70 protein-coding genes, 4 tRNA genes, 4 pseudogenes and 1 riboswitch are annotated in these 115343 nt (G+C 42.5%); of the genes and pseudogenes, 32 read left to right on the top strand and 46 right to left on the bottom strand.

The annotated features are described in order from the left end of the window. Positions 1–697 precede the first annotated feature (697 nt). Positions 698–868, top strand: coding sequence for a hypothetical protein (locus K0T93_RS04575; RefSeq protein WP_445082789.1), 171 nt, complete (start codon positions 698–700; stop codon positions 866–868). A gap of 2115 nt (positions 869–2983) precedes the next feature. Here the strand turns inward: K0T93_RS04575 and glmS are convergent. The 3 genes from glmS to K0T93_RS04075 form a co-directional block, all read right to left on the bottom strand. After that, positions 2984–4801 (bottom strand): glutamine--fructose-6-phosphate transaminase (isomerizing), encoded by a 1818-nt coding sequence (gene glmS, locus K0T93_RS04085; RefSeq protein ID WP_225721397.1) that lies wholly within the window; start codon positions 4799–4801, stop codon positions 2984–2986. 59 nt (positions 4802–4860) lie between these two features. Next, positions 4861–6222, bottom strand: a complete 1362-nt coding sequence (gene glmU / locus K0T93_RS04080; RefSeq protein ID WP_225721396.1) for a bifunctional UDP-N-acetylglucosamine diphosphorylase/glucosamine-1-phosphate N-acetyltransferase GlmU — start codon at positions 6220–6222, stop codon at positions 4861–4863. Positions 6223–7014: 792 nt separating this feature from the next. Beyond that, positions 7015–7410 carry a dihydroneopterin aldolase gene (locus K0T93_RS04075; RefSeq protein ID WP_225721395.1) on the bottom strand — a complete coding sequence of 132 codons (396 nt, stop codon included), beginning with the start codon at positions 7408–7410 and terminating at the stop codon, positions 7015–7017. A 561-nt stretch (positions 7411–7971) separates the two neighbouring features. On the opposite strand from K0T93_RS04075, the gene K0T93_RS04070 reads away from it, so the two are divergent. Both K0T93_RS04070 and K0T93_RS04065 read left to right on the top strand, forming a co-directional pair. Continuing rightward, positions 7972–9174, top strand: coding sequence for a class I SAM-dependent methyltransferase (locus K0T93_RS04070; protein ID WP_225721394.1), 1203 nt, complete (start codon positions 7972–7974; stop codon positions 9172–9174). A gap of 1282 nt (positions 9175–10456) precedes the next feature. Then, on the top strand, positions 10457–11227 hold the full coding sequence (locus K0T93_RS04065; protein WP_225721393.1) for a ferredoxin--NADP reductase: 771 nt from the start codon (positions 10457–10459) through the stop codon (positions 11225–11227). 1180 nt (positions 11228–12407) lie between these two features. Here K0T93_RS04065 and K0T93_RS04060 read toward each other — a convergent pair. Beyond that, positions 12408–12483, bottom strand: a tRNA-Arg gene (locus K0T93_RS04060). A gap of 1470 nt (positions 12484–13953) precedes the next feature. Between K0T93_RS04060 and K0T93_RS04570 the strand changes: the two genes are divergently transcribed. Further along, positions 13954–14043 (top strand): UvrD-helicase domain-containing protein, encoded by a 90-nt coding sequence (locus K0T93_RS04570; protein WP_225721814.1) that lies wholly within the window; start codon positions 13954–13956, stop codon positions 14041–14043. 1600 nt (positions 14044–15643) lie between these two features. On the opposite strand, the gene K0T93_RS04050 is transcribed toward K0T93_RS04570, so the two are convergent. The 12 genes from K0T93_RS04050 to mnmG form a co-directional block, all read right to left on the bottom strand. Continuing rightward, positions 15644–17938, bottom strand: coding sequence for a primosomal protein N' (locus K0T93_RS04050; RefSeq protein ID WP_225721392.1), 2295 nt, complete (start codon positions 17936–17938; stop codon positions 15644–15646). 1871 nt (positions 17939–19809) lie between these two features. Next, positions 19810–20235, bottom strand: a complete 426-nt coding sequence (locus K0T93_RS04045) for a F0F1 ATP synthase subunit epsilon (RefSeq protein WP_225721391.1) — start codon at positions 20233–20235, stop codon at positions 19810–19812. 76 nt (positions 20236–20311) lie between these two features. Beyond that, a complete protein-coding gene (gene atpD / locus K0T93_RS04040) occupies positions 20312–21703 on the bottom strand; it encodes a F0F1 ATP synthase subunit beta (RefSeq protein WP_225721390.1) in 1392 nt (463 codons plus the stop codon). A 66-nt stretch (positions 21704–21769) separates the two neighbouring features. Further along, a complete protein-coding gene (gene atpG / locus K0T93_RS04035) occupies positions 21770–22651 on the bottom strand; it encodes a F0F1 ATP synthase subunit gamma (RefSeq protein ID WP_225721389.1) in 882 nt (293 codons plus the stop codon). Positions 22652–22730: 79 nt separating this feature from the next. Further along, complete coding sequence (gene atpA, locus K0T93_RS04030; protein ID WP_225721388.1) at positions 22731–24272, bottom strand: F0F1 ATP synthase subunit alpha; 1542 nt, start codon at positions 24270–24272, stop codon at positions 22731–22733. A 67-nt stretch (positions 24273–24339) separates the two neighbouring features. Further along, positions 24340–24876, bottom strand: coding sequence for a F0F1 ATP synthase subunit delta (locus K0T93_RS04025; RefSeq protein WP_225721387.1), 537 nt, complete (start codon positions 24874–24876; stop codon positions 24340–24342). Between the two features lie 2 nt (positions 24877–24878). Beyond that, positions 24879–25349, bottom strand: a complete 471-nt coding sequence (locus K0T93_RS04020) for a F0F1 ATP synthase subunit B (protein WP_225721386.1) — start codon at positions 25347–25349, stop codon at positions 24879–24881. Between the two features lie 125 nt (positions 25350–25474). Further along, positions 25475–25744 carry a F0F1 ATP synthase subunit C gene (gene atpE / locus K0T93_RS04015; RefSeq protein ID WP_225721385.1) on the bottom strand — a complete coding sequence of 90 codons (270 nt, stop codon included), beginning with the start codon at positions 25742–25744 and terminating at the stop codon, positions 25475–25477. A 61-nt stretch (positions 25745–25805) separates the two neighbouring features. After that, complete coding sequence (gene atpB, locus K0T93_RS04010) at positions 25806–26654, bottom strand: F0F1 ATP synthase subunit A (protein ID WP_225721384.1); 849 nt, start codon at positions 26652–26654, stop codon at positions 25806–25808. Positions 26655–26705: 51 nt separating this feature from the next. Then, positions 26706–27161, bottom strand: a complete 456-nt coding sequence (locus K0T93_RS04005; RefSeq protein ID WP_225721383.1) for an ATP synthase subunit I — start codon at positions 27159–27161, stop codon at positions 26706–26708. Positions 27162–27685: 524 nt separating this feature from the next. Next, positions 27686–28318, bottom strand: coding sequence for a 16S rRNA (guanine(527)-N(7))-methyltransferase RsmG (gene rsmG / locus K0T93_RS04000; protein WP_225721813.1), 633 nt, complete (start codon positions 28316–28318; stop codon positions 27686–27688). Between the two features lie 180 nt (positions 28319–28498). Next, positions 28499–30421 carry a tRNA uridine-5-carboxymethylaminomethyl(34) synthesis enzyme MnmG gene (mnmG, locus tag K0T93_RS03995; RefSeq protein WP_225721382.1) on the bottom strand — a complete coding sequence of 641 codons (1923 nt, stop codon included), beginning with the start codon at positions 30419–30421 and terminating at the stop codon, positions 28499–28501. A 2050-nt stretch (positions 30422–32471) separates the two neighbouring features. Here mnmG and K0T93_RS03990 point away from each other — a divergent pair. The 3 genes and pseudogenes from K0T93_RS03990 (at position 32472) to K0T93_RS03980 (ending at position 36046) form a co-directional block, all read left to right on the top strand. Continuing rightward, positions 32472–32750, top strand: a complete 279-nt coding sequence (locus tag K0T93_RS03990) for an HU family DNA-binding protein (RefSeq protein WP_225721381.1) — start codon at positions 32472–32474, stop codon at positions 32748–32750. A 769-nt stretch (positions 32751–33519) separates the two neighbouring features. Beyond that, positions 33520–33658: pseudogene (locus tag K0T93_RS03985) on the top strand (prepilin-type N-terminal cleavage/methylation domain-containing protein); the annotation flags it as partial. 1623 nt (positions 33659–35281) lie between these two features. Next, a complete protein-coding gene (locus tag K0T93_RS03980; RefSeq protein ID WP_225721380.1) occupies positions 35282–36046 on the top strand; it encodes a phytanoyl-CoA dioxygenase family protein in 765 nt (254 codons plus the stop codon). A gap of 869 nt (positions 36047–36915) precedes the next feature. Here the strand turns inward: K0T93_RS03980 and K0T93_RS03975 are convergent. Further along, positions 36916–37815 carry a LysR family transcriptional regulator gene (locus K0T93_RS03975; RefSeq protein ID WP_225721379.1) on the bottom strand — a complete coding sequence of 300 codons (900 nt, stop codon included), beginning with the start codon at positions 37813–37815 and terminating at the stop codon, positions 36916–36918. Between the two features lie 104 nt (positions 37816–37919). On the opposite strand from K0T93_RS03975, the gene metE reads away from it, so the two are divergent. Continuing rightward, positions 37920–40199: a 5-methyltetrahydropteroyltriglutamate--homocysteine S-methyltransferase gene (gene metE, locus K0T93_RS03970; protein WP_225721378.1), complete on the top strand. Its 2280-nt coding sequence runs from the start codon at positions 37920–37922 to the stop codon at positions 40197–40199. 123 nt (positions 40200–40322) lie between these two features. On the opposite strand, the gene K0T93_RS03965 is transcribed toward metE, so the two are convergent. Continuing rightward, on the bottom strand, positions 40323–41327 hold the full coding sequence (locus tag K0T93_RS03965; RefSeq protein ID WP_225721377.1) for a sodium:calcium antiporter: 1005 nt from the start codon (positions 41325–41327) through the stop codon (positions 40323–40325). Positions 41328–42481: 1154 nt separating this feature from the next. On the opposite strand from K0T93_RS03965, the gene gshA reads away from it, so the two are divergent. After that, positions 42482–44089, top strand: a complete 1608-nt coding sequence (gshA, locus tag K0T93_RS03960; protein WP_225721376.1) for a glutamate--cysteine ligase — start codon at positions 42482–42484, stop codon at positions 44087–44089. 343 nt (positions 44090–44432) lie between these two features. Here the strand turns inward: gshA and gyrB are convergent, their stop codons facing one another. The 4 genes from gyrB to K0T93_RS03940 all read right to left on the bottom strand — a co-directional run bounded on the left by gyrB (position 44433) and on the right by K0T93_RS03940 (position 49953). Continuing rightward, positions 44433–46913, bottom strand: coding sequence for a DNA topoisomerase (ATP-hydrolyzing) subunit B (gene gyrB, locus K0T93_RS03955; RefSeq protein WP_225721375.1), 2481 nt, complete (start codon positions 46911–46913; stop codon positions 44433–44435). Positions 46914–46967: 54 nt separating this feature from the next. Continuing rightward, positions 46968–48074, bottom strand: coding sequence for a DNA polymerase III subunit beta (gene dnaN, locus K0T93_RS03950; protein ID WP_225721374.1), 1107 nt, complete (start codon positions 48072–48074; stop codon positions 46968–46970). Between the two features lie 206 nt (positions 48075–48280). Then, positions 48281–49819 carry a chromosomal replication initiator protein DnaA gene (dnaA, locus tag K0T93_RS03945; RefSeq protein WP_225721373.1) on the bottom strand — a complete coding sequence of 513 codons (1539 nt, stop codon included), beginning with the start codon at positions 49817–49819 and terminating at the stop codon, positions 48281–48283. Next, positions 49816–49953 (bottom strand): hypothetical protein, encoded by a 138-nt coding sequence (locus tag K0T93_RS03940; RefSeq protein WP_225721372.1) that lies wholly within the window; start codon positions 49951–49953, stop codon positions 49816–49818. The genes dnaA and K0T93_RS03940 overlap by 4 nt, the downstream gene beginning before the upstream one ends. Before the next feature lie 298 nt (positions 49954–50251). Here K0T93_RS03940 and rpmH point away from each other — a divergent pair, with 298 nt between their 5' ends. After that, the gene (gene rpmH, locus K0T93_RS03935) at positions 50252–50386 is read left to right on the top strand and encodes a 50S ribosomal protein L34 (RefSeq protein WP_216796281.1); all 135 of its coding nucleotides are present in this window, start codon (positions 50252–50254) and stop codon (positions 50384–50386) included. Positions 50387–50400: 14 nt separating this feature from the next. Here rpmH and K0T93_RS03930 read toward each other — a convergent pair whose 3' ends face one another. Next, positions 50401–50562, bottom strand: coding sequence for a hypothetical protein (locus K0T93_RS03930; protein WP_225721823.1), 162 nt, complete (start codon positions 50560–50562; stop codon positions 50401–50403). Here K0T93_RS03930 and rnpA point away from each other — a divergent pair. The 4 genes from rnpA (at position 50504) to mnmE (ending at position 54317) form a co-directional block, all read left to right on the top strand. Further along, a complete protein-coding gene (gene rnpA, locus K0T93_RS04565) occupies positions 50504–50908 on the top strand; it encodes a ribonuclease P protein component (RefSeq protein WP_445082808.1) in 405 nt (134 codons plus the stop codon). The genes K0T93_RS03930 and rnpA overlap by 59 nt on opposite strands. 33 nt (positions 50909–50941) lie before the next feature. Then, entirely contained in the window at positions 50942–51172 is a 231-nt protein-coding gene (yidD, locus tag K0T93_RS03920) for a membrane protein insertion efficiency factor YidD (protein WP_225721371.1), read from the top strand. 30 nt (positions 51173–51202) lie between these two features. After that, positions 51203–52864 carry a membrane protein insertase YidC gene (gene yidC, locus K0T93_RS03915; RefSeq protein ID WP_225721370.1) on the top strand — a complete coding sequence of 554 codons (1662 nt, stop codon included), beginning with the start codon at positions 51203–51205 and terminating at the stop codon, positions 52862–52864. A gap of 61 nt (positions 52865–52925) precedes the next feature. Next, on the top strand, positions 52926–54317 hold the full coding sequence (mnmE, locus tag K0T93_RS03910) for a tRNA uridine-5-carboxymethylaminomethyl(34) synthesis GTPase MnmE (protein WP_225721369.1): 1392 nt from the start codon (positions 52926–52928) through the stop codon (positions 54315–54317). A 149-nt stretch (positions 54318–54466) separates the two neighbouring features. Here the strand turns inward: mnmE and K0T93_RS03905 are convergent. From K0T93_RS03905 to K0T93_RS03890, 4 genes are all read right to left on the bottom strand, one after another. Further along, positions 54467–54542, bottom strand: a tRNA-Lys gene (locus K0T93_RS03905). Between the two features lie 215 nt (positions 54543–54757). Further along, positions 54758–55771, bottom strand: a complete 1014-nt coding sequence (locus tag K0T93_RS03900; protein ID WP_225721368.1) for a D-2-hydroxyacid dehydrogenase family protein — start codon at positions 55769–55771, stop codon at positions 54758–54760. Between the two features lie 2012 nt (positions 55772–57783). Beyond that, positions 57784–60270, bottom strand: a complete 2487-nt coding sequence (locus K0T93_RS03895) for a DNA topoisomerase III (protein ID WP_225721367.1) — start codon at positions 60268–60270, stop codon at positions 57784–57786. 229 nt (positions 60271–60499) lie between these two features. Further along, positions 60500–60877 (bottom strand): thioredoxin family protein, encoded by a 378-nt coding sequence (locus K0T93_RS03890; RefSeq protein WP_225721366.1) that lies wholly within the window; start codon positions 60875–60877, stop codon positions 60500–60502. Positions 60878–62136: 1259 nt separating this feature from the next. Between K0T93_RS03890 and def the strand changes: the two genes are divergently transcribed. The 5 genes and pseudogenes from def (at position 62137) to K0T93_RS03870 (ending at position 66838) form a co-directional block, all read left to right on the top strand. Beyond that, complete coding sequence (def, locus tag K0T93_RS03885) at positions 62137–62640, top strand: peptide deformylase (protein ID WP_225721365.1); 504 nt, start codon at positions 62137–62139, stop codon at positions 62638–62640. Between the two features lie 8 nt (positions 62641–62648). Further along, positions 62649–63623, top strand: a complete 975-nt coding sequence (fmt, locus tag K0T93_RS03880) for a methionyl-tRNA formyltransferase (protein ID WP_225721812.1) — start codon at positions 62649–62651, stop codon at positions 63621–63623. A 2408-nt stretch (positions 63624–66031) separates the two neighbouring features. Then, a pseudogene (esaR, locus tag K0T93_RS04560) lies at positions 66032–66385 on the top strand (response regulator transcription factor EsaR); the annotation flags it as partial. A gap of 123 nt (positions 66386–66508) precedes the next feature. Beyond that, positions 66509–66697, top strand: a pseudogene (locus K0T93_RS04555) (helix-turn-helix domain-containing protein); the annotation flags it as partial. 65 nt (positions 66698–66762) lie between these two features. After that, a tRNA-Phe gene (locus K0T93_RS03870) sits at positions 66763–66838 on the top strand. Positions 66839–68726: 1888 nt separating this feature from the next. On the opposite strand, the gene rodA is transcribed toward K0T93_RS03870, so the two are convergent. The 5 genes from rodA to K0T93_RS03845 all read right to left on the bottom strand — a co-directional run bounded on the left by rodA (position 68727) and on the right by K0T93_RS03845 (position 74783). Beyond that, positions 68727–69875 carry a rod shape-determining protein RodA gene (gene rodA / locus K0T93_RS03865; protein ID WP_225721363.1) on the bottom strand — a complete coding sequence of 383 codons (1149 nt, stop codon included), beginning with the start codon at positions 69873–69875 and terminating at the stop codon, positions 68727–68729. 184 nt (positions 69876–70059) lie between these two features. Next, positions 70060–72180 (bottom strand): penicillin-binding protein 2, encoded by a 2121-nt coding sequence (gene mrdA / locus K0T93_RS03860; RefSeq protein WP_225721362.1) that lies wholly within the window; start codon positions 72178–72180, stop codon positions 70060–70062. A gap of 16 nt (positions 72181–72196) precedes the next feature. Next, entirely contained in the window at positions 72197–72709 is a 513-nt protein-coding gene (gene mreD / locus K0T93_RS03855; RefSeq protein WP_225721361.1) for a rod shape-determining protein MreD, read from the bottom strand. Positions 72710–72711: 2 nt separating this feature from the next. Next, positions 72712–73704 (bottom strand): rod shape-determining protein MreC, encoded by a 993-nt coding sequence (mreC, locus tag K0T93_RS03850; RefSeq protein ID WP_225721360.1) that lies wholly within the window; start codon positions 73702–73704, stop codon positions 72712–72714. Positions 73705–73739: 35 nt separating this feature from the next. Further along, entirely contained in the window at positions 73740–74783 is a 1044-nt protein-coding gene (locus K0T93_RS03845; protein WP_225721359.1) for a rod shape-determining protein, read from the bottom strand. Positions 74784–75108: 325 nt separating this feature from the next. Here K0T93_RS03845 and gatC point away from each other — a divergent pair, with 325 nt between their 5' ends. From gatC to K0T93_RS03825, 4 genes are all read left to right on the top strand, one after another. Next, positions 75109–75405: an Asp-tRNA(Asn)/Glu-tRNA(Gln) amidotransferase subunit GatC gene (gene gatC, locus K0T93_RS03840; protein ID WP_225721358.1), complete on the top strand. Its 297-nt coding sequence runs from the start codon at positions 75109–75111 to the stop codon at positions 75403–75405. A 27-nt stretch (positions 75406–75432) separates the two neighbouring features. Continuing rightward, positions 75433–76926, top strand: coding sequence for an Asp-tRNA(Asn)/Glu-tRNA(Gln) amidotransferase subunit GatA (gene gatA, locus K0T93_RS03835; protein WP_225721357.1), 1494 nt, complete (start codon positions 75433–75435; stop codon positions 76924–76926). Between the two features lie 2 nt (positions 76927–76928). After that, a complete protein-coding gene (gene gatB, locus K0T93_RS03830) occupies positions 76929–78398 on the top strand; it encodes an Asp-tRNA(Asn)/Glu-tRNA(Gln) amidotransferase subunit GatB (RefSeq protein ID WP_225721356.1) in 1470 nt (489 codons plus the stop codon). A gap of 223 nt (positions 78399–78621) precedes the next feature. After that, positions 78622–79410 (top strand): exodeoxyribonuclease III, encoded by a 789-nt coding sequence (locus K0T93_RS03825; RefSeq protein ID WP_225721355.1) that lies wholly within the window; start codon positions 78622–78624, stop codon positions 79408–79410. Positions 79411–79502: 92 nt separating this feature from the next. Here K0T93_RS03825 and K0T93_RS03820 read toward each other — a convergent pair whose 3' ends face one another. The 7 genes and pseudogenes from K0T93_RS03820 to dapF all read right to left on the bottom strand — a co-directional run bounded on the left by K0T93_RS03820 (position 79503) and on the right by dapF (position 89868). After that, complete coding sequence (locus K0T93_RS03820) at positions 79503–80786, bottom strand: AmpG family muropeptide MFS transporter (protein WP_225721354.1); 1284 nt, start codon at positions 80784–80786, stop codon at positions 79503–79505. 756 nt (positions 80787–81542) lie between these two features. Beyond that, positions 81543–82374: pseudogene (gene argB / locus K0T93_RS03815) on the bottom strand (acetylglutamate kinase); the annotation flags it as partial. A gap of 1029 nt (positions 82375–83403) precedes the next feature. Further along, positions 83404–84735 carry an ATP-dependent protease ATPase subunit HslU gene (gene hslU / locus K0T93_RS03810; RefSeq protein ID WP_225721353.1) on the bottom strand — a complete coding sequence of 444 codons (1332 nt, stop codon included), beginning with the start codon at positions 84733–84735 and terminating at the stop codon, positions 83404–83406. Positions 84736–84835: 100 nt separating this feature from the next. Continuing rightward, complete coding sequence (gene hslV, locus K0T93_RS03805) at positions 84836–85372, bottom strand: ATP-dependent protease subunit HslV (protein WP_225721352.1); 537 nt, start codon at positions 85370–85372, stop codon at positions 84836–84838. A 240-nt stretch (positions 85373–85612) separates the two neighbouring features. Further along, positions 85613–86032: an RNA polymerase-binding protein DksA gene (gene dksA, locus K0T93_RS03800; RefSeq protein ID WP_225721351.1), complete on the bottom strand. Its 420-nt coding sequence runs from the start codon at positions 86030–86032 to the stop codon at positions 85613–85615. A 1571-nt stretch (positions 86033–87603) separates the two neighbouring features. Beyond that, positions 87604–88569 (bottom strand): tyrosine recombinase XerC, encoded by a 966-nt coding sequence (locus K0T93_RS03795; RefSeq protein WP_225721350.1) that lies wholly within the window; start codon positions 88567–88569, stop codon positions 87604–87606. A 420-nt stretch (positions 88570–88989) separates the two neighbouring features. Further along, on the bottom strand, positions 88990–89868 hold the full coding sequence (dapF, locus tag K0T93_RS03790) for a diaminopimelate epimerase (RefSeq protein ID WP_225721349.1): 879 nt from the start codon (positions 89866–89868) through the stop codon (positions 88990–88992). A 1044-nt stretch (positions 89869–90912) separates the two neighbouring features. Here dapF and metK point away from each other — a divergent pair. Further along, positions 90913–92100, top strand: a complete 1188-nt coding sequence (metK, locus tag K0T93_RS03785; protein WP_225721811.1) for a methionine adenosyltransferase — start codon at positions 90913–90915, stop codon at positions 92098–92100. Between the two features lie 625 nt (positions 92101–92725). Here metK and K0T93_RS03780 read toward each other — a convergent pair. Further along, positions 92726–94132, bottom strand: a complete 1407-nt coding sequence (locus K0T93_RS03780; RefSeq protein WP_225721348.1) for an amino acid permease — start codon at positions 94130–94132, stop codon at positions 92726–92728. A gap of 363 nt (positions 94133–94495) precedes the next feature. Beyond that, a riboswitch (S-adenosyl-L-homocysteine riboswitch) is annotated at positions 94496–94594 on the top strand. A gap of 28 nt (positions 94595–94622) precedes the next feature. On the opposite strand from K0T93_RS03780, the gene ahcY reads away from it, so the two are divergent. The 3 genes from ahcY (at position 94623) to metF (ending at position 97364) form a co-directional block, all read left to right on the top strand. Next, a complete protein-coding gene (gene ahcY / locus K0T93_RS03775; protein ID WP_225721347.1) occupies positions 94623–96044 on the top strand; it encodes an adenosylhomocysteinase in 1422 nt (473 codons plus the stop codon). A 75-nt stretch (positions 96045–96119) separates the two neighbouring features. Beyond that, positions 96120–96485, top strand: coding sequence for a phage holin family protein (locus K0T93_RS03770; RefSeq protein ID WP_225721346.1), 366 nt, complete (start codon positions 96120–96122; stop codon positions 96483–96485). Positions 96486–96533: 48 nt separating this feature from the next. Next, positions 96534–97364, top strand: a complete 831-nt coding sequence (metF, locus tag K0T93_RS03765; RefSeq protein WP_225721345.1) for a methylenetetrahydrofolate reductase [NAD(P)H] — start codon at positions 96534–96536, stop codon at positions 97362–97364. Between the two features lie 68 nt (positions 97365–97432). Here metF and K0T93_RS03760 read toward each other — a convergent pair whose 3' ends face one another. After that, the gene (locus tag K0T93_RS03760) at positions 97433–98047 is read right to left on the bottom strand and encodes a 5-formyltetrahydrofolate cyclo-ligase (RefSeq protein WP_225721344.1); all 615 of its coding nucleotides are present in this window, start codon (positions 98045–98047) and stop codon (positions 97433–97435) included. 1295 nt (positions 98048–99342) lie between these two features. Here K0T93_RS03760 and K0T93_RS03755 point away from each other — a divergent pair. The 3 genes from K0T93_RS03755 (at position 99343) to K0T93_RS03745 (ending at position 104664) form a co-directional block, all read left to right on the top strand. After that, complete coding sequence (locus K0T93_RS03755; protein ID WP_225721343.1) at positions 99343–100593, top strand: multifunctional CCA addition/repair protein; 1251 nt, start codon at positions 99343–99345, stop codon at positions 100591–100593. A gap of 2293 nt (positions 100594–102886) precedes the next feature. Further along, the gene (locus tag K0T93_RS03750) at positions 102887–103186 is read left to right on the top strand and encodes an H-NS histone family protein (RefSeq protein ID WP_225721342.1); all 300 of its coding nucleotides are present in this window, start codon (positions 102887–102889) and stop codon (positions 103184–103186) included. 311 nt (positions 103187–103497) lie between these two features. Then, the gene (locus K0T93_RS03745) at positions 103498–104664 is read left to right on the top strand and encodes a cation diffusion facilitator family transporter (RefSeq protein WP_225721341.1); all 1167 of its coding nucleotides are present in this window, start codon (positions 103498–103500) and stop codon (positions 104662–104664) included. A gap of 1215 nt (positions 104665–105879) precedes the next feature. Here K0T93_RS03745 and K0T93_RS03740 read toward each other — a convergent pair. The 3 genes from K0T93_RS03740 to rsmI form a co-directional block, all read right to left on the bottom strand. Further along, positions 105880–106554 (bottom strand): exonuclease, encoded by a 675-nt coding sequence (locus K0T93_RS03740; protein ID WP_225721340.1) that lies wholly within the window; start codon positions 106552–106554, stop codon positions 105880–105882. 11 nt (positions 106555–106565) lie between these two features. Next, on the bottom strand, positions 106566–107213 hold the full coding sequence (locus K0T93_RS03735) for an MBL fold metallo-hydrolase (RefSeq protein ID WP_225721339.1): 648 nt from the start codon (positions 107211–107213) through the stop codon (positions 106566–106568). A gap of 513 nt (positions 107214–107726) precedes the next feature. After that, positions 107727–108629: a 16S rRNA (cytidine(1402)-2'-O)-methyltransferase gene (rsmI, locus tag K0T93_RS03730; protein ID WP_225721338.1), complete on the bottom strand. Its 903-nt coding sequence runs from the start codon at positions 108627–108629 to the stop codon at positions 107727–107729. A 539-nt stretch (positions 108630–109168) separates the two neighbouring features. Between rsmI and K0T93_RS03725 the strand changes: the two genes are divergently transcribed. Both K0T93_RS03725 and K0T93_RS03720 read left to right on the top strand, forming a co-directional pair. Then, positions 109169–109831: a BON domain-containing protein gene (locus K0T93_RS03725; protein ID WP_225721337.1), complete on the top strand. Its 663-nt coding sequence runs from the start codon at positions 109169–109171 to the stop codon at positions 109829–109831. Positions 109832–110387: 556 nt separating this feature from the next. Beyond that, positions 110388–110463: transfer RNA gene (locus K0T93_RS03720), tRNA-Ala, on the top strand. Between the two features lie 935 nt (positions 110464–111398). Here K0T93_RS03720 and bioD read toward each other — a convergent pair. Both bioD and bioA read right to left on the bottom strand, forming a co-directional pair. Continuing rightward, positions 111399–112124 (bottom strand): dethiobiotin synthase, encoded by a 726-nt coding sequence (gene bioD / locus K0T93_RS03715; RefSeq protein ID WP_225721336.1) that lies wholly within the window; start codon positions 112122–112124, stop codon positions 111399–111401. A gap of 79 nt (positions 112125–112203) precedes the next feature. Next, positions 112204–113601: an adenosylmethionine--8-amino-7-oxononanoate transaminase gene (gene bioA / locus K0T93_RS03710; protein ID WP_225721335.1), complete on the bottom strand. Its 1398-nt coding sequence runs from the start codon at positions 113599–113601 to the stop codon at positions 112204–112206. Positions 113602–115343: the final 1742 nt, after the last annotated feature.

Raw genomic sequence — 115343 nt, 5'->3', positions numbered from 1 at the left:
CCCTAATCTAGATAGAGATTTGTAATAATTATATTAAGTTTAAACTAGGAAGTTTTCTTCTTAAACACTCACTTTACGATTTGGATTGAGTATCCAATCATTTGCATGTGACAGACCTATTTACTGACGTTGCGCAGTAGTACATGAACTACTCATCTCCTATAGGGCAGGCATCCCCGAAATATACTACAATTTACAATAAAGATATTCTCAGCGAAGAGAACTATTTCCTTTATCTCATTCTAGAATTAGATGCTATTAGCTCTATAGTCTTTTTGGTAAAGCCCCCCACGCTCTAGAGATCTTATTATCTCATCTGGAGCTTATGAGCGATAAGTAAAAAATACAAGCTTATATATGTAAGTTAGCAGAGCGCATTACTATATCGTTACTAGCTTAATAGCCATTACCTAATCTGCTGTTAATCTTTAGCTTTCCAGCTACGATGTTTCAGATAATGCTCGGTGCTAATCTAACCGCCATTATAAGTCGGCATAACATATACTTAATAATAGATTTTCTTCACAATCGCCACACATCTTTTGTACTTGTATTAAATATTTATTTAGAGTATCGGGGTATAAGGTGCATTTAGGAATGATAACAAAAGTTTTTATTGATGGGCAGGATGGTACAGTTGGTCTAAAAATTAATGAATACCTTGCAGAGCGGCACGACACTAAAGTATTACGTCTCGATGAGACGAGGTGAAAAAAATCCCAATAGGCGACGGAAACTGATCAAGGCCTCTGATGTGATACTCCCATGTCTACCAGATGCCGCATCTCTCGAATCTATGTCTCTGGTTGAGAGTGACCGCGTTATTATCATCGACGCTAGCACAGCGTTCCGCATAAAACAGGGCTAGGCGTACAAATTGCCCAAGCTTCTGCGGATATAATCCGATCGACTTCGTCGCGACAATCTACTCGATTACTGGGTATAGTAGTGGCGGTAAACAAACAATTAATTTCGACCTATAAAAAACATCTAATCCTGCGTTATCAAGTCCACGACCCTACGCACTCGATCTAACGCATAAATACCTACCCGGGAATGAAAATCTATTCCGGACTAATAATACCGCCAGCGGTCTATATGGCTCTTGCAGTTATAGGCTCTTACAGTTACAACCTATCTTCCCTAGATGCGATTATCGCAGCGGATAACACCAGCTGACGTGCATGCTGTGCTAACTGACTATTATTCTAGCGAAGCGTTTATTCGGGGGCATACCACTAGGTACGCCAGAAAATCCGGGTGATGTGGCTTTTTAGATGTGCAAACTAATAACGACACTAATCACGTTGATCTATTCTTCTTTGGGAATGAGGGGCGAATCATAACGATCGCACAGCTTGATAAGCTTATAAAAGGTGCATCGGGTGTGTTATACAGTGTATAAACCTTGCTATCGGCGTAGATGTCTAGACTAATATAGTCAACTATACCAACTTTTTATTTAAGATGAGTTAACAGTTTACACAATTTAGTTGAATTTCAAATCCTTGATATCTACAAAGCTTAATACTTCCTCTTAAAAGAGGACGAGTTTTTAGGTTCAGCATCCCTGCATGTAGAATTATATGAGAAATTATTAGTTACTAATATCGTCTATAGTGATGGTTCGGTGCTATTCCCGCTCAATTTGTTATCTGTTTAAGTGGTAAGCAACGATTGGAATCGGTACCAGAGAAAACACAAGGCAGTCTAATTGCATAAATATCTTTATGATCATAAAGATCTAGTATTTTAGAAAGTATTATTTTGTTTATTTGCATGTACGAGTGGCAAATGTGTCTAAAGCTAATGATGGTAATAGGCCCGAATAAATAAAAAAATAACCTAAAGCTACCCTAAATAGCCATATACATTCTGACATGTCGTAATTTTGTCGTCATTGCGCTTATTGCTCAAAAAGCCCGCTACTTAGCGGGCTGAATCTATATCAAAAGATATGGAGAAGAGAGTTTGTGTATAAACACTACCCCAAAAAACGCAAACCTCTATTCGACCCTAAACAAGATAAATGAAGAGCGATCCGCTGAATTACTAAGATTGTGTGCTAATATGCAGGTATATTTTAATGCCTACCGGATACACTTTAGTTCTATTATTAAAGCATAGTACTGGGATATAAAATGGGTTATAAATTTTTAATTCACTGTGACTCTACAGAATAAGGATTGTTGCAAATTATAAAATGGTTGATGAAAATCGCTTTCAGACGATTCTAATTCAAAAATATTTTTAAATTTAGATTTACGGTGTACTGTAGACTCTATAGTTATGTTTAATTAAAAGGCTACAGTTCTATGTGAATACTAACGCAACATTTCATTAAGTAGTACAAGACAGACTCAGACAGCGAATACCAATATATCGTATCTTCTCCATTGAAATAATGGCACTACACTGTTATGCCCGCTTAAAAAGATTATCTTGGCTTACAGATTGATAGAATAATTCAAGGAAGATCCTAAAAAATCTGCTCAAGACCTTCTATATGTCATCATAGCCATGAAAAATATATAGATCTCTAAATAGATATAAGAACTAACCTGCTTCCCAGAGTTTTCAAAAACTAGCATACTTACACAGATATATGCCAATCCCCTATAGGAAACCAATGAAATTCTTGTAAGAGAATATCGATCCCGGTAGTTGTGGAAAGTCATCAGGAATTGCAGGAGTCAGATCAGATACGAGATGAATCTCGTACATATAAACGCGGCAGCACGCGCACCGGGTGCACTCATCACGAAATGCTGAGAAAGTGCTCGCCATCTCTTAAGGATAGATCCATCAGAAGCATGGTAACCCGACGTGTCTGTTCTCAGACACTTATCGCAGATAAACCACTACTGTGTCTGTACAAGCTATGGAGCGTAAGATATTGCACGCGAGCCGTCTAAAACTAGAGCATTACAACAATCTTAGAGGTTAATAGATCACATTAGATAACACTCACTGAATATCTTCATTACTCTACCGTCACTGACTTAGCTAGATTTCGTGGCTTATCTACATCAGTTCCACGTGCACAGGCGGTGTGATACGCGAGCAATTGTAACGGCACTACATGTAGTATTGGCGACAGCAGCCCATAATGCTCAGGCATTCGAATTACATGAATACCTTCGTCATTAACGATTCGTGTATCCGCATCAGCAAATACATATAGCTGCCCCCCCCGTGTACGGACTTCATGGATATTAGACTTTAGTTTTTCAAGTAGCATATCGTTAGGTGCAACAGTAACTACTGGCATTGCTTCAGTCACTAGTGCGAGCGGACCATGCTTGAGTTCGCCGGCTGGATATGCTTCAGCGTGAATATATGACGTTTCTTTTAGCTTTAATGCGCCTTCCAGTGCAATTGGATAATGCATTCCTCTTCCCAGGAAGAGGACGTTTTCTTTGCGTGAAAATTCTTCTGCCCATGCGATAATTTGTGGCTCAAGCGCAAGCACACTATTAAGTGCTGCCGGAAGGTGTCGCAACTGTTTCAGGTACTGCATTTGAAGATTCGAATCTGCGTGACCACGCAACCATTTAAGCGTCACTGTAAGTACAAATAGAGCAACAAGCTGCGTTGTGAATGCTTTTGTCGAAGCCACACCTATTTCAGTACCTGCATGTGTCAGAAAGCGCAGGGTGGTAAACCGCACTATCGCGCTGCTTGCTACATTACAAATAGCCATCGTATGCGAGTGTCCGAGCGCATGCGCATGCTTAAGCCCGGCGAGCGTATCTGCTGTTTCACCTGACTGCGAGATCACTACAACTAGTGATCGAGGGTTCGGGACAGAGTCACGATAGCGATACTCGCTTGCAATCTCAACATGTGTAGGAATTTTTGCGATCGATTCAAGCCAGTACTTCGCTGTTAAACCAGAGTAATAGCTGGTACCGCATGCAAGAATTAGAAGGCTGTCGATTTCATTAAGTATATCGCTGGCGTTAGTCCCAAACAGCTCAGGCTCAAATGCGTCAATGTGTGCAATCGTATCCGAAATAGCCTGAGGCTGCTCAAAAATTTCTTTTTGCATGAAATGCTGGTACGGCCCGAGTTTCACTGCGCTATCATAGGAGTTAACCGTATGTATTCGCCTCTGTACAAGGACGCCGTTATGGTCAGCAATCTGAACACCGTCGAGCGTCAATTCGACTACATCACCTTCCTTAATAAAAATTAAACGATTAGTGATGCCTGCTAAGGCGAGCGCATCTGAAGCTATGAAATTTTCATGTTGACCTAACCCAACTACTAGTGGTGAGCCACCGCGCGCGCAGCACACTCTATGTGGCTGGTTTTTCGAAAAAACTGCAATCGCATAGGCTCCATGTAACTTCTTTACTGCTTCGCGTACGGCAGAAAACAAATTATCGTGATACACACTATAGATTAGATGCGCAATAACCTCGCTATCGGTTTGCGTTACAAACTTATACCCGCTCGCTTGCAGGCCTTCACGAAGAGTTTCATGATTTTCGATAATCCCGTTGTGAACCAGCGCAATCGTGTCGTGTGAAAAGATCGGATGCGCGTTATGTGCGACTGGTGCTCCATGAGTTGCCCAACGCGTGTGTGCGATGCCTGTTTCTCCTAGAAGTTGCATGTCATGAATCTGCTGTTCAAGGTTCGCTACGCGCGATATGCTACGAGCGCACCGAGCGACACCATTGACGATAGCAGCTACACCACACGAATCGTAGCCTCGGTATTCCAGACGCCGCAACCCCTCAATAAGAACCGGGACAATGTTACGTTTCGCTACCGCGCCAACAATGCCACACATGATATTTATCCGAGAAAAATAGAGGTTTCTAGTTTTACTAGCCTATTGCACAATGTCTTTCAAGCTTTTTTCTTAACCGGTCGCGCATACTCCGTCTTTGCGATCTGTGTCTTCTCATTTAATGCCAGTGCTCCAGCGGGCACATCATGCCATACAGTTGTACCGGCGGCGAGCGTCGCGCCTGAGCCTACGATAACCGGTGCAACAAGCTGCGTGTCAGAGCCTATGAATACATCATCACAGACAACGGTACGATGTTTATTCACCCCATCATAGTTACAAGTAATCGTTCCTGCGCCAATGTTCACGCGCGCTCCGATGTCAGCATCGCCTATGTAGCTCAAATGATTGGCCTTTGCGTAATGCCCGAGCACTGCATTTTTAATCTCGACGAAGTTACCTACATGTGCATTACTAGATAGGATAGTCCCGGAACGTAGCCGAGCATACGGGCCTAGCACAACATTCTCACCCAGACAAGCACCATCGATATAAGTAAATGCGTTCACGCGTGTTCCTGCGGCGATCGTTGTCTCACGGATAACGCAGTTTGGCTCAATGTTTACATAATCACCTAGCACAACGTGTCCCTCAAACACACAATTGACATCGATCAATACCTCAGCCCCGCACTCTAACGTACCACGCACGTCGATACGCGACGGATCAACTAATGTGACGCCAGAGTCTAGCAATCGCAGTGCCTCGTTACGCTGATAGACACGCTCCAGATCAGCTAATTGACGCTTGTTATTCACGCCGAGCGCCTCCCAAATGTCATCTGGCTGCACACCAACAACCTCAACACCGTCATTGATTGCCCGCTCGACGACATCAGTCAAGTAGAACTCGTGTTGCATATTATCGTTTTTTAACGAGCTGAGCCAAGCCTCAAGCCGTCCGCTCGGCGAGATGACAATACCAGTATTGATCTCGCAAATTTGGCGCTGCCACGGGTTAGCATCTTTTTGCTCTATGATCCGTATAATCCGTCCATCGCAATCTCGTACAATGCGACCATAACCGCATGGGTCATCCAGTGTGACTGTAAGCACCCCATAGTGACCGTTAGCTGCTGCTTTAACTAACCGCCGCAGCGTCGAGGCCCTCGTAAGCGGCACATCGCCGTACAACACCAGGGTGGGCAGTGATGGATCTATAAATGGTAACGCTTGTTGAACTGCATGACCTGTACCCTGTTGCTCGGCCTGTAAAACAAACTTAATATCGGGCGCCGCGATAGCTTCACGCACTGCCTCAGCACCGTGCCCAACTACCACGATGAGCCGATTCGTCGCTAGCGCCCGCGCCGTAGAGATAACATGAGACAGTACTGGCCGGCCAGCCAGTAGGTGTAGCACTTTCGGTCGCTCCGAGTGCATGCGCTTGCCTATACCAGCCGCAAGAATGACAATATTCACCACATCAACATCTAGGGATGTCTCAAAAAGATAATTTTTACATTGGGCTTACTGTATTCCGTAGCATAACTAACATACAAGCATGCTGGAAACATAGCCTAACGGCGTGTTGAATTACTTAATTCGGAGTGCACCACTATCAGTGGTGCACATAATTTGTTCCCCACCGCTTGCAGATAAACATCAAGTAATGATTTATCAGATGCGATAATACGCATCGGCTAAGGTAACAAACATGTGCCCCAGCTGTTCGGGGCAATACTTTCTTTATTCTTAGAATGACATCTCCATATTATCGCGCTTTAAGTTCACGCTAACTACTGCGCAGATTTAATGGAATAACCTGAATTCACAGAATTATGCACACTACCGTAGAGGAATCTGCTGATTTAGGTGGCACACCTCTAAGCATGCTACCTAAATTCAGAAGGACAATTTATAGGCAGCTGTTGGGAGTGAACTATAATCTCGGTACGCAACATCATTTACGGCATGCTTATTACATAATGTATACCACGCCAAAATGCTACAGCACTATCTTACTCTTGGATACAAGATGTCTGATGATACTGTACGTAGCCTAATTTCTGATATAAAACTTTTGCTTAAAATTTAAGTATATAGCTTAAGCACTATACTAGTGTAATAAATTATAATAATACACGTCTCTTTTTCTAAAAATACGTAAACCGTTATCGGGTTTGCCTACCTTAATTCGGTACGACTTTCTGGGCGGGGCAGTTAAACAGCTCATTGTCCTCGAGAGCTTAAGGTTCTCGAAACATACTCATATTAAGCTTCTTTAATACGAATAATTTCGATGCCTACTGACTTGCAGTCGGGATAAACATCAAGCTTCTCAGTCGACACACGTACCGCCTTCACGCTCTCGTGCAATAACATTGCAGCAGCAACGTCATCGCACAATGTTTCTTGCAGATTGACATGTCCGCGTGAGATTCGTTGTTCAATTGTTGAGCGCATGAAATCATAGTCAACGACTTCGACTAACTTATCGGCGCACGGCGTCGACTCAGATAGCGGTATAAACAGATCGATATTGACGATGACACGCTGTTCAGCGTGTTTCTCGAAATCATGCGCGCCAATATTGATATAAATCTCATAGTTACGTAAAAATAAGCGTCGACAGTTTATTAGTCTTGGGTGAAAAAGGGCGGAGAGCATAGGGAGATCTAGTTAAGTAGAAGCTAAGTTGCGTAAGATGCCATGTAACAGGCATGTAAGCATTACCCTCATACCGCTTATACAAATATTACAGGGCACATCGTTAGTATGAGATACGCTTGCATTTATTAGTAACATCGTACCGTCAAAGCTGCTATTAGGCGGCACGTTACAATGTCGCATTGGTCATATTAATGACTATCTAAGTAGTTTGGGCTTTTCTATTGCTAGAAATCTGAAATCGAACTGACCACCAGAGTGCAGGGTGAGTCCGATTGCAATAGGCATGACTTTTAGCTTTGAGGTCAGCCGCTTCGATAGCCTCATAGCTAAGAGGCTATCGAGAACGTATGCGGTATTAATGTTGTATATTTTTCGATAAAGTAAGTTGATCAGAAGCTATATTAAGTTTTTGTCTCCGTGCGCAGAATCCTATAAAATGTGCTCGGGTATAATGATTTTATCTTGCACCAAAGAATGCACTCGCTCTTATAACGTAATAAGACGTTATAACAGAACGATAGAGCACAGAAAATCAGGAAGTTAGATTCTAATCAGCGCATGAATAATGCCGAGATAAAGTTAAATATAATGCAGCAGGATAGTTTACCTGTTCCTAACGACACTGCGCTCACGAACTTATACGCTTTGGTACAGCATATCACCCAGAAAATAACCGAATCTGGAGGTTGGCTGCCATTCGATAGGCACATGGAACTTACTCTCTACACACCAGGCCTAGGCTACTATAGCAGTGGTACAGTTAAGTTTGGCCGTAGCCCCGACGACGGCAGTGACTTTATTACTGCCCCGGAACTCACGCCACTGTTTACTCAAACTCTCGCTAGACCAATATCCGAGATACTTAGTGCTACCAGAACTCGTCATATAGTTGAATTTGGAGCTGGAACGGGTAAACTTGCTGCCGTATTACTGCGTACTTTGGATGTGCTTGGTGTCAAGTGTACACGCTACACGATTGTAGAATTATCTAGTGAGTTAAGAGAGAAACAACGCGAATACATTGCAAAAACCGCACGGAAGTTTATCCGCTGCGTCCAATGGGTCGATACGCTCCCAGGGCAAGTGGATGGTGTAATTATTGGTAACGAAGTTCTTGATGCAATGCCAGTGCGTCTTTTTGCGCGTCGGGATGGCCTCTGGTATGAACGCGGCGTCGCCATGACAGATTCCCGATTCGTATTCGCTGATCGGCCTCTATCCGGTACGACTCAGCCAGCTGCACTTGCATATGTCCCTGGCCAGCACGATTACGTGACTGAGACACATGAGGCGGCAGCTGCATTCGTACATACGGTATGCTCAGTACTCAGCCGCGGCGTGGTGTTGTTCATCGACTATGGTTTCCCGGCTGCTGAGTATTACCATCCACAGCGCACGGAAGGCACACTAATGTGCCACTATCGACACCGTGCTCATAGCAACCCATTTTTATACCCAGGTTTACAGGATATCACCGCACACGTGCAGTTTAGCGCTATCAAACAGGCAGCTCTCGAAGCGGGCGCACTCTTGCTTGGATACACGTCGCAGGCGCACTTTTTAATAAACGCCGGCATTACAGACTTGCTTGCACAACTAGACCCATCTGACTCAGTTCGCTTCCTACCTCAGGCTAATGCGGTACAAAAATTGCTGTCCGAGGCTGAAATGGGCGAGTTATTTAAAGTGATTGCATTTTATCGCGGTTTCGATGCTAGACTAAGCGCCTTCGAGGGCGGTGATCGTTCACATACACTATAACTTATTCGACTAGCCTGTTTATGTTCTATTGAATCTAACTATTCTATTTATTAGAAACCGCGGGCTTCGAAACCATCCAACTTTCGCTCTTAAGCTATAGATTAACCTGAATCTCTTGCTACGTTTTCCCACCTAAAATTATAGTAGTCTATATCTCGCCCCAATAATTTTGTTTAAGTCTTACTCAAGGATTAAACCTGAGTACTTACACACCCTCGTGGACTCTAAGAACAAACTAATTACAGTGCTATTATATGCACACTCCATAAATATGGTTGGCATATTTTCACATGTGTTTTCTAGCTGAAGAAGTCAACGCAGCCTTATCATGTAGTTCAGCGTAAAAGCACATGAAAATATCTACATTACGCCAGCAGATGCTTGAGCAATTATTTGTACAACGAAGACGATTAGTCTAGTAAAATTATGCATATATAAAGTATCTTTGCATATTAAGTCTACCGTTAGAACCAACTAGTAGTTAGCATCGAGTAGTCGCATATGCTAATTTCAGCGGTATCTATATTAGCTGTTGTAAAGTCGTAGCATAGCTAAAGCTAAAAAACTACGAAGTAGCACTGAAAAGTGCTATACACTATATTTAAATACAGCATATTACTTTAAAAGTGCCACTATATATCGCATAAGATAATAGCTGCAGCAGCTATCTAGCACTCTCCTCGGTAACAATTGCTTCAGATATACGATACATATTATCTTATCCTAAGATAGGGTAAAGTGGTTTATAGTGGCGATCCTAATAATATTAACGACTTAAAAAGTGTGATTTACTGAAAACTAGCAAGTCTACTAGAACATTTTCCGCATTTTTGAACGAGTGCAGTATTGCCATATTTATCGAATTACGCACTACATTCATAGCGTATCTAAAGCTAAATGGGAGAAGTATAGAGAGCAACTACCCACACTGTATTAACAGGCCCGGGCTAACATATGATTGGCTAAGACCATCTAGTCAGGAATAGTTTTGTACTGACAATTTATTGTAGATGGCCTCTGAGAGAGATTGCATAAAGTAAAGATGAACTTATCGGTACTCAGTATAATAGTTTTTAACTATCGACTTTATTAACTAGATGTGAGCCCCCTCATTTTATTACTAATAATCTGACCTTCTGCTCTTTATATCTAGAGCATCGTTATTACTTCAGAATCAGATAGACGTAATGATATGCAGTAAAATAATGCGTTACCTCTAATTAATTTTAGCTAATCGGCTATACGTCTCGAGCTAGACAACCACTAATCCGATTGAAATAGTATGAGTAATCTGACCCAACAAACTATTCTAAGCGTACACCACTGGACTAACACGCTTTTCAGCTTTACTTGCACACGCGATCTAGGTTTTCGTTTCGAAAGCGGTCAATTTACCATGATTGGTTTAGAAGTAAACAATAAGCTGCTTCTACGCGCGTACAGTCTAGCAAGTGCGAACTACGAGGAAAACCTCGAATTCCTGAGCGTTAAGGTACAGGACGGCCCATTCACTTCTAGGCTGCAACACCTGAAGATAGGCGATAAAGTGTACATCGGAAAAAAACCGACTGGCACATTAGTGGTTGATAACCTACTTCCAGGTAAAACACTATGGCTGCTATCCACTGGAACTGGCTTAGCTCCATTTTTATCAATTATAAAAGACTGGGAAATCTATGATCGCTATGATAAAATCGTTCTTACACACACCTGCCGTTTCGTTAACGAGCTCGCATATAAAGAATATATTACTTTACACCTGCCAATGCATGAGCATATAGGAGAAATAATCAGAGAAAAATTAATATATTTCCCAACCGTGACGCGTGAGCCGTTCCAAAATCGTGGTCGCATCACAGAGCTGATGGAAACGGGTAGATTATTTACGCTACTTGGCATAGCGCCATTCTCGAGCGAGAATAACCGCATTATGTTGTGTGGAAGTCCAAATATGCTGCGTGATGCACGGAAACTTCTTAATGGCCTTGGTTTTTTAGAAGGTAGTAATTCAGTCCCAGGCCACTATGTAGTCGAGAAAGCTTTTGTTGGTTGATGTGCTGGTTTACACCATGTACTTATCGACAGTATTCTGTTCATAGAAATTACAATCAATATATCGAGACATCCTGTATCAGGATAGTAAATAGTTGCATCTGGATAAAGCTTTACTTAGCAAACTTTCAGTACCACACGCAATATCACAATTCGCAACATCTCAGGGATCTCAGTGCACACCAAATTTAGTACCTCTCGACTGTTATTCACAACATATGATATTCTTCCATTTTAAAAAGTGAGTATTTCCTTGCCACGAGCGAATGTTTTTACTAGAAGTACTCACCAATAAAATAGACCAGCCTATATCTAGGTTAGCGATAAAAACTACGCTGTAACAATATTAATTGATTTATTAAATAATATAGTAATCAACTGATAGCTAAAATTAAAAGATGGGCGCATACCATCATATTTAGCAGTGCTCACATTAGAAATGCATTCTATTCTTAATATAAACCTAGGCCAGACAGGCTTGCATAACTACCGCTACTGACGGTCGTACCCTAGACAAGGTACATATCTGTTTTTACTACACCTCTATAATACCCCCGTGAGTTTACACTCGACAATACTAAAATAGGCATGCTCTATGTGCAATTATTTCCTCTTCTATATCTCTTAAGAACTGCGATTTTAGAACACCCTCGACCTAATAAATACTAGAAGCTGAAGGGAATCACGGCCAGAAAATACGATCAGCCTACTTGTATTTTCTACGGCTTGCACACCAAATAATGTCGATAACTTTATATATAGATAGTTACCAAGTATAAATCCATAACACTTATTTCTGCACCGGATGCAAGTTAAGAAATAGCTGAAAATGCTTGATAGCGGCAGCTTTCTTACGTATCTCTACATCTCGTTGGACCTGCATCTAACTAGCTCCTGTAAACTTCCTCGATACCTTTCTAATTTATTAGAAAGGTATCGCTTACTTGTGTTTAAATCTCTGTAAATATGGGTACTTAATAAACTTGTCAGATAAAAGTCTTATGGTTTGTAGCGCTATTAGTAGCATTTAACTAATAGAAGATTCAAGAGCTTTATTATATCTATAATAGAAAAATTTATCGGCAATAAGTGAAATGCTGCTGACTGCCAGTAATAACAGCTACATACTCTTTGGATATATAGTTTAATAAGGTATAAATGGCTATAAACAGCCATCTGCCTGGTGCGCCCGGCCGGGATCGAACCAGCAACCCCTGCCTTCGGAGGGCAGTACTCTATCCGTTGAGCTACGGGCGCTTTTATTTAATAGCTGTGAAGCGTAATTAGAAATAAGCTTCAAACTATAAGCTATCTGAACTGTATTGTCTATTTAATATGTGAGAAATACTACTCTCCGGCTCCCACTTTTCCCATACATTCCCTATATATACCCACCCACTCCCTCAGATTCTTAATACGTGAAACGATATTAGATAAAGCATTTAGATTGGTGTACTTGTGCTGCTAATTGTAGGAGGGCAATCTACTTTAATAAGGGTTGCTACTCTATCCTAGAGGCGGCAATAAATATAAAGTTTTAACAGTTTAAATAATATATCCTTCATTTATATGATACTTAATTGGGATTTCTCTCTTAAAGAGAAGACACGATATAGTAATGATTAAAACTCAAATTAAGAATGCAAGAAAGCTTACCACTTAAGTCGTTTCTAGCTGAATACTCATAGAGCGTGTTATACGTTTTTTAGTTATGACAACGTAATACCTATACATTAGTTTTGGAAATGATGATTTTAATAAAGAGTTTTTTATCGTCGTATACTACTGCATACTTACAATAGTAACGACTAATGCTTACGCATCTCCGACGCATTGCCTACTCAGCAGAGCTGCAAGACGCGAGACTTAATCACATTATATGATGGATATCAAGGTGCTGATGCTCACTTATAAAGCAGCTCGTATACTATCGAATACATCACATGGATGTTTTATACCTATATAGAGTAGCATCTAAATATCTAAATTGTTACAGATGACGCACGCAACGCGCCTCTTCTAGATTTCAGGCTGGATGGGTGCTGCGCCGGGGTTATCTAAGGAGCGGTGTTCATATTAGTATCCCCGCTCTCGGCAGGGTGTGTTGTCGCTCTCCGATCATTCTATGTATCGCCCAAACCCTCCGCAAAGCGGCAGTTATTTACTGTGACAGTCCATGCATTGTGCTTGCTGGTGTTAGGGCAGCGACCAGACCGTGTTATTACGCATAAGATCGCGCATCTGATCAGACAAAAAGTTTTAAGCTACATTATATTACTGCGCTCACTTTTACAAATAAATCGGTAGTCGAAATGCGTGAACAGGCCGAAAAGTTTGTTGTGGGTAAAAACATTGAGACGTCTTGAAAAGGGCGAAAAGGCTCAGCCATCAGCTGATGGGTATACGTATTTCTGCACTTAGCATACAGATGCTTTTCAAGAATAGATACGTATGACAAACAAAGGACTAATGCGAAAAACCTAGTCAATTATCTCAATATGGAAAACTAGCATTGTCACGCCGGAACAGGCCTGCGTACTCACACAGAATGAATACGAGATGTAAGTAGCGGTCGTATTTTACGATTACATGACAACTCTGTATGCATATCAGGCAGTAAACTTCGATGACTTCATTTTATTACCTATAAAATAGGTCTGGCATCATGCACTAGTGCATGAAAATAGTCTACGCTACTTTCTAGTAAATGAGTATTAGGACACTAATATCTGCCAGTACGAGCTGCTAAAGTTACTTACTGGCTCGCGATTAGCGTTTACGGTAGTCGGTGATGATGATCGGGTGATTTATAGCTAGCGTAGCGCAAAATTGGAAAATTTCACTTAATTGAAAGCAGATTTTCCTCGTCTGAGAGACATTAAACTTGAGCAAAACTACCGATCAACAGTACATATCCTTAACGCAAAAACACTGTAATTACACAAAACTCGAAACTATTCTAGAGGAAATTATGATCCGAATATAGCATAAGCGATACTATTGCTATAATGCTATGAAATGATGAAGAACATGAAGCAAAATCAGTAGTGTTCCGACTATCAGTATACAAGTCCGAATGGCGCGTGCAGTTTCAAGACTATTCGCTGCTATATAGTAGCAATCTCAAGGCCCGGGTATTCGGGCAGGTATTACGCCAAGAGCGTATTTCATACCCGCTCTTTGGCTAGATAGTCTTTCTTCGATCGTTCTGAAGTTTATCTGCACGATCACCACACCGCGACAGGGGTAAGTAACACGACGTTATAAACACTCTATTTGTTTTCTAGATAAGCAAAAGTGTCGCTCTCGAGTCAGCCCATATAGACTGCCTCGAGATATGACTATCACCGCGTCAAGTAGGCTGCTTCGTATGTTCTGCGATTTCATTCGGTGTATTGTAGAGCAAGCTAGTACCGATCCGGCAACGACATTGCTGGATGATTTAATAGAAGCTATCTGCTATAAACACACTTGTATAATACGATCGATGATCGACGGGCCTAAGCTAAATGGGCAAATGTTCTTAAGCTTATAAAGTGGCTAAAAGAAAAATACAAGACCAAATCTAGAGACTTTACTTGGTGAAGATGACAAGTTAGGTGGGCAAAATGATAATAATGACACACAACACGTATACATCTCTAGGGATTCAACAGAAGTTTGCATACGCGATGCCTGAGCGGGTAAAATCGAGATGATTTAAATGCATTAAAGATGTACTGTCTAACACGCTATTGTATTGAAATGTACATTTTATTACGTCTATTTCTCTTTTCTAAGACGGCATTACTGCCTGCACTGACTCAGTGATACTGAGCCTTAGTATTGGATTACATAATAATCCTGCCTAGTTCGTATACAATAAAATTAAATGCTACGTAGAAATTTTTCCGAAATTCAAATTTGAATTTGTTAAAAGCAAGCCGTTTGTACCTAACCTGAAAACTATTTTACTGTTGCTAAGTATCTTGAGAAGATCCCGGTAGCTTGTTAATGCAATAATGACAGAGCGGCCGAGTTTACAAACCTCGTTAGATGGCGTACGCGCTAGAAGCTTGTCCGATTATTCTTATGTGCACTGCATCACAGACCCGCTTTGCCGTTGATCACGACGAGCTTTTTAGTAATCACGGGGTTCGCATTATGTATATCCTAATATTAACTGATTAATAGAAATATGACTACTGCTCTTGTATATTACTAAGTCACTTGTTATCCGAAATAATCTCTTTAGCTAAAGGGGTATTGCGCTACGAAGATGGCCACCTTATTGATAGCGCCTATCATATTTATCTTTTGTACAACGTTTGATGCAAGCGTAATTATTATATTTCTTCAGATTTTTAACTTAGTTAAGCTTTAATGCAAATAAATTTCTCCTACCGGAAGAGAGATCTAAGAGATATGTTGTGCTAAATTAAATATTTAGAGGATCAACTTCTATGTTCCAGCGATACACGCCTTTAAGCGTGTTCAGCTGCGGTACCCAATCACGCAGTGTACGCTGTAGTGCTGTGCGCGAAGTACTTTCGAGTAGTAGCTGCGCGCGATGCATGTGCATCACCTTAACGATACTTAAAGGCACTGGATCATAGCACGTTACGCACTTAGCACTCGGTACTGCAGCGAGCATCATAGATGCTCTATTTAGAAAATGTAGCGTTTTATCTAAACTATGCGAGTCAGCTCGCAACAAAGCCTGGAAAACGAAGGGTGGTAGATGCGCATCACGTCGCTCAGCTAGTGCCGCTGCGGCAAAATCTACGTAATCGTGTCGCACTAGCGACGTATATAATGGGTGTCGCGTGTGCTCAGTTTGAATCAATACCTCGCCCTGAGCACCCCTCCGTCCGGCCCGCCCTGAGACCTGCATCAATTGGGAAAATAACCGTTCCCCAGCACGAAAATCATGCGAGAACAGCGCGGTATCCGCATTCAACACGCCAACTAATGTGACCCGCTGAAAATCATGCCCCTTCGCAATCATCTGCGTGCCCACTAGAATATCGATATCGCCAGAGTGAACCTCTGATAATAAGGTATGTACACTGCCTTTACACCGTGTACTATCGGCATCGATACGCAGTATTCTTGCGCTAGGCACTACGGTACTGAGCACTTCTTCGATACGCTGCGTACCAGAGCCAAACGATGCTAAATCGATATTGCCACACTTTGGGCACACCCGTGGAATATAGCTCTCTCCTCCACAGTGATGACATCGCATACGCCGCTCTATTTTATGTAGTACTAAATATACGCTGCAGCGCGGACAGCCCATAACCCAACTACACGCATTACAGGTCAGAACCGGCGCATAGCCGCGGCGATTCAAGAATATCAAGCTTTGCTCACCACGTGCTAAGCAATCTTTTAAAGCCTTAACAAGTGACATTGATAATCTATCCGCTCGATAACGACCTACCCCTTCTCCCGTTTTCATATTAATGAGGCGAACCTTAGGTAATACCGCATCCCCTGCAGCTCGCCGCGATAAAACTAGCGTTGTGTGGAAGCGCTCGCATGCATGCCACCATGTTTCAAGTGACGGTGTAGCTGATCCGAGTATGACGGGGATATCCAACTGCTTAGCCCGCCACACCGCTAGATCTCGCGCCGAGTAATGCGGTCCTTCTTGCTGCTTATAAGCGGGCTCGTGTTCTTCGTCAACAATAATCAGCGCTAGCCGCGGCAGTGAAGCAAGCACCGCCATACGTGTGCCCAATATAATCCGAGCTTTTCCATTATGGGCTGCTAACCAATTTTGTACACGCTGGCCATCTGATAGAGCACTATGCAAGGTTACAAAAGCAGTAGACGGCCAGCTAGAGAAACGCTCCCGTAACACCGATTCGAATTGTGGCGTCAGGTTGATCTCCGGTACCATTACTAAGGCCTGTGAAGCAGGCAAGCGAATAAACAAATCAGCTAATCCATGTAAGTATACTTCGGTTTTTCCACTGCCTGTCACGCCATATAACACAAATGATACAAAGCTACGTGCGGCGTCAATTGCCTCGACAGCCGCATGCTGTTCAGAATTTAGATTAAACCCCACACACTGATTTAATGGTGATACAATATTGGTATATTCCTCTTTTCCCATTAAATGGGTTATGCCACTTATTCCTGATGCTTCGGCAGAGTCACGTTGCTGAACACGCACCCATCCGAGCTCCCTCCACTGTTCAATCGTTACGACGGCTCTAGAATAAAGAGCTCGGACATCAGCTGCGTCTAGCATGTCCGCCTGCAAAAATGCTTGGGCAAGCCGTCTTGCCCCTGTTGCTCGAGATGGTAATATATTCGGCAAATTATTGCGTCCAGCTTCTGTTAATTGGTAAATTAACTGTCGGGCAAATAACCCAGGCCAACGAGCGGCATCACGCAATGCTAGAGGCAACGCTGACAGCGCTACTTCCCCGCAACTGCGCTGATAATACTTCGCAGCCAAAGTAATAAAGTGAAGCCAGTCTTTATTGAGCGGAGAACAACCGGTACACGTATTTTGAACATTTTTCAATCGATTCTGTGGCACGTCAGTCGTAGCGACAACCTCAATAACAAGCCCTACTGTTTTCCGGCGACCAAATTGCACTTGGACAAGCATACCAGGCAGCGGCTGTAATGGCAGGACCCAGCGATAATCGTACAGTGTCGAACATGGACAGTCCAGAGCAACTCTGACGTATTGCTCAGTTGCATAGATCATGTGTCGGTGGCGGTCACCATAAAAAAGTGAGATCGCAAAGTACAGTATTTTTAATAAAAAGACAAAAAAGATTAAAAAGCGATAGAATTATCGCTAAACTTTAAATTAATTATAAAATTTATCTCAACTTAGTATCCTGTTGATAACTTTGTGTAAAAATATGATTCTCGCCTATAGAATAGGTCTAGCTGCGCCCGTTGAGATGAAATTTAGAGTTGAGTTGAAGAAATTATTCTAATTTAAAGATCAAAGACTTACAAAATAATCAGTGTGTTATACTAGCTTTATACTCTAAAATATACAGTGTACCAAAGAGATGTGTATAAGTAGACCAACTATAAGTCACAGTAGCTTCGCTATGTAGTAAATCCGAATGTTCACTATCAACTTTGTACTGTACAGTACAAAGTAGTTTTCCACCCAGCATCACTCGGCTGTACTAATCTAATGTGCTTTATAACTCATGCTCTTACCGCCTGTACTAGACGTGAATTTCGATACCCTATTTTGAAGTAAATACTTGGTCTCAAGTTATTATTATAGATGTAAGACACTAGTTAGTTTTGTGCACAACATAGTTTCAGGTCGCTGACTACTGCATTTTATAAAAAAATCACGAATATGTTTGTTATTATCTCTCTTGAGAGCCAAGACAATTATAGATATACTATTTTAGTAAAAAACTAACAAATTTACCTTAGCCTAAGTATCGATATTATTTCCCTTTTGCGTTTAGGCGAAAATTCATGTATACCAATAATCAGAAAAAACTTATGCGTTAGCTTATGGCGAGCTAACTATAACATAAAGTTACGGCATATAGCATAAATTCGTGATATAAAGCCATTGCTTTTATCTTTGATAAAATAATATACACTTATAAGTGATCAAGTAAACAAGCTGGTAGCTATTAGAATTCGTACCGGATTAGCATCACTGAATAATGTTCTAGCTTCGAATCTCATCGACTACAATACTACCAGCTAAGGTATGCTAGCTTGAGTTCGAATATAATCGCGAAGAGTAGATTCCTTGCTAGGGGTATATTTGACTCAAAGTTCTATTACAGAATAAAGTCTTTATAAACTAATACAGAACCTGTACATCAAATGCGTAGCGATTAGCGGATATGATGTTATATTGGTTAATCGAGATACTTAATCATATGGAGAAACTTTTCCGGATGATAAATAACAGCTTGTTTTCTCTATTTTAGAGAAAGCTATTGCTTTAAACATAGAGCGCGCACATTATCTAGTAATTATTCTACTAGAAACACAAAAAATATCAAGAAATCTACTTACACATAACAATTAACATAACATAACCTCAGAAAATCGTACCTGTTACATGTGAAATAAAGCCCGCACTTTCCAATAAGTAGTAGCACTAGCTAATCGCATTCCTAATCTAATTGTACTATAAAATAGCTATGCTTTTTGCACTGGAGTGTCATCGCATAAGCTATACTACGCATCTGTCTAAAATAGAGCTAATTATAACAATATAGCCCAAAAAGGTTATTATGTTCAGTGTATAATATCTTTTAGATATGTAACAATTAGAAAAATTTTCCATAAAAAACTAGTGCAATGAATAATATTAATTCTTAACGTAACAAAATATGAGACGATTAGTTATCCCAAACGTTTTCACCAGAGGTCCGAGAGCATAGGTGTTATTATTTATTTCTGTTCTGTTGCATCTTTGGAACATTTTAAATAATCTTAATACATTAAGAATACTTTTAATTAAATTTGAGATTTAATTATAGTATTTAATATAATTAAAATGAAGACGCAACTTATACACTCAAAAATCTCTCTAATATTCACTATTTTTGATAGGAATTTGCCACGTTGATATTCAAATCAATACTTTCGGTTTCGACATCGCAGTTGCGCGATAGCTGCCAGCTGAGCGGTAGCGTAGGCTAGCTCAGCTTGAGCTGAAGCATATTCAGTATTTGAGTCGGTATTCTTTAGGACCTCTTTGGCGCTTTTATATGCATGTTCGGCTTTTATCTCATCTAATTCTGTACTGCGAATCGCAGTATCTGCGAGCACTGTCACTGCTCTAGGTTGCACTTCAAGGATGCCGCCGGCAACAAACACGAACTGCGAATCGCCATTCTCGTCCTCGATACGTACAGAGCCCGGTCGAATACGTGTGATGAGTGGAGTATGGCCAGCTAGAATGCCTAACTCACCTACTTCGCCCGGAAGAGAAACGAATCTGGCATGTCCCGAAAAAACACTTTCCTCAGTGTTAACAACGTCTACTTTGATAGTTTTCATATCTATTTCTAAACTGAAAAGAATTGGCTTTAATTATCTTAATGCTATCTAAAAATATTTTTATACAGGCATTAAATTAAATACCTTTTATCTTCTCGAAAGATTCGTTGATCGAGCCTACCATGTAGAACGCCTGTTCTGGTATATGATCACATTCGCCGTTAACAATCATTTTAAATCCACGGATCGTTTCCTTCAGCGGCACATACTTTCCAGGCAATCCCGTGAATACTTCTGCTACATGGAACGGCTGTGACAGAAAGCGCTGAATTTTACGAGCACGAGTTACTGTTAGCTTATCTTCTGGCGATAGCTCATCGATACCGAGAATCGCAATAATATCACGTAGCTCCCTGAAACGTTGCAGCGTTTGCTGAACACTTCGCGTTATTTTGTAGTGCTCTTCGCCAATCACGTTTGGATCGACCTGCCGTGATGTTGAATCTAGTGGGTCAACCGCCGGATAAATACCTAGTGAAGCAATGTCACGGGACAGTACAACTGTAGCATCTAAGTGACCGAACGTAGTCGCTGGAGATGGATCAGTTAAGTCATCTGCTGGAACGTATACAGCTTGAACCGAAGTAATCGAACCAGTTTTTGTTGACGTAATGCGTTCTTGAAGCTTGCCCATTTCCTCGGCGAGCGTAGGCTGGTAACCTACTGCGGATGGCATCCGCCCTAACAAGGCAGATACTTCTGTACCGGCTAAAGTAAATCGGTATATGTTATCGATAAAGAATAGAATATCGCGACCTTCATTACGAAAGTGCTCAGCCATCGTCAGGCCTGTCAACGCTACGCGTAGACGGTTACCTGGTGGCTCGTTCATCTGCCCGTACACTAGCGCGACTTTATCCAGAACGTTTGAGTCCTTCATTTCATGGTAAAAGTCGTTCCCTTCACGAGTACGCTCACCTACGCCTGCGAATACAGAGTAACCCCCATGCTTCTTTGCAATGTTGTTGATTAACTCCATCATATTTACCGTCTTGCCTACACCAGCACCACCAAACAACCCTACTTTCCCTCCTTTTGCAAAGGGGCAAATTAAGTCGATTACTTTAATGCCCGTTTCAAGCAACTCTGTTGATAGAGATAATTCATCGAATGCCGGTGCTCTCTGATGAATTGATCGTGTATTTTCACGAGAAATCTCGCCTGCCTCATCAATTGGCCGGCCCAGTACATCCATAATCCGACCGAGAGTCGGCATACCAACTGGCACGGTGATCGGATTACCTGTATTCTTGACTATTAACCTACGACGTAAACCTTCAGATGATCCTAGGCAGATTGTGCGTACAATGCCATCACCAAGTTGCTGCTGAACTTCGAGCGTTAGATCACTGCCCTCTAGAATTAGAGCGTCGTAAATCTTCGGTATCTGCTCACGCGGGAACTCGACATCAATAACGGCACCGATGCACTGTACGATCTTGCCCTCTACTAAAGCATTAGTACTCATTGTATTTCCTTTAGATACTTAATTCTTTCTAAGTAAGTGGTTCAGGGCTTTAACTGTGTAAAATGCCTAGATTGCTGCCGCACCGCCGATGATCTCGGATAGTTCTTTGGTAATAGCCGCCTGACGGCTCTTGTTGTAGACAAGCTGGAGATCGTTAATAACCGTTTTCGCATTGTCAGATGCCGCCTTCATCGCTACCATGCGTGCTGACTGCTCAGACGCTATATTTTCAATGACAGCTTGGTACACGAGAGTCTCTATATAACGGACCATTAGATCATCAATCACTAACTGTGCATCGGGCTCGTAGATATAGCCCCATAACGTATTTGGTGTAGTATCCTCTATCCGCTTATCGAAGCGTTCATTAGTTAGTGGCAATAGTTGTTCGATTATCGGCTCTTGCTTCATCGTATGAATAAAACGTGTATAAGCTAGATACACTGCCGATAACTCACCTTGAGAATATCGATCAAGTTGAATCTTTATCGCACCTATCAACTGCTCTAAGTGCGGAGTGTCGCCTAGATGTGTGACCTGGGACAAGATCTTACTGCCAAAGCTGTTTAATAAAGCAATACCTTTACTACCGATTGCGGTTGATTCTATTTGAATACCGTGTGCGGCGAGGTCTTTAAACTTCTGTACTATCGCACGTAACATGTTTGTATTCATGCCGCCACATAGGCCTTTATCAGTCGTTACCGCAATAAGGCCCGCTGTTTGTGCCCGCTCGTTTTTCACCATGAAAGGGTGACGATATTCTGGATTTGCCTCGCTCATATGTGCGATGATATCTCGAACTTTATTAGCGTACGGGCGTGCTGCTCGCATACGTTCTTGCGCACGTCGCATCTTCGATGCAGCAACCATCTCCATGGCTTTTGTTATCTTACACGTGTTCTGCACGCTGTTAATCTTACCTCGGATTTCTTTCATTCCAGCCATTGCCTATTCCTTATCCGAAACAGCGCAGCTAATCGTGACAAAGCACTATGTAAACTGCATTCTATCCGCACCTCCTAGATTAGGAGGTGTTAGATTTCTTAAAGCTCTTGATTGCCACATGTAGCGCAGCTTCATCATCTTGCGTTAAATTTTTGTTGTCTTCGATACGCTTAATTACGGCAGCATAGTTAATCTGAAGGAACTCATTAAGGCTCTTTTCAAAGGATAAAATACTATTTACCTCTAAATCATCTAAGTAACCATTATTCGCAGAGAACAGTGCGATCGCCAGTTCATAAACCCGCAGCGGCTGATACTGCGGTTGCTTAAGTAGTTCCGTAACACGACGGCCACGCTCAAGCTGCTTTCGGGTCGCCGCGTCTAGATCCGACGAAAATTGCGCAAACGCCGCAAGCTCACGATATTGCGCTAAATTAGTACGAATTCCACTAGATAGTTTCTTAATCACTTTCGTTTGTGCTGCTCCACCAACTCGAGACACGGAAATACCGACGTTGATCGCTGGACGAATACCAGCGTTGAACAAATCAGTCTCCAGGAAGATCTGGCCATCAGTAATTGAGATAACATTAGTTGGCACAAACGCAGTTACATCACCAGCTTGCGTTTCAATAACTGGTAGCGCAGTCAGTGATCCACTCTTGTTTTTTACTTCGCCGCGGGTAAATTTTTCTACATATTTTTCGGACACACGAGCCGCTCTCTCAAGCAAACGCGAATGAAGATAGAACACATCACCTGGATATGCTTCTCGGCCTGGTGGACGGCGTAGCAATAATGAGATTTGCCGATATGCCCATGCTTGCTTTGTCAAGTCGTCATAGATAATTAGCGCATCTTCACCACGATCACGAAAGTATTCGCCTATCGTACAACCGGCATACGGCGCGATAAATTGCATCGCAGCAGAATCAGATGCTGATGCAGCCACTACAATAGTGTAGTCCATTGCCCCATGCTCCTCGAGCTTTCGAACAACGTTCATAATCGATGACGCTTTCTGGCCGATCGCGACATAAATACACGTTAGGTTTTTATCCTTCTGGTTAATGATCGTATCAAGGACTAGGGCGGTTTTGCCAGTTTGCCGATCGCCGATAATAAGCTGGCGCTGACCGCGACCAATTGGAACCATTGAATCAATCGATTTCAGACCCGTCTGAACTGGCTCAGATACCGACTGGCGCCAGATTACTCCAGGGGCGATCTTTTCAATCGCATCGGTGCTCTTCGCGTTGATCAAACCTTTTCCATCAATTGGGTAGCCCAGTGCATTAACGACTCGCCCAATTAGCTCCGGACCGATCGGCACCTCGAGGATTCGACCTGTTGTCTTAACTGTATCGCCTTCGGAGATATGTTCAAATTCACCGAGAATTACTGCCCCGACCAAGTCGCGCTCCAGACTTAGTGCTAGGCCAAAGGTATTACTAGAAAACTCTAGCATTTCGCCCTGCATCACATCAGAAAGACCATGGATGCGGACAATACCATCTGCCACAGATATTACAGTTCCCTGATTTCGGATATCAGTATTAGCTGTTAGTCCCTGGATCCGGCTCTTAATTAGCTCACTGATTTCAGAGGGGTTAATTTGCATAATCACTCCCGATATTTAATGCCGTTGCACGGCAACGTTAGCTTGATATAGCCGGATCATAGTTTAGTTATGCAATCAATGCAGCTTGCATCTCTGCAAGCTGCGCATGGATGGAGGCATCAAGCACTTCATCACCTACTGTTACCCGCACTCCGCCGATCAGCGTGGGATTGAGTTGCATTACCGGTTTTAGCTTACGCTTAAACTTGTGTTCAAGCGCTGCGACTAGCTCAAAAAGCCCCTCCTCATCGATCGAAAACGCACTTTCAATAGTTACATCAGTAAAACCTGCCTGAGTATTATTCAATGCAATGAATTGGGCGGAAATTTCGGGTAACAACTGAACCCGATGGTTTTCTACTAGAATCTGAACGAAGTTTTTTGCAGAAGACGCGCTTTTTAACGGTGACTGTAATTCGGAAAGAAGAAGATCTGCAATCTGTTGACATTTAATCCTTGGGCTCGACACAATCAAGAGAACCTCGGGGAGACTCGCAACCTGAGATAACTCCTGTACTAATGCAAGCCATGCAGTGCGATCAGTTGATGCAATATCTAATAGAGCTTCAGCGTACAGACGAGCGATGGTTACTAGTTCAGGCATAGTTAGAGTTCGGCTTTCAGCTTATTCAGTATTGCAGCATGCGTGTTCTGGTCAATTTCGCGTTTCAAGATCTGTTCAGCACCCTTGACTGCTAATACAGCAACATCTTTACGCAACGTGTCTCGGATCTTAATCACTTGTTGCTCTGCTTCTATTTTTGCTTGTCTAATAATATCTACTGCTTCAGATTGCGCGTTGCGCTTAATCTCATCAGCCATGATTAGAGCGCATTCTTTTGCCTTCGCGATGCGCTGCTGCCCTTCATTACGAACATTCATTAATTCTTGTTCAATCTGTTTGTGTATCGCCTCAAACTCCATCTTACCTTTATCGGCGGCAGCAAGCCCATCGGCGATTTTTTTCGTACGTTCATCAAGCGCACTGATCAACGGTGGCCAAACGAACTTCATCGTGAACCATGCAAGGATTAGGAACACAAACATTTGTGCAATCAAAGTTGCGTTTAGATTCACGGTGTTTCCTTAACAACTATAGCTTTCCGGAATTAAAGGCGGGCATATTTTCGAGAATTTATCGAAGCTTTCACCCGTTGCTTAACACGCAGTGTATTTAAGCAGCGCGTATTTAATCAAATACCTTATCCAGTAAGCTTCGATAGTAATGGATTTGCAAACGCAAACAGCATAGCTACACCGACACCGATTAGAAATGCCGCGTCGATTAAACCTGCAAGTAGAAACATTTTAGTCTGTAACGGATTTATTAATTCCGGCTGGCGCGCGCATGCTTCAATGTACTTACCACCCATTAACGCGATACCTAGACAGGCACCGATTGCACCTAAGCCGATAATGATGCCGATACCAATAGCGGTCAGACCTTGGATGTTAGCGATGAAAGCTTGCATAATCACTCCTTTTTAAAAGACTTATGAATTTGAAATTCAAATTTTTTAGGCTTATAGGGCCTTAGTGAGATTCATGTGCCTGGCCAAGGTAAACAAGCGTTAGCATCATAAAAATAAAAGCTTGTAATAATACAATTAGGATGTGAAAAATTGCCCATATGCTGCCAGCAAGCACGTGACCAATAAAGCCGAGCACCGTTGTGTCCGCACCAAAGCCCCATATGCTGCCTAGCAGCGCTATTAGCAAGAACAACAGTTCGCCTGCATACATATTCCCGAACAATCGCATACCGAGCGAAACGGTTTTCGCGAGCAACTCTATTATATTAAGCAAAAGATTTGGCAACCAAAGCAACGGATTTGGCCCAAATGGAGCCGATATAAGTTCACGTACAAAGCCCTTAAACCCTTTTATCTTGACGTTGTAATACAACATTAGAACAAGCACGCCAAGGGCAATACCTAAGGTGCCGTTTAAGTCAGCAGTTGGGACAAGTCTATGATGTGGAATAATATTTGATAGGCCAATCCAATGGATAAGGCTTCCGGGTAGATCGACCGGAATAAAGTCTAGAGAATTCATTAACGCAACCCAGAGGAATAGGGTCAGCGCTAGTGGCGCAATAAAGCGGCGATTGCCATATACAATAGCTTTAGATTGATTTTCAACCATCTCGACTAACATTTCAATTGCGCATTGAAAGCGGCTCGGAACATCTGGCGTCACCGTACAAGCAGCAAGAGCCAATATCACGATCGTAATCAGGCCCATAAAAATAGACCAAAACAGTGTGTCAATATTAATAATTGAGAAATCGAGAATCGAAGTTTGCTGCTTTGATGCAAAATTTTGCAAGTGATGTTGAATATACTCGGACGGATCCGGATTCATTCGTACGCTAGCAACCATGACGTGTCAACCTAGTAAATCAAAAATCTGCTTCGTCGGATACTACACTAATCAGCACCTCGCTATCGCGAGCCAGTATGTTGTTTTCAGCGTAACAAGGTAGGTGACAAGTAGCGCAGGCCAGTAGATATTTGGATACAGTAGTGCGATCGAAATAAACAAAGCGATTGTTGATATGAGTTTAACTACTTCACCCAGCATCCAAGCAAATGCGCTTCCAGCATCTTTTTTCTTTTTCAGAAGTGCTATGAATAACGCATTTGGTACCCAACATACTACTATACCAAACACCGACGACAGTGTAGCGTTACCTAGCGATTTTTCTTCAAACAGCCACCACGCAAGCGCCGCTACCAACGATACAACTATTTGTACTATTATAACCTTTGTCAGCCTAATACATGATGTAATGCCCAGCCTAGAATCGAAGATATGGTTAGATGCAATTTTTGTTAGCGAAATACTCTTGTTATTCGTTTGTAATGACTTGCAGGGAAGTTTTGGCACAACTCTAGGATTATATTTTACAATTTTTAGCTAGTTCTTAGTTGTCATTACATTTTAATGTAAGCATATTTGCGCCTTTTTGCAGTAAGCAAACACATAAAGTTAAGCAATTGTAGGCTATTACTGCAGTGTATTCAATTACTACTGCCGTCTGGCGCTGGTTTTCTTTAAAACATATTGCGACAGGTTACTTTATAAAGCGCGCCTGTGCTGCGCTATGCTCTATGTCAGACGTAACACACTTGTAGATTAAAGTTGCGCGAGAATACTACTGGCGGGTCAGTCATGTAAATCAGTAGTCTGGGTTGTAATAAAGTTTTTATTATCAAATCAATCAAGATAATAGGGTCGCTAACCCGTACCTTAAATATAAAACAGTGTTAATTTAAAAAAACTCGGCGAGCATGATCAAGAGATGCGCTGACTATTAGGCAATTACCCTGTAAAAGTAAAGACTGATCAGTAACAGATACCTATACATTACCCGATCACAGCATGGTGAAGCGATATCGTAATTTTTAAAATCACGCCTGTCCGGTTGTGATATATCCAGGCTCTATAGCCATCTCAACAATATGTCGTTCAGCATTAAGCAATGGAACAGTAAGCTGAATGACTTGACGTACCGTCACGCCAGGCGGTAACCGAGCAATTTCTTTATCTGGATAAACACCTTTCATAGCCCACAGCACACCATCTGGTGTAATCAAATGCCGAGAGAGCATAACAAAATTAGCCAACTCCGAGAAAGCGCGCGTTACGATTGCATCGAACCGGGGCAGTGCGTTAATCTCAGCATGCAACCTCTCTACGTGGCCAGTCACGATAGACAAATTTAGTAAGTGCAGTAATCCCTTAGCCTGCTGCTGAAATGCAGTTTTTTTCTGCACGATATCATTATTTACTACAGCGCAGAACGGCATAGCAAACGCGATCACAATCCCTGGCAGCCCACCTCCTGAACCCACATCAAGTAACGACGCTGGCGATCGTGCCGCAATATGCGGCACGATCGCCAGAGAATCAAGCAGGTGCTGTATCACTATTTGACGTGGATCGCAGATCGCAGTTAGGTTATAAACTGCATTCCATTTCACTAGCAAGGCGACATAGTCTAATAATCCGACAATCTGCCCCTCCGATAACGAAATCCCCATACTAATAGCACCATCACGCAATAATTGCTTTAGCTCTGGTCGTTGTACTTCAAAATCTTTGTATGCGCTTCGAACTGTCCTACTCCTTTTATAGATCATTGCGGGGTAGAACGAGCATAGAGAGCGCCTGTTACTGTGTCAATAGCTTCCGATTCAAAAATACGAGTGTTCACATATGCCCTATTTTTTTAGTGTCAGGCGACCAAAATATTTCTTAAGGTAAACTACTAATAGTGAAATAGCAGCAGGTGTCACGCCTAAAATACGTGACGCTTGACCCAAAGTTTCAGGACGAAAATGATTTAACTTTTGTTGGGCCTCAAACGATAACCCACTGACCTGTGCATAATCTATATTCACTGGAAGTGGAGTGTTTTCATACGCTGCGTTCCGCTCAATCTCGCGTGCTTGTCGCTCAATATAGCCCTGGTACTTGACCCCGATCTCAATCTGATGCTTAACCTGCTCCAGCATCCTCGGCTCATCGACTAATATGTCGGGTGGTGCATAGCGGCCATCTTGAAGTGTTATTAACTCCTCATAACTAACCCCAGGACGCCGCAACAAATCTGCTAACCTGTATTCATGTTCAATAGGTTTACCTAGCAATGCAATTGCATCTTCTTTTAGAAAAGTCTTGGGATTTACCAGTGTCGAGTTCAAACGGACTATTTCACGTAAAACGGCATCACGTTTACGCAGGAAAAATACAAACCGATTCTCATCGACAATACCTAATTTCTGACCAATTTCTGTTAGCCGCATATCTGCATTATCTTCTCGCAAACTCAACCGGTATTCAGCTCGGCTAGTGAACATCCGGTACGGCTCGGAAATACTCTGCGTTACAAGATCATCAACGAGCACACCCAAGTATGCTTGGTCTCTACGTGGCACCCATGCATCGCGTTGCTGCACAAAACATCCTGCATTAATGCCGGCTAGTAACCCCTGAGCAGCGGCTTCTTCATACCCAGTTGTTCCATTGATTTGTCCGGCAAAAAACAGTCCTGTGATCGCCTTCGTTTCTAGTGATGCCTTCAGTCCACTCGGATCAAAATAATCATATTCGATTGCATAGCCTGGCCGCAAAATATGGGCATGCTCAAGACCTTTGATCGAATGAATTAGATTCAATTGTGCGTCGAATGGCAAGCTAGTCGAGATGCCATTCGGATAGAATGCATTTGTTGTTAATCCTTCCGGTTCTAGGAAAATTTGATGGGAATCTTTACTAGAAAATCGATAAATTTTGTCTTCGATTGATGGGCAATAACGGGGTGCTATACCCTGAATCACTCCGGTATGTATTGGTGAGCGATCTAAGTAATTACGAATAATCTCGTGTGTCCGAGAGTTTGTATGTGTCACCCAACACGAAACTTGCTGCGGATGCAGCTCGGCTCGACCTAAGAAAGAGAATACTGGGATTGGGTCTAGATCACCCGACTGTTTTTCAAGATTCGAAAAATCGATAGATCGGCCGTCGATTCGAGGTGGCGTACCTGTCTTTAATCGTCCCCGGAGTAGCTTTAATTCCTTCAGGCGTACCGAAAGTGACACTGAGGCTGGATCACCGTCACGCCCACCTGTATAATTATTTAGACCCACGTGAATTTTTCCGTCTAGGAACGTACCTGTGGTTAAAATAACTGCGCGGGATCGAAATCGAACTCCGACTTGTGTAATAGCGCCTGCAACACGATCTCCCTCTATGATTAGGTCATCAACAGATTGTTGGAATAGCCATAGATTTGGTTGATTTTCTAAACGACGGCGAATTGCTGCTTTATACAAGAGGCGGTCAACCTGCGCACGAGTTGCCCTAACGGAGGGACCTTTAGACGAATTAAGAATACGGAACTGAATCCCAGCCTCATCTGTAGCGGCTGCGATGGCCCCCCCCAAAGCATCGATTTCTTTAACTAGGTGTCCTTTACCAATGCCACCGATCGATGGGTTACAGCTCATCTGGCCAATCGTTTCGATGTTATGTGTTAACAACAGCGCTCTCGCACCCATCCGGGCAGCAGAAAGCGCAGCTTCGGTGCCAGCATGTCCGCCACCAACCACGATAACATCAAATTCACTAGGATAAAGCATAATAATGACGCAAAAACCGAACGCGCCCCTAAAAAAGAAAATAAGCTAATTATGTTGGCTTAGCTACCCAGCTTAACTCAAATGAGTTTTCCTGTACGGCTATTTATTATTCAGACAGTTTATCTAGTTATAGCTAACATACGTATTCCGCTAGAATTTCAAACAATTTCGTGCTTCATATCTGACGGTATGGTATCTGCTACTATATTAATTTCTGATTATAACGATTACTAATCAAAGGTATTTGTAGATTATCTCGCATCATTCTTACTCGTTTCCTAGAAATTAGTTGTCATGTATACGGCTTTAATATAGAAAAGGGCATCAAATATGTATTAATAATGATTCTCTAGAAAAACACCGAAAATCCTAGAGTAATTTTTCTAGAAATAGCCGGGGATATAGATATAATCATCGTTTTTCAGAAAGCATCTGTCTCTGATTAGGTGATAAGCAACATACGAGCTCTTGAGATATAAAGATAATTACTGTATCTACGCAGTACTATGCGATTATAAGAGTTTTCAAAAATTATCTCCAACACCTCGCCTATGATGTTTTATTTATATTTTTAGGTAATTCACAACATATAAAAATAAAGAACCACGATAGTTAGGTGTTGCAATACAGCTCTCCAGGAGAAAATGGTTAAAATAAAAAATCAATACTTTTTAGAAACACATAGATCGCTTCAGGAAGCGAAAACTGCACACAACATTTCAGTGTGAAATACTGAATTTTACTTTTATTTCATTAGGCTAATTATTTTAATTATAATATTATACATATATATTTCTATTATGCACGTAGTTTCATCTTTAAATATCTAACATCTTCGATAAAATTATAATTTTAATAACGCTTGCACGGTTACCTTGATAATCACGCATCTTCAAGAGCAGCTCGCGCTAAGCAGTACAATGAACGCTAATATATCACCTACGAGCTCACTATAATGACCTTAGTCGCCTATACAGCTACCGCTAGCACGCACGCCTTTAAGTTTAAAAGGTAAAACTAAGTGAAAATATGCATGAATAAACACGCTCCCAATACAATCCCCAGCTTAATCGTATATACGCAATATATGCACGCTAGCACCAAAATTTTTTATAAAAATAACTAATACTAGTACAGTAGACGAATCCAATAAGAAACTATGTCTAGATTTAATATTGGTGGAAACAAGAGACACTAATACATCCTGCTACCCTCTTTTTATAAGAGAACTGCACATGTAGTTATTTAATAGTTAAAAATATCGCGTCAACGCGAGTGTGTTCTGTAGATGAACGACTGCGTGAGCTAAGAAGCACACCCGCTATATTATTACTACGTAAAGATAACTTCTAGACAAGCTGAAATGAGCTTTTTTAAAACTTAAGATACTAAGATGAAATTGTGTATCTGAACCAGGTATAAACATGTATCTTCTAGAAAAGTTCTTCGATGTATTGAAGTTTCTTTTTCACTAAGCTGTTTCTAAGTTAACCTAACGTTACCGCATGAAAGTAAATTCTACGAACGAATATTCGTTCACAATTTATTAAAAGACTTGTAATTTTATTGTTCTTGTAAAGATATATAAAATATAACACTATACTTAAACATAGTAGTAGCTAATAAAAAGATGCCTAGCCTGTTAATAACATTAATTATCTTCATTTAAACAGACACTTACTAAAATGAAAAGTGTACATAAAAAATGTGCGATTCGTATTTTATTTTCTGAATAATTTCACAGCTATATTTATAGTCAGAAGTTATCCAATACCATACTATTATAGTAATCCATGCTCTTATCCACAGTACAAAGTGTGGGAACTGCGAGGGGTAACGCGCCCGATATAATGCGCTATTTAGACCTAGTTCTAGTGGCTAAAGTTTTCTATTGCCCTTACTGATGAGAAATACATCATCTATTGCTGCCGACGAAATATTTGGATCGCTTTAAGCAAAATCATAAGACCCAACGCAAGGGTGAGCCGCACGCACGTATAATCGGCGCGTTTATGGCGTTCATAATCAACTAACTTCAAAAAGGATATATATGAACAAACAGGAACTGATCGATACAGTCGCCCTGCAAACTGGTACCAGCAAGCTTCAAATCAGCGAAACACTCGATACGCTGCTCGAAGTTATTAAGAAAGCTATATCCAAAGGCGACAGCGTCCAGTTAATTGGATTCGGAAGCTTTGGCTCAGGAAATCGCGAAGCGCGTGCTGGCCGTAACCCAAAGACGGGTGAGACGATCAAGATTCCCGCTGCAAAGACGATTAAATTCATAGCTGGAAAGGCATTCAAAGACGCCGTCAACAAGCGTTAAGTATTGACAGCATCAGCCTTTCTACCTAGAACGGGTGCACTTTCCCTGCTCACATCTATAGAATGTTCTGGGTGTGGCGCAGGTGAGTGTGTTTGCGTATAAATCAAGAATATTGCTGACATGAGCAAGCGTTTCGTTCTATTGCTAAATAGGATAATAAAAGACCTAAAAAAATATTGGGAATATAGACTAATTGGCATCTTTATTCCAATGCGATCTATTACTCTCTGGATTTGAAAAGGTGAGTATCTCAGTTGATTATCGAGACATAGTGTCCGGCTCAGGAAACCTCTTTATCTCAACAACTATTAAAATTTTCGAGATTATGCATGACATCTACAATGCATTCAGTTCTGAATATATCAGAGTATCTTTTGATTATTACTAACACAGTAGTTCTACAAATAATAAATACAAGAAAAATAGTTCATATTATTGCTGCTAGGGTAACTACAGAGCATAATGACGAGTAAAAATCCTACGCCGAGAGAATACTGAATAGCAATATATATTATCAATAATAATCACATTAAAAGTGATAGATAATAAGTCCCGATATGTTTTACAGTGCAACAAGCTGATTGTATATTTATATGATATTTAATACTGACTTAAAAGAATATGACTTAAAGATATAGTAAAGCGAGTAATATAAATCTCATGCGTTAGTACGTTTTCATATAAGTACATTGTATGTAAACGTATAATGCGCGGAATTTTTCTATATGCGCTAATTCGGATAGCGGTTTAATTTAGTAATAAGGCAAGAATGCAGTATACAATACCAAAGACTCAGAACTCGGCCGATACACTAACGACGATACGCCAGGGTGGTTTTACGCTAATTGAAGTCATGGTTATGATCGCGATACTGGGGATCTTAGCCGCGCTATTAATCTCTAAAATAAAGGGTCATTACCATCAAGAAAGTCATGTTACATCTGTCCAGGGTACTCATACACATCATAGATGTTCTAAATCTGGCCAGATTAATAGTGGCCACCATCTAACGCAGTAGCAAGGTTGCATGCATTAACCTAGAGACTATCGCTAGATACCGGGGCGATAAATAAATAATATCGGGCGCGTATTTTTAGAGGTTCATCTAATTGAACCTGGAAGACTCATTCATATTAATACTTAAAAAACGTAGAGAATAGCGACGCGGATATTAGCTTATGTTTGTAGTCTGTGCTGTGAGTCTGGTATTGATTCATCAATATAGCTAGTCATGAAGCACAGCTGTTTTTATCTAATCGCTGGACTTTAATAGGGAAGCCACTATTTATTTGTAATGCGTACTGAGAATCTCTAACATAGACTATGTCATGATCCGCGTAGTCCATTTCTAAGAACAGAATAGGATGATACCTAATTTACTTTTACAAGATGGCTAATTACGTTGTGCTTAGGCTATAAGACATCGATATGCTAGTGTGAATTATGTTTTATTCAGCATGCATTTAAATTAGTGTTATTAGAAATAGCTGTTTTAAGATTCACAGCATATAAGATGCAAAGACAAAATTCTGCGATGATTCTCTCGTTAAAAGTAAGTTTTGATCGTACCGATTATAATAAAAATTATGCTTTTTGCTTTGTTGAGCATGATTATACTATCCGTTGACAGTAGCAGGTTAGATAGGCTAGAGTAAATCTGCGTATAAAAATTACACCTGCTAACCTTAATATCCTTTCCGAAGGCTTACACTCTTCTCAGAATTCTAGTGATAGCTATTATTAAGGTCGGATAGTCAACTATTCAGCTATCTGACCTGGCAGCATAGAAAGCTCAGAAACTTATTTTATACTAGCTATCTCTTTATGCAGGTAACCGGAAGTTCACTCCTTAAATTAAGAAGTGAAGCTACTAAGTCCTAATTAAATTAGGGGTAGCACTAACGTAAAGTATGTTTAACAAACATTTTGTTCCATAGCTTTCTGTATGCAGCCTACATCTTTTCTTTAATTAAAGATTTTTATCATTCTTTATCAGTTTTACCCAGGTAATCTAGTCTCATAATGTATATGAGGCATTGCGCTAATATTATAGGCACTAGAGCATAGTATTATCGTTTATCGATTACGCTTTATGTTTATTGACGCTACGGTGAGTGGAGTGCATCTATAATTGCTCATGTTATCTGTACCAACAGCACGAGCACTGCTGACACATTCCTCACTCAATACCTGACTGGATACTGAATTTGATATTAAGGTAGGTTGTCAGCGGTATCTTAGATAATTTATCCATAGATACTAGCTTCAGTAACTGAAGTGCTGTTAACACACAGCGGCAGTGTGCTCATCAAATGAAAACGAGCTATTTAATATAATGAACACAGCACCAAAGCATACTAGACTAAAAAATAGCTAAGCACTGAGTTAGCATCACACATCCAAAATAGATTATAAGCAGAAACACTATCTGCGTCATGCTTTCAAGATCGAGAGTAGCAATAATATTGGAGCGCACCGTGCGTTACTGAACATAAAATTGTTTGAATCTAATTCATTAAACTGGATATGCGATGGCTGGGTATTTATCAAATAGAGGACAGATCGAATTTCTAAGGCGGTACGGTTTTGTCGTCATACCCGGATTATTTCCGCCTAATCTTTGTGAGATAACTAAATATACGGCGCGCGCCGAGCTAGCGCAGCTAAAAGGAGCTATTGAATTTGAGTCGGATTTACGCTATTTGGGCGCACCTCAATCTCGTGACGCTCCGGGCGGCAATACTGTGCGCCGTTTGTTGGACGCTTATGCGCGAAGTGAAATGTATCGAACGCTAGCTAAATCAACAGAAATTCGAAACTGGGTAGAATTATACTTTGATGAGCACATCGCGCTCTCACTCGTGCATCATAATTGCTTAATGACTAAGCATCCAACATACGGAAGTTTGACGGGTTGGCACCGAGATGTCCGGTATTGGGCATTTGAGCGATCGGATCTCGTATCGGTATGGCTTGCACTTGGTACAGAAACTGAAGAAAACGGCGCGCTACGGTTTGTACCTGGATCGCATGTATTAGATTTATCGGATAAACGTTTTGACGAATCGAAGTTTTTTCGGGATGATATATCTGAAAATATAGTGTTGATGAGTACAGCTATTTCTCCAATACTGAATTTAGGTGATGCGGTGTTTTTTCATTGCAATACATTGCATTCAGCAGGTAAAAACCTGTCTAATGATATTAAATTTTCGCTAGTTTTCACTTATCATAGTGTGAATAATGCACCAGTCCCTGGTACGCGATCAGCCTCTAAGTTAGGGGTTCCGCTATGAGTACTAGATATTATTTACGAGTGAATTATCTATACCCAGCGTGTCATCCTATGACTATATTTTTATAGTCAACGCTCTGTTTAATAAGCATGAAGCGCTTTTATCAATATATAAATACAATTAATATATCCGGTAACTCAGATATTTATTTCGCACGAGGCTATATAGTTTTGGACTGTGTTGTCATATCATGTACATGTATTTCAGAACAAACTTAGAGGTGTTATGGCATCTAACTTAATCCTATAGAAGGATATTAAAACACCCTAACATGGGCTCTAGCACTTGTATCAAGTCCAGTGAGCACACTCTCATATAAAGAGCTTTAGATAGAAATACTAACAGTATAGCAGTCTATGCCCCTATGATAGATCACATGCTAGTTAGTTAATATTTCTAATCTGTTTGACAGCAAAACAAACGTTCATACTGGGTCAATTAAGTATTTACCCGACACATCTGAGACTCGAGGTATCTCTGAAACAGATGGGCTTAGTTTGTTTCCCTAATTATTTGGTATCTAATCTTAGATTATTAACATTGAAAAACAATTCAATTTTCTATGTATTAATAAATGCTATGCTTAAACTCCTGAATTTATAGAAACTCTCTAAGCACATCTACGAAATTAAACTGATCCTGAGAAAGTAAAATCGACTGCTACAACTCACTTATGTTGTTCAACACGAGGTAAATCTATCCCCTACTAAAGGGAGGGGTTAAAGTAACTAACGCATATCTGCATTCTATGCCTTGTCAAGGCGATAAAAGAAAGTAGAAAATCTGAAGAGCACTTAATATTTCATGTTAAGTAAGCAAAGGCTCTAGCCCACTTCCGCCCGCATACCTTTTATATTCATTAGATAATGTTATATCGCAACGTAGCAGGCCGAATCGCGCGCAAGCGCGACGAAAGCGTCGAGATAATCAGTATCGACATCTGCCTCGCGCATGCCCACAAAAATCTGCTTAGTAATACCATTGCGACCTAAGCGAACTGGTTCGATCGGCATTTTGTCCGCGTATTCCCGAACCAGCCAGCAAGGTAATGCAGCAACGCCACGGCCGCTAGCAACCATTTGCACTATAATATCAGTCGTTTCAATCGTTTTGTGGAACTTTGGTCGAACGCCGGCCGGCACTAAAAATTTCATATACACGTCGAGCCGATCAATATCAACCGGATAGGTAATAAGAATTTCACCGGTTAATTGGGCCGGCTCGACATATGTACTACGTGTTAGTACGTGTCCACGCTGGACTACTAAAACCTGCTCGTAGTCGAACACAGGCTCGAAACAAATACCCGAGCGTCGTAATGGATCGGGTGTAACTAAGATATCAATGTCATAGACGAATAATGCGCCAACGCCGCCAAACTGAAATTTTTGCTTCACATCTACATGAACATCTGGCCATTGTGCGAGGTATGGCGATACTACTTTAAGCAACCATTGATAACAGGGGTGGCACTCCATTCCGATACGCAGCGTACCTCGTGCTCCCTGAGCGTACTGAGACAAGCGCGATTGCGCGTGCTCTAGCTGGGGTAGTACACGATTAGCAACTGATAATAGATATTCCCCTGCTTGAGTAAGCCTAAGATTTCGGCCTTCACGATGCCAGACCGTCGTATCTAGCATCTGCTCCATCTTCTTAACCGTATGGCTTAGCGCTGATTGGGTTAGGCACAATACCTTAGCCGCAGCGGTCAGTGAACCCCGCCGGTTAACCTCGCGAACAATCGCCAGATGGATACGTTCGAGCATATCGAACCATGATAGTAGTTAATGCATGCATGAAATATTATCACTTTTTTCCGTGTATCTGCACCCATATAGTGAATTTACTTTTAAAATTCCAACTTCGAACTATGTCTATAACACACAATTTAGGCTTTCCGCGCATCGGCGCGAACCGCGAACTCAAATTCGCGCTTGAGTCCTATTGGAAGAAAGAATCTTCGCTGGATGCATTGAAGACAGCGGGGGCTGAATTACGCCAGAGGCACTGGGCTCATCAGTCGAAGCTAGACTGGTCTCCGGTAGGTGATTTCACTTTCTATGATCAAGTGCTCGATATGAGTTTTACTCTCGGTAACCTACCAGGACGGGTACGTGATTTATCGGGCGATTCACTAGATAATTATTTTCGTATCGCTCGCGGGCGTTCGGCTGTAGATGGAGTATGTGGTGGTGGTATACAGGCCAGCGAGATGACTAAGTGGTTTGATACTAACTATCATTACATCGTGCCGGAGTTAAGTGTATCTACCATCTTTACACTCAACGCATCTCGACTAATCGATGAGTTGGAACAGTCTCGTCGGCTTGGTGTGAAAGCTAAAGTGGTAATCATCGGGCCGCTGACATATCTGTGGCTCGGAAAAACAAAGGATGATTCCGATAAACTCGCACTACTATCAAGACTGCTGCCGGTCTATGTACAATTATTGTCTAAGCTTGCCGCGTGCGGCGCCGAATGGGTCCAGATCGACGAACCAATCCTTGTTACTGAACTTGATTCAAGATGGCAGCAAGCGTTTGTACTTGCTTATAATACGCTACATACTAATCATGTTAAGCTACTGTTATCTACTTACTTTGGGCAATTAAGAGAAAATCTATCACTTGCATGCCGCTTACCAGTGCAGGGTCTACATGTGGATGCGCTTAATGCGCGCGATGAAGTTTCTAATGTAATCTCGAAACTTCCAGACGACTGTGTATTGTCACTCGGCATTATAAATGGCCGCAATATCTGGAAAACAGATCTTACCGCAACACTTGACTGGCTTGAGCCAATTCATAGACAACTTGGCCACCGGCTCTGGCTTGCACCGTCGTGCTCACTACTGCACGTTCCAGTAGATTTAGAGAGTGAGCGTAAGCTCGATATTGAGCTCCGCTCATGGCTTTCATTCGCGATTCAAAAATTACATGAACTAAGCATTCTATCTGCTGCTCTGAATAACGGCAGACAGTTTATGGAGACTGAACTTCGAGATAATCAAAGCGCCATCGCGGCACGAAAAATATCAGCACGCGTACACAATCCATCCGTCAAGGCAGCGCTTGCGCGTATCGATGCTAATATGGAATGCCGTACTAGTCCTTACTCAGAGCGCGCACGCAAGCAACATGAGCAGTTAAAACTTCCTCTGTATCCAACTACGACAATTGGATCATTCCCACAAACCGAAGAAATCCGACGGGCACGTAGCCTATTTCACCGAGGCGAATTGAGCGAATCGAGCTATAACTCTGCTATGCGAGAGCAGATTGCACATAGCGTTCACAAACAGGAAGCCCTAGGACTAGATGTGCTAGTGCATGGTGAGCCCGAGAGAAATGATATGGTCGAGTATTTCGGCGAGCAGCTCGAAGGCTATGCGTTTAGCCAGTTTGGCTGGGTGCAGTCATATGGCTCACGTTGCGTGAAACCCCCGATCATGTTTGGCGATATTCTTCGTCTTAAGCCAATGACGGTTGAATGGATTCAATATGCACAATCTCTAACTCATAAACCGATGAAAGGTATGTTGACTGGGCCTGTAACAATCCTGAACTGGTCGTTTGTGCGCGATGACCAGCCACGTACTGTTTCATGCCAGCAACTTGCATTAGCAATTCGGGAAGAAGTGCTCGACCTAGAGCGTGCAGGTGTACGCGTGATTCAGATTGACGAAGCAGCTTTGCGCGAAGGCCTGCCATTGCGACAAGCCCAATGGCATGAGTATTTACAATGGGCGATTAGCGCATTCCGAATTGCGGCTAATGGTGTACGAGATAACACGCAAATCCATACACATATGTGCTATTCCGAGTTCAACGATATCATTGCATCTATTGCAGATATGGATGCAGACGTTATTACTATAGAAACATCGCGCTCTAACATGGAACTGCTCGATGCATTCGATCACTTTAACTATCCAAATGAAATCGGGCCGGGCGTATACGATATCCATTCACCAAACATTCCAACCCAAGACCACATTATTCAATTGATGCGCAATGCGGCCAAGCGCATACCGGCCCAGCGCTTGTGGGTTAATCCGGACTGCGGCTTAAAGACGCGCGCGTGGGCAGAAGTTGTTCCAGCACTACGCAATATGGTAGCCGCTGCTCACACATTGCGTAGCACTAAATAGTAGCTCGCTATATATTCGACCGTGAGTTAAGTGTTACTTCGTAGCGCCCCATAGACTGATGCAGTATGCACCGAATCCGAGGAACTTTCCATTTTCGGTGCAGTCAGCAGCAAGACCACTAGATTATGTCAACATCATGCCTAGATAAACTGCATAAAGCATACCATTAAACAATAGCGCCCAAACTGGTAAACCACAATCGCGCGACAATGCACGGCACCATGCCGCTGCAATCAGTGTGATTATAATACTAGTTAGAACCTCGCGACGTGGCTCCCATGGGGTAAGCATAATACCAAGCGCCGGGAGCACCGTCCCCTGAAATACCATTGCGCCTGTAAGATTTGAAAATGCAAGGGTATCTTTACCCCGCCGCACCCACAAAATAGTGTTAATTTTTTCGGGTAACTCTGTAGCGATTGGGATAATCAGAAGCGCTAATAGCAGCGGCGATACCCCAAGTAGCCTAGAACCTCTATCCACATAATGCATGAATCCCTTTGCACCAACCATTAGAAAAACTAGCGCAATAACTAGCTGAAATATAATCGTTATGAGCCGGGTTGGAATACCAACATATGATAGATATATAGGACCCAGCGACGTCGTACTGTGCCCGTTAGTTACTAGCGTTTGCGATGCTTGTAATGTCGAATATACGTAGTGTAGATATATGCATATGAGGGCAATACTCAACCCTATTCGCACTATAACATTCGTATGTGGCACGTACATCGCGGAGGCTGAAGATGCAAACCCACAGAGGAAATAGTTGAGATCGCGCTTGATACCACTAGCCTCTGGCTGTATCCGCCCAAAGAATCCGCGCCGGCCTAGTATAGAGGCAGTCATTAGACATGTAGATAGCGTCACAAGCATTAACGGTGCACCTAGAATCGCGCCCACGCCAATCTCTTCATTTAGGTGTTTTCCATGTCCAGATAGGAGAGCGAGTAGCGGAATTGACGTTTCTGGTAATGCAGTGCCGACCGCTGCGAATAATGAGCCAGTTACGCCCTCAGATAGCTTCATCTGCTTGCCTAGGTGTTCTAGCGCATTTGTGAATAATGCGGCAGCAATCACGATTGCCGAAAGCATCAGTATCAGTTCGAGCATGATCTCAGTCATGCGTGCGACCTTAATGTAATAGGTGGTATAGTAAAAAAACCTGAAAATAGAGAGCACGCGGATATTGCGCGATATATCTCTTTTATCAAGTATAAGAAGTATAGCGTAATAGCCTGACCAGGCACAAAGCTTAGAGCTGAACTAGTTAAAACTGGATAGTTCGAGAACGGCAGCATATTATGCGAGGAGTGTTATGATGGTTTCATGCCATACCAATTAGAGAACTACTCTTCTAGAGTGCATATGTATCCTAACCAACAGCTAACAGCCTAGCTATATATGCTTAGTATAATGTGCATTAAATGTATATGTACTAGTAGTGTTTATCTGTATTCGTTAAAGTAAATTTAACACAATGAGTCTAGTGAGGATACCTAATAATAAAGTGAGCTATTCTCACAAACCTGTTGAAATCTACTTACTAAAGAAGTTGTAGTGTAGTTAGTTTAATAAATTAGATGCTTGCACGATGTTTTGTCGGGCTATTCTATAAATAGCATTTATTATATCGAGGACATGGTCCATTACTCGAAATTTTATGTATCCAACATAAAATTTTGATGATGTTGGATACATAAAGTAGATTATTAATCTACCTCATAATAAAAACTTTCTAAGTTTATTGGATATATTATCTAACTAGATTGTATCTGATAGTTATCAGAATCTCGATTCCCAAATATTAGATAACTATATATATTCGGATATCTCGATGTCGCTTTGCTTAGGCTTACTCCAGTGTAGGCTGTAATGTGTTAATCATTGAGAAAAATAAAATTTTTGTGTGTACTAAGTTGACGCGATGAGAAAGTTATTTATGCATAAATTACTACTATTGCGCTATCACTTGTCGAGGATTGTCGAGAGGTTTTAAACAGTATATCGCTGAATAAATCTATCAATTTAGATGAGAAAGTTGCACTACATGAACACATGTATATTTCAATACATATGATGAGCAAAATACTTTACTACTTCTTTCGAAATGTAATGAATTCGGATTGTATTCGATCGCTCCCCCGGAGAGCGAAAATAGACGATTAGCTTCACTTAGCATAGCATCAGTAATATTTTGCAGCGCATGTTAAAGTGCCTAACGCTCGTAAATCTATCTGCTACGGCAGACGACTGACTACCAGTTATTAATACGAATAATGTTTAAGAATACGCTTGCCTTTCAGACGACGGATACATACGCACGCCGCATAGCTTTGTTGCTTCAGCCTGCCCATCGCCCGTTGCTATCGCAAGGTTTGCGAGGTATTGAGAGAGAGGGATTACGGGTACAGCTCGATGGTATGCTAGGGCTCACGCCGCATCCAGCTACATTGGGCTCAGCATTGATGCATAATCAGCTAACAACCGATTATTCGGAAGCGTTGCTTGAAATTATTACGCCAGCTGAACATGCTATCGATGTAGTGCTTAATCAGCTTGATATACTGCATCGCTACGTTTATGAGTCAATCGGCGATGAGTTACTCTGGAATGCATCAATGCCTTGCGTTCTTCCACCCGAGGAACAGATCCCGATTGCGCAATACGGCACATCAAACATTGGCCAGCTTAAGCATGTTTACCGGCGTGGATTAGCGTTGCGCTACGGAAAATCAATGCAGTGTATCGCCGGTATTCACTACAACTTTTCATTGCATGAAGATATTTTTCGCTTATTGAAAAAGCATGAGCAGGTCGATGGCTCCCTACTTCAATACCAGTCAAATGCATACTTCTCCCTAATTCGAAATTTTCATCGTAGCAGTTGGCTACTTATGTTTCTATTCGGCGCTTCACCCGCGATATCACGCAGTTTCGTGCGAGGACGCCCGAATGGACTGGATATGTTTGATGCTGACACGCTATTCCTGCCCTATGCAACCAGTCTTCGAATGAGCGACCTAGTGGGCTATCAGAATACGTCTAGGCAGTCAGTAGTACGCGCAGACTATAATAACTTGGACGGTTATTTATATACTTTGGCAAACGCGGTTAGCCAGCCCTATCCTCCGTATGAAAAACTGGGAACACGGTGCGCTGGTGAGTGGCTGCAAATTAACACCAACGTGTTGCAGATAGAAAACGAGTTCTATTCAACGATCCGCCCGAAGCGGATCACGCAGGCAGGCGAACGACCTCTACACGCACTTGCGTCGAGAGGCGTTCAATACATTGAGGTACGCTTGCTGGACATTGATCCATTTGAAGCTATGGGGATTTCGTCTAACACTACGTATTTTCTTGAGGCGTATTTATTGTTTTGCGCGCTAGAGGAAAGCCCGTTTCTCTATGAGTCGGAGCATGCTGAAATAGGTAATAACTTCGCTCGCGTAGTAACACAGGCGCGACGTCCTGGACTTGAGTTATCTCTAGGTGGCCACCTAGTGCCTTTACAGGATTGGGCTGTTGAGTTGTTTAAGAAAATCGAGCCGGCAGCGGCATTGCTTGATGCACAAGCAGGTGACGGTCGATATAGTGTTGCACTTGCTGCGCAACGCGCAAAAGTTGAAAACTTTTCATTGACACCATCAGCACGTGTATTAGATGTTATGAACACAACCAGGCGCTCGTTTTTTCGCTTCGCGCTTGAGCAGAGTATACAACACGCCTCAGCTATGCGTTCCCGCCCGCTGTCACGCGAGCTTCATGCCTATTACGCAGCGCTGGCAGTGCGTTCGTTGCAGAAACAAACCGAGATAGAACGTACCGAAATAAGATCTTTTGATCAGTTTATTGCGTCTTATCGCACGTATATGCCGAACTAAATTAGTGTCTGATACTTGAACTGTGAAATCTCTACACGGTTTGTATTGTTATATTCTCTATGGTTAAAAGCTCATCGCGTCACCCCTGGAAGGGGCGTGATATCTATCTGGTAGAAGTAAAACTTCCAGAAAGATTAAAGTCTAAACTTTGCGTTTTAGGAGCTAAATAAAAGCTGTATCGAATAATATGCATTATAAATAATATGTCTAGTTATGTACTGGCCCTAAGTGTCTTATCAAGACAGTTGAAAATTGGGGGCTTTCTTACAGAGAGAGCGTGCCCCACAAGAGTAAGTAAAGCTCGCCTGGTTCTTATCATTTTTCCACATATTTTTGTGGTACGCTAGACATCAATATTCCCAGCTCGTAGCGCATTGTTCTCGATAAACGCTCGGCGAGGCTCAACTTCATCACCCATTAATGTTGTAAAAATTCTATCGGCGGCTATCGCATCTTCTATTTGAACTCGCAGTAAACGACGCATAGTTGGGTCCATTGTGGTTTCCCATAGCTGCTCTGGATTCATTTCTCCAAGCCCTTTGTAGCGTTGCTTCGATATGTTGCGTTCTGCATTTGAGATTAGCCACTTTATTGCGCTTTTAAAGTCCCTAATAGCTCTCATCTGCTCTCCCCGCTTGATTACTGCACCAGCTCCGATCAGCCCTTTGAATATATTCGCAGTATTCGCTAGCTGTTGGAAGTCTGCAGTTAGCAAGAACTTTTCATCGATGATTGAGGTTTTCGTATTACCGTAATGCTGTCGATCAATACGTAGCGAATGCAACTCATGTGTAGCATTATATTGTGGCGAGATTGATACGTCTATTTCTCCGCTATTATGTAGTTTATCCTGCAAGGCTTTTGCGGTTTGGCGTGTCGTGTCTAAAGATGTCAGATCGATGTTTACTCCGTCAATCACAGCTTCAAGAGAGGCTGTGTCATAGAGACAGCTCAGCCTGTCTACTACTGCTTGCGCAAGCAGGTGTGAGCGTGCGAGCTCACTCAGCGCAGCACCAACGATCGGTTCTGCACCTTCCGACGGCACTAGCTCTGCACTATGTAATGCTAGCTTTAGCATATAGTAATTTAATTCATTTTGGTCTTTCAGGTAATACTCGTCTTTTCCGGACTTTAGTTTGAACAGCGGCGGTTGTGCGATGTAGATATACCCGCGCTCGATTATCTCTGGCATTTGTCGGTAGAAGAATGTCAGCAGTAGCGTTCGGATATGTGCGCCGTCCACATCCGCATCAGTCATAATAATAATGCGATGATAGCGTAGTTTCCCAAGGTTATAGTCATCTTTACCGATTCCGCAACCTAAGGCAGTAATAAGTATGACAATCTGCTCGGATGAGAGCAGCTTGTCATATCGTGCTTTCTCAACATTTAGAACTTTTCCGCGCAATGGCAGAATTGCCTGAAATTTACGATCACGCCCCTGCTTTGCGGACCCTCCTGCTGAATCACCCTCTACAATATAGATTTCAGATTTTGTCGGATCTTTTTCCTGGCAATCAGCTAGCTTTCCAGGTAAACCAACGCCATCTAGTACACTTTTGCGACGCGTCATCTCGCGAGCCTTGCGAGCCGCGTCTCTCGCGCGTGCAGCATCGATGATTTTACCGCAGATGATTTTCGCATCGTTTGGTGTTTCCAGTAAGTATTCTTCCAAAGCTTTCGCCACGACTTCCTCGATTGGCGCGCGTACTTCCGAAGATACTAGTTTGTCTTTTGTCTGCGAACTAAATTTCGGCTCCGGAGCTTTAACACTGAGCACACATGACAATCCCTCTCGAATGTCGTCGCCAGTTGTCTCTATTTTTGCCTTCTTTGCAATATCAGTTTCAGAAATATACTTGTTAATTACACGCGTTAACGCCGCTCGCAATCCAGTCAGATGGGTTCCACCATCTCGTTGTGGAATATTATTCGTGAAACATAATATATTTTCATTGAAGCTATCATTCCACTGCATTGCGATCTCGATGCCAACGCTATCTTTTTCGCCAATGACGTGGAATATGTTTTGGTGTAGTGTCTGCTTAGACTTATTGATGTATTCTACGAAACCTTTTACACCGCCAGAGAATGCGAAATTGTCTTCTTTTCCGCTACGCTGATCCGCTAACCGGATTCGTACGCCATTATTTAGGAATGACAACTCTCGCATGCGCTTAGCAAGGATATCGTAGCGGTACTCAATAATGCTAAAGATTTCTTCGTCGGCTAGAAAATGTACTTTAGTTCCGCGGTTCTTAGTATCTCCAATCAGCATCATAGGTGAGACTTGTTCATCATCGCGTTTCTCAAGTACACGGTTCTGTACAATGCCTTGATGAAATTCAAGAAAATGTTTTTTACCGTTACGACGCACAGTGAGCCGTAGCCATTTAGATAGCGCATTGACACACGATACGCCAACGCCGTGTAGCCCACCCGATACTTTGTAGCTGTTCTGGTCAAATTTGCCTCCAGCATGCAGCTCAATCATTACAATTTCGGCTGCACTACGTTTCGGTGTGTGCTTGTCATCGCGCTTGATATCGGTCGGAATCCCCCGACCATTGTCAGTTATAGAAATCGAGTTGTCCGTATGGATAATTACGTGGATATCATTACAGTATCCAGCGAGTGCCTCGTCAATCGAGTTGTCGAGCACCTCAAATACGAGATGGTGAAGACCGGTTCCATCAGAGGTATCCCCGATATACATACCTGGGCGCTTGCGTACAGCCTCCAGGCCTTCTAGGATCTGGATTGAGGACTCGTCATAGCCATTATCCGCATTTGACTTCGCTTGCGGATTTTGCTGTTCAGTCATAAATTTTCCGATTCTTCGTACTGTGCTTAAATTCTACTGCTCGTATCTACCTAATCATATACGCATTGGCATTACTACATATTTGAATTGTTTATTCTCCGGGATCGTGATTAACGCACTTGATGTTGCATCGCTGCCCAGTGCAACTTGGATCATATGGGCTTTTAGGTTAGCAAGAACGTCTAACAAGTATATGACATTGAAACCTACGTCTAGCGTGTCACCGTGATATACAATTTCTAATTCCTCTCGCGCTTCTTCCTGATCGGCATTAGTAGACATAATTTTTAGCTGGCCAGGTGCAACGATACATCGCACACCTTTAAATTTTTCTGACATCAGAATCGCCGCCCGCTGTAAGGAATGCTGCAGTTCATCACGGTCTATCACAAACGTGTTTTTATAGCCTCTTGGAATCACGCGCTGGAATTCCGGAAACTTTCCCTCGATAAGCTTGGATACAAGTTCTACTTGGCCGAATATAAATTTTACCTGCGTAGGTGCAATGTCAATTTTTAATGAGTCATCTCTATCTTCCAGAAGCCGCTGCAGCTCAAGGATCGTTTTACGAGGAATGATGATTTCCTGGCGAGAGAATACGCTGTCTGTTTTCATTGACGCGAACGCAAGGCGATGTCCGTCAGTCGCCACGGCCATTAACTGATCACCATCGACCACTAGAAGCATCCCATTCAGGTAATAGCGGATATCCTGCTGTGCCATCGCAAAGTAGACCATCCCTAGTAATTGCTTAAACGTTCTCTGCGACACCGACAAGCTAGCGCTGCAGTCCTTTATCTGTGCTAGCATCGGAAATTCGTCAGCAGATAGTGTTTGCAGCACAAACCGGCTTTTTCCGAATTGAACAATCAGCCGTTTTGAAGACAATGCTAATGTGACATCGCCGATTGGCATCGCCCGCAGAATATCGACAAGTTTACGTGCAGCTACTGTCGTAGCCACTTTCTCGCTGCCAATTCCAAAGACAGCATGCGTGGTGATCTGCAATTCAAGATCAGTAGATAAGAATGATACATCTAGGCCATTCTTAGATATAAGCAAATTTGAGAGAATCGGCAGTGTGTGACGGCGTTCGACAATGCCGCTAACCATCTGTAACGGACGCAGCAAGGTGTCTCGTTCTGTTTTTACCAATTCCATAGAATTCCTTCTTGATATGGCGGTTTACTTACTCCGCATTGCCATGCGTAGCGAACAAATCGGCTTATTATCTACAAACCTACATTGTGCCTGAAAAACCCTCAAGTTTGACCGGTATGCGTACAGGCGTGATTATACCTAGTGCTCTAGGCGACGCCTGACAAGGAATAATGATAGCTGGGCAGCATAATATAGTTCCGTGTCGCCTATCCTTTAAGGGTTTGCTCGAGTACGTGCAGCTCATGATTTAACTGCACATCTTTGCTGCGCTCGTTAGATATTTTGCGCACCGCGTGCAGCACAGTGGTGTGGTCACGACCACCAAACAGTTCACCAATCTCAGGCAGACTCTTCTGTGTTAGCTCTTTAGCTAAGTACATTGCGATCTGCCGAGGCCTCGCAATATTAGCTGGCCGTTTCTTAGAGTACATATCGGCGACTCTAATGTTATAGAAGTCAGAGACAGTCTTCTGAATGTTCTCAACTGAGATTTGGCGGTTTTGAACTGTTAAAAGATCTTTTAACGCCGCTTTGGTTAACTCGATCGTGATTTCACGTACGTGAAATTTTGAGTATGCGAGAATCTTCCGCAATGCCCCTTCGAGCTCTCGCACATTTGATCGTAGGTGCTTCGCTACGAAAAATGCGACATCCTCGCTTACTAGAACGCCCTCAGACTGTGCCTTACGCATTAGAATCGCAACTCGCATTTCTAGCTCAGGCGGCTCGATTGCTACTGTTAGGCCAGAGTCAAAGCGCGAGATCAATCGGTCATCGATCCCGGAAATCTCTTTTGGATACGTATCACTGGTAATAATCACTTGCGCTTTATGTGCGACCAGTGCCTCAAACGCGTAAAAGAATTCCTCTTGCGTACGTGACTTACCGGAGAAGAACTGGATATCGTCGATTAGGAGTAAGTCAAGCGAATGGTAGTATTGTTTAAACTCGTCGAATGCCTTGCGCTGGTATGCCTTTACGACATCGGATACATATTGCTCTGCATGGATATATCGGATCCGTGCATGAGCTTGATCCTGAAGGAGTTCATTGCCGATTGCATGGATTAAGTGTGTCTTGCCAAGCCCAACGCCACCGTACAGGAACAACGGGTTATACGATACACCCGGATTATTAGCAACCTGGATCGCTGCAGCGCGAGCGAGTTGGTTCGCTTTGCCTGTAACAAAATTTTCTAATGTGAGTACTGGATTGAGCTTAGAACGCTCGTATGTGGAATAAGCATCAGGCGACGTACGGGAGTTACGCCATGCCGCCGTAACTTCGTTTGCGTCTAGATTTGAAATATCGAGATCCACGTTGTTATTCACGGTCACAGCGTCGGACATACTCGGTGCCTGAGATATCGCTGGAGAAGGTGCTGAGCCATTAGCTAGTTCAGTAGCCGACGTGTTCGAATCTGATGAAATAACTGTGTCTATAGCATTAGCGAGTATGCTACTGCTCTCACGTTTCACAGAGGATGCTTTCATGCCGTTTTTAGGATTAAGGATAAACTGTACTTGTACTGGATGTTTCCAAAAATCCCACGCTAAGTCGGTTATACGCCCCGAGAATTGACTTTTTACCCAGTCGAGCTTGAAGCGATTCGGAGCAGCGATACGCAGTGTGTTCGCCTCAACATCGAAGTCAACCAGTGCGAGTGGTTTGATCCACGTTATATACTGTTGGGGCGTTAGCTCACGCGCTAGCAGGGTTGAGCAATATTGCCAGAAATCGTTCATGTAGTCTGTTGTGGTGTCGCGACGTCGTACTCTCTACCCCGCTCGACGCGAATAGCCCGGTTTTCGTCAAAAGTTTCTTTATAAAGCTGCACAGCAAAGCTATGGAACGCACCTAGCTGTAGATGCAAACGCATTTCGGCAGTTGAAATAGGCGTACCAGATTGCCAGGATAGCCCAGGATTCTACTGCTAAAAATTTTAAAGCATGGCACGTTTGTTATCCGAAGAGTCAGTTGCGCGATGTTGTTTAGGATGTTTAGGGCAATGCCCGGTAAAAGCAAGCGTAAGATATTGACTCCGCAAAGAAAAGCAGTTCAAATGGATGGTTGTGCGAAAACTGAATTGTATGCTTAGTATGCGGAATCTCTCTTGTGCTAGCCTATTAGTTTTTTTAAAATACGCTATAGCCTAACCCCTAACGAATAAGAGTAGTATGAAACGTACTTATCAACCGTCTGTAACGTCTCGAAAACGCACCCATGGTTTCCGCATTCGCATGAAGACTGCTGGCGGGCGTAGAGTCATCAACGCACGCCGAGCGAAAGGTCGTAAGAGGCTGACTGTCTAAGTGGTGGCTGCCAATCAGAAATCTATCTCGATTTGTTCATCAATACCGATCAATATAGAGCATAGATGGGGTAATTCTCCGGTAGCGCACACTACGAACTTTCCAAAAACAGCAAGGCTGCGTAAAACAGATGAGTTCTCATCCGTTTTAAGTTTACGCCCATGTGTGCGCTCCACATACTTTATGCTATACCACCGCCCCACCGAGCAAGGTGCACGGCTCGGGGTAGTTGTTAGTAAGAGGCAAGCACATCGGGCGGTTACACGCAACCTGGTTAAACGATTAGTTCGCGAAGCGTTTAGATTGCGATGCTTAGAATTAACTGGCTGGGATGTGCTAATTCGGCTATCGCGTAAGATCGATCCAGCATACTTTCTAAGTTCTGGGTCTGTGGCACTTACGCAGGTGCTGCGAGCACAGATTGAAGGTTTATTCGTACACGCAGTTGCCTGCTTTACCAGTGCAGTGGCACACAGATTTTCAGAAAATAAGGCATTAAGAGTCGCGGACACTATAAGCTAGCAAACCGCCTTTTTCTTAAGGAAAAGCTATGATATGCAAACGGTATTAATCACGCTCCTGTACTGTTACAAGCTTGTCATGAGTCCTTATTTTGGTGGACGATGCCGCTTCTACCCCTCATGTTCCGACTATGCTAGCAGAGCAATCCAGTATCATGGCGTCGTACATGGAATCTATCTTACAATAAAACGATTATGTCGCTGCCATCTCTTTTCGGTAGGTGGCGTCGATTTGGTTCCACGAGTTCGTTCTAAAAAGCGCTAGTTGTTTATCTAATTCACCACAAGACAACGTATGGATATAAAACGTACTGTTCTATGGGCTATCCTCTTCATGTCGGTCATTATGCTCTACAATAACTTTCAGAGAGACCATGGACGTCCGTCACCGTTTTTCTCGAATACGCCACCGACTCAGACAACTGACCAAATAGCACCGAACACGACTATAACGGGCACGGGCCTAGTGGATCTGCCACGGACTGAATCGCCGACTAGTAGCAGTGGTAAGCCGAATAATGAGCAACTTACGCTTAATCACCGAAGAGTCCACTTTGAAACAGACGTATACGATGGAGATATTAGTACAGTGGGCGGCACGTTGTCACGATTATCGCTAATTAAGGGAAGTAAGAAGCAACCTGACTTGTATATCACGCTGTTCAATCAGACGGCTAATCATACATACTTAGCGCGCACTGGCCTGATTGGTAGTAATTTTCCAAATCATAATGATACGTTTGATGTCGTACCTGGTACGACATCACTATCAGATAACGCTAATACGCTATCAATTAGCTTCCAATCACCGATCAAAGGCGGCGTGAGGGTTATGAAAACTTATACATTCACGCGTGGAAGCTATGTAATCGGCGTTGATACGAAGATAGAGAATATTAGTGCTACCCCAGTGAAACCGACTGCGTATATGGAGTTGGTACGCGATGATACTTTAGTTGAGACACCACATTTTTCTCATACATTTATTGGCCCAGCCATCTATTCTGAGCAGAGAAAATTCCAGAAGATGAGCTTTTCGGATTTAAATAAAAACAAGCAGGACTATACACCCTTAGCTTATAACGGCTGGGTTGCTATGGTGCAGCACTATTTCGCTTCTGCATGGATTCCGCAGGAAGGCGTGCTACACCAGTTCTATGCAGATAAATGTGGCTATGATCTGTACCGCGTCGGTATCAAAGAGCCAGTACAAAACATCCCCCCTGGCGAGAGTATACATGTAGTTGCTCGCCTCTTCGCTGGTCCGCAGGAAGAGCGAAAGCTGCAGAAGATTGCGCCAGGCCTTGAATTACTTAAGGATTACGGTTGGGTGACTATTATTGCAAAGCCGCTATTTTATCTGCTCGAGGAGATTCATGGTTTTATTAGTAACTGGGGTTGGGCAATTGTATTACTTACGCTACTAATCAAGGCGGTGTTTTTCCCGCTTTCGGCGGCTAGCTATAAATCAATGGCGCGGATGAAGGAAATTACACCACGCATGCAGCAAATCCGTGAGCGCTTTAAGAGCGATCCACGGAAAATGAACATAGCGCTAATGGAACTATATAAATCTAAAAAAGTGAACCCATTTGGTGGTTGTTTTCCGATTCTGATCCAGATCCCTGTATTTATCTCACTGTACTGGGTCCTACTCTCGTCAGTCGAGATGCGCGGCGCGCCATGGATATTATGGATCCGTGACTTATCTCAGCAAGATCCATACTACATCCTACCTGTGTTAATGGCAGTCTCCATGTTCATTCAGGCAAAGTTAAATCCAACGCCACCCGATCCAGCACAAGCGAAGATGATGATGTTTATGCCGATTGCATTCTCTGTAATGTTCTTCTTCTTCCCAGCTGGACTAGTACTGTATTACGTCGTGAATAATATACTGTCGATAGCCCAGCAGTACTACATTATGCGGATGATTGGTAAAGCCAAGAAAGCTTGAATCTATCATGATATAGGTATAGCGATAGCAACTAATATAGTTGCACTTCTATTGATTTGAATTGATGCAAACTGATGCTGATCCAATTATTGCGATTGCTACGGCACTAGGTCGTAGTGGTATAGGTATAGTACGTATCTCGTTCGGCACTGCTGGCGCCAGCGCTGTTGCAGAGCTAATGGACGCGTTATTCCACGACCAGCTTGCACCTCGATCTGCTGTCTATGTACCATTTTTTGATGCAACTGGCGTGCCACTGGATCGCGGTATTGGCCTATATTTTCCGGCACCTCATTCATATACCGGCGAGCACGTTGTTGAGCTACAAGGACATGGTGGACCAGTCGTATTGCAGCTAGTGCTGCAGCGATGCCTAGATACCGGTCATGGTATCGGCCTACGACTTGCGCAGCCAGGCGAATTTACGAGACGTGCGTTCCTGAATAATAAGCTTGATCTCGCACAGGCTGAAGCCGTGGCAGATCTGATTGAAGCTAGCACTGAGGCAGCTGCCCGATCGGCCTATTATTCGTTAGAGGGGGCGTTCTCGAACGACGTTCACCGGCTAGTCAACGCGGTTATAGACCTGAGGATGCTAATTGAGGCAACTCTTGATTTTCCCGACGAAGAAATTGATTTTTTGGGAGCAATTAATGCGCCCAGCAAGCTAGAGAATATTTGTAATGCATTGGCGACTATTCAGCGCGATGCGAAACAGGGTGCGTTGCTGCGTGAGGGATTGTCAGTTGTGCTAGCTGGACAACCTAATGTCGGCAAGTCTTCATTGCTTAATGCGCTAGCGGGTGCCGAACTATCGATTGTGACGCCGATTGCAGGAACAACGCGAGATAAAGTTATGCAAACGATACAGATCGAAGGTATACCACTACACATAATTGATACCGCCGGCCTGCGTGATACAAAAGATGAGGTAGAAAGGCTAGGTATTGCACGGTCATGGAATGAAATCAAGCATGCCGAGATCGTGTTACATCTGATAGATGCCCGTAATAAAATAAGCAAGGAAGATTACAAAATCGCTGACCAGTTTCCAGTCGGAGTTCCAGTAGTACGGATTTTTAACAAGATTGATTTAGTAGGTATACAGCCGAACGTACGTGATTCTAAAGATAGCGATGCGCGAGAAATCTATTTGTCAGCAAAGACGACGATCGGGATGGAGCTGCTGCGTGCTGAATTGCTGCGTATTGCGGGATGGCAAGCGAGATCGGAAAGTGTCTACTTAGCACGTGAACGTCACTTACGAGCACTACATGCAGCAAGTTCGCACTTAGCAATAGCCGTAAAGCACGCAGCGTGCAACCTGCATGCACTTGATTTATTTGCTGAGGAATTAAGGCTAGCGCAGGAACAATTGAGTGAAATTACCGGAGAGTTTACATCAAATGATTTACTGGGGGTAATCTTTAGCCGATTCTGTATTGGAAAGTAATATAAAGCTCAGAGATATCTATTAATATTCCATGATATTCAAATCTGCACTGCCTATTTTGAGGTTCACATCCGGATTTATTAATAGCGAGCTGCTAATCGCCTCTCTTCTGTAAAAAAGAAGGAGGGTAATTTACTTTATCTGTAATTTGGTAGGGCGTGAGTGACTCGAACACTCGACCTACGGATTAAGAGTCCGCTGCTCTACCAACTGAGCTAACACCCCAAAATGGGGATATTCTATCAGGATTTTTATGTTGTGAATATATTATATGCTGCATGTTTTGGGGTTATTGACTGCCTATGAGTGGAGTTCATCATAATAGCAGCGTTTTTCTATGGCTTATTTACCTAAGTTAACGAACTGCTATTACGGGCGAAGCCGCTCTATACTGACACAGTCATACTTGTAGTGACTATTTAATTGGTATAACACAGACATCAACGGCGTATCTTCACCGTTAGTGATTCCGGATTAACAACATTTTGTATATCGCCACCCAGATACCCGAGAATATTATTAAACGCTGTCCGAAAATACAGCTCATAGCTCTCGCGTTCTACGTAGCCAATGTGTGGCGTGCAAATAGCATTTTCCATGCGCAGCAGTGGATATCCTTGCAAGATTGGCTCGTTTTCGAAAACATCCACGGCGACCATACCAGGTCGCCCTTTATGAAGCGCTGATATGAGTGCATTATCCTCGAGTAGTTCAGCTCGGCTAGTGTTGACGAACAGTGCTGTTGGTTTCATTTGCATGAAATCATGAGTAGTTACGATTCCACGGGTTTCCTCGTTTAACCGAAGATGTAGGCTTAGTACATCGCTTTCAGAAAAGAGTTGTTCGCGCGTCTTAACTACCTCAAAGCCATTGGCTTTCGCTGCTCGTAACGAATGTTCCCGGCCATAGATTAATACAGTCATACAAAAAGCGCGCCCATAGTTGGCGACGATCTTCCCGATTTCTCCGTAGCCCCAAATCCCTAGTGTTTGCCCCCGTAGTACTTGACCTAGCCCAAAGTTTGGTGGTAGCGCAGTAGTTCGCAAACCTGATTGCTGCCAAGCACCTTGCTTTAGATTTGAAACATATTGAGGAATGCGACGCTGTGCTGCCATGATGAGTGCCCATGTCAATTCAGCAGGTGCAACGGGTGAACTTACACCTTCTAGTACCGGAATTCCGCGCTCATTGCACGCCTGAAGATCTAGATGGCTAGATGTGCGACCTATCTGGCTGATAACTTTCAGGCGCGGTAATTTATCTAGTAATTTCGGAGTAATTCCTGTCCGCTCACGGAGTAAGACAAGCGCCTCTACTTCAGCAAGTCGGCTAACTAACTGCCCAAGCCCGCGCACTGTGTTATTAAACACCTTGACATCATGCTCGGCAAGTAGTTGAAAACATTCGAGCTTACGAATGGCGTCTTGATAGTCATCGAGAATGGCAATCTTCATGGGGAGGGAGAACCTTAAAACAGTGCGGTCTTTAGGGTGCATCGTTTGCACTACGGATGGATTGCTATGCTTGATGATACGCTGTGTAGTAAGTAGTCTATGGTGCCAATAGGGCGAAATCAGAAAACCGATTTATACACATCAGTACAAATATGTCGTATCGAGAATCAAGAAGCTTTTCAATTTTTACGTCTTGTAGAGCGTTGATGCGTGTCACGTTGTCAGACAGTATACAAACTGCGATGTTTCAAGCATCTGTTATAAAATGCCTGTTGTGAGATGCTTCTTGCGGTTAATTTTATAGAAATCATGTGTTTCTTTCTTATAAGAACGAGGATAGTTTTATAAATTTATCTGACTAAGTAGACACTTTTAGTGTTAATTTCGATATTCTTTAGGTACTGTAAAGTCTTCGAGTACCTCATAGTATTAACGCGACCCGGATAGCTCGCAGTAAGAATTTTAACTAAATATAAGCTCTCATAGCTCGGCATAACACGCTCAAAAAACTCCAATTAGACGGAGTACTGTATAGTTTCCTCAACTGCCAGGATCTGTTTGGTGTTACGTAGGTCCAAAAAGCTCACTTTATTAATTTTCGACGCAAAGAAGATGCAGGCTCTAAAACTGCGTTAACTTCAGCTAGTTGAAACGACCATAGGACATCTTTAGATAGATTAATCACTAATCGCACGATATATTTATACTATTCTGGATAGATTCTCTTGACTTAGAATAAGTTCATAAACACATCTAACATCTTAGAAATACAAATAATTCGTTCGTGCGCATTCTGTTGGTGGACTGTTCGGCGCATGTAAGTTCTATGCACTCTAGCTACTTAACAATATAAAACTTATTCAAGAAACCGGCGAAGATAGATTTTAAGATGATGCTGAGGTATCTATCTAATCAAACACTCTGGATTGTCATTTGTGTAAGATTCCATGAATTTTCAACTATCACTAACAAAGTGACTACTCTACACATCAGCACAGGATATTGGCACTAGGCCACAAGCTCAATGTTGTCATCTATGATATGCACATTATTTAATGCCGCTATTATCCGGTATGTTGACGATTATTTTCTATAGTAGCGACTAGTTAAAACTAATTTAATAGTGAACATCAAGATCCTTGACAGGTTAGAAAATGAGGGATATATGGAAGCATTAATTACTCATAGCGCTTTGTGTACTATCCCCGCTAATGCTAGTTAGAATTAGACAATTTGGCGTTCGTTTCGTGCTTCCGCGCACAGCAGCATGCATAGATATCTTTTTTATTAATAGATTGAAAGGGTTAGTAAGTAGAGAAGATTCCACATTGATATCTCATTACGTGCAGTCAGTGCGCCGCTAGCAAGCGTAATGCGTCACTAACTATCGGGCATTATTATCATCCCTTCCTAAGGCTTAAATACATAGTAAGAGACGCAGTAATATGAGAACTTTCTAGAGGATTAAGTCTTATTAGTGCCCTGCCGAATAACTTAGAAGGGCGATAAGTTCGTGCTAATAAGTTCATAACGAACGAAATAGGTATTAGGAATACCTGTATTTCTTGGTAATAGCGTTAAGCGTTATTTTCGGAGTGGCTAAAATTAGATAAGTCCTAACTACATTAGTGCACCTGCTCATCAGGTCACTTCTTGGGTGCTTCAATCAGAAGCCGAACCTACTGTTTTTTAAAAACACCCTTGCATTAACAGCAATACATAGGTGAAAAGTAGTTGCTGCTGCAGCAGGGCAATGTACGCTCGGCTATCGTAAAATAGTATGCATCTAGATAGAATGTCGCGTGTATATCTATCATCCAGTTTATTTTCGGCTACTCACGCGCGTTTACCCCGCTTTTACCTGACGGGTCATCTTACAGTCAATTTTCAGGTGGTGGTTCTCATAGTAAGATCTGTTCTTGATATAGTGATCCGAGTAGCTCGTTTAGCCTCTGGTTTTACCGTATTTAGTACTATTTCTTCGGTTGTGCTGCTAACCTGCTTACTACGTACTAAGGACTTTTTATAGGCTTTTTCCATGCTTCTTTCTTCTCAAATTCAAAGCCAATTGAACCATCTTTTTGTTTAACGAGGAATGCTTTAAAATTGCGCCCAGTGCGTGACGATTTAAAATTGGTGAGTAAATCAGTACGCCCGTTATCAAGCAGTTTTGTCATTTGCTCTCGTGTAATTTCCTGCTGCAGTATTATCTTTCCAGAGCGGAAATCACAGGTTTTCGGACTGGTGGCTTGATTTTCGCAAACATAGTTCATACCATGCCAGAATACGCGTCCATAACACTTCGAGCATTGACCGATAGGCTCCTGTAAGGAGAAGTCGGGTGTTGTATTATCATCTCCAGTTGTATCTTGTTCGAAGATAAATTCTAACTTGTAATTATTTACTGTTTCGTTGCGCACAAGTCTCAGGATAGCAGAGAATGGTCGGCCTATTTTTGAGCGAAAACCCGATAGTGGACCAATCAATTTTTCTAACAACAACTGCTCGACTTCTTCGATCTCAAACTGGCGACCACCCGGGATCTTTGAGATTGAGAAATCACATTTCATGCACGTAAAGCGACGGTAGTTTTCTTTGACCTTATTGCCACAATTTGGGCAGGGCGTTTTTAAAGTCGTGTAATCACCTGGTATCGTATCCGAATCATATTCCTTTGCGCGTTTAACGATTGTCTGGGTGATGCGCACGATTTCACGCATAAATTCTTCACGATCTAGATGACCCCGCTCCATTTGAGACAGCTTGTACTCCCATTCACCAGTCAGTTCAGGGGCAGTCAACTCTTCGACGCCTAAGCCATGTAGAAGGGTCATCAGCTGGAATGCCTTGGTTGTTGGAATTAAATTCCGGCCTTCGCGGAGTATATACTTCTCACTAAGCAGTCCTTCGATTATCGCTGCCCTTGTAGCGGGTGTACCTAATCCTTTAGCTTCCATTGCCTCGCGCAATTCATCATCCTCGACTAGCTTCCCAGCCCTTTCCATTGCCGAGAGTAGCGTAGCTTCATTGTAACGGACGGGTGGCTTTGTGTTCCATGCCTGAACTACTATTCTATCTATTCTAACCTGCTCGTTTTTTTCAATCGGCGTGAGACTAGCATCTTTATCCGCTATCTTATGACTGTACACTTCTAACCAGCCCGGCTCTATCAATACTTTGCCCTCAGTTTTGAAAAAATGTCCCACCACTTTTGTAATCCGAGTGGTTACTTTATACTGAGCCGCCGGAAAAAATACGGATAGAAATCTTTTAACTATTAAGTCGTATAGTTTATGCTCCAGTTCGGATAGATTTTTGGGTGCTTGTAATGTCGGAATAATTGCGAAATGATCGCTAATTTTTGTATTATCAAATATACGCTTATTCGAGCAAACCCAATTTTTATCAAGTATCTGTTTGGCGTGGGGTAAGTAGATATGGCTTTCTTTGAGTACCTCTAGCGTATTGCGGACCGTAGTTATATAGTCTTCGGGTAGTGCGCGCGCATCAGTACGCGGATAGGTTAGTATCTTATGCCGTTCGTAGAGCGCTTGAGCTAATGTGAGCGTATATTTAGCTGAGAAACCAAAGCGCACATTCGCCTCACGTTGTAAGCTTGTTAAGTCAAATAGTAATGGAGAAAGCTGTGTTGAGGGTTTTGATTCTTCGCTGACTATGCCGTTTTGCCCACGACATGCCGAGACAATTCGTTCGGCTGCAACAGAGAGCCAAAGTCGAGAGTCGCGTTGCTCGGGATCGCATTCGTTTTTATTAAATTTTGGCTCAAACCAGCGTCCTTCGTATAATCCTTTCGCACATAGAAATTCTGCTTTTACCTCCCAGTAGTCCCGCGGAATGAAGTGACGAATCTTCTTTTCACGGTCTATAACGATCGATAGCGTTGGCGTCTGAACACGACCAACTGTAGTCAGAAAAAATCCACCACCCTTACTATTAAACGCTGTCATCGCTCTCGTTCCGTTGATACCAACAAGCCAATCAGCCTCCGCACGACAGCGCGCCGCGTCGGCAAGAGGTTGCATTTCTTGGCTGCTACGTAATTGAGAAAAACCGTGTTGAATTGCCGTTGGCGTCATTGACTGAAGCCATAAACGCTGCAAAGGCCGCTTGGCTTTTACATGCTGCACGATTAGTTGAAAAATCAACTCACCTTCGCGTCCCGCATCACATGCATTGATCAGCCGGTCAACATCCTTGCGTTTAATCAGCCGGCTTAGTAGCTTCAGGCGAGATTCGCTCTTGGCAATCGGCTGAAGGTCGAAATAGGGTGGGATAACCGGAAGATGCGCAAAGTTCCATTTTCCACGCTTGACTGTATACGCTTGCGGCGCCGTGATTTCCACTAAATGACCGACAGCCGACGACAATATATAGCTATCGCTCTCATAGTACTCGTCATACTTCGTAAAGCCGCCTAGCGCCCGTGCGATATCATGTGCGACAGATGGCTTTTCAGCGATGATCAGGGCTTTTGACATGACTTTTTGAAAAACGAATGCGCAGAATAAAATGTATTTGTAGCGATAAAACCTAAATACATAGAGGCTCGAGCTGCAAGAAGAAACTATTGGAAATAGTGGGAGCTACGTATGATAAAAACGTGCCCAGATTCAGCGTGCCGCAAATCTTCAGCACAATTACATGCATGTGCGGCACAAGGTGACAATAACCGAAGAACGGGTAATTTTCGTGCCGTGTTGTTGTTATTCACGAGTCGACGAGAACCGGACGTAGTTTCGGCGCGTGTTTAATACGCGGCAATGAGGACAAGTTGCCAAGCATTTTCGTAATGATTTGGGGATAAGGTAGTACAGCTCCGAAAAAGCATGTGGCATAAGAATTCTCGATAATGATAGTCGGAAAATTTTCCACGTCGAAATCATATAACCGGTCAGCATGTGTCTCAATATCGACCCAAACAAAACATATCCCCGGATGCGTATCCGCAAGCGCGTCGAACCCAACTCGATATTCGCGGCACGAGGCACACCATTCCGCACATAGACAGGCCACAAATAGAGTGTCAGAAGATGAAAGGCGCATAGTAATTATGTCGGCGTCGTTATCAAGGTCGAGGGCAGGCATGATCGTAAAATACTGATAATATATCGTGGTGCTATAGTGCTAGTCATGCAAACAGTGACTGTAGCATGATTGGTTATATAGTCAGCAGGCAGTTCTGGCGGGGAGCATTGAAAGATCTCATGGCGTCGCCAGGATTTTTCCACATATTTGATTGCGGCGGTACTTCAGTTTTTTTGAGTTTCTCAGTCCTAATAAATGAGGGTCACTCAGGTTTTAAGCGCTGAGAGTGTGTTAGATTGCTGCTAATTGTGTTAGATTGCCGTTTCTAGTTTTGTATACTGCACCATTACCTGTTTGTGCCGGCTTAGCGCGCACTATCTAGTAATAGGTGTATTATGTATCAATATACAAAACTAAGAATAGTGTAAATATAGCGGCAGCTACTACTAGCTAGCCGTGTTGTAATTAATAAACTTAAATATAAGTAAACTTCTATAATAAGCACATCCCTTACCGTCATCGGCTATGAGTCTGATGCATTGCGGGAATATCCACTCTAACTTTGTAGCTTTCAAAAGCCATGCTGTCAGGAATTTATTGCTATATTCATTCAACAAGTACAGTAGCTAATTCTAGAGCTAGAATTATAGTTAGATAGCACCTATATCAAAGAGTAATAGCTAATTTGCTATTATTATGTTTTAATCGTCTAGAAAACCGTGAATACGGCATATGTAAAGTAGTAATACGTATTGCATGACGTTGTAGTGTGGGTAGATACTTTATCTAGGGAACCAAATAGTACGATCAATTTTTTATCTCGAATAAGCGCTTCTTTTACGCGCAGTTTCATCCAGCATAGCTCTTTTTCGGAAAGGCTTTCTTAGATGACAGTGTAGATCGTACGATCTAGGCCTACATCTATTTCTCTCATAACATAATGAACCCCCTGTCTCGAGCTAAATGCTATGCGTACTATACCGATACACGTACCAGCCTTAATAAAATAGCAATTTTTTTCTATCAATATTAGTAACTGAATTGTAGTGTTTACACGTGATAAAATCTTATAAATTCAGTAGGCTAAGTTTATGGCGCTTTCGACTCGTTATAAAACACTTCCGAAACGCACCTGAGCTCGGTACTGCTAGTGCAAGCGACAGATAGCTTTCGTACATTCTGCGGCCCTCAGATTAATTTGAAGGCGGTGCATATTAACTTAATTATTATCAAAAATAAAAAAGCGGATAATCCATCTTTTGTAGCACACAGCGAAACTCGCACGCGAAGATGGGTCGGATTGAAAGGACTAACTGACCATGACTTTGCTCAAAATACTACGTTATCCAGACAAGCGTTTGCACAGAGTCGCTACATCAGTCAAACATGTCGACAAGCGCATCCGTAATCTAGTGGCTAACATGGCTGAGACAATGTATCTAGCTCCTGGTGTCGGACTAGCTGCTACGCAGGTAGATGTTCATGAGCGTATTATAGTTGTGGACGTGTCTGATACCCATGATGCATTGTATACTTTTATTAACCCAGATATTATCTGGTCAAGTGAAAAGCGCCAGGTTAATGAGGAGGGGTGTCTATCAGTACCTGGCATTTATGAGAGTGTCGAGCGTGCTAACCAAGTCTGCGTGCGCGCATTAAACGAGAATGGTGAAGAGTTTGAGCTGGAGTGCAAAGAATTTATGGCGATCTGTATACAACATGAAATAGATCACTTGTTGGGTAAAGTATTTGTTGAGTACTTATCTCCGCTTAAGCAAATTCAGATTAAGACAAAGATGAAGAAACTCAATCACGCGATGTAATGACCGAGATAAAGTCTCCCCTTCGTGTGATTTTTGCTGGTACAACATGGTTTGCGGCGACTGCGCTTCAGGCGATTTACGAGGCAGGTATTACCATTCCGCTCGTGTTGACGCAGCCCGATCGTGCCTCGGGTCGCGGAATGAAGTTCTCATGGAGTCCCGTTAAACGGTTTGCTCTAGACCGGAAGTTAGAGCTCGCCCAGCCTCCATCGTTAAGGAGTGACAGCCAGTATCCAACTGAGGCGGCGGATACATTAGCGCTATTACATGGAACACCACATGACGTAATAGTGGTGGCTGCATATGGTTTGCTGTTGCCGTACACGGTTCTTAATATCGCACCGTATGGCTGCATTAATATCCATGCGTCGTTATTGCCGCGCTGGCGGGGCGCAGCACCGATCCATCGTGCAATCGAAGCCGGCGATCGAGTCACGGGCGTCACTCTGATGCAAATGAACACAGGTTTAGACATGGGCCCGATGCTTATGCGCGAAACTGTGATTATTAATCCTACAGATACTACGGGGACCTTGCATGATAAACTGGCTACTACCGGCGCGCGCCTTATTGTTGCCGGGCTACGTGAACTAGAGTATACTGGCTCGTTGCGAGTCACCCCCCAGCTAAGCGAAGGTGTCACGTATGCGCATAAGCTATCCAAGCGGGAAGCGGCATTAGATTGGCGTTTGCCAGCTGATGTTCTGTCATGCAAAATTCGAGCTTTTAATCCGTTTCCAGCTGCGCATGGGATACTAAATGGTATGCCGTTAAAGATCTGGGCTGCTGAGCCGGTATATGCTGCTAGTCCCCCTCTAACTCCCGGCACTATTCTGGCCGTAGATAGTGCTGGCGTCACGATCGCCTGCGGCGAGCAAGCATTGCGGGCCACTCAGATCCAAAAGCCAGGTGGCAAGAAGCTTATCGCTCGAGAATTCATAGCAGGATTCTCTCTACGTGAAGGACAATGCTTCGAGATTTAATTAATCTCACGCTGTGTTACTGTCGCAATAAAGCAATGTTATTCTGAGCGAGTCGCATTTTATAATTTTCATCGCTGAGCGCATTACTCTATAAACTAAGAAAGTTAGTATTTAAGAATTTTTTATTGGCGAAAGTAAGTATAAGACGCTATCATGGCTTCTATAGATTGCGCGAAGTGTTATAAAATATTGATATTCAGTCTGAATAAAACTTTTATATAACTAATTTTTATCGATAGGTTATTCTAACGTAGAGTACACTATACGTTTAACTATTCAAGAAAGCGTTACTTATGACCATAGCTTCGTGCTTTTTCTTATGATTAGTGATTAGTATAATAATTAGCGTTATATACGGCATGATACTTACGTTAGCCTTTGCGCTGTCAATGTTTCTCATATTGGCTGCTCAGAACAGATCACGTTAAAGATGTATAACTCGACAAGTTAACAAAACTAATTTTGTGCATTGCTCGTGTCAGTTTAATACTGCCCGTGCAGGGCTCTCGATGAGACCCAACCGAATGCATATGTAACCGGAAAACACGCTCAAAACGTAGCGATTATAGAGACTTAGTATTATGAATGTTACCTGAGCGCAACCTACATGGTGTGATAACAAACGAACCTGTATATACAAGCATCACTATATTAATATCAACAATTTTAAAGACGATATAGATATATACTACTATAGTATCCAATATTTGTAATGTTCTATGGTATTGCTATAGACTGATAGCATTGACTCAAATCTAAACGCGTGCTCCGACCTCTAACTTAATAGCAGTTTTGAGTGGGGGGATGTTAATTAGTGTATGTACTATATTTCATGCCTCAGTTTCATCTAAGTAGCATGTATTAATATTTAAGTTCATCTGACGAGCATAGTTCGAAGTTTCAAGTTATCATCTTGTTTACTCAAGCATGAGTAGCGTGTATTTATTAGAGGATTGCAATACCCTCTTTCTTTAGAGAAAGCATTAGTGATAATTCACCATTAACATAGTGAAGCGCAATCAATCAATTATGCAATCAATAATTTCGGATCTAGGCCAATGTTACCTATATGGTGAGGCATATATATCTTAATACTGCGTAGACTCCCAATCTATTTTAAATAGATGCTATGACAATAGCATCTAGGATACTATCCAACCTCTAGATTAGAGGAGGCTCTAAGTTCTAGGTACTATGTTGAATAACTCTAGAGCTCGCTCTAGTTAAACTAGAGATTAAAGCCCTTTCTCAGCACCGTAATTACTCGCTAAGCTATCGGTGTTTTACAGGTTATCTCATATAGTATTAAATCGTGGTTCTAATATTCACTTTAAGTTATAACTAACCTCCAAGCTGGATTTAGGGAGAGATAAGCTTAATGCTTATTTTTGATAAAAAAGCTATTCAATACAGACCAACCTGCTAATACTCTTTGTCTAACATGATGCTGAAATTTCCGATACTAATACCCATTTTCCCTGATTACTTCGTAAATTAATACGACAGGAATTTTTCGTCAATTTTAATGCCCTGCTTCGGGTTTTCCTGCAAAAATAGATTACTTTAGAGATATTCTACGGGAGATGATCTATAAGAAGCTTCTTAAGCTAAATAAGAACATACTTATTCTAAATAAGATTTACCGCCCAATCTAGGGTATTAGTAATAATTTTTGATCTATACGTCTCGGATAGGTGCCGTAGGCTATATAGTAATGCTCAATAATATCTTTTAATCTCAATACAGCACTCAATTGCATAGAGTACAGTTATTAGGAAGATTGTGCGCGAGATAAGAATCCGTTCAGATGCATCTAGTCATCATTCAGTAGCTATAGATGAAATTCGCAACAAGCTCAAACCGGAAGATAAGAGATTGTATGAGTGCATAGTTAATAATTTCTTAGAATACGCATATATTATGTTTTATACGAAATTATCGTTAAGCAAACTGGCTACTGAAGTGCTAAAGTTGTATAAAACTATCGGGGCAGTTTTCACGCAAACTATTAAGGCTAGAAAACTAAAAAATAGTGACCATGATGCACAAGATCAATCGCAGGGCATAGTCAGCTTGTTGTATAAAGCAATATGCAGGGCTTCCGTACATATATCTAGGTATAAAAATTTAAGTTAAATATACTACATATAAGGCTAAATAAATAGGTCTTAGTCTGGCTATGGTAAAAATCATCAGTGACATATAGTTTAGGTATCAAGATCTATAATCTGATAAAGTCGAGGAAAAAAGCGAGATCAGGACGCAGACATCGATCTTATGTATACAGTTATCCGACGGCAGCGATGCATCGGACTCTTTGGGTGGCATGCAAACATACAATACTTTGTAGCGTGGAAAAACATCATATAAAACTAATAGTAGTAACAGCGAAGATAAAGGCGATTTAAATGGCAACCATCCTGGTAGTAGACGACGAAATGGGTATTCGAGAATTGCTCTCGGAAATTCTAAGCGATGAAGGATATGCTGTTGATGTCGCTGAAAATGCCCGTCAAGCACGAGAGTATCGAGAGAAATTGATGCCAGATCTTGTGCTACTTGATATTTGGATGCCTGATACCGACGGCGTAATGCTGCTAAAGGAATGGGTAGCGCAGAGTCAACTGACAATGCCGGTTATTATGATGTCAGGGCATGCCACCATCGATACTGCAGTCGAGGCAACAAAGATCGGCGCATTAAATTTTCTTGAAAAACCAATCGCGCTTCAGAAGTTATTAAGCGCTGTCGAACAAGGACTGGTCGCACCCCCCCGCCGGGTAGATACGCCAGCAGTAGCTAGTAAAACACCTAGGGCGGCGGTACTAGTAGTCTCAGATACATTAGAGGCTATCTCCAATAGCCCGTCAGACGTTCCAACTACGACTATCTCATTCAATATTCCACTACGCGATGCGCGCGATGCTTTCGAGCGGGCGTACTTTGAATATCACCTCGCTCGTGAGAGCGGTAGCGTAACACGCGTCGCAGAAAAAACTGGGCTGGAACGTACCCATTTGTACCGAAAGCTTAAACAGATTGGCATTGAATTAGGTAAAAATAGGCGCGCATAATAACAACGCTTTCTTATAGAAACTTGAGGGCAGCGACCGACCTTGATATAATTACTCTCTGGCATGGCCCGGTAGCTCAGTTGGTAGAGCAGCGGACTGAAAATCCGCGTGTCGGTGGTTCGATTCCACCCCAGGCCACCACTAATATAAAAATTATAAAAATAAAAAATTCGGTGCGTCTTATTTATAAACTCCAGTTTATAGAGGGCGAAGCATAAATTTTCGGCATGGGTCTTATAAAGACTAAGTATTTGTACATGATATGTACTATAGTATGTTCTATATCGCTTTTTAGCGTGCTAAAACTGAAATAAATTATGTGTTCTAGTTCTATCTAGATAGAACAATATAATCATTAAGCTAACCTGTGAAATTTAAATAGTATTCTCGCTTACACTTCTCTCTAGCTTTCTATAGCCTGAACTAGAGCTTCCCAAGCATTTTACTATATGAGTACCAGGCTTATTAACAAGCCTGGGTAGAAGCTATCGCTTTTATAGAATGTAATGTAGATACACTTCCGAAGAATAAACGAGCTGATGATGCGCTCATATTATATAAATATAGTTTTCAGCTGACGAATTATTATCTGGTAGAATTTTTGCTTTTGTAAGAAAGAAATATTAGGTGCACCAATACAACTAAGTTTATAAAAAAATAATAAAAGCCAAAGTTCCACTACTGCTTCCTCAGGCCCAGTGGGCGTAAGTAATTGAGGTGAGTAGCAATAAGATGCTATATTCCCTTTTAGTTAAGAAACTATAATAGTGCTTTGTATATACGTCCAGCATGGTGCGCTTGTATTATCTTTCGGTGGGAAAGATTTTACCAGTGTCTTATGTAGTACTGGTACATGTTTATTAAGTTGAAACTATATGGCTGACTATTTATAGTCAATCATTATATGAATTTCGATTTTGAAAAAGGTTTCGCGATATATTAGTTTATTTTTTATATTGTTGGGGCGACTGACTATGACTCAGTAACGATTATCATTTTAATTATCGGTTCTAAAGTTTATTAGCGATACCATAGTAATGCTTAGGATGCAGATCAAGACTGCAAGATATATCAAGTGTTTTTAATATTTGTAGTCAGTCAATACTTAATATTTATAATAATTTCTGATGTTTTTTATATCAGTATAAGCTTGGTATGAAGAGGTATATGTAAAACTGATTTTTAGAAAACTTGATGATGGCAATCATCACATTAAAGTAGCGAAATTATACTGCATCTAAATATAAACTAGCGTATCGTGCTTAAAATTCCGCTAATGTAATTAGACCGGGCGATTATTCAATCTAAGTTTATAGTGTCGAAGCCCTAGTCAAGTTTATCTACCTGTTGATTCAGATGCATAAGTACTTAAGTATCCTATGAAATAGAAACCAGTTCACCCCATTTACCATTATTTTCATACTCACATTCGACGTAAGCTATCGTGACCCTAGATCACTGTAGCGAGCACAAAAAATTGCATTACCATTAGTGCGTACTTAAAATCTATTTTTAGAGTAGGCTGGTTGATAAGAGAGCAAACTAGCGTATAAGTAATAAACTTTTCTGACGCAAAGCGCTGAGTAATAGAAGGTTTAGTGAATGCGCATGTTCAATGCTGATTGTTAAGAGCAGACTATACGAGTCTATTCTCTACTGGAAATGCTACTTAATTATAAGTTTTTACGATAAACAAAACTGAATTATTAAAAGTTGGTAGACAAGACTTTTATAAGTTTTGATTATATTCACAATGTGAATGATAAGAATTTTTGTCTATCTAGGATATCCCTGATATAAATTGCCTGATTTCCAATCTAATGTTTACTATTTATTTTATATAATTTTTTCTCAAAAAGATTCTTCATATGCCTAGCGTTAGGTAATTCGGCCTTTTTAAGGCTCTTATGTACAGAGACCAGAGTGGTTATGCGTGAGTATAGAGGATTTTCTGAACAATGCTTTTTGGGCATTTATATTAAAAATATATATGAATCATTTAAATAATAGCGCAGTATTTTCTTTATTATCAGCTTTGCATTAAGCGTTTTTGTCGTGCGACACTCATAATCATTCCGGTCGCGATACCTAGTGTGATGAGCGCGGTACCGCCATAGCTTATAAATGGTAGCGGTACGCCTACAACAGGAAGAATACCACTAACCATACTGACATTAACAAATGCGTACATAAAGAAAGAGAGTGCCAGTGCTCCAGCCAGCAATCGGCTGAACAATGTAGGACCATTGGCTCCGATATATAGGCCACGTGCGACAAGAAGAAGATATAAAAATAGTAGAACGAGACCGCCGGCCAGACCAAACTCTTCGGAGAAGACAGCAAAAATAAAGTCCGTATGTTTTTCCGGGATAAACTCTAGGTGTGCTTGAGTTCCCTTAAGCCAGCCTTTACCGAAGATTCCGCCAGAGCCAATTGCGATAACTGCCTGGATTGTATGAAATCCTTTACCAAGTGGATCTAAACTTGGATCAAGTAATGCGCAGACACGCTGTTTCTGATAGTTATGTAGTAAAATCCATTGGACGTCTGGCTTACAAATTTTCTCCTCAGTAGCAATTAATGAGCCGATGCCAATTACTAAGGCTAATATTAGCGGAATGATTAGTTTAAAGCTTAGACCCGCAAAGTAGATTACAAATAATCCTGTAGATAGTACCAGTATAGCAGTACCTAGGTCGGGTTGTTTAGCTATTAGCCAGACTGGCACTGCCAGGATAACTAAACCAATCAGATAGTCATACCACTGTGTCACACCCTCGCGGCGCTGGTAGTACCACGCTAGCATTAGCGGCGTAGCAATTTTTAGAATTTCAGATGGTTGAATCACAATACCGACATTAAGCCATCGTTTGGCACCCTTTTTAGTTAAGCCGAATAGTGATACAGCGATAAGTAGCGCCACTCCGAAGGAGTAAGCAGGAACGGCAAAACGTATAAGCGTCTGTGGAGGTATATTCGCAATTATCCATATCAGTACTAACGTTAGCAAAATATTGCGGATCTGATCTTCGACCCGCCCAGGTATATTCATACTAGCACTATATAGTGTGAGTAGGCCTAAACATAGCAACAAGGAGACGATTAGCATAAATGGCTTATCAAATCCAGAGAACATCCATCTTGCACGTCCAACTAGTATACGCGACTCGATAGGCATAGTGACTCCTGGTGGGCTGGGATAATGCCTTGCGCGCCCTTTACAGATCGATTCAACATAGCAAGAGCGTGTTGCCTAAAAAGAATAGCTCCTGATCTGTTAGGAGTTCATATAAAGCAGAGATCTGTTGTTTAGCGAGAGCTTGTTCTTCTGAAGACAATATCTAGGACCATAGTTCCACTGTTTAAGGGGCTGATATTGATGATGTACCAATAGCGGTGGTAGCGCTTTGGGATAACAGCCCACTGTGAATATTTTTATCTGCTGCATTTGCATTTGTAAGAATTGACTCTACCGTTACTATTGATGTTTTGGCTGGATTCGATACCCCCCTTATTTGGGTGTGCACATTGCTACAGTTAGTTACTGGAGTTGGTATCTCGATGGTGGTAGCTTTCGAATTAAGCTGGGCACGGTCTATAAAATAACGATCAAGCACTGTACGGGCAATAGGGCTAGCTGCACGAGCTCCCCAGCCACCATTCTCAACAATTAATGCTAGAGCAATTTTCGGTCGATCGACTGGCGCGAACGCAATAAATAGAGCATGATCACGCAAATGCTCTGATAATGCACGTGCACGATATTTCTGTCCCTGTAGCGAAAATACTTGCACTGTACCAGTCTTACCAGCCGATGTATAAGGTGCGTTACTAAAGATTTTATACGCAGTCCCGGCTGGGCTGTCCATCACGCTTTTCATCGCATGCTTTATAACGTTAATATCTTCTTGCGTGATGCCTTTAATTCGCCCGCCGAATTTAGGTTCCGTCAACTGGAATTCTCGTGTGCTTGGTTTTTCGATATCTTTGACTAGATGGGGTTTCATGATCACACCATTATTTGCTAGCGTTGCGACAGAATGAGCGAGTTGTAGTATCGTATATGAATTGTAGCCCTGCCCAATGCCAAGACTGATTGTTTCGCCTTCGTACCAACGCTGCTGCTCGATCTTGCGATAAGCACGTTTTTTCCAGTCGGTAGATGGTAAAACACCGCGTGCTTCGCCCTCGATATCGATACCAGTCTGCCGGCCAAATCCCCATTGCTTCATAAAATTCGCGATTGTGTTGACACCTAGATCATGCGCTAGCATGTAGTAATACGTATCATTAGACACAACAATTGAGCGATACATATCAATCCAACCCTGCCCCTGTAGCACATCATTATGGAATGTGTGCCCGCCAAACCTGTAAGAGCCTGGATCCTGGAATCCCCACGTTGGTGTACGCTTATGTGTAGCAAGAGCAGCTAGCGCCATGAATGGCTTATATGTTGAGCCTGGCGCATAAGTGCCACATAGTGGCCTATTCAGTAGCGGGCGGGCGGGTGACGTATTCAGTTCATCCCAAGCTATTTGATCAATACCATCAACAAATAGATTTGGGTCAAAGCTAGGAGACGATACAAATACAAGCACGTCGCCTGTTGATGGTTCAATTGCTACTAGAGCTCCACGCTTGCCTAAAAATGCGTGTTCTGCGCTTTGTTGTAGGTTAACGTCAAGTGAGAGTCGAAGATTATTGCCGGGTATAGCTTGGGTACGGGATAGCGTTCGCACTGGGCGCCCTCCTGCGGTTACCTCAACTTCTTCGAGGCCTGTTACGCCGTGCAACTCAGTCTCGTAGCTTTGCTCAACACCGATTTTTCCGATATAGTCGGTCCCATTGTAATTGTTCCTATTAAGTCGTGGGTCGTAGTGTTCTGAGTCACTGTCGTTTTTTTCGCTGGCTGAATCGATATGTTCTTGATCGCGTTGTGAAATACGACCTATATAGCCGATTACATGTGCTGCGCTTGTACCAAGCGGATATTGCCGAAACAACCGTGCGCGCACCTCCACACCTGGAAACCGGTAATGCTGCCCGGTAAAGCGGGCTACTTCCTCGTCGCTGAGTCGCGCACGAATCGGTAAGTTCTCAAAGTTTTTTGAATCTTCCTGTAGCTTCTTAAAATGACGGCGGTCATGCGCATTAATATTAACTACGCTTGATAGCTGTTCTATAATTTCATCTAATGAGCCCCTAATCTTCGATGGCGTGATCTCTAACGTATAAGCTGAGTAGTTGTTCGCTAGCACTACTCCATTACGGTCGACAATAATGCCGCGATTTGGTGTGATCGGCACAACCGAGATGCGATTTTCATCAGCCTGTAACGAATACTTGTTATGTTTCCAGACTTGTAGATATAGAAAACGACAGCTAAGTAGAGTGAAGCATGCAAGTACGAATACGCCTGCAGCGATCACGCGGAGCTTAAATCGTGCTATTCTCCGATGAGAATTATTAAACTCTCTCATCTTCAGGCAGTTCCGGTTAAATCGGTCGTGTGTCGTCTGGATCGACTACACGTTTCTGCGGCAATAATAGCAATACGCTTACAACTGGCCAAAGCAGCGCGCTAATCAAGCCGTTTAGTAAGCAGCTATATCCTGGAAATGCGCCACCAAAGATTAGCCGAATTATAAACGGCACAGCCTGCGCAATTACTAGAAGCGGCATCACAAAAAAAACCTGCGCACCTAGAGATAGCCATAAAACGCGCCGGTGCACCATAATTGCCCCGTACGATAGCAATGTATAGGCAAGCGCATGCTCTCCAAATAAGCTTGCGTCATGTACATCAATCAACAGCCCCATCAGAAATGCAATACCCATGCCAACTTTGTGTAGTTGATGCACGTTCCAGAACAGGAGCACAATCGCAACAATATCGGGAACACCAATCCACGTACTCCATGGTAAAAAATTAAAAAAAAATGCTATGGCTAAACTAAACGCTATAAAATACAGATTAACTGGAAGTAAAATATAACAGGGGCGATTCATCGCTATGCTCCGACTGCTCCGGCTAATATAGTTTGAGCAGATGTGGTAGCCGATTTCGTAGTATGACTATCAGCGCTCTCTTTCGAGTCTTTGCTTTTTTTATCTTTTGCCTTATCGGTAGGCTTATTGTTAGTCATGTCTATGGGACGTGATAGCCGTCTATCTGCATCGTAGCGTAGCACTAACAACTGGTGAGTGCTCCTCACTGAGGTAATCGGATTACAAACTACTCGAGCAAACGTAGTATCCGCTTTTTTATCAACGAGAATAACTTTAGCTACCGGTAGTCCTGGCGGGTAAATGCCATCTAGCCCATTTGTTACCAATTCATCTCCAATTTTCACATCAGCGCTAGTCGGTACAAACCTCAGATCAAGCACGTCTCCCTTAGGGGAACCATAAATCACGCTGTAAATACCTGTGCGTAATATCTGAACCGGTACTGCCTGGTCTTTATCGGTGAGCAGCGTAACTTCAGATTGCAAAGGAAAAACGCGCGTGATCTGCCCGATGATGCCTTTTTCGTTCACTACTGGTGCACCCGCCTGTACATTCTGTTGCTTGCCAGCAGAGATAATAACCTTTTGAGTGAACGGGTCTCGTGTATTGTAGCGAATCTCAGTAGGCGTCGTCTGTATTGTTGAATTTCGTTTCAAACGAAGTAGCTCGCGAAGATGTTCATTCTCGGTTAGCAGTTGGGCTGCTTGGGACGTAAGCACTGATAATTGTAGATTCTTATCGCGCAACATTTTATTCTCGTTACGTAACGAACGGACCGTAACGAACAGATTCGTGCCACTGACAATCAAATCTCGTGGTACAAGCGCTGCACATTGTATAGGATAAAGCCCTGTATCGATCACTTTACGTACAGCTTCAAACGCTTGAAAACGAGCGTCTGCAACTAACAATGCGAGCGCAAGACTAACAAATATAAGAAGACGCGCGAGCGCAGAAGGCCCCTGCTTAAATAAGATCGGTGGACTATATTCCATGATCGACGTCTGAAACTGCGTCTACTTCAGCTGAATCATTCGTATGAAAAGATGCTGCTGAGCTTATCTATCCGCTCGAGCGCTATTCCGGAGCCACGCACTACGCACGTAAGTGGATCTTCAGCTACCAGAACTGGCAGTCCTGTTTCTTCCGCAAGTAGTCGATCTAGATCGCGTAACAGTGCTCCGCCACCGGTTAGTAACATGCCCCGCTCGGCGATATCAGCGCCGAGCTCCGGCGGGGTCTGCTCTAGTGCAATCTTGACAGATGAGACAATCTGGTTTAGCGGATCAGTCAGTGCTTCCAGGATTTCGTTGCTCGAAATTGTAAAGCTACGCGGAATTCCTTCGGATAAGTTGCGACCTTTAACCTCTATTTCTTTCACTTCTGATCCTGGGAATGCCGACCCAATCTCTTTTTTGATTGCTTCAGCAGTTTGCTCACCAATTAACATGCCATAATTTCGGCGGATATAGTTAACAATCGCCTCATCGAATTTATCGCCTCCGACCCGTACTGAACCTTTGTATACAATTCCGCCTAGCGAAATAACACCAACTTCGGTGGTGCCGCCACCGATGTCTACAACTAAAGAGCCAGTTGCCTCCGATACTGGTAGACCAGCACCAATTGCTGCGGCCATCGGTTCCTCGATAAGGTAGACTTGTGATGCGCCCGCGCCAAGTGCAGCTTCGCGAATCGCTCGTCGCTCAACCTGAGTTGATCCGCATGGCACGCAGATGATAATCCGTGGCGATGGAGAGAACATTTTCGATTCATGTGCAGTTTTAATAAACTGTTTAATCATTTGTTCAGTAACACGAAAGTCGGCAATCACCCCATCTTTCATTGGTCGAATTGCCTCGATGTTTCCTGGCACTTTGCCGAGCATTTGTTTAGCTTTTCTGCCTACGGCTTGGATCATCTTTTTTCCGTTTGGTCCACCTTCTTGGTGGATTGCAACAACCGATGGTTCGTCGAGCACGATACCTTTGCCACGCATGTATATTAGTGTGTTGGCAGTACCTAGGTCGATTGCCAGATCGTTCGAGAAATAGCTATGGAGAAAACCGAACATTAAAAATCCTGTCTCGCGGATACCAGTCGCGAGAAATATTTATATGCGGCGGCGGGTAAAATAATAACTTCGGTAGAAGTCCAAAAAGTGGCTACCGCGCAGTCACAAAGCTGGGAGAGAATAAATTTTATCGGCACAAGCGAAGGGCGCATATAGGTAACACGAATGCTACAGCCGTTAGGATACGCGCGTGCGGAAGACATTGCTGAAAAGTGGCAATAAAAGCCAGAGTTTAAGGCTAATTTCCAATTATACCTTATAATTAAGACACTTTCGAAGAAATGTGGGGATGTTCTGCCCTCTTTCCTAATTCTTGGTAACCTGTATGGCCCTAACTTCCGCTGATGTACACCGCATTGCGCACTTAGCTCATATTGAGCTTGGGCAGCACGAAAGAGCTCATATGCTCGATCAACTAAATCAGTTATTTAGTTTTGTCGAGCATATACAGGCTATAGATACAACCGGAATCGAGCCACTTTCGCATCCGATACAACAGATAGAAGGGATTGCTCTGAGACTGCGAGAGGATATTGTGACAGAGAACGTTTGGCGCGAGGATAATCAGAGATACGCACCTGCTGTGCAAGACGGTCTGTATCTAGTACCGAAAGTAATCTAATAATGTAAGAAACTAGAAAGTCGTACCATGCATCAAAAAAGTCTTACTGAATTGCGTGCTGCGCTTGATATGAAGCAAATATCGGCGTTCGAGCTCGCCCAGCACTTTCTGAAGCGTATCGAGGCAGAACGTGAGCTAAATGCTTTTATAGATGTGAACCCACAGCTGACTTTAGATACGGCTCGTGCAGCTGATCAACGGCTTGCGCGCGGTGACCAAACACCGCTTCTTGGCCTACCAGTTGCGCATAAAGATGTGTTTGTAACACGTGGATGGAAGTCTAGCGCCGGATCTAGAATGCTAGCTGATTATATAAGTCCATTCGACGCGACAGTCGTCGAGCGGCTCGCAGTAGCAGGTATGGTTACGCTGGGTAAGACCAATATGGATGAGTTTGCGATGGGCTCATCCAATGAGAATTCTTTTTTTGGTCCAGTACGTAACCCTTGGGATCGTAATGCAGTTCCTGGCGGTTCCTCTGGAGGTTCGGCTGCGGCAGTGGCTGCTGCATTGACACCTATAGCTACTGGCAGTGACACCGGTGGCTCAATTCGCCAGCCAGCCTCGATGACTGGGGTCACCGGTATCAAGCCGACTTACGGCTGCGTATCCCGGTACGGGATGATCGCGTTTGCGTCGTCCCTTGACCAAGGGGGGGCAATGGCACGTTCGGCAGCAGATTGCGCACTGGTTCTGGGGGCAATGAGCGGTTTTGACCCACGAGATTCGACAAGCATGCAACGCGACGCGGAAGACTATACTTACCTTCTAGGTAAGCCATGGAAATATACTCACACACTATCTGATCGCTCACTTTCCGGACTACGTATTGGGTTGCCACGTGAGTACTTCGGCTCAGGGTTATCAAGTGATGTATGGACAGCAATTAATATAACCTTGCAGCAATATGAAGAGCTTGGCGCGACACTAGTAGAAGTATCTCTACCCAAGACAGAGTTATCAATACCAGTCTACTATGTAATCGCGCCAGCAGAGGCTGCATCGAATATGTCGCGTTTTGATGGCGTACGATATGGCTATCGTTCCGCTAAGTATTGCGATCTACTCGATATGTATAAAAAGACGTGCTCAGAGGGATTTGGTGCAGAGGTTAAGCGTCGAATCCTGATCGGTACGTACGTACTATCACACGGCTACTATGATGCTTACTATCTTCAGGCTCAGAAGATTCGCAGAATTATCGCTCAGGACTTCCAGGATGCTTTTACGCAATGCGATATGATCATGGGGCCGGTATCGCCAGGCGTCGCGTGGAACCTTGGTGAGAAAGTTGATGATCCGCTGCAAATGTATCTTGCGGATATCTATACGCTCTCTACAAACTTAGCTGGATTGCCAGGTATGAGTATTCCATGTGGCTTTGGCACCGGTATTTATGCGGCGCGCCCAGTAGGTTTGCAAATTATTGGAAATTATTTCAATGAAGCCCGAATGTTGCAAGTTGCCGATGCGTTCCAACGTGTCACTACCTGGCACCGGAAAGTGCCTGCGGGGGTTTAGCTATGGAGTGGGAGCTAGTAATTGGACTTGAAACACATGTACAGCTATTAACTAAGTCAAAAATTTTTTCTGGGGCCTCAACACAATTTGGAGCCAAACCAAACACGCAGGCCTGTGCAATTGATCTAGCTTTGCCTGGAGTACTGCCTGTTGTAAATCGAGCCGCTGTTGAGCTAGCAATACGTTTTGGACTTGCGATCGACGCAACGATCGCGCCGCTCAGCGTGTTTTCTCGCAAGCATTATTTTTATCCAGATTTGCCAAAAGGCTATCAGATCAGCCAGTACGAGTTGCCGATTATACAGGGTGGCTCGATCAAGATCCTAGTAAAGGCAAACAAAGAATCTAGCGACGATGCGTATTATAAAACTATAAAATTAATTCGTGCACACCTCGAGGAGGATGCTGGAAAATCTTTACACGAGAATCTTTCTGGAGTAACCGGTATAGATCTAAACCGAGCCGGCGTACCGCTGCTAGAGATCGTAACTGAGCCAGATATACGTAGCGCCGCTGAAGCGGTAGCTTATGCAAAAACATTGCATTCACTAGTTGTTTGGCTAGATATTTGCGATGGAAATATGCAAGAGAGCTCTTTCCGCTGCGACGCGAATATATCTGTGCGCCGACTTGGAGAGCAAACATTCGGCACGCGCGTTGAGATTAAGAATCTCAATTCATTCCGCTTTCTAGAGGAAGCTATCCAATACGAAGCATACCGCCAGATTAGATTGATTAAAGATGGCAGAAATGTTGAACAAGAAACTCGGCTATACGATGCAAACCGTAGAAAGACTCAGCTAATGCGTAGCAAGGAAAATGCGCATGATTATCGTTACCTTCCTGATCCTGACCTAATGCCGCTTGTAATAGACGGCGAGTGGATTGCTAAAATCCGTCGATTCATACCAGAATTACCAGATAAGATAAAGTGCCGTTTTATAAAGCAATATAGCTTACTTGAGTATGAAGCGAGCGCACTTACAACATCAAAAGCTCTTTCTACGTACTACGAGCAGGTAGTATCTAAGGTGGGCATTAAAAATTCGAAAATAGCGGCAAACTGGGTAATAAGTGAACTTACATCGCAGCTGAACCGCGATGAAATAAAAATCGAACAGACACGGATATCAGCTGAACAATTAGCATTAGTTATCATGCGGATCACCGATGGCACGATCTCGTATAAAAAAGGCAAGGATATTTTTAGGATAATCTGGGAAGAAAATGCCTCTGATGATATAGCAGCTGACCGCATCATTAACGTAAAAAGAATTAAGCAAATCTCAGATAGCAGCTCGCTCGATATTATCCTAGATAAAGTTCTGGCCGCTAATCCAAGGGTCATTAACGAATATCGAGCAGGTAAGGAAAAAGCATTTAATGCGCTAGTTGGTCAAGTAATGAAGGCTACACAAGGGCAAGCAAATCCCAAGCAAGTTAACAAACTTCTAAAGAAGAAGCTATCCTAAAAATGCATAGCAAGTTTATTATCCTGTTATAGATAGTGATTCTGCTTGAGTTTACAAGTACTGAAATAACTATTGACGTACCATTCTTTTTTTTATTCTTGTAACCTAGCATTAGCTACTCTTCTCTTGAGAAGAAACTTACTATAGTTATTTACAATATATTTGTTAAATAATCTATGGTCATCAGCTATTGTTAGCTAACCCGTCTACATAGGAAATAACTATGCTGAGAGTCGTTACAGCCAACCTTAATGGCATACGTTCTGCTGCGAAAAAAGGCTTTTTCGACTGGTTGTCTAACCTAAACGCGGACATTGTCTGCGTGCAGGAAATTAAATGCTCGCAAGATGATATGACACCCGAATTTCTTATACCGAACGGCTTTAGAGGCTATTTCCAGTATGCGAAAAAAAGGGGTTATAGTGGCACTGGTCTTTATACCAAGCAGGAACCGGATAGGTGCATCATCGGCTTCGGTAATAAATCGTTCGATCATGAGGGGCGCTATGTCGAACTACGCTACGGCAATTTATCACTAGTATCAGTTTATATACCGTCCGGCTCAAGTAGTAAAGAGCGGCAGGCCGTTAAATACCGTTTTATGGACGATTTTTATATGCATCTAAATAAACTTCGCCTCGAGCGTGAAGTAATTTTCTGCGGTGATATAAATATCGTACATAAAGAAATCGACATCAAGAATTGGAAAAGCAATCAGAAAAACTCTGGGTGTTTACCCGAAGAACGCGCGTGGCTGAGCAGAGTATTCAGCGAACTCGGCTATATAGACGTTTTTCGTACGTTGGATACTCGGCCTGAACAATACACATGGTGGAGTAATCGTGGTCAAGCCTATATAAAAAACGTCGGATGGCGAATCGATTATCAGATTGCGACGGCTGGTGTTGCCTCGACAGCTAGGCGTACATCAATCTTTCATGATATTAAGTTTAGTGATCATGCACCGCTAACAATTGATTATGAATATGAACTATCTAACATGCGCCCTTAGTAACGCGCTTGCGTATAACTGATATTACTTAAACGAACCCCGCCTGCTATGCAGATGAAGCTGTTATGATAAAAATCACACACTACTCTAGTTTAACGTGTTTTCCATGGTGCGATCCGTGGTAATAATAGCATCCCTGGAATTGCTAGTATGGCGCACAGCAAAAAAAACTCAAACCATCCAATTTTAGAAACAATATAGCCAGCACCAGCATTAGCAAATGTTCGAGGTACTGATGCGAGGCTAGTAAATAACGCGAACTGCGTTGCAGTATAACGCGGATCAGTTGTCCCAGCGATATATGTTGTAAACGCGGCTGTACCTAGACCTGTAGCGAATGCCTCGAGGCTTATAACCATGGCCAGTCCGGGTAGTGTATAACCCGTTCGAGCGAGTGCTGCAAAACCGAGTACCGCAACTATCTGCGCGATGCCAAAAATCCATAAACCGCGGGCTGTGCCAATTCGCATTAGCCACATGCCACCAAAAATGCCACCAGCAATGCTTGCCCAGAAGCTGCTAGTTTTAGATACTAGTCCAATTTCAGTTTTTGTAAAGCCGATATCTAGATAGAACGACGTTGCTAGCGAGGTTGCCATATTATCGCCGAGCTTATATAGAAAAACGAACGCTAGCAGAATCAGGGCTTGTTTTGCACCATCACGTGCGACGAATTCCCGAAATGGCATTAGCACAGCCTCTTCTAGAGAATGAGGTAGTGTGCTCTGTATATGCGGCTCGCGTAACATGAGGGCTGTCACCACGCCTGGAAGCATAAACGCCGCAGTGACAGCAAAAACTGTCGACCAAGGAAAATGGTCCGCTAAAATTAATGACATCGAACCAGGTATAAGAGAGGCCAGCTTATATGCGTTGACGTGGATTGCTGTGCCTAGACCTTGCTCAGTATCTTTTAACAGTTCGCGTCGGTATGCGTCGAGCATAATGTCTAGGCTCGCACTTGCGAATGCAAGAGCGGCAGCAAGTATAGCTACCGTTCGTATCGAGTTAGTCGGCGATACAAAGCCGATCGTAGCGATTAGAATTAAAACGCCGATCTGGGTTAGTAATATCCAGCCGCGTCGGCGACCAGGGCGCCATCGGCCAAATCTAGGCACAAAGCGGTCCATTAGCGGTGCCCATACAAATTTCCACGTATACGGAAATTGCAACAGCGCGAAGAGACCAATAGTCTTGATATCAACGCCGCCGCTACGAAGCCACGCCTGTACCAGATTTAAGAGTGTGAAGAGCGGCAGGCCCGATGTAAATCCAAGAAACACGCATATTAACATACGTGTATTGAGGTAGAGTCGCCAACCTGAGTGAGAATCGTGTTCGGCTAGTGTGCGGGCTTCGTAAGGCGGAGTGGACATGAGTTTGCGGTGAACGAACGGGGCCGGTCAAATTTTGGGCGTGATGGCCTAATAATAAGGCTACTACGTTAGTTTGTCCTGTATTGGATTGCGCATGGAATGCTCTAAGCGAAAGCTTGCATGCCAGCGAGCGCGCTTTTATCACCCCAGCGAAATGCATAATGACTAGAAAGGCATGCATTATAAGATTGTCTAGTAGACAGGTCGATACTTATAAGTCTATTTAAGACAAGGCAGGGGTTAAAGTTATTAATATTAATCATACAAAACTATGTTATATCGAATAGCTTGCGTGCGTCCACTTTGTTGTCTATAGAGATTAAATTTTAGCTCATGTTCATACATCCTCGCTACATAGTAGGCTGTGCTTAGCCTTAGCACGTGACAGACAAACGTCATTTGGAGGAGGAACATTGAGTACGTTAAAGATCTCAATTATTAGTTCCTAGTCAGTAAGCAACAAACTACGTTTAGCCATAGTAATACAGTGAGCTGACAGGTGTTTAGAACATCAATACCGATTGAATCATCTTTTTGTCTATGTTTTATTCGCCTGCTTAGGGTGTGCAAAAATACTGATAATTGCTTGAGCCAGATCTTGGGTGCGCATGCCTGTGATCGAATTAGTAAATTGATACAATAATCTACTAGACACTGCGTACAATACGCTTTCTTGCAGTTTAGCAAAAGTCAGCGAGATCGCATCATTACTCCAAAAGACTGTTTAGTCGGGATTTCGAGCCATATTGAGTGCTAAACGCGTCCATCAATAATATGTACGAGTGTACACCACTCTAGCTGCGCCTAACGCAGACGAAATTTTAGCAACATGCTATCCGAAATCATACTCTCAGCGAGTAGTAAATCGATATCATATTCTGATAAATCCCTGAGTGGTACACCGATTTTGTCTATTACGCCCACTGTATTTGTCGTGATGACTATTTCCCGATTTAATTGCGACTGCTAGCCTGGCCCCAGCTACATCTGTGCTAATATTATACGCGAGCCCGTCTCTTCTAAACCCGTTTGGCGACATACCCCGGGATAAATATATTATTCTGAAGCATCTGTACAACTGCTGGATTAACTTCCTTAATCTCGCCAACTTAACCAATATAAAGGATATTTACCCGGTTTTTCTTTATCCTATATTAGCAGTTTGTGTGTATAGATTAGTCCGCTATCCCTTCCTGTTGAGCCAATGCGTGACCACCAAAATTGTTAATTAGTGTGACTATATTTTGTTGTACTTGGTTTCTGATCGCCCACGCTATGATCTTCATCATTTCCTAGTTTGTTACACGCATGCCTTGTACAAATATGTTCTGCTTTTTAATTTTCTTGAGCCCTTGGTCAATCTGAGGGGGCCTCCGCTATGGATAATAACTGGATTAATTCCTACTCGCTTTAGTAAAACTGCATCGTGTGCAAAACTTTGTTGTAAGTGATCCTCTATCATCGCATGGCCACTGTATTTAATCACAACAGTTTTGCTATGATATTGAGAGATATAAGGTAGTGCTTCCGCAGGAATTTTGGTCTTTAGCACGGATGAGATCGCTGAAAGATCCTTAGTATCAGACATAGTTTTAACGGGCTAAGGAGGAAAATTCTATTTTACAGAGTTGAGATGTTAACACAGTGTTATTTGTCTTAACCGTGCCTCTATTACGTTTAAATGTATTTGTTTAGAAACAGTGATTTCGTAACACGTATATGCATTTACCGAAAACCAACAAGGGATCGGCAAGTGCCTACTAACGTATTAGCTCTCGATGTCGGGGCAGTTAGGCAGATCAAAACTATCCTGATCGGGAATATAGTTCGGATTAACTGAGAATTAGTAGTAATAGAAGACTATATGCGATAGAGTACGCCGCTCTTTAATATTCGCGATTATAGTTTTCATGTATTTCACCTGAATCATGCGTTTAAACTAGTTCAGTAACGTATTGAAGCGTAAGAAGGTTCTCAGGTATTGATTTATTTTATATCAATGTATTTAACGAAGATAGTGTGTAGTTAAGCGCGTTCGTCGAAATTGACCAAATTTAGAAGTTATTTACTATTGATACTTATTTAATGATAACAATTTAATGTATTTAACAAAGATATTTAATCATCAGAATTAACTTTCTGGCGCTAAACGATGAGATGATGTTTGCCTCTATTCATATTCTTGGCTTACCCTAACAGGGTTTAATACTATTCTTTTATTGGATAGTCTAACCGCAAAAAGCGCGCCTAGCCTTGATGATATATAGTCTTTACTGCATTAGATTCAATCTAACCATTTGCATACACTGCAGTGTGTGGCACAGATCCTTATTTTATCGAGTATACAAATAAGCAATAAGGTGCTAACTATCAAAGATAGAGCCGCTGACTATCTAGATAAGATAGTAAGCGGCAGAGATATTGTTCTACTTTATATATCTGAGGGGATACCTAAAAATTTGATACCGTTGTTAGTGGTACAGATTTTATTGGAGCAGTATTCAGCGCATCGTGACCGAATCAGTCTAATACTTAAGAGACTGTGCATATAGAGAAGATCTGTCGTCCGCTACAACACGAAATAATCGTGAGAAGTGAATACGTGTCTCAAGCCGATTTATAGCACGTAGCGTGATAAATCTTCATTTTTCGACACGTCATGTAGCGCGTTATCAACGTATGTAGAGTTGATCTTGATTGCTTGGCTAGAATTGCTGCCAGCCGAGAACGAAACTTCTTCGAGAAGCCTTTCAATTACTGTGTACAATCTTCGCGCGCCGATATTCTCAGTCTTTTCGTTCACTGAAAAGGCGATTTCAGCTAATCGCTTAATGCCATCTTCAGTAAACTCAAGGTGTACATCCTCAGTGGCAATTAGTGCTTGATATTGTTTAACCAGGCTAGCGTCAGTACTCACTAGAATCGATTCAAAATCACCGACTGATAATGAATCAAGTTCGACGCGAATCGGGAATCGCCCTTGAAGTTCAGGAATTAGATCGCTTGGTTTAGATAGGTGAAACGCACCACTAGCAATAAATAAAATGTGATCAGTTTTCACCATACCATACTTAGTGTTGATCGTTGTGCCCTCAACGAGCGGTAGTAAGTCGCGCTGTACACCTTGGCGCGATATTTCACTTCCACTATTTTCCTGGCGCGATGTAATTTTATCAATCTCGTCGAGAAATACGATGCCGTTTTGCTCGGCAATCTGTACTGCGCGGGTCTTGATATCTTCTTCGTTAATCATCTTAGCGGATTCTTCATCGGTCAATAGCCTCAAGGCTTCCTTGATTTTTGCTTTGCGATGCTGCTTCTTACCTCCGCTGAGATTAGCAAACATCGAACGGATTTGCTCCGTCATTTCCTCCATTCCAGGTGGGCCCATAATATCCATACTAGTCTGTGGCATCTCAATATCAAGCTCGATTTCTTTATCGTTGAGATGGCCTTCACGCAGCCTTTTTCGAAATGTCTGGCGTGTTATGTTCTCACTCTCTTCGCTAGTTGGGCTGCAGCTATCTGGACTTGCTTGTGGTAGAAGGATATCTAAGATCCGGTTCTCTGCAAGTTCCTTAGCTTTCCTGCATACTTTTCGTATTTCTGATTCACGTGTTTGTTTAACTGATATATCGATTAGATCGCGTATGATACTATCGACATCGCGTCCGACGTATCCGACTTCTGTGAACTTTGTAGCCTCAATTTTAATAAAGGGTGCATCTGCAAGCTTAGCTAGGCGGCGTGCAATCTCCGTCTTTCCCACGCCAGTCGGTCCGATCATAAGAATGTTTTTCGGAGTGATTTCTTGGCGCAACGGTTCTAGCACCTGCTGGCGGCGCCAGCGGTTGCGTAATGCGACTGCGACCGCGCGCTTGGCGCGGTTCTGGCCAATGATATTCTTATTTAATTCAGAGACGATTTCAGCGGGAGTCATAGTAGTCATGTTTGACATTCTTTAGATAGCGCCGAGCCTGAATCGGCCCTTAAGCTTTAATACGCAGACACAATAGACTGTGTAGTGTCGCTTGGAGCAGCCAGTTTATTTATTTGATGATTTCAATAATGCGGTTATGATTCGTATAGATACACATATCGCCGGCAATTTCAAGTGACTTTTCAACAATATCACGTGCACTTAGCTCAGTATTCTCCACAAGTGCCCGGGCCGCCGCTTGTGCGTATGCGCCACCTGATCCGATAGCGCATATACCATTTTCTGGATCAAGCACGTCACCATTTCCTGTAATTACAAGTGTTGTTTCCGCGTTAGCGGCAATTAGCATTGCTTCTAAGCGGCGTAGCATGCGGTCGGTTCGCCAATCTTTAGCTAGCTGGACAGCAGCTCGGGTTAGGTTGCCTTGGTGTTTTTCTAGCTTACCTTCAAAGCGATCTAGCAGTGAGAATGCGTCGGCAGTGCCGCCGGCAAAGCCTACCAAAACTTTTCCACCGTAGATGCGACGAACCTTCTTAGCACCACCCTTCATGACGATATTCCCTAGCGTCACTTGACCGTCGCCACCTAATGCAGCACTATCGCTTCGCCGTACTGAGACTATAGTTGTGCTGTGATATTGCTCCATATAGAATTCCTTTAAGTCGAGGTCCGCGCAAGCATCCGCAGGACAAGACTAAGACTACGCGTTCCCGCCTATCTTAGGGCAGCTTGCATAATATCAAGGTGTTCGAACGAGAGACAGTGTTATTGTGACCATAATACGTCTTCGTGATATTCTTACGGCAAGAATATTCTTGCCGTAAGCTTACTATAAATTAAAAAGCGCGCTTATTACATAATCTCCAATTATTCGTCTCACTATATTTTAATCGCTAAACAATTTTTGTCGAAGTTCGCGACGTTTCTGTGCCTCTAGAGAGAGTGTCGCAGTTGGCCGAGCAAGCAGACGCGGAATGCCAATTGGTTCACCAGTTTCTTCACACCAACCATATTCACCAGTTTCGATTCTCGCAAGAGATTGCTGCACTTTCTTTAATAACTTGCGTTCACGGTCGCGCGTGCGAAGCTCAAGTGCGTGCTCTTCCTCGATCGTCGCTCGATCAGCCGGATCAGGTACGATAACAGTTTCCCTGAGATTTTCCGTTGTCTGTCCAACATTGTGTAGGATTTCTGTCTGTAACTGTTCGAGCCTGTGTTTGAAGAAAAAAAGCTGATCTTCCTTCATGTAATCCTGGTCTTGCATTTGTAGGATTTCAGCTTCGGTTAAAAGTCGTGTTGTCGTCATCTAGCTGGATGTCTTTATTATAAGTCGCGGGGTCGAGCATTATTTGCGTTTACCGTAGCCGAAATTGTGGTATGCCAGATTCGTTCTGTAAAATTCAGCGGCTACTGGAAGGCAAACTCTTTTCGGTACTGTATCGTTATTGTTTTGCTATAGCACCGATTGTAACTGAACTGCAATCAGTTCCAAAAGCGTCTATAAATATTACTAAAGGTTTTCGAAGTCCGAAAAAGTCTTTCCGGCAGCGTTTCGAATGTCACAATATACGACAGTAAAAATAAAATTAGACCAAGCTTATTTTTTACAAAAGCGACATCTCTAGCGAGAGAGGTTAACGCGTATTTCACACTCTGCCGAGACTCAATGGTTTGATGCATGACCTTGCCACATCAGAGTTTATTTTTAATCATTTCTTTCTAGTAAGAATATGCTAGCTATGTAGTCAACTTTGTTTATGAAAAAAATGACTATATAGTTGTATTAAATGTTCATTTAAGATTTACACAATGCTACGAAGAAAATATTAAAAATTTTTGAGACTCTAGGTCTGGTAAGCTACCAGAGACTATTAACTTATTTTTGTTTGTGATGTGCGACATCATAAACATGTATGTAATCACGATAATTATGGGCATAATACTTATGATTCAATAGTATGCGTGAGCTAGCTTGTTCTCGGTTCGGGAGTCTGTATTAAAAATTTATTTCAGATTGAATCTTTTTAAGTTAAAGATTTTCTTGGCGTCTATGTTGTCGATATTAGCTACAGGAAATGGGTGCCGTATCTTGATCCAAATTAATGAGAAGATTAAGGGAGGTGTCGTCTTGTTCGACATAGATTAGTTATCTTGATGAACAAGCAGTGAGAAAAGATAACTACTTCATGTTAGTCATGTATTCGCCTACCTTATTTTATACTGCGTACAAATTTATATGCTTTTATCGACCATAGCTCGATAGAGCGCGTATCTATTTTGTTTATACACTTACGCTAATCTGCGTATTGTTTCTCAGCAAGGCATAAAAAAATTATATTAAATAATACTACAGATATGATGATTATTTATTGAGGTACTCAATTTTATTAGTTCCCGCTGTAAAGATACAGGTATTGCTATTTTCTTCTCTGGATTCATATAAAATCATAACAATTTTATCGCCTTGCTTTTTTGGGGGGGTAAAGCTTATAGTTTATCGTAGATAAACATCTATAGATCTCTTATATATTACTACCTAGCCGCTTATCTATTTAAAATCGCTAATAGCAGCCAAAATTCAGTACGATACGCTCAGCTATCATATTCTTATGCAATAACTGATTGTTCTGATGCTCGATGTAGAGGTCAGTGACTTGCATGCATGCGCGTAGTTTGTGCGGGTCATACTTTACTGGATAGATACATACTCTAGTGTTAGAGTATATTTAATAGTGAGTTGTAATCTTTCGTACACTACTATCGAGTTTCTCGCAATAATTATCAATATTGCTCCAAATAAGCTGCCGCCTTCTTTAAAAAAGAGCTGTAATACATGAGATATTTCTAGAATAGGAAAAATCGCTTTTGAATACGATTCTATTTAATAATAGACGGTTGGCTATTACATCGCTTTTTTGCACGAGGATGGGCTTGATCATAGATATGCGCAAGATGCTGGAAGTCTAGAGAGGTATAGACCTGCGTGGATTTGACACTTGAGTGACCGAGCAATTCTTGGACTGCGCGCAAGTTGCCGCTTGATTGCAGGAGGTGCGTTGCAAATGAGTGCCGAAGCACGTGTGGGTGTACATGAGATGAAATACCCGCAGAGAGCGCAGCTCGTTTAACTCGCTCTCGCACGACGCCTGCTGACATACGCATGCCCTGGGCTGATAAAAACAGCGGGCTCGGGTCGTGCTTCAAGAACCGATCGCGAATCGCGAGCCAATTATGTAACGCATCGATCGCTTTGCTGCCGATCGGTACCATTCGGCGCCTCTCTCCTTTTCCTAGCACGGTTACATCGGCTGTGCTTAGATTAATCCAACCCGCCGAGCGATATTGCGAGGTATGAATAAAAGTAATATCTAGGTTAATAAGTTCGGCTAAGCGTAACCCGCAAGAGTAAAGTAACTCTAGAATTGCCCGATCTCGTAATGCATTAGCTGTTTTAATGCACGAAGCCTCCATCAGGATAACAGCGTCATCAACAGATAATGCTTTTGGAAGTGTTTTCGGCCCCCTTGGCGCACGTAGACGAGCGATCGGATTTATAGTTAGAGGTTGATGTAGCGAGAGCCAGCGATAGAAACTGCGCCACACCGATAGACGACGCGCAATTGATCGGGATGAAAGCCCAACTGAATGAAATCGCAGTACTGCTCCTCGTACATCGAGATGTGTTAGTTCAGAAAATTTCCGGGTGCCTGCTAACTGGCATAGCATTCTCAGCTCATGAGCGTATCCTCGTAGAGTATGTACTGAAAGTCGACGCTCGTAGGTCAAGCTATTTAGATAGCGAACAATCAGATCAGTAGAGAGTGGCGTCGAGTAGGCTAACATAATGAATGTTTGTTTAGTAAGCGCATAGCCGGCGTGTTCATGGCACCTATGAGCTATCAGCCTTCTGTGAAAGACGGTGGTCACACCTTCCCATCTACCGTGTAGGCTTTAGTGAGCCAAGCGCAAGCAAGCTAAATAAATAGTTGTATTCGCTTTCCAAGACGTTCTAATATTGTTCACTTATAGCCCTTATATAGCTTTAAGGGCGCAGTCCTGAATCTAGCCATCATAATTAGTTAAAGATTTAATGTAGTCGATGCTGTTAGCACTTTGCGATGATACTTGTACCCAGATGGAGCAGTCAAAGAACTCTGGGTCATCTATTATATAATTCACGACTATGTGGCCGTTCATAGCTGTATAAGACCGGTTTTTCTGCTCAGCGCATACATCTCTAGTGGCCTAGAGTAGTAATCGTGCTTACACAAAAAAATAGTCAGGTACATTGATTTCGCCCGCGAAGACAGTGTTTGCTGGCCCAGCTAGCATAACCGAAGCGTTACTATCACGCTGTCCGGCCCATGATATGGTTAGTATACCGCCTCTCATTCGTACCCGTGTGGGAGAGTCTAATACTTTCCGTCGGATGCCAGATACTACCGCTGCACAAGCCCCCGAGCCACATGCGAGCGTTTCGCCTGCGCCACGCTCATAGACGCGCAGTTTGATTTCGTTCCGCGAGACGATCTGCATGAATCCTGCGTTCACCTGGTTTGGGAAGTGCGCGTGCAATTCGATTACCGGCCCATCCCTGAGTACTGGTGCAATATCAGTATCATTGACGATTTGCACCGCGTGTGGATTACCCATAGAAACCACAGAAATCCATTGTATCAAGCCGCGCACGTTGAGTGGCCACAGTAAATCGTCGCCATCTTTGATCGGTGTCAGCCCAGATGGATCAAACGGAACTTGTGAGGGAGCTAATCCCGGAACACCCATATCAACAAGCACCTCGCCATTGTCTTGTAAGCATAACGTACTCACGCCTCGCCGAACCTGCACGCGAATTGTGCATGCATGACTTAGCCCGATTTCATGCACGAACTTCATAAAGCAGCGGGCACCATTGCCGCAGTGTTCAACTTCGTGGCCATCACAGTTAAAGATGCGGTACTTAAAATCTACACCATTAAGAGTAGGCTGCTCGACTAGCAAGAGCTGATCCGCGCCAATTCCGAAATGTCGATCGGTAAGGTGACGCACAAATTTAGGTGTAGGTAAGATTATGTTACGCACGCCGTCAAGGATCACAAAGTCATTACCAGCACCATGCATCTTAGTAAATTTAAGCTTCATAACATTGAGTTGTAATTAGGAAACAGTCAAGACTACTTTACCCGAAGAAAGTGTTCTAAAGTATCGATGTTCTAGTTTCTAATTACGCATTCATACACTTTGGAGACAGTTATATTAGTAGCTCCTCATAAAGTTTGGAGGAGGGTTAAGATCTTGAATCAATGTTGCTTACAATTCGGCAATATCTTGTGGATAAACAATGCTAACGGATATATGCCTTTTTTTCGCAAGATGGATATATTTCTGCGCTAAACACCCCCGGCTTATATGCATTAATTGTGTACTAGTTATAACGCGACACACTTGCGACTATCGGGACGACAGCTACATCTATACTGTGACTCACTTAGTGAGCATAGCCTTGTCTGGAAATGAACCTGGAATGGGCTAGTACGGCACTCTTTACTTTAGAAAAACTAGTGGTTATAAAAGTTAAGCTTGACTTCATATCGACGAAATGCGCGTTGAAGAATAGCTTTCAAAAAAATGTTCGAATCGTGAAGCTTAATCATGCTTATTATACTGGATCAGCTTCTCAGATTTTTCTTTACTCCGAGCTACTTCTCACTGTACTTAAGGTAGCTCCGAACTATGTAGTAGAACTACCGTTTAATAATCTCTTATACCCACCTTGTTCTGCTGAAGGAAATAAAATATAAGGTTAATATTCTCTCGATGATTATTCCGCATCTAGTCTGTCAGTGTTAAGTGCCTCATCAAGGAAGTCGACCTAAGTCCTATTAGGCTGTAGCACAAAGAACTTCATAAACGGGATAGAAAAGTAGGTGCGGGTGCGAGCTAATCTTGTTCAGGCACACCATTATTAGTAGTAATAAAACGATAATTCAACGCCTGTGAATACTGCTGTATAAATCTCTATAATACAAGCGATCCCCTAAATTAATGAGACAGCTTTCAGGGCGATAGCGGGTGAAGAATTTATCGAAGCAGTGCCCTATATAATCTGCCAAAATCGTCGTCTTTTCGACTTGAATGCAGCAATAACGTGTAAACGCAACCGACCTTATGACTAGAGACAACGAAGTGGAGAACAGCTATCTTTTTACTTCGGAATCCGTATCTGAGGGTCATCCAGACAAGGTGGCTGACCAGATCTCAGATGCGATCCTTGATGCAATCTTAGCGCAAGACCGCTATTCGCGTGTGGCAGTCGAAACTTTATGTAACACTGGTTTAGTAGTACTGGCTGGCGAAATCACAACGCACGCAAACGTCGACTATATTCAGGTCGCACGCGATACGATTAGGCGTATCGGCTACGATAATACTGATTATGGAATCGATTACCGAGGTTGTGCGGTACTGGTAGCTTACGATAAGCAGTCGCCAGATATTGCGCAAGGCGTGAGTAACGCACACGACGATGATTTAGATCAAGGTGCAGGTGATCAAGGTTTAATGTTTGGTTATGCATGTAATGAGACACCTGAATTAATGCCGCTGCCAATCTATTTGTCGCACCGTCTTGTCGAGCGACAAGCCACCCTACGCCGCGACGGTCGGCTTCCATGGCTGCGTCCGGATGCAAAATCGCAAGTGACGGTGCGCTATGTTAACGGGCAGCCCGATTCAATTGACACCGTTGTGCTTTCTACGCAGCATGCACCGGATATTGATCTGTCTACGTTGCGCGAGGCGGTAATAGAGGAGGTAATTAAGCCAGTACTGCCAAAAAATCTGATTAAGCATAATTTGAAGTTTCTCGTTAATCCAACTGGCCGATTTGTGATCGGCGGCCCTCAGGGCGATTGTGGGCTCACCGGACGCAAAATTATCGTTGATACATACGGAGGAGCTGCACCGCATGGTGGTGGGGCTTTTTCGGGCAAGGATCCATCGAAAGTAGATCGTTCTGCTGCGTATGCAGGACGCTACGTTGCGAAGAATATCGTTGCAGCAGGGCTGGCCTCTCGATGCCTAATCCAAGTTTCGTACGCGATTGGAGTTTCACATCCAACATCTGTAATGATTAATACATTTGAAACAGGCCGGGTGCCGGATATAGTGATTACCAAGCTTGTTCAGCAGCACTTTGACCTACGTCCGAGAGGCGTTATTCAAATGTTAAACCTACTCCGTCCAATTTACGAAAAGACTGCTGCCTATGGCCACTTTGGTCGCGAGGATCCTGAATTTTCATGGGAAGCTACTGACAAGGCGATTATATTAGCTGCAGCAGCCAGCACTGAGCTAGTGGATACTGTATCCTAATACATGGGATAGCTATACATTAGAGATTGATTATTTCCGCCGATTTCCCGTAAAGGAAATCAAGAGAATCTGGTTGAGTACTTGATATGTGATAAATATGTAGCAGTACAAAAAAGCACTATAATGACCTACTACCAGTCTAGCTGAGCTAGCATTTGATCGTATACAATCTCAGGTTCATGCTGTCAGTACAATTACGAATGCTATATGTACGATAGCAACACTAAAAATCTAGACGTCAGTTCTAAATTAGTTATATATAATGTAAACGAGCCTAATAATAGCAGCGATGATCAAAACTGGCAGTAGGTTGAATGTAGGCATGACGGTGCGCACACGTAAATAGTATACGGAGATAGCGCTTGAATATTACCTGCCAATCTGCTATCAAATTATGGGCTTTTCTCTATCTGTTTCAATATTGAAGCAGATGGTCTCGAGCTATCTGTAATGATTAAATGCATCTGGTATATTATTGCTATTTATAGGTATAGGGGAAAACCCCCTTCGCAAAATCTTTCGGGGGTACCTATCGCAAGATAGCTTATCACTATTTTGCTCAGATGAGGGCGACATCCATAGCCAAGGATGGACCCGCATACATGAAGGGGGGTATGTAGAGGCACTATCTATGCTCAGTATTCAATGCAAGCTTCGCATGCTGCCGTGAGTATCCGAAGTATACGATTAGTCCCAGTGCTAGCCACATTACAAATGCAACCCATGTTATTACTTGTAAGTGAGCCATCAGAAATACACAGGATGTAACTGCAAATATTGGTACAAGCGGTACCCCGGGACATCGGAATGCGCGTGGTAGTGCTGGGTGTGTGTGCCGCAGAATAAGTACTGCGATAGAGACCATCGAAAAAGCGGCTAGGGTGCCTATATTGATTAACTCCGCTAGGACATCCAGCGGCATCAGTGCACCAATTAGTGCGAAAAAGATTCCCACTAGCCAGGTGGTGATCAGTGGTGTTTGAAAGCGCGGGTGAACGCGAGAGAGCGCAGTAGGCAGCAAGCCATCTCGTGACATCGCGAAGATAATGCGAGTTTGACAATACATCATTACAAGGATCACCGTTAACATGCCGAGAACTGCACCTAAGTCGACAAATCCAGCAACCCAGCCGGCGCCGATCATCTGAAGCACGTAGGATACTGGATGCGATACATGCGCAAACTCACTGTACGGTACGACGCCGGTGACAACAGCAGCGACCCCCATGTAGAGTGCCGCGCAGACTGCAAGGGATCCAATGATCCCGATTGGGAGGTCGCGTTTCGGGTTTTTAACCTCTTCCGCTGCTGATGATACTGAGTCGAACCCAATAAAGGCGAAAAACATTACCGCAGCGGCTCCAAACACGCCAGACCACCCCATCGGCATAAATGGATGCCAGTTCGCTGGTTGGATATGTAGCGCACCGACTGCGATTACTAATAACACGACGCCTAACTTAATAGCGACCATCACGTTATTTATCCGGGTAGATTCTCGTATACCAATCGATAATAGGAGTGTAACGGCTATTATGACGAGAAACGCCGGCAAGTTAAACCATGTTATATGGTCGGGTACAGTCCCAGGCGCTGCAGTTAGTACTTCTGGTAGAGTAATACCGAGGCCGGACAATAACGACTGAAGGTAGCCTGACCACCCAACCGATACTGCTGATGTTGCAAGTCCGTATTCCAGCATCAAATCCCAACCGATAATCCAAGCAGCAAGCTCGCCGAGAGTTGCATACGAGTAAGTATAAATCGAGCCTGCGACCGGAATCGTCGATGAGAATTCAGCATAGGCGAGAGCGGCAAAGCAACATGCAATTGCTGCAACGAAGAAAGCTAGTGTTAGAGCGGGACCGGCGATAACCGCCCCGGTTCCTGTGAGCACAAAAATGCCAGTACCGATAATAGCCCCGATGCCAAGAAGTGTGAGATCTAGGGGCCCCAGTGTTCTGGGCAAGCTGTCATCAGCATCTCGGCTGGCTAGCATATGATCAATATTTTTCTTTCGAAGCAGTGACATAAGGCGGTACTCGGTAGCCGGAGAGCGGCGAAGCCGACCTCAGTAAAATGTCTATTCTAACTGACTAGGAGTTGATATGGCGCTATTGGTTATAATTCTTAGTTATAGTTGCTATGAATAGCAGTCGAAATTCTCTGACGCTAAGGCGTTTACTGTATTAATTCGAAACTATCGGTATAGCTAGCCTAGATTTTATAGTGTGGATTCCGTTTGCGTTAGCACTATTTAATAAGTTGCCTGTATGATGTAGCTGCTCTAATAATCAAGATTAACATGTTTTGAATCCTGATCAATGCACTAATGCTAGCTTCTAGCTAGCTATCTCAATTGAGCAGTATCTGTCATTTTGTTACAATCGCGGCTTGTTTCGAGGAGCGTTGCGACGGCTGACAGCCGCCAGGCTCGAATTTTTCGACCACAGCGGGTTTTCTGCGGTCGTGTCCATAACGGCGCTTACGTCTTTATTTCTTTTGATAGAAAAGGAGGCGTGATGAGCGCTACGGTCTACGAAAAAAACTCCTTCCAGGATTATATCGTTGCTAATACGTCGCTTGCTGAATGGGGTCGGAAAGAGTTAAACATTGCTGAGACTGAAATGCCGGGCTTAGTACAGATACGTGACGAGTACCGGGCCGAGCAACCACTAAAAGGCGCCCGTATTGCTGGCTCGCTACATATGACAATACAGACTGGCGTACTAATTGAGACACTGAAGGCGCTAGGCGCGGACGTACGTTGGGCCTCATGTAATGTCTTTTCCACGCAGGACCACGCTGCGGCTGCAATTGTTAAAACCGGCACACCAGTATTTGCATATAAAGGTGAATCGCTTTATGAATACTGGGAATTTACACACCGGATCTTTGAATGGCCAGACAATCTGTTTGCCAACATGATTCTCGATGATGGTGGCGATGCTACACGGCTTCTGATCATTGGGGCTCAAGCCAGCCAAGACCGCTCAGTGATTGCTAATCCGTTGAACGAAGGGGAGGTTGTGTTATACAACATAATTGCCCGCTATCTTGACTTAGATCCGTGCTGGTATTCCGTACGCCTAACGCATATTCGCGGAGTGACCGAAGAAACCACAACCGGTGTGCATCGACTATACGAAATGGAGCGAGAAGCTCGCTTACCATTTCCGGTTATAAATGTGAATGACTCGGTGACGAAGTCTAAGTTTGACAACCTATACGGTTGCCGCGAATCATTAATAGACGGCATTAAGCGGGCAACTGATGTAATGATTGCTGGCAAGCTTGCCGTAGTAGCCGGCTACGGAGGTGTTGGTAAAGGCTGTGCGCAGTCCTTGCGAGGGCTTGGAGCCAGAGTGTGGGTGACCGAGGTTGATCCAATCTGTGCATTGCAAGCCGCTATGGAAGGTTATCGCATCGTCACCATAGACTATGCGGCAGATCAGGCCGACATCTTTGTAACAGCTACTGGTAACTATCATGTGATTAACCACAACCATATGAAGGCTATGCGCCACAATGCAATTATTTGCAATATTGGTCACTTTGATTCAGAAATTGACGTGGCATCTATACGCCAGTATTCATGGGAAAATATCAAACCACAGGTAGACCACATCATCTTCCCAGATGGAAAACGAGTAATTTTGTTAGCGGAAGGCCGGCTCGTAAACCTTAGCTGCGCAACTGGCCACCCATCATTTGTAATGTCTAATTCTTTCACGAATCAGACACTCGCACAGATCGAATTATTTACGCGCGGTGAGCGGTATCAGAATAAAGTCTACATGCTGCCTAAGCATTTAGATGAGAAAGTTGCTCGTTTGCATCTGTCGCGTATTGGCGCGACACTAACAGAACTAAGCGATGCTCAAGCTCGATATATTGGCGTGGACAAGCATGGGCCGTTCAAGCTAGATCACTACCGCTATTAACTACATCAGGCAGTGCGCAGCGCATGATTGGTTAGGTATACCCGTGCGTGTAGCTTTTATCATAAGGAGCCTTCTATGACCGTATTGCTGACCTGGTTGATTAATGCACTTGCACTGCTGATTATTAGATATATCGTGCCCTCGATCCAAATTAAAGACTTTGGCACTGCACTAATTGTCACGATCGTGCTCGGGTTAATTAACCTGATTATTCGGCCACTCTTGATCTTATGCACACTGCCGTTGACAGTGTTTACTCTAGGTATGTTTATCTTGGTGATTAATGCGTTGTGTTTTTGGTTGTGTGCAATGCTGCTTAAAGGCTTCGAAGTTTCCGGATTTTTGTCGGCATTCTATGGATCAATCCTATATAGCGTCATATCGTATCTTCTAAGCGGGTTAATTCTTAGTCATCGTTTTACCATCGACCGCTGGTACTAATGCGTGCTGGCAATCTCTTTTAATATCCTTATTTTGTCTTAAATCTCTATGTCATTGCCCCAAATCTCGTTCGAGTTTTTTCCTCCAAAGACTTTGGAGGGAACCGAGAAATTGCGTGCAACGCGTGCGCGGCTGGCGTTACTTCAACCAAGATTCATGTCAGTGACATTTGGAGCCGGTGGTTCGACTCAGCAAGGCACATTCAACACTGTGCTTGAAATAGCGGGTGAAGGCTTCAACGCTGTTCCGCACCTGTCGTGCATCGACTCGTCTAAGCAGAGCTTGCGTAAGATTCTATCTCAGTATCGTACACACGGCATTCAGCATATTATTGCGTTGCGTGGAGACTTATCCTCTGGTATGGGAGGGGCTGGCGAACTACGCTATGCCTGCGAACTAGTTGCTTTCGTACGAGCTGAGTATGGAGACTGGTTTCATATCGTAGTCGCTGCGTATCCAGAATACCATCCCCAGGCAAGATCACCACGTGCGGATCTGGAAAATTTCGCACACAAGGTAAAGGTTGGTGCAAATTCAGCAATTACACAGTATTTCTATAATGCAGATGCCTACTTTCGTTTCGTCGACGATGTGCATCAACTTGGTGTTGACGTACCGATTGTGCCTGGTGTCATGCCGATCATGAACTATACGCAACTAATGCGTTTTTCAGAAATGTGTGGCGCAGAAGTTCCAAGGTGGATTGCACGGAGACTGGAAAGCTTTGGTGACGACTATAATGCTATTCAGGAATTCGGACTTGATGTTGTAACCGCAATGTGCGAACGACTAGTCATGAACGGTGCGCCTGGCTTACATTTCTATACGCTAAATAGCTCGGTGAATAGCAAAACGATATGCGAGAGACTGCGCGTCTGAGCGCGGGAAGAAAAGCCTACGCCTGTTGATGCCACCGAGAATTTATTAAAAGAAATACCACAGAGAGATTAATAGCAGATCGCATCTGTGACGATCATATCTAGGGGCAAGTCATGCGCCCCGCATGGCAGCGAATCTATTCGAGAGCATTCATATGCGATCCCTACTGTGATCGGTAAACAAGCGTGCTCCGGCCAAGCAGCTAGTGTCCGGTCAAAATAACCACCTCCGTAGCCTAGTCGGTATCGAGATGCGTCGTAGCCGATACATGGCGCTAGAAGAAGGTCCGGCATAATGCTAGATTCGTGTTCTGGAACGGGAATCTGGTAGCACCCTTTTTTCATCGGTGAGCTGGGTATCCACGTATGGTAGACCATGGGCGCGTGCGGCGTGACGATTACTGGTAATGCCGCGCGACGTGTGGTGCTGCCGTTCAGCCAATGCTTAACTACCGGTCTCACGTCGAACTCTGCTGAAACCGGCCAGAAAAAACCAAGGCAGCGCGGTGAGTACCATCTGAGTACATTCGCCAAGTGTACTGCCAATTCGACATCGGCCCGCATACGCTGTAGCGTGCTGGCGAAGCGCATGCGTTCGACTAGTAACTTAGCGCGCAACGCTTTCTTCTTTGCTGAGGGTAGTATTGCACTTTCCTCGAGCAGTAGTTTCGGCTTACATATCATGTTTAAGTATTAGCAAGGGATTTTTATTGCAGTATACAAATATTCGCGCACTTACCTACCAGGTATATCTAGTAGATATAAGTGCGCTATATAAAATATATTCGATATAGCGCTACGATTTGTATCAAGCCATAATGTTGGTCGGTTAAAAGTCCGTGTGCTTTAATTAGCTTTTAGTGCTCGGAACCTATTTTAATCAATCAAATTATAATACCTAATATGCGGGGTGCATCTTCGATGAAGACATGTAGTAAATACTATGATGCTCTGAATCTAAGGCGGTACGACGCGTAAATACTGAAATACAAAGCGAACTACTGCTTATAGCAGCTATAAATGCTGTAGCGATGATAAAATCAACCTAATTTATCTATCCGAGGGCAGTAAACTAGTTCTATTTAGATGGTCTATGCAATAGGGTTTGCGTTGTATTAGATTTAAATATCTAACTTATTAACCGCTTAGCGGCATAGATTATGTCTAATATAACCCATATAGATAAGCGCTATTAAGCTAGCTACTAGCGCCAGTAGCTATGCAGTAGCCTTAATAACTATTGCACTCGCTATTCTACGAGCATGGAGTTGCAATGAATTGGCCAGGCAGCTCAGTATGGCACTAAACAACGTGTGCAGGTTTTTTGAAGCAGCTTATATTCTGTCACAGAACGACAAATTAAAAGTTTTTTGCTTATAACATAGATTCCCAGTTTGATATGACGAGAAGAGTATTAACCGCATACTCTCATCGCTAGCTGGTATCGATCATTAACATGCGCCGCTTTGTCAGTGTGAATGTATTAACGTAGTTAAGTACTATCTACTATGTAAATCATATATAAGAAAACCAATTTAAGTGTGTTGTGATGTATGAGATGCATAAAATGCATACAAATATTTTACTCGGTACGAATTATTTCATTTCTGATTTATAGTGTTTTTTATACTTTGATAGTGCTTAAAATAATTAACTTAAATTTTAATCGAGGATACTTGGAAAACACTTTATTACATTGACTAATTAGAAAGAACGATCTTTTCAGTAACCATCTTTTCTACAGAGACAAAAAACAGATGAGAATGTTTTTTGGGTATACCCTATAATAATTACTCTGTTCAACGCAATAAAGGTACATGAGTCTGCGCATTACTCATCATAGTTTATGAGTTATATCTTGGGAATGCATAGTTTATGCGATATTTTGTAACACGAACGTACTAGAATCTATGAGTAGGCAGGGCGGCTCGTTGCCGCATCAGACTAGTGCAGTATAACCGAGAGACGCTGAATAGCTAATGAATGTATATGTAGTAGGTGGCGCTATTCGTGATGAATTACTAGGTACGCCACCTCAAGATCGTGATTATGTAGTAGTTGGGGCGACGCCTGGACAAATGATAGCACAAGGCTTTCGGCCTGTCGGTAAGAGTTTTCCGGTATTTCTTCACCCTCGTTCACAAGAGGAATATGCTTTAGCACGCACAGAGCATAAGACAGCGGCCGGCTATCATGGTTTCCATTTTTCCTATTCGCCGGATGTGACGCTTGAAGAGGATTTAGCCAGGCGTGATCTGACGATTAATGCTATGGCACGAGCAGTATCATGCAATGGGGCGATGCATGGACCCGTAATCGATCCGTTTAACGGCCAAATGGATCTTCAATCTCATATTTTTCGTCATGTTAGTGACGCGTTTGCCGAGGACCCGGTACGTATTCTGCGCGTGGCGCGCTTTGCCACGCGATTCACTAATTTTAGTGTTGCACCGCAGACACTGTTGTTGATGAGGAAAATGGTAGCAGAGAAAGAGGTTGAGGCACTAGCGCCTGAACGCATATGGCAAGAGTTCGCGCGTGGCTTAATGGAATGCAAACCCTCACGGATGTTTGATATATTGCGCCAATGCGGTGCTTTAGAGGGTATGTTCCCTGAAATAGAAAGATTATTTAGTGTTTCTCAGAGAGTCAACTCTCAACCAGAGTCTGATATCGACGCGCATGTGATGATGGTAATCGACTATGCGGCGGCGCGGCATTATGCGCTGCCAGTGCGCTTTGCTATACTTGCACATAACCTAGGTGAACCTGATATTCTGCCTCCTGTACTTTTACCCCCTATTAGATATAGATATAAAACACGTAACGCCGAAAACATTCTCCGGCTATGTAAACGTCTGAGAGTGCCCAGCGATTGCCGGGACCTAGCAGTATTGGTGGCACATGAATATAGCAACGTCCAGCGCGCGATGGAGATGGAGGCTACTGCGCTTTTACATGTGCTTGAGCGCAGCGACGCTCTGCGTAAGCCCAATCGGTTTATACAAGCACTTCAAGCCTGCGAGGCGGATTTTAGCGGGCGACTGAACTCTATATATCATCCCTATCCTCAGGCTCAACGTTTGCTCGTCGCACTGACGGCCGTTAGAAGTGTTGATGCTGGTGCTGTTGCCTACCGTGCGGCTGACAAACCGGCTCGTATTAAGGAGGCCGTGCATGCAGCACGTGTGCAGGCTATCGAGTGCGCGATACGGGAAGTCTCACTGTAGAGTGTTTGCATTTACATCTAATATTTCACTAGCAGAAGTGATGCATAGACTTATAATATACTATGCCTTCCATGCAATAGAAAGGTATTCATAAAACTAGTGTTTAGTGCGGGCCTGCTAGTACGATTAGTGAGAGATATCGTGCCGACATTGATTTGGTAAGCGTGATTGTGTTGTTAGTAGAGTAAAGCGTGGAGTGCTTCTTGAGCTGACACTGTTGAGTAGTATTGTTACATGCATCTATGCTATGGACCTTAACTACCTCTGAGTTTTTCCAAAAAACAGGTGTGTGTGTCTATCGCGTAATGCATTTGCAGCTATATTTTAAACGCCGAACTAAGTTTAACTTGAAGACGGCCATGCTAATTTACATCAATTCTACCCGACTTTTTTCTTTCTTCTGGAGATAGGAGACATAGTCAGAGCATTCTACCGTTAATACGAAATGTCATTGCTTATTAAATAAGCAAACAAGTTTTTAAGGAAAAATAAAGTAATTTGCTATGACGATACTTCAATTTCTGTGCACGATTGCCGACCTGCTATAGTAGTCACGAAAATTAATACGCAGTTAACAGGCTAGCTGTAAAAAAATAGATAGCTCTTTCTTAAAGAAAGACACATTTTATATTTCTGTTTAGAGAAAAATCTATTTTACGATTTATCTTTATTTATTCAAAATATTGTCTCTATTGCATTTAATAATTTATGCCTATATTGAACTTATAGCGTTGATTATCAGAAATACTATTCCCCTGTTTATTCCATCATCAAAATACCTTATATGACTGCTTGCCTTGTGTTTTAATCTAGTATATACAGCACGAAATAGATGTGATTACATGGGAATGCTGCAATAGAAACAGTATGTCTATATTAGGTTAGTTCTTCAATATGCCATGGATTACTTTTAGTAATTTGTACATCAGTGGATGCAATTATTAAAAATAATTAATAATAAGTAATGCCCTTAAAGAATAGATTCACCTCCAGATGAGATATAACTTGCTGAAGATAACCCCCGCACCATCGCATATGGATCACGCAAAAGTAGGCCAAAGATAGGGTTATAAATGCGCTTTACATATAGGTAGAGCTGAGAACTATGACAATCATAAAGCGCTAACCGATAGCTTAGGTAGCATTTTGTTTAATTCACACTACCAGTTTAGTAAATAGGCCGGACATATTCGATGGGTATTAATTAAGCTTTTAGAGAATTAAAGAATACTACGTCGTGCTCTCTGATAACCCAAGGGGTTTCATCTCGGTAAGAATGCCTAGCGCAGTGATTCAGTTTTAAAAAAGAGGGAGGCTGGTCGCTAGTAATCGAAAATAGTGTAATTTATTAAAATGTATATGCTATATACTTAACAGGCAAGAATTTGCCCTAACAAAAAATTCTGGTTTTAACCTTCCGCCCTAAGTATATTGCATCTAACTACTTATCTAGTTATATACACGCAATTCTCTATCTAGCCTTCTGAAGCTATTGAACACCTAACCAGTTAGATTGTTAGGTAGCTCGAATTGGCTACTCAGGGAATATAGTATCAGTACAGTATATTTGCGTTAACACGCTAAGACCGCATAACATCCGTTGCTTGGTGACCACATATTTTATATAATCAGGCGCGTAGTTGCATTTACCAGATCGTCAATTTTCTATACACATAGAATAATCAGAGGTCGAGTATCAGGACTTTTTACTTACTCTTTTTTAGAAAAGATTATGTGCAGAAAGACCGTGAATTAATATATGTCTGTTTACCTATTTTGTAAACGACCCAGAGGTATTGAAAATAGATTTTTATACGAATTATATTAAATAAGTAGCTACATAAGGGAGCAATTTTATACCAAGAAAAATTATTGCCTTCTCGAAGAGAAGAATACACTTTTCTATGCATAGAATTAAAACTCTATATACTCATTAATCTTTTCCTCTTGATTAGCTATGCATGATACTTCATAACTAGTTTTCTAGAAAAGTTTGAGCCACTCAATATAAAAAAGCATGTACCCTTATTAGGGTATCTTAAATAGAATTTAGGCATCAATACTTGAATCTTTAATAGTTTCAAACTAGTAGCTTTTAACTGTCTTATTTACTGTAATAGATGGTTGTTCGAGATCACGTTTTAACGTATCGTCAATCTAATAAAAATATAAATATTTTTATTTGTATTAGTCAAATTATGTGTTAAATTTAACAGAATTTCATTCTCATATAATTTTATTGTATTAATTTAACACATACAAAATTAAGTCGTCTTTACTATCTAAAACCACTATGTCATCGTACCAAGATCTTCTTGTGCAGCGTGAAAAGCTCGAAAAACAAATTGAAGAGGCAAAAGCTAAAGAACTTGTTAGAATTATAGAAGACATCAAGCAAAAAATGGCTGATTATGGGCTTACCTTAACTGATCTCGGTTTTGGACGGGGTAAGCCAGCAAAAACGAATCGCCCTCGTTTAGGTGTGGCGCCAAAATATCGTGATCCCGCTAGCGGCAGTACATGGTCGGGTCGAGGCAAACCGCCGAAGTGGATTGCTGAAAAAGATCGGAATCAATATTTAATTCAACAATAATTAGAAAAGATGTCGGCTATAGTAGTGGAAGCATAGTAAGCGACGGGTTGTAATAAAGAAAAAGCCACGCTCTTGATAAGAGCTACCACATTTTTTATTGTTGCGCCTCAAACTAACACCATTAAAAATGAACTGTGTTTTAAACTATTTTTCACTTATATCAATAATATACTATAAAATTTGATAGTCATTTGACATTTGTTGGGGGTAAAACAAGAATATATTACCTTATCACGAAAGCGGTAATTTTATTCTGAAAAAGCTTGTAAGAATGGCGCGAAATAAGTTAGCCATACATCCGATCTATTTTTATGACTGCCCCGTTTCCTAAGCGCCAAATTGCTGCTCAGAAATATGCATTTCTGAGCATGCTGCTTGATACGGTTCTAATGCTGCTACAGATCACTGTTGGCACGCTAGCTCACTCGCAAGCGTTAATTGCTGATGGGACACATTCATTTGCTGATCTGGTATCTGACTTTGTCATACTAATTGTTCATCGGCATAGCGGGGCTCACCCAGACTCAAATCATAACTATGGACATAGCCGATATGAGACAGTTGCCTCGCTCTTTCTAGGTAGCCTGCTGATTATTCTTGGAATAAGTATGATCTGGCGCTGCATTACGCATAGTACAGCTCCTGATAAGCATCCACCTGTGCATGTATCCGCGCTTTTTATTACAATAGTCGCCCTTTTTTCAAAAGAGTTGCTATCCCGCTTCATGTTGCGCGAAGCGCAACGAGTGCGTTCAGTAATGCTTATGGCTAATGCATGGCATGCTCGGTCTGATGCTGCGTCTTCACTAGTGGTCACAGTCGGTATCATTGGTAGTTTGTTAGGCTGTCGGTGGCTAGATCCGATTGCAGTAGCTGTTGTCGGTTTTATAATTGTTAAGATGGGCTGGATTTTTAGCTGGGATGCAATCCAGGACCTATCAGATCGAGCTGTGGATAATCAGACGACATATCAAATCCGAAAAGTTCTGTTATCAACACCTGGCGTACAAGGGGTGCATCAGTTAAGAACACGCAAGATGGGCGATGCGGCATTAGTTGATGCACACATCCTTGTAGAACCTCGAATCAGCGTTTCTGAGGGACACTATATTGCTGAAACAGCCCGTCTACGTGTATTACAAGAGATGTATGTGCGTGATGCATTAATCCACGTTGATCCAGAAAACAATGAAAACAGCTTGGCATGGGAATTATTGCCACCTCGAGATTTTTTGCGCAAGAATCTAGAGCGAGAGTTTTCCGCTTTCGATATACAGTTTATATCGTTTGATATCCATTATCTACAGCACGGTATTGAGCTTAATTTGTTTCTAAAAGCTAGCAGCAGCATACAAGCTAACAGTAATTACAACTTAACTCAGACACTCGATCTCGATGATGTTGCCCAGCGTCTCGGTGTATACCGGATCCGGCTTCAACAGGGGGTTGATTCAGCACTATGTAACACCACTAGATAATGTAAGCATAGTTTTCTTAAGGACGATGCTATCACTCAAATCAGTAATTTTATATCGAATTTAATTACTTATCTGGCACGTGAATACCTATACGCAATTGTGCGAGCGAAGTTTTCTTCATTATATTCAGTCATCAATAAAAACTCTCCCATTATGTGCGTAGTTCTAATAGCCAGTACTATGCAGTATAGAACTGCAGAGTATGTTTGTCTGGATAAGGGTTAACGTAGTTATGTTGGCGCTCATTAATAATATATATACATATCTATAAACTGAATGTATAAATTCTTCTACTGAAGCTATAGGATGAGAAATCTATGTATGATTCTAATTTAATATGCACTCCCGTAACACGTGACCTCATACTGATGCTAAATGTAGATTTCACTATGCTATCAATCCAAATGTCTGTGGTGTAATTACGACTAAATAATATGCTATGTATTACTATTGCCCTTGGATTTGACTATAGGTTTATAAAACTAATCTTAAACGTGGGCTAAGACATTATACAGCTTTGCTTTTCCGTATTGAGATATGATTGATTAACAGTAATAACTAGCAGAACTTTATTACAGAGCGACTACTTTAATCTAATCAAGATATAAAGATCCACCTAGTGAGGGAATTAGCTTTACCTATTAGTGGATATATGTAGTAGCAAGCTTGCTGATTACTTATATGCTATAGGATAAAAGGAAGGAGAAAATACGTTAAAGCGTCCCAGTTTTGCACAGGCCGTGATTCCTAAAAAGAATGTCATTGCTTAGAAAGATTAATATTAACAATCTAAGGGTGATCAGAGCAGATCAGTGTAAAAATAGGTCACTACAAAAGTAGTATATAATTTAGTATGTTACAAGACGTATGCAATATTATTTGCTGACTGTTCATATTACCCGCCTATCTTTAGGGGTTTATCTCATCCTCTTCTGGGGATGACTCTGTCGATAGTCAAACGGTTAGTAGTAGCACAGGTATAGAGTATCAAAAGGTCGTAATCGACGGAGAGACTAAGCTGCTATATTTATCTAGGAATACTAACAACTTCTAGAGCGTAAACTTTAGCATATACTGATGTAGTAGGGCGGTGCTTTGACCAACAGATTATCATAATACTCTATTTAGCAGTGATGCGTTATATTGGGCTGGGATTATCTACACACTAGAAACGTAGCGGTTAACTAATTTAGTGAGCTTATACCTATTTTCTGACTATTTTAATTTTGTCTCGGGTTCTATAAGGCTTTCCGTTAGGTTTACTGTTGAAGAAAAAGGCGTTTTTTTCTCAGGTTCTCTATTTGTTATCTCCGCCTGCCATTTGGAAAATATTGTCTGGCGGATACGTAACTCTGAAAGCATGTTGCAAAATAACGCTCCTTGTTCAATAGCATCATCAAGCGCAATGTGCGTATGCAGATCTGTATCAAACCAGGTTTTTGGCAAACGTGGCTTAATTGCTTTTCGATAAGGTAACCCGGTCATTGAAAATGCTAGCGTCTTAATATCCAATGCTGACCAAGAAAATGGGCAGCGGCCAGCAAAACGCATCATATACCAGAACATGAACGTAAAGTCAAATCCGGCCGGATAGGCTACAAAAACAGGCTTTCCAGGTAAAGCTTCAACCCAATCAACATAAGCGGGTAGTGCTTCTTCAGGCGAACGTATATCTTTATGGCATGCCACCCAAGCATCGGGCTGTGTCTTCCACCACGCATCCTGAAATGGGTGTGGGAACGCACCAGGCAATGTTTTTAAGTTAGCAGAGAACGTAGCAGTTAATTGTTTACTTTCCGTATAAGCCGCAGATGCGAAGCTTAGCATCGAATGTGGACCCGGAATTGGGCCGTCAGCTTCGATATCAGTGCTGATATAGATTTCATCCATTAAATATTTAGTTAACTAGCAGTGACGTAGTTTTTAACATATGGGTTCGTGTGTCGCTCTTCTCCAAAGGAGGACATTGGACCATGTCCAGGGATGAAGCGTACGTCGTCCCCGAGTGGCCATAGCTTATTTCGAATCGACAAGATAAGGTCTATATGATTACTGCGCGGGAAATCTGTTCTTCCAATCGATCCCGAGAACAATACATCACCGACTAGCGCAAGTCGACTTTTTCGACTAAAAAAAACAATGTGCCCGGGCGTATGTCCTGGACAGTGAATAACCTCTAGTACCTCATGACCAAACTGTACAGTATCGCCATCGTATAGCCAGCGGTCTGGCGCACATGTTTGTACTTGAGGAAGGCCAAAAACTGTGCTCTGTTGTGGCAATAATGATAACCAAAATTTCTCGTCTGGATGCGGTCCCTCAATAGGCACACCGTAGTGAGCTGCTAATGCACTCGCACCCGCGCAATGGTCAACATGTCCGTGTGTCAATAACACTTTTTCTACACTTGCATCACTCTTTTGTACTTGCGTCTGGATTAAATCCAGATCCCCCCCTGGATCGACAATAGCAGCATGCATTGTCTTTTCACATACGAGCAGTGAACAGTTTTGCATAAAAGCGGTAACGGGAATCAGCTTAACTTGCATCGGGTTTGAAGGCGTATTGCAGCAGTTAAGTGAGTGAAGCACACATTATGGTCAGTATATTTTGGTCTGTGCATTTGTATAACTTTCAGTGATTTTCCACAGAAAGAATAATCGCGTCAAATGGGTTTAATAATAAATTTTTATTAGCTGGTATAGTCGAACATAATACTCTTTTATTAAGCTTCGAATTACTAGTCGAAAGTGCACGTAACGTAGCGGACTGCTATATAATCGAGATATTTTCCTTAAAAAACTGTAATTAAATTACCGTCATTTTCAACGCTAGTTTATCATACAAACAGTAAGCATTTAGATAAGAATACGTTGACTATTGTAGTCTGTGTACTTGCTTAAGAATAAGTACTGATACTGAACAATTTTAAGCTACTATACTTAAGTAACAAAATTTTAGACTCGGTAAAGTTTCGCCCAAAAGTCTTTCTGAGCAAAGAAGATGTCGTAACAATACCTAATATTGGCTAGATTAGTTTAACTTCGGGTGCTGTTAGAGGGTTATATCTCAGCACATATCTTGCTTGATCTATACTTTTTTAGTTCTAGTGCGCGCGTATAGATCACATTATGTGATGCACCTGTTAATGCAACTGTTAGTTTAACTGCAGCGCTAAGTGGCATCTCACTTAGGCACATTGTAAGTATCGCATCACGCTGATGTACAATATACTGTACTGGTGCAATAGCACCTTCAACCACAAGAATCAGCTCCCCCCGCAGTCGATTTGGATCTAAAGTGAGCCATTCCTGTCCTTCGGAAAGCATGCACTGGTGTAGACTCTCGTGTAGCTTAGTCATTTCTCGCGCGATTAGCATTCGGCGTGATGGACCAAGTGTTTCGGCTAGCGCGCGAGCGGTCTCAAGAGCACGGTGCGGCGCCTCATAAAAAACAAGTGCTTCTTTGCGTGACGCTAGTACTCGAAGCCGAGCGGTCCGATGCCTGGGTTTAGTTGGTAAAAAGCCGACGAAGGTAAACGTACTAGCCCAATCACCAGTTACACTTAGCGCGGCAGTTACTGCGCTAGCGCCTGGTATTGGCATCAAGCGTAGTCCCGCCTTGCGTACTGTATCAACTAGCCGCGCCCCTGGATCTGAGATACCAGGCGTTCCTGCGTCAGATACGTATGCTATACGCTCTCCCATGTGTAAAAAATTAACGATACGCTGTGCAGTTTCGCGTTCATTGTATTTATGAAGCGATATCAATGGGCGTGTGATGTTGTAACGCGCAAGAAGTTGCGCTGTGTGGCGAGTATCTTCTGCTGCAATGCGGTCTACTAGCGCGAGAACATGTAACGCGCGCAGTGTAATATCAGAGCAATTTCCAATTGGCGTTGCCGTTACATAAAGCGTTGAGGTCGGATAGCTCTGGTTCTTAGTGGACGCAAAGTGATTGATCAAGGAATACCTTAGAAAGATGATAAGTAACAGAAGGCTTGTTATTTTCACGATCCGGTGTAGAGACCGCCACCTTCACCTTACGTGAGGGTAGCGGAAATGGTAAATTTTGTACCGGGGGTCTTCAAGAAGGCTGTCAGTCTTATTTTAAGATGCATGTGCTATCTTGCTCTATTTTGGTTTTAGCTACTACGGGTTGATACTAGTAGCGTGTAATATGTGTCGCCGGTGCACTAGGGTACATTGTCGCAGAATCCCGACATCAATCTCGCGAGATTGATGTCGGGATTCTGAGGATATGTTGAAGTATCTATCGGTGTTGAGATACACAAGTATATGACCTGATATTCACGCCTATGCTCAGCTGCGTGGCGGATAGCGGGCTGTTTTTCTACTGATTAATATTAACATCTATATTTATATATTTCAGCGGTGTCAAGATCAGATTCATAAGTTACAGTTGATAATAATCTATCGCTATTAGACTGAGATTAATATTATGTCTTTCAAAAAAGACTACTCAAACCAAGGAAGGTTTATCGATGATTAATAATCACGTCTATAAAACGCTTATGTTATCAGGGCTAGCTGCAACTCTTGCATTATCACTCCATGGCTGTGGCTTCTTATTATTAGGAGCTGCTGCTAGTGGTACGCTAATGGCTGTTGATCGGCGTACATTTGGGGCTCAGACAGAGGACCGCGAAATACAAATTAAGACATTGAATCAGATGAGAAATTCACTACCGGAAACTGCTCACGTCAATGTGACAGTTTATAATCGTCGCCTGCTCTTAACTGGAGAAGTGCCGGATGAAGCTGTAAAGCAAAAAGTCGAGTCGATCGGGCGTAGTATAAGTAACGTGAGTAGCATTGCTAATGAACTCGTAGTAGAGCCGGTGAGCTCGTTTTCTTCACGTATTAGAGATATATATATTAGCAGCAAGGTGCAAGCTGCGTTGCTTGGAAGCAAAGATATTTCATCTAATTATTATAAATGGACTACGGAGCATGGCACTGTCTATCTAATGGGCTTGGTAACCGTTCGTGAAGGCAATTTAGGATCAGAGATCGTCAGTCAGGTAGCTGGTGTGAAGCGAGTCGTTCAACTTTTTCAATATGTAAGGTTTGAAGATACAAAGATACCTACATCAACTGCAGTATACCGCATCACACTGATGTCTAAGCGCACACCAAAAAATTAACAGGGTCAACAGTAGGCACAGCGCTACTAGCAAGGATAACCATAATCGCTTAATCAAAATCTAGCCCGTGTGTTTAAAGCTTATAAATCAAGTTGCATACAGGAGAAATCAAATTGATGAGTGAGATGAGTCGTATAGGTTGGTATAGAATTTAACTATAAGGGTAATTCCACTAACTTAGTAGAGGCCTATATTCTAAGCGTAGGTATCACCCTTACTTACAGTAACTAATTCTAATAAGAATTGAGTAAACAAATAAAAAATTTTCGAAGCAGAGTACGTGTTTTTATTGTATGGTCAGTCAAGGCTGAACTTGTTAGTTCAAGCTTGCTATCATCAATTAATAGTAGAGAGTAAATGTAGCAGCGTTTAAGGAGAGAGTTATTAAGAAGATCGTTCTGGATAAAACAAAAAGTATCGGTAGTATTTACAATACTAGCGTACTTTGAATTGAGTAAGACTAATAAATATAGTTAAAATGCTAGTGAAGCTTATAAAAGCGGGAGTAATATCTTGCTTTCTTAATCCATACTACTGCATAATCGGAGTATTGCTTGGGGCGGTAGCTCAGCCGGGAGAGCGTCGCGTTCGCAATGCGAAGGTCGAGAGTTCGATCCTCTTCCGCTCCACCAAATAGCTATACAAAAAGTTATTTATCAATATGCGCTCAAGAGCGAATCTATGCATATCATTTCAGGGCATTAAGATTAGTCCCTTATCTTTCTCAGATAAGCGTTCGGTTGGGAGACTTTCAACAAAATTCGAAGACAGTGTGTGAAGGCGTATCCGAACATAATAAGCCAACTTTTGTCAGTTATATTAGATGTGCGTTAGTTCAAATTGAATTGAGTCTCAATATAAGACTTCTACAATAAACTAACTTTAGTTTTTCTCCAGGTTTCATAGGAGAGTATTAAATGATATAAGGCCCCTGCATGTAAGTGCATCGATTTCCTTGCTCAAGCTTATTATGCTCGCAGTTATAGGCGTAAACTTAGACAACATTAATATAGTTTATTATTTATAATAAGTAAGTAAACTACTGATGAGCTAGGTTAGGGTTCAAAAATAATTTGATCGTACTCATATAGCTCTTATACTATGTTGTGTTTTCGATCTGAAGATAGAGTTAATCTTTGTTATAGCGTATAGTTTTGACCAGCTATAGGTAGTTCACTTCTAGCAAAAATTTAGGTAAAGCGCGGTATATAAAGTGATTGCGCCAAAATAATGGCTTTTGTAACGTAGTATTTATTTTCTGGTTTATGACCAACACAACTCTGTTTTCATAGAATGAGATCTCAAGATTATAGGGGTAGTTAATCTGGTAGTGCAGAAATTAGAGCCCAGTGCGCTCTCTAAACAGGCCTATCACATAGTATAGCTCTATAGCCTAATGACTTTAACCTAAGATTATATCCAGGACTTGATATTTGTTTAAATATCATGTTTTAGTTGCATGATCTGTAGTACTGAGTGTTTCATGCAACGATTCGAATATTACTATTATTTATATGGATTAGCTTTATTACGGGGAATATTCTAAGCTAGAATTTGTCGAAAAGTATCAAGTTGACGTGTATGTAAGTACACGAAGCCGCTCAAGCAATGTATCAATATCAAGGTATGATGTTGTTTCAAAGGCGCGCTTTCCCTCGAGTCGAGGAATAATACCAAGCAGTGGCGCGTTGTACTGTCGATCCAGGCGCTGTTGGACCGTCTCGACATTCTCAAGAGCGTACGGCATGTCCGGTTCTACCGCATTGGCGATCCATCCGGCTAGCATCAAGCCGCGTGTAGAAATTACCTCAGCACTAATCAGTGCGTGGTTGATACAACCTAGTCGTAACCCAACAACTAATAAAATTGGCAATTTGAGCATAATTGCGAGGTCCGACGTATCTCGCGTCTCATCTAGTGGCACACAAACACCTCCTACGCCCTCGACAACTATCACATCGGCAAACTGTGCGGCGTCATAATAACATGTTTGAATATGAGCAATATCTAGTCGCATACCTTGACGCGCAGCCCCGATATGCGGAGCAACTGATTCATGTAGTAGATAAGGCGTAGACAGGCGCGGCTGCAGCGTGATGTTAGAGGCATCGAGCAGTAGATCCATATCTTCGTTGTGCCAAATTCCATTACGTAGTTTCGCGCCAGCGGCAATTGGTTTGAGAGCCGCAGCACGATAGTTGCGTGCGCAGAAGCCGCGTAATAGTGCACATGACACGAATGTTTTACCGATTCCCGTATCAGTTCCGGTGACGAATAGCGAAAGTGCTTTCATCGTAGTAGCTCCTAAAATTTCTACCGTATTACGTGTTTGTATTAACTTTAGACTGGCTGTACGTTTAGATTATCCTAATCTACAGAATTACACCGCCGGTTTTAGCGGTTTTAGCAGCCCGCTTGTTCCCGTCTAACTCGGCAAGAACTGTCGACAATGTTTTATATAATCGTGTGGTAAGTAGTACTTGCTCGTCTTCTTTCAGAATATAGGGCGGAACCAGGTAAACGGTAGTACCGATTGGGCGCAGAAGCAGCTCATTCGAGAGTGCGCATTCGAAGAAGCGCTGCGAGAAGTAACATGTTAGTTCAGTAGGCAACGATACATCGAACGCAAATAACGTGCCGCACCGTCGCAGATGTTGTACACGTGGATGTCTACGCAACGGCTCGAGCAACGCGCTTAGCACGTCTGACATTACGCGGTTATGTGCGAGTATGTCGTATATGTCGAATAATTCAAGCGTAGCTAGGCCCGCCCGACAGGCAAGTGGGTTTCCAGTATACGAGTGCGAGTGTAAGAAGCTGTGCGTGATTCTATCGTCGTAGAATGCTGTGTATATCACATCACGCGTGAGTACAACAGATAATGGCAAGTAGCCACCGCTAATGCCTTTGGAGAGGCATAAAAAATCCGGCCATACGCACGCTTGCTCGCAGGCAAAAAACGTTCCAGTACGCCCGCAACCCACTGCAATCTCATCAGCAATCCAGTGTATATGGTATTCATCGCACAGCGCACGCAGTCCTCTGAGATACGACGGATCATGCATTGCGAAGCCGGTAGCGCACTGCACTAGTGGCTCAACGATAAACGCTGCAATTTTTTCGGCGCGCTCAACAAAAAGACGCTTTATATCAGCTAATGCTCGCGCTACTACATCCGATGTCTGTTCTCCGGTACGTACTTGGCGCGTGTCTGGTGAGGCAACTACGTGTGCGGTGCGAATTATTGGATCGTATGCGTCTTTGAATAGCGCAATGTCGGTAACGCCCAAGGCCCCAATCGTTTCTCCATGATAGCCGTTAGCAACACAGACAAACTCGATTTTTTGACTGAAGCCGCTGTTACGCCAGAAGTGAAAGCTCATTTTCAATGCAATCTCCACAGCTGATGCCCCATCAGATGCGAAGAATGCATGACCGAGCACCTGTTCAGTCAGGTCTGATAAACGTTCGGCTAACTTAACCGCCGGCTCATGCGTACATCCGACAAGCATTGCATGCTCAAGCGTGTCTAGTTGAGATTTTAATGCATCGTTTATATGTGTATTAGCGTGCCCGAAGAGATTAACCCACCACGAACTAATTGCATCAAGGTAACGTTTTCCATCGTGATCGTAGAGCCATGCTCCAGCACCCCGTGCAATAGCGATTAATGGAAATTGTTCATGGTGCTTCATTTGCGTGCAAGGATGCCACACCGCCCGCAAACTTCTTGAAATTAGTTCAGATGAATTATTATTTAAAGAATACATTTATATATTACCCTATGTAAATAAACAGCCCGGAGAGACGGCGATACTATCTGTGGCATATATAGATTTGGCCGTGTTTCTAGGAATTATTGAGCGTAACTGACATGCAATCGTCAGATTTCTCAACTTATAACTACATTATTCATCCGATACATTAAAAATGTGATGTCCCGATATTGTTTAGGAAAATCGTACCCGCCTTTTCAGCTGCCTCTCTTTACATAGGGAGCTGCACTAATCGTTTTTATAAGTTCATATCTGATCGACTGAAAAACGGTCGAATCCCTAATGCGATAGCGCCGGTAGTGCATTGTTTTTATATAACCCAAATCCCCAAGATTTGTATGTACTTAACTAACGATGTAAACAATGTATATCTGCGCTGTTAATTATGTAATAAATAAGGAATTTTATTACGGAACCATGGATATGTCGGACTCACTTTATTGCTGTATATCGTGAACGCATGCATAAGATATAGTTATCCGGCTAATCCTAGGGCGTCGTAATGCGCTGTTCCGAATGCCAAACCGAACTTTGATTGTGGTGTGCTTACTCAGTTTCGAGTAAATTATTTATAAGTCAAATTACCGAGAATCGGCTTAAATCTGATTATGCTAATATTTAGCTATCCAGAATAGTATCTATGGCACTACCGTACACAAATATTTTACTGGGTTATTCATGATATGTATGAAACATACTGGACTTAGATATTTAATCTACAGGTATTTAAGTCTAGGTATTTTCTTAACTAGTACTTTGTGAAGTACTGACCAATGCTGTATAGAGATTAGTCAAACTATAGTCAGTTATTTTTACATATCTGTTAAACTCCTAAGAAAGTAGATGCATGTTCTTAATCTAAATTCATCGTTTTTATTTATTAGCTACGCTGCGTATATTACTAGTCACTATGTAACAAGATAAAGAAATAAATTAAAATAACAGTCAGTAACTTTTTAGAAACAAAAATAGTGTTCTAGTTAAATTAAGACAATACGCAGTCTATATACTTCTCATTGAGAAATAAATATATCGAATAGCTCTCTTCGTAAAGAGTTCTTTTAAAATTTAATAATTAATCGGCTCATTTACACTATTTATAGGTGCAAATTTATCGGGAACATTACTGATCACTATACAGATAGCAGAGCTCTATATTTTTACTGTAGTATTTAACTAATTAAGTGTATACGCCTATAATTCCTTAGCTAGTACATTCTCTAATATGATAACGTAAACGTTACTTTTAAACGCTCGAGTTCTATAGGTTATACGGCTGATGATGTCCTATAAGCTCGTATTAATCTTAGATTAAGCATGTCTAGATTAGCTAATAACGTCTTGATGATTAGCTTATTGCTGAAGTAAGAGCTGAAGTAATGTAAGTGGGTACATCATTATGATGTATATAATCAGTGTCTTTTTGATAGCCTTTAGGGTAGCAGTGACAGTGAGTAGATAAAGTTTATAGATAAGGAGTACTATTCGAATTTATTATGCATACGCAGGTTATGCGATTCGGCGTTATTTGAGAAAATCTTCAGAGAGAAGTCGTAGTAACGCGAGCCGCGTGCTAAGTGAAATCTACTAACTAATACCTGTATAGTGTAAGTAGACCGTGGCTGGATAAATAACAAGCTTCCTAACTACAACAAAGACAGCTTAGGATACTATAGCTGATTAATCTATCCAGCTGTTTCATGTTTTTGAAGTTGTTAGCAACTCATCTCTTGTGA

It is taken from the genome of Candidatus Vallotiella sp. (ex Adelges kitamiensis) (assembly GCF_020342435.1).
In the GTDB taxonomy this organism is placed as follows: domain Bacteria; phylum Pseudomonadota; class Gammaproteobacteria; order Burkholderiales; family Burkholderiaceae; genus Mycetohabitans.
This window is presented reverse-complemented; position numbering and strand designations above follow the sequence as displayed.

What these genes read in the sequence shown, in the direction of transcription:
- K0T93_RS04575 (WP_445082789.1), top strand. Translation starts at nt 698, where the DNA reads ATGAGACGAGGTGAAAAAAATCCCAATAGGCGACGGAAACTGATCAAG.
- glmS (WP_225721397.1), bottom strand. Translation starts at nt 4,801, where the DNA reads ATGTGTGGCATTGTTGGCGCGGTAGCGAAACGTAACATTGTCCCGGTT.
- K0T93_RS04075 (WP_225721395.1), bottom strand. Translation starts at nt 7,410, where the DNA reads ATGCTCTCCGCCCTTTTTCACCCAAGACTAATAAACTGTCGACGCTTA.
- K0T93_RS04070 (WP_225721394.1), top strand. Translation starts at nt 7,972, where the DNA reads ATGAATAATGCCGAGATAAAGTTAAATATAATGCAGCAGGATAGTTTA.
- K0T93_RS04065 (WP_225721393.1), top strand. Translation starts at nt 10,457, where the DNA reads ATGAGTAATCTGACCCAACAAACTATTCTAAGCGTACACCACTGGACT.
- K0T93_RS04050 (WP_225721392.1), bottom strand. Translation starts at nt 17,938, where the DNA reads ATGATCTATGCAACTGAGCAATACGTCAGAGTTGCTCTGGACTGTCCA.
- K0T93_RS04045 (WP_225721391.1), bottom strand. Translation starts at nt 20,235, where the DNA reads ATGAAAACTATCAAAGTAGACGTTGTTAACACTGAGGAAAGTGTTTTT.
- atpD (WP_225721390.1), bottom strand. Translation starts at nt 21,703, where the DNA reads ATGAGTACTAATGCTTTAGTAGAGGGCAAGATCGTACAGTGCATCGGT.
- atpG (WP_225721389.1), bottom strand. Translation starts at nt 22,651, where the DNA reads ATGGCTGGAATGAAAGAAATCCGAGGTAAGATTAACAGCGTGCAGAAC.
- atpA (WP_225721388.1), bottom strand. Translation starts at nt 24,272, where the DNA reads ATGCAAATTAACCCCTCTGAAATCAGTGAGCTAATTAAGAGCCGGATC.
- K0T93_RS04025 (WP_225721387.1), bottom strand. Translation starts at nt 24,876, where the DNA reads ATGCCTGAACTAGTAACCATCGCTCGTCTGTACGCTGAAGCTCTATTA.
- atpE (WP_225721385.1), bottom strand. Translation starts at nt 25,744, where the DNA reads ATGCAAGCTTTCATCGCTAACATCCAAGGTCTGACCGCTATTGGTATC.
- atpB (WP_225721384.1), bottom strand. Translation starts at nt 26,654, where the DNA reads ATGGTTGCTAGCGTACGAATGAATCCGGATCCGTCCGAGTATATTCAA.
- rsmG (WP_225721813.1), bottom strand. Translation starts at nt 28,318, where the DNA reads ATGGGGATTTCGTTATCGGAGGGGCAGATTGTCGGATTATTAGACTAT.
- mnmG (WP_225721382.1), bottom strand. Translation starts at nt 30,421, where the DNA reads ATGCTTTATCCTAGTGAATTTGATGTTATCGTGGTTGGTGGCGGACAT.
- K0T93_RS03990 (WP_225721381.1), top strand. Translation starts at nt 32,472, where the DNA reads ATGAACAAACAGGAACTGATCGATACAGTCGCCCTGCAAACTGGTACC.
- K0T93_RS03980 (WP_225721380.1), top strand. Translation starts at nt 35,282, where the DNA reads ATGGCTGGGTATTTATCAAATAGAGGACAGATCGAATTTCTAAGGCGG.
- K0T93_RS03975 (WP_225721379.1), bottom strand. Translation starts at nt 37,815, where the DNA reads ATGCTCGAACGTATCCATCTGGCGATTGTTCGCGAGGTTAACCGGCGG.
- metE (WP_225721378.1), top strand. Translation starts at nt 37,920, where the DNA reads ATGTCTATAACACACAATTTAGGCTTTCCGCGCATCGGCGCGAACCGC.
- K0T93_RS03965 (WP_225721377.1), bottom strand. Translation starts at nt 41,327, where the DNA reads ATGACTGAGATCATGCTCGAACTGATACTGATGCTTTCGGCAATCGTG.
- gshA (WP_225721376.1), top strand. Translation starts at nt 42,482, where the DNA reads ATGTTTAAGAATACGCTTGCCTTTCAGACGACGGATACATACGCACGC.
- gyrB (WP_225721375.1), bottom strand. Translation starts at nt 46,913, where the DNA reads ATGACTGAACAGCAAAATCCGCAAGCGAAGTCAAATGCGGATAATGGC.
- dnaN (WP_225721374.1), bottom strand. Translation starts at nt 48,074, where the DNA reads ATGGAATTGGTAAAAACAGAACGAGACACCTTGCTGCGTCCGTTACAG.
- dnaA (WP_225721373.1), bottom strand. Translation starts at nt 49,819, where the DNA reads ATGAACGATTTCTGGCAATATTGCTCAACCCTGCTAGCGCGTGAGCTA.
- K0T93_RS03940 (WP_225721372.1), bottom strand. Translation starts at nt 49,953, where the DNA reads ATGCGTTTGCATCTACAGCTAGGTGCGTTCCATAGCTTTGCTGTGCAG.
- rpmH (WP_216796281.1), top strand. Translation starts at nt 50,252, where the DNA reads ATGAAACGTACTTATCAACCGTCTGTAACGTCTCGAAAACGCACCCAT.
- yidD (WP_225721371.1), top strand. Translation starts at nt 50,942, where the DNA reads ATGCAAACGGTATTAATCACGCTCCTGTACTGTTACAAGCTTGTCATG.
- yidC (WP_225721370.1), top strand. Translation starts at nt 51,203, where the DNA reads ATGGATATAAAACGTACTGTTCTATGGGCTATCCTCTTCATGTCGGTC.
- K0T93_RS03900 (WP_225721368.1), bottom strand. Translation starts at nt 55,771, where the DNA reads ATGAAGATTGCCATTCTCGATGACTATCAAGACGCCATTCGTAAGCTC.
- K0T93_RS03895 (WP_225721367.1), bottom strand. Translation starts at nt 60,270, where the DNA reads ATGTCAAAAGCCCTGATCATCGCTGAAAAGCCATCTGTCGCACATGAT.
- K0T93_RS03890 (WP_225721366.1), bottom strand. Translation starts at nt 60,877, where the DNA reads ATGCCTGCCCTCGACCTTGATAACGACGCCGACATAATTACTATGCGC.
- def (WP_225721365.1), top strand. Translation starts at nt 62,137, where the DNA reads ATGACTTTGCTCAAAATACTACGTTATCCAGACAAGCGTTTGCACAGA.
- rodA (WP_225721363.1), bottom strand. Translation starts at nt 69,875, where the DNA reads ATGCCTATCGAGTCGCGTATACTAGTTGGACGTGCAAGATGGATGTTC.
- mrdA (WP_225721362.1), bottom strand. Translation starts at nt 72,180, where the DNA reads ATGAGAGAGTTTAATAATTCTCATCGGAGAATAGCACGATTTAAGCTC.
- mreD (WP_225721361.1), bottom strand. Translation starts at nt 72,709, where the DNA reads ATGAATCGCCCCTGTTATATTTTACTTCCAGTTAATCTGTATTTTATA.
- mreC (WP_225721360.1), bottom strand. Translation starts at nt 73,704, where the DNA reads ATGGAATATAGTCCACCGATCTTATTTAAGCAGGGGCCTTCTGCGCTC.
- K0T93_RS03845 (WP_225721359.1), bottom strand. Translation starts at nt 74,783, where the DNA reads ATGTTCGGTTTTCTCCATAGCTATTTCTCGAACGATCTGGCAATCGAC.
- gatC (WP_225721358.1), top strand. Translation starts at nt 75,109, where the DNA reads ATGGCCCTAACTTCCGCTGATGTACACCGCATTGCGCACTTAGCTCAT.
- gatA (WP_225721357.1), top strand. Translation starts at nt 75,433, where the DNA reads ATGCATCAAAAAAGTCTTACTGAATTGCGTGCTGCGCTTGATATGAAG.
- gatB (WP_225721356.1), top strand. Translation starts at nt 76,929, where the DNA reads ATGGAGTGGGAGCTAGTAATTGGACTTGAAACACATGTACAGCTATTA.
- K0T93_RS03825 (WP_225721355.1), top strand. Translation starts at nt 78,622, where the DNA reads ATGCTGAGAGTCGTTACAGCCAACCTTAATGGCATACGTTCTGCTGCG.
- K0T93_RS03820 (WP_225721354.1), bottom strand. Translation starts at nt 80,786, where the DNA reads ATGTCCACTCCGCCTTACGAAGCCCGCACACTAGCCGAACACGATTCT.
- hslU (WP_225721353.1), bottom strand. Translation starts at nt 84,735, where the DNA reads ATGACTACTATGACTCCCGCTGAAATCGTCTCTGAATTAAATAAGAAT.
- hslV (WP_225721352.1), bottom strand. Translation starts at nt 85,372, where the DNA reads ATGGAGCAATATCACAGCACAACTATAGTCTCAGTACGGCGAAGCGAT.
- dksA (WP_225721351.1), bottom strand. Translation starts at nt 86,032, where the DNA reads ATGACGACAACACGACTTTTAACCGAAGCTGAAATCCTACAAATGCAA.
- K0T93_RS03795 (WP_225721350.1), bottom strand. Translation starts at nt 88,569, where the DNA reads ATGTTAGCCTACTCGACGCCACTCTCTACTGATCTGATTGTTCGCTAT.
- dapF (WP_225721349.1), bottom strand. Translation starts at nt 89,868, where the DNA reads ATGAAGCTTAAATTTACTAAGATGCATGGTGCTGGTAATGACTTTGTG.
- K0T93_RS03780 (WP_225721348.1), bottom strand. Translation starts at nt 94,132, where the DNA reads ATGTCACTGCTTCGAAAGAAAAATATTGATCATATGCTAGCCAGCCGA.
- ahcY (WP_225721347.1), top strand. Translation starts at nt 94,623, where the DNA reads ATGAGCGCTACGGTCTACGAAAAAAACTCCTTCCAGGATTATATCGTT.
- K0T93_RS03770 (WP_225721346.1), top strand. Translation starts at nt 96,120, where the DNA reads ATGACCGTATTGCTGACCTGGTTGATTAATGCACTTGCACTGCTGATT.
- metF (WP_225721345.1), top strand. Translation starts at nt 96,534, where the DNA reads ATGTCATTGCCCCAAATCTCGTTCGAGTTTTTTCCTCCAAAGACTTTG.
- K0T93_RS03760 (WP_225721344.1), bottom strand. Translation starts at nt 98,047, where the DNA reads ATGATATGTAAGCCGAAACTACTGCTCGAGGAAAGTGCAATACTACCC.
- K0T93_RS03755 (WP_225721343.1), top strand. Translation starts at nt 99,343, where the DNA reads ATGAATGTATATGTAGTAGGTGGCGCTATTCGTGATGAATTACTAGGT.
- K0T93_RS03750 (WP_225721342.1), top strand. Translation starts at nt 102,887, where the DNA reads ATGTCATCGTACCAAGATCTTCTTGTGCAGCGTGAAAAGCTCGAAAAA.
- K0T93_RS03745 (WP_225721341.1), top strand. Translation starts at nt 103,498, where the DNA reads ATGACTGCCCCGTTTCCTAAGCGCCAAATTGCTGCTCAGAAATATGCA.
- K0T93_RS03740 (WP_225721340.1), bottom strand. Translation starts at nt 106,554, where the DNA reads ATGGATGAAATCTATATCAGCACTGATATCGAAGCTGACGGCCCAATT.
- K0T93_RS03735 (WP_225721339.1), bottom strand. Translation starts at nt 107,213, where the DNA reads ATGCAAGTTAAGCTGATTCCCGTTACCGCTTTTATGCAAAACTGTTCA.
- K0T93_RS03725 (WP_225721337.1), top strand. Translation starts at nt 109,169, where the DNA reads ATGATTAATAATCACGTCTATAAAACGCTTATGTTATCAGGGCTAGCT.
- bioD (WP_225721336.1), bottom strand. Translation starts at nt 112,124, where the DNA reads ATGAAAGCACTTTCGCTATTCGTCACCGGAACTGATACGGGAATCGGT.
- bioA (WP_225721335.1), bottom strand. Translation starts at nt 113,601, where the DNA reads ATGTATTCTTTAAATAATAATTCATCTGAACTAATTTCAAGAAGTTTG.